The 115,343-nt window shown below is 46.5% G+C and carries 104 protein-coding genes and 2 pseudogenes (2 of these 106 running past the window's edge); 39 read left to right on the top strand and 67 right to left on the bottom strand.

Annotation, left to right across the window (positions count from 1 at the left end; all coding sequences use genetic code 11):
* Positions 1-201 carry the beginning of a DNA binding protein gene (locus tag ACJJJB_RS16540; RefSeq protein WP_020414422.1) on the bottom strand. The gene continues 276 nt to the left of window position 1, outside the view, so only the first 201 of its 477 coding nucleotides appear in the window; its start codon is at positions 199-201; its stop codon lies beyond the left edge, outside the window.
* A gap of 549 nt (positions 202-750) precedes the next feature.
* On the opposite strand from ACJJJB_RS16540, the gene ACJJJB_RS16545 reads away from it, so the two are divergent.
* Positions 751-1,197, top strand: coding sequence for a CBS domain-containing protein (locus tag ACJJJB_RS16545; RefSeq protein WP_245556713.1), 447 nt, complete (start codon positions 751-753; stop codon positions 1,195-1,197).
* 19 nt (positions 1,198-1,216) lie between these two features.
* Here ACJJJB_RS16545 and ACJJJB_RS16550 read toward each other — a convergent pair whose 3' ends face one another.
* The 3 genes from ACJJJB_RS16550 to ACJJJB_RS16560 form a co-directional block, all read right to left on the bottom strand.
* The gene (locus ACJJJB_RS16550) at positions 1,217-3,067 is read right to left on the bottom strand and encodes an SLC13 family permease (protein ID WP_445365177.1); all 1,851 of its coding nucleotides are present in this window, start codon (positions 3,065-3,067) and stop codon (positions 1,217-1,219) included.
* A 219-nt stretch (positions 3,068-3,286) separates the two neighbouring features.
* Positions 3,287-3,886: a hypothetical protein gene (locus ACJJJB_RS16555; protein WP_445365178.1), complete on the bottom strand. Its 600-nt coding sequence runs from the start codon at positions 3,884-3,886 to the stop codon at positions 3,287-3,289.
* Positions 3,887-4,738: 852 nt separating this feature from the next.
* The gene (locus ACJJJB_RS16560) at positions 4,739-5,326 is read right to left on the bottom strand and encodes a TetR/AcrR family transcriptional regulator (RefSeq protein WP_445365179.1); all 588 of its coding nucleotides are present in this window, start codon (positions 5,324-5,326) and stop codon (positions 4,739-4,741) included.
* A gap of 72 nt (positions 5,327-5,398) precedes the next feature.
* On the opposite strand from ACJJJB_RS16560, the gene ACJJJB_RS16565 reads away from it, so the two are divergent.
* From ACJJJB_RS16565 to mnmH, 4 genes are all read left to right on the top strand, one after another.
* Entirely contained in the window at positions 5,399-6,529 is a 1,131-nt protein-coding gene (locus ACJJJB_RS16565; RefSeq protein WP_445365180.1) for an aromatic ring-hydroxylating oxygenase subunit alpha, read from the top strand.
* A gap of 44 nt (positions 6,530-6,573) precedes the next feature.
* A complete protein-coding gene (locus ACJJJB_RS16570; protein ID WP_353375600.1) occupies positions 6,574-7,110 on the top strand; it encodes a hypothetical protein in 537 nt (178 codons plus the stop codon).
* Position 7,111: 1 nt separating this feature from the next.
* Complete coding sequence (locus ACJJJB_RS16575) at positions 7,112-8,017, top strand: sterol desaturase family protein (RefSeq protein WP_020414415.1); 906 nt, start codon at positions 7,112-7,114, stop codon at positions 8,015-8,017.
* A 483-nt stretch (positions 8,018-8,500) separates the two neighbouring features.
* Positions 8,501-9,595 (top strand): tRNA 2-selenouridine(34) synthase MnmH, encoded by a 1,095-nt coding sequence (gene mnmH / locus ACJJJB_RS16580; RefSeq protein ID WP_020414413.1) that lies wholly within the window; start codon positions 8,501-8,503, stop codon positions 9,593-9,595.
* Positions 9,596-9,637: 42 nt separating this feature from the next.
* Here mnmH and ACJJJB_RS16585 read toward each other — a convergent pair whose 3' ends face one another.
* The 9 genes from ACJJJB_RS16585 to ACJJJB_RS16625 form a co-directional block, all read right to left on the bottom strand.
* Positions 9,638-10,567 (bottom strand): SDR family oxidoreductase, encoded by a 930-nt coding sequence (locus ACJJJB_RS16585; protein WP_020414412.1) that lies wholly within the window; start codon positions 10,565-10,567, stop codon positions 9,638-9,640.
* 5 nt (positions 10,568-10,572) lie between these two features.
* Positions 10,573-10,965, bottom strand: coding sequence for a VOC family protein (locus ACJJJB_RS16590; protein ID WP_020414411.1), 393 nt, complete (start codon positions 10,963-10,965; stop codon positions 10,573-10,575).
* 54 nt (positions 10,966-11,019) lie between these two features.
* Positions 11,020-11,388, bottom strand: coding sequence for a DUF2750 domain-containing protein (locus ACJJJB_RS16595; RefSeq protein ID WP_020414410.1), 369 nt, complete (start codon positions 11,386-11,388; stop codon positions 11,020-11,022).
* 183 nt (positions 11,389-11,571) lie between these two features.
* On the bottom strand, positions 11,572-12,936 hold the full coding sequence (rlmD, locus tag ACJJJB_RS16600) for a 23S rRNA (uracil(1939)-C(5))-methyltransferase RlmD (protein ID WP_445365181.1): 1,365 nt from the start codon (positions 12,934-12,936) through the stop codon (positions 11,572-11,574).
* 47 nt (positions 12,937-12,983) lie between these two features.
* Positions 12,984-13,691: a M48 family metallopeptidase gene (locus ACJJJB_RS16605; protein ID WP_445365182.1), complete on the bottom strand. Its 708-nt coding sequence runs from the start codon at positions 13,689-13,691 to the stop codon at positions 12,984-12,986.
* Between the two features lie 29 nt (positions 13,692-13,720).
* The gene (locus tag ACJJJB_RS16610) at positions 13,721-14,149 is read right to left on the bottom strand and encodes a hotdog fold thioesterase (protein ID WP_020414407.1); all 429 of its coding nucleotides are present in this window, start codon (positions 14,147-14,149) and stop codon (positions 13,721-13,723) included.
* Positions 14,150-14,224: 75 nt separating this feature from the next.
* The gene (locus ACJJJB_RS16615; protein WP_445365183.1) at positions 14,225-14,836 is read right to left on the bottom strand and encodes a DUF2799 domain-containing protein; all 612 of its coding nucleotides are present in this window, start codon (positions 14,834-14,836) and stop codon (positions 14,225-14,227) included.
* Between the two features lie 45 nt (positions 14,837-14,881).
* On the bottom strand, positions 14,882-15,532 hold the full coding sequence (locus ACJJJB_RS16620) for an MBL fold metallo-hydrolase (RefSeq protein WP_020414405.1): 651 nt from the start codon (positions 15,530-15,532) through the stop codon (positions 14,882-14,884).
* A gap of 37 nt (positions 15,533-15,569) precedes the next feature.
* Positions 15,570-16,463 carry a hypothetical protein gene (locus tag ACJJJB_RS16625; RefSeq protein ID WP_445365184.1) on the bottom strand — a complete coding sequence of 298 codons (894 nt, stop codon included), beginning with the start codon at positions 16,461-16,463 and terminating at the stop codon, positions 15,570-15,572.
* A 435-nt stretch (positions 16,464-16,898) separates the two neighbouring features.
* Between ACJJJB_RS16625 and malT the strand changes: the two genes are divergently transcribed.
* The 4 genes from malT to ACJJJB_RS16645 all read left to right on the top strand — a co-directional run bounded on the left by malT (position 16,899) and on the right by ACJJJB_RS16645 (position 25,276).
* Complete coding sequence (malT, locus tag ACJJJB_RS16630) at positions 16,899-19,613, top strand: HTH-type transcriptional regulator MalT (RefSeq protein WP_020414403.1); 2,715 nt, start codon at positions 16,899-16,901, stop codon at positions 19,611-19,613.
* A 245-nt stretch (positions 19,614-19,858) separates the two neighbouring features.
* Positions 19,859-21,508: an alpha-amylase family glycosyl hydrolase gene (locus tag ACJJJB_RS16635; RefSeq protein WP_353375597.1), complete on the top strand. Its 1,650-nt coding sequence runs from the start codon at positions 19,859-19,861 to the stop codon at positions 21,506-21,508.
* A 312-nt stretch (positions 21,509-21,820) separates the two neighbouring features.
* Positions 21,821-24,358 (top strand): plasma-membrane proton-efflux P-type ATPase, encoded by a 2,538-nt coding sequence (locus ACJJJB_RS16640; protein ID WP_445365185.1) that lies wholly within the window; start codon positions 21,821-21,823, stop codon positions 24,356-24,358.
* A 42-nt stretch (positions 24,359-24,400) separates the two neighbouring features.
* On the top strand, positions 24,401-25,276 hold the full coding sequence (locus tag ACJJJB_RS16645; protein ID WP_353375595.1) for a polyphosphate kinase 2 family protein: 876 nt from the start codon (positions 24,401-24,403) through the stop codon (positions 25,274-25,276).
* 16 nt (positions 25,277-25,292) lie between these two features.
* On the opposite strand, the pseudogene ACJJJB_RS16650 reads toward ACJJJB_RS16645, so the two are convergent.
* Together ACJJJB_RS16650 and ACJJJB_RS16655 are read right to left on the bottom strand one after the other, a co-directional pair.
* A pseudogene (locus ACJJJB_RS16650) lies at positions 25,293-26,038 on the bottom strand (alpha/beta hydrolase).
* Between the two features lie 532 nt (positions 26,039-26,570).
* Positions 26,571-27,014, bottom strand: coding sequence for a GFA family protein (locus ACJJJB_RS16655; RefSeq protein WP_445365186.1), 444 nt, complete (start codon positions 27,012-27,014; stop codon positions 26,571-26,573).
* A gap of 112 nt (positions 27,015-27,126) precedes the next feature.
* Between ACJJJB_RS16655 and ACJJJB_RS16660 the strand changes: the two genes are divergently transcribed.
* Positions 27,127-27,492, top strand: a complete 366-nt coding sequence (locus ACJJJB_RS16660; protein ID WP_444902582.1) for a winged helix-turn-helix transcriptional regulator — start codon at positions 27,127-27,129, stop codon at positions 27,490-27,492.
* A gap of 94 nt (positions 27,493-27,586) precedes the next feature.
* Here ACJJJB_RS16660 and ACJJJB_RS16665 read toward each other — a convergent pair.
* The 3 genes and pseudogenes from ACJJJB_RS16665 to ACJJJB_RS16675 all read right to left on the bottom strand — a co-directional run.
* A pseudogene (locus ACJJJB_RS16665) lies at positions 27,587-27,837 on the bottom strand (DUF1203 domain-containing protein); the annotation flags it as partial.
* Between the two features lie 370 nt (positions 27,838-28,207).
* A complete protein-coding gene (locus ACJJJB_RS16670) occupies positions 28,208-28,522 on the bottom strand; it encodes a cupin domain-containing protein (protein WP_026305209.1) in 315 nt (104 codons plus the stop codon).
* A 57-nt stretch (positions 28,523-28,579) separates the two neighbouring features.
* Positions 28,580-29,461, bottom strand: coding sequence for a LysR family transcriptional regulator (locus ACJJJB_RS16675; protein ID WP_020414395.1), 882 nt, complete (start codon positions 29,459-29,461; stop codon positions 28,580-28,582).
* A 121-nt stretch (positions 29,462-29,582) separates the two neighbouring features.
* Here ACJJJB_RS16675 and ACJJJB_RS16680 point away from each other — a divergent pair, with 121 nt between their 5' ends.
* Genes ACJJJB_RS16680 through ACJJJB_RS16690 form a run of 3 tightly spaced genes read left to right on the top strand, consistent with a single transcriptional unit; the run spans position 29,583 to position 31,094 of the window.
* Positions 29,583-30,257 carry a type 1 glutamine amidotransferase domain-containing protein gene (locus tag ACJJJB_RS16680; RefSeq protein ID WP_020414394.1) on the top strand — a complete coding sequence of 225 codons (675 nt, stop codon included), beginning with the start codon at positions 29,583-29,585 and terminating at the stop codon, positions 30,255-30,257.
* A gap of 56 nt (positions 30,258-30,313) precedes the next feature.
* Positions 30,314-30,766, top strand: coding sequence for a DMT family transporter (locus tag ACJJJB_RS16685; protein WP_445365187.1), 453 nt, complete (start codon positions 30,314-30,316; stop codon positions 30,764-30,766).
* 37 nt (positions 30,767-30,803) lie between these two features.
* On the top strand, positions 30,804-31,094 hold the full coding sequence (locus ACJJJB_RS16690) for a putative quinol monooxygenase (RefSeq protein WP_445365188.1): 291 nt from the start codon (positions 30,804-30,806) through the stop codon (positions 31,092-31,094).
* Positions 31,095-31,239: 145 nt separating this feature from the next.
* On the opposite strand, the gene ACJJJB_RS16695 is transcribed toward ACJJJB_RS16690, so the two are convergent.
* The 4 genes from ACJJJB_RS16695 to ACJJJB_RS16710 all read right to left on the bottom strand — a co-directional run bounded on the left by ACJJJB_RS16695 (position 31,240) and on the right by ACJJJB_RS16710 (position 34,357).
* Positions 31,240-32,694, bottom strand: a complete 1,455-nt coding sequence (locus ACJJJB_RS16695; RefSeq protein WP_445365189.1) for an aryl-sulfate sulfotransferase — start codon at positions 32,692-32,694, stop codon at positions 31,240-31,242.
* Positions 32,695-32,981: 287 nt separating this feature from the next.
* Positions 32,982-33,362, bottom strand: coding sequence for a DUF1269 domain-containing protein (locus ACJJJB_RS16700; protein ID WP_445365190.1), 381 nt, complete (start codon positions 33,360-33,362; stop codon positions 32,982-32,984).
* An 8-nt stretch (positions 33,363-33,370) separates the two neighbouring features.
* On the bottom strand, positions 33,371-33,688 hold the full coding sequence (locus ACJJJB_RS16705; RefSeq protein WP_445365191.1) for a hypothetical protein: 318 nt from the start codon (positions 33,686-33,688) through the stop codon (positions 33,371-33,373).
* Between the two features lie 456 nt (positions 33,689-34,144).
* Entirely contained in the window at positions 34,145-34,357 is a 213-nt protein-coding gene (locus ACJJJB_RS16710; protein ID WP_445365192.1) for a hypothetical protein, read from the bottom strand.
* A 96-nt stretch (positions 34,358-34,453) separates the two neighbouring features.
* Here ACJJJB_RS16710 and ACJJJB_RS16715 point away from each other — a divergent pair, with 96 nt between their 5' ends.
* Both ACJJJB_RS16715 and ACJJJB_RS16720 read left to right on the top strand, forming a co-directional pair.
* Entirely contained in the window at positions 34,454-34,693 is a 240-nt protein-coding gene (locus ACJJJB_RS16715) for a hypothetical protein (RefSeq protein ID WP_353375589.1), read from the top strand.
* On the top strand, positions 34,651-35,097 hold the full coding sequence (locus ACJJJB_RS16720) for a L,D-transpeptidase family protein (RefSeq protein WP_169337133.1): 447 nt from the start codon (positions 34,651-34,653) through the stop codon (positions 35,095-35,097). Before ACJJJB_RS16715 ends, ACJJJB_RS16720 begins: the two co-directional genes overlap by 43 nt.
* 51 nt (positions 35,098-35,148) lie before the next feature.
* Here ACJJJB_RS16720 and ACJJJB_RS16725 read toward each other — a convergent pair whose 3' ends face one another.
* Both ACJJJB_RS16725 and ACJJJB_RS16730 read right to left on the bottom strand, forming a co-directional pair.
* Positions 35,149-36,555, bottom strand: coding sequence for an alanine/glycine:cation symporter family protein (locus tag ACJJJB_RS16725; RefSeq protein ID WP_445365193.1), 1,407 nt, complete (start codon positions 36,553-36,555; stop codon positions 35,149-35,151).
* 166 nt (positions 36,556-36,721) lie between these two features.
* Positions 36,722-38,239 (bottom strand): MFS transporter, encoded by a 1,518-nt coding sequence (locus ACJJJB_RS16730; protein WP_445365194.1) that lies wholly within the window; start codon positions 38,237-38,239, stop codon positions 36,722-36,724.
* Between the two features lie 184 nt (positions 38,240-38,423).
* On the opposite strand from ACJJJB_RS16730, the gene ACJJJB_RS16735 reads away from it, so the two are divergent.
* The 3 genes from ACJJJB_RS16735 to ACJJJB_RS16745 all read left to right on the top strand — a co-directional run bounded on the left by ACJJJB_RS16735 (position 38,424) and on the right by ACJJJB_RS16745 (position 46,268).
* The gene (locus ACJJJB_RS16735) at positions 38,424-40,865 is read left to right on the top strand and encodes a glycoside hydrolase family 31 protein (RefSeq protein ID WP_445365195.1); all 2,442 of its coding nucleotides are present in this window, start codon (positions 38,424-38,426) and stop codon (positions 40,863-40,865) included.
* Between the two features lie 52 nt (positions 40,866-40,917).
* Entirely contained in the window at positions 40,918-42,849 is a 1,932-nt protein-coding gene (locus tag ACJJJB_RS16740; protein ID WP_445365196.1) for an alpha-amylase family protein, read from the top strand.
* Positions 42,850-43,151: 302 nt separating this feature from the next.
* A complete protein-coding gene (locus ACJJJB_RS16745) occupies positions 43,152-46,268 on the top strand; it encodes an FG-GAP repeat domain-containing protein (RefSeq protein ID WP_445365197.1) in 3,117 nt (1,038 codons plus the stop codon).
* An 88-nt stretch (positions 46,269-46,356) separates the two neighbouring features.
* On the opposite strand, the gene ACJJJB_RS16750 is transcribed toward ACJJJB_RS16745, so the two are convergent.
* Positions 46,357-48,903, bottom strand: coding sequence for an alpha amylase C-terminal domain-containing protein (locus tag ACJJJB_RS16750; RefSeq protein WP_445365198.1), 2,547 nt, complete (start codon positions 48,901-48,903; stop codon positions 46,357-46,359).
* A 2,028-nt stretch (positions 48,904-50,931) separates the two neighbouring features.
* Between ACJJJB_RS16750 and ACJJJB_RS16755 the strand changes: the two genes are divergently transcribed.
* On the top strand, positions 50,932-51,783 hold the full coding sequence (locus ACJJJB_RS16755) for a universal stress protein (protein WP_445365199.1): 852 nt from the start codon (positions 50,932-50,934) through the stop codon (positions 51,781-51,783).
* Between the two features lie 60 nt (positions 51,784-51,843).
* On the opposite strand, the gene ACJJJB_RS16760 is transcribed toward ACJJJB_RS16755, so the two are convergent.
* Positions 51,844-53,496: an alpha-amylase family glycosyl hydrolase gene (locus ACJJJB_RS16760; protein ID WP_282952320.1), complete on the bottom strand. Its 1,653-nt coding sequence runs from the start codon at positions 53,494-53,496 to the stop codon at positions 51,844-51,846.
* 276 nt (positions 53,497-53,772) lie between these two features.
* On the opposite strand from ACJJJB_RS16760, the gene ACJJJB_RS16765 reads away from it, so the two are divergent.
* From ACJJJB_RS16765 to ACJJJB_RS16785, 5 genes are all read left to right on the top strand, one after another.
* Positions 53,773-54,633, top strand: coding sequence for a DUF3014 domain-containing protein (locus tag ACJJJB_RS16765; RefSeq protein WP_353375583.1), 861 nt, complete (start codon positions 53,773-53,775; stop codon positions 54,631-54,633).
* A gap of 127 nt (positions 54,634-54,760) precedes the next feature.
* A complete protein-coding gene (locus ACJJJB_RS16770; protein ID WP_020414375.1) occupies positions 54,761-55,009 on the top strand; it encodes a hypothetical protein in 249 nt (82 codons plus the stop codon).
* Between the two features lie 10 nt (positions 55,010-55,019).
* Positions 55,020-55,208, top strand: coding sequence for a hypothetical protein (locus ACJJJB_RS16775; RefSeq protein WP_282952316.1), 189 nt, complete (start codon positions 55,020-55,022; stop codon positions 55,206-55,208).
* Positions 55,209-56,284: 1,076 nt separating this feature from the next.
* Positions 56,285-58,195 (top strand): VCBS domain-containing protein, encoded by a 1,911-nt coding sequence (locus ACJJJB_RS16780; protein ID WP_282952315.1) that lies wholly within the window; start codon positions 56,285-56,287, stop codon positions 58,193-58,195.
* A gap of 43 nt (positions 58,196-58,238) precedes the next feature.
* A complete protein-coding gene (locus ACJJJB_RS16785) occupies positions 58,239-58,538 on the top strand; it encodes a hypothetical protein (RefSeq protein WP_020414371.1) in 300 nt (99 codons plus the stop codon).
* Between the two features lie 151 nt (positions 58,539-58,689).
* On the opposite strand, the gene ACJJJB_RS16790 is transcribed toward ACJJJB_RS16785, so the two are convergent.
* From ACJJJB_RS16790 to ACJJJB_RS16810, 5 genes are all read right to left on the bottom strand, one after another.
* On the bottom strand, positions 58,690-60,198 hold the full coding sequence (locus ACJJJB_RS16790; RefSeq protein WP_445365200.1) for a tryptophan halogenase family protein: 1,509 nt from the start codon (positions 60,196-60,198) through the stop codon (positions 58,690-58,692).
* A gap of 135 nt (positions 60,199-60,333) precedes the next feature.
* Positions 60,334-63,201: a TonB-dependent receptor gene (locus tag ACJJJB_RS16795; RefSeq protein WP_444946076.1), complete on the bottom strand. Its 2,868-nt coding sequence runs from the start codon at positions 63,199-63,201 to the stop codon at positions 60,334-60,336.
* A gap of 167 nt (positions 63,202-63,368) precedes the next feature.
* Positions 63,369-64,331, bottom strand: coding sequence for a glucokinase (gene glk, locus ACJJJB_RS16800; protein ID WP_020414368.1), 963 nt, complete (start codon positions 64,329-64,331; stop codon positions 63,369-63,371).
* A gap of 228 nt (positions 64,332-64,559) precedes the next feature.
* Entirely contained in the window at positions 64,560-64,877 is a 318-nt protein-coding gene (locus ACJJJB_RS16805; protein WP_445365201.1) for a DUF1272 domain-containing protein, read from the bottom strand.
* Positions 64,878-65,432: 555 nt separating this feature from the next.
* On the bottom strand, positions 65,433-65,732 hold the full coding sequence (locus ACJJJB_RS16810; protein WP_444946075.1) for a hypothetical protein: 300 nt from the start codon (positions 65,730-65,732) through the stop codon (positions 65,433-65,435).
* Between the two features lie 453 nt (positions 65,733-66,185).
* Here ACJJJB_RS16810 and ACJJJB_RS16815 point away from each other — a divergent pair, with 453 nt between their 5' ends.
* Complete coding sequence (locus tag ACJJJB_RS16815) at positions 66,186-66,779, top strand: TetR/AcrR family transcriptional regulator (protein WP_020414365.1); 594 nt, start codon at positions 66,186-66,188, stop codon at positions 66,777-66,779.
* Between the two features lie 62 nt (positions 66,780-66,841).
* Here ACJJJB_RS16815 and ACJJJB_RS16820 read toward each other — a convergent pair whose 3' ends face one another.
* The 4 genes from ACJJJB_RS16820 to ACJJJB_RS16835 all read right to left on the bottom strand — a co-directional run bounded on the left by ACJJJB_RS16820 (position 66,842) and on the right by ACJJJB_RS16835 (position 72,426).
* Positions 66,842-67,975, bottom strand: a complete 1,134-nt coding sequence (locus ACJJJB_RS16820; protein WP_444946074.1) for a hypothetical protein — start codon at positions 67,973-67,975, stop codon at positions 66,842-66,844.
* Positions 67,976-68,070: 95 nt separating this feature from the next.
* The gene (locus tag ACJJJB_RS16825) at positions 68,071-69,255 is read right to left on the bottom strand and encodes a hypothetical protein (RefSeq protein ID WP_444946073.1); all 1,185 of its coding nucleotides are present in this window, start codon (positions 69,253-69,255) and stop codon (positions 68,071-68,073) included.
* A gap of 11 nt (positions 69,256-69,266) precedes the next feature.
* Positions 69,267-70,088, bottom strand: a complete 822-nt coding sequence (locus ACJJJB_RS16830) for an outer membrane lipoprotein-sorting protein (RefSeq protein WP_444946072.1) — start codon at positions 70,086-70,088, stop codon at positions 69,267-69,269.
* On the bottom strand, positions 70,069-72,426 hold the full coding sequence (locus ACJJJB_RS16835) for an efflux RND transporter permease subunit (protein ID WP_445365202.1): 2,358 nt from the start codon (positions 72,424-72,426) through the stop codon (positions 70,069-70,071). Before ACJJJB_RS16835 ends, ACJJJB_RS16830 begins: the two co-directional genes overlap by 20 nt.
* Before the next feature lie 816 nt (positions 72,427-73,242).
* Here ACJJJB_RS16835 and ACJJJB_RS16840 point away from each other — a divergent pair.
* Positions 73,243-74,544, top strand: coding sequence for an amidohydrolase (locus ACJJJB_RS16840; protein WP_282952306.1), 1,302 nt, complete (start codon positions 73,243-73,245; stop codon positions 74,542-74,544).
* 44 nt (positions 74,545-74,588) lie between these two features.
* Here ACJJJB_RS16840 and ACJJJB_RS16845 read toward each other — a convergent pair whose 3' ends face one another.
* Positions 74,589-76,064 (bottom strand): DEAD/DEAH box helicase, encoded by a 1,476-nt coding sequence (locus tag ACJJJB_RS16845; RefSeq protein ID WP_445365203.1) that lies wholly within the window; start codon positions 76,062-76,064, stop codon positions 74,589-74,591.
* Positions 76,065-76,511: 447 nt separating this feature from the next.
* Between ACJJJB_RS16845 and ACJJJB_RS16850 the strand changes: the two genes are divergently transcribed.
* Both ACJJJB_RS16850 and ACJJJB_RS16855 read left to right on the top strand, forming a co-directional pair.
* Positions 76,512-77,114 carry a GNAT family N-acetyltransferase gene (locus ACJJJB_RS16850; RefSeq protein ID WP_445365204.1) on the top strand — a complete coding sequence of 201 codons (603 nt, stop codon included), beginning with the start codon at positions 76,512-76,514 and terminating at the stop codon, positions 77,112-77,114.
* A gap of 502 nt (positions 77,115-77,616) precedes the next feature.
* Positions 77,617-78,276, top strand: coding sequence for an alpha/beta hydrolase (locus tag ACJJJB_RS16855; protein WP_445365205.1), 660 nt, complete (start codon positions 77,617-77,619; stop codon positions 78,274-78,276).
* A 125-nt stretch (positions 78,277-78,401) separates the two neighbouring features.
* Here ACJJJB_RS16855 and ACJJJB_RS16860 read toward each other — a convergent pair whose 3' ends face one another.
* On the bottom strand, positions 78,402-79,460 hold the full coding sequence (locus ACJJJB_RS16860) for a hypothetical protein (RefSeq protein ID WP_020414354.1): 1,059 nt from the start codon (positions 79,458-79,460) through the stop codon (positions 78,402-78,404).
* Positions 79,461-79,885: 425 nt separating this feature from the next.
* Here ACJJJB_RS16860 and ACJJJB_RS16865 point away from each other — a divergent pair, with 425 nt between their 5' ends.
* Complete coding sequence (locus ACJJJB_RS16865) at positions 79,886-81,397, top strand: CoA-acylating methylmalonate-semialdehyde dehydrogenase (protein ID WP_445365206.1); 1,512 nt, start codon at positions 79,886-79,888, stop codon at positions 81,395-81,397.
* Between the two features lie 42 nt (positions 81,398-81,439).
* Positions 81,440-82,330: a 3-hydroxyisobutyrate dehydrogenase gene (gene mmsB / locus ACJJJB_RS16870; protein WP_445365207.1), complete on the top strand. Its 891-nt coding sequence runs from the start codon at positions 81,440-81,442 to the stop codon at positions 82,328-82,330.
* Between the two features lie 132 nt (positions 82,331-82,462).
* Here the strand turns inward: mmsB and ACJJJB_RS16875 are convergent, their stop codons facing one another.
* Positions 82,463-83,185, bottom strand: a complete 723-nt coding sequence (locus ACJJJB_RS16875; protein ID WP_445365208.1) for an SDR family oxidoreductase — start codon at positions 83,183-83,185, stop codon at positions 82,463-82,465.
* Between the two features lie 121 nt (positions 83,186-83,306).
* Here ACJJJB_RS16875 and ACJJJB_RS16880 point away from each other — a divergent pair, with 121 nt between their 5' ends.
* Positions 83,307-84,221 carry a LysR family transcriptional regulator gene (locus ACJJJB_RS16880; protein ID WP_020414350.1) on the top strand — a complete coding sequence of 305 codons (915 nt, stop codon included), beginning with the start codon at positions 83,307-83,309 and terminating at the stop codon, positions 84,219-84,221.
* Between the two features lie 69 nt (positions 84,222-84,290).
* Here the strand turns inward: ACJJJB_RS16880 and ACJJJB_RS16885 are convergent, their stop codons facing one another.
* Positions 84,291-84,563, bottom strand: coding sequence for a hypothetical protein (locus tag ACJJJB_RS16885; RefSeq protein ID WP_282952299.1), 273 nt, complete (start codon positions 84,561-84,563; stop codon positions 84,291-84,293).
* A gap of 1,017 nt (positions 84,564-85,580) precedes the next feature.
* On the opposite strand from ACJJJB_RS16885, the gene ACJJJB_RS16890 reads away from it, so the two are divergent.
* A complete protein-coding gene (locus tag ACJJJB_RS16890) occupies positions 85,581-85,853 on the top strand; it encodes a histidine kinase (protein WP_445365209.1) in 273 nt (90 codons plus the stop codon).
* Between the two features lie 95 nt (positions 85,854-85,948).
* Positions 85,949-86,380, top strand: a complete 432-nt coding sequence (locus ACJJJB_RS16895) for a LytR/AlgR family response regulator transcription factor (RefSeq protein WP_445365210.1) — start codon at positions 85,949-85,951, stop codon at positions 86,378-86,380.
* 791 nt (positions 86,381-87,171) lie between these two features.
* Here ACJJJB_RS16895 and ACJJJB_RS16900 read toward each other — a convergent pair.
* Positions 87,172-87,492 carry a hypothetical protein gene (locus ACJJJB_RS16900; protein WP_445365211.1) on the bottom strand — a complete coding sequence of 107 codons (321 nt, stop codon included), beginning with the start codon at positions 87,490-87,492 and terminating at the stop codon, positions 87,172-87,174.
* 325 nt (positions 87,493-87,817) lie between these two features.
* Entirely contained in the window at positions 87,818-88,300 is a 483-nt protein-coding gene (locus tag ACJJJB_RS16905) for a hypothetical protein (RefSeq protein ID WP_282952297.1), read from the bottom strand.
* 659 nt (positions 88,301-88,959) lie between these two features.
* On the opposite strand from ACJJJB_RS16905, the gene ACJJJB_RS16910 reads away from it, so the two are divergent.
* The gene (locus ACJJJB_RS16910) at positions 88,960-89,427 is read left to right on the top strand and encodes a hypothetical protein (protein WP_445365212.1); all 468 of its coding nucleotides are present in this window, start codon (positions 88,960-88,962) and stop codon (positions 89,425-89,427) included.
* A 190-nt stretch (positions 89,428-89,617) separates the two neighbouring features.
* Here ACJJJB_RS16910 and ACJJJB_RS16915 read toward each other — a convergent pair whose 3' ends face one another.
* The 23 genes from ACJJJB_RS16915 to ACJJJB_RS17025 all read right to left on the bottom strand — a co-directional run bounded on the left by ACJJJB_RS16915 (position 89,618) and on the right by ACJJJB_RS17025 (position 108,294).
* Positions 89,618-90,586 carry a contractile injection system protein, VgrG/Pvc8 family gene (locus tag ACJJJB_RS16915; protein WP_444946061.1) on the bottom strand — a complete coding sequence of 323 codons (969 nt, stop codon included), beginning with the start codon at positions 90,584-90,586 and terminating at the stop codon, positions 89,618-89,620.
* Between the two features lie 10 nt (positions 90,587-90,596).
* On the bottom strand, positions 90,597-90,806 hold the full coding sequence (locus tag ACJJJB_RS16920) for a tail protein X (RefSeq protein ID WP_445365213.1): 210 nt from the start codon (positions 90,804-90,806) through the stop codon (positions 90,597-90,599).
* Positions 90,796-91,200 carry a phage tail protein gene (locus ACJJJB_RS16925; protein WP_444946059.1) on the bottom strand — a complete coding sequence of 135 codons (405 nt, stop codon included), beginning with the start codon at positions 91,198-91,200 and terminating at the stop codon, positions 90,796-90,798. Before ACJJJB_RS16925 ends, ACJJJB_RS16920 begins: the two co-directional genes overlap by 11 nt.
* Entirely contained in the window at positions 91,200-92,834 is a 1,635-nt protein-coding gene (locus ACJJJB_RS16930; RefSeq protein WP_445365214.1) for a phage tail tape measure protein, read from the bottom strand. Before ACJJJB_RS16930 ends, ACJJJB_RS16925 begins: the two co-directional genes overlap by 1 nt.
* Before the next feature lie 254 nt (positions 92,835-93,088).
* A complete protein-coding gene (locus ACJJJB_RS16935) occupies positions 93,089-93,361 on the bottom strand; it encodes a phage tail assembly protein (protein ID WP_020414340.1) in 273 nt (90 codons plus the stop codon).
* A 100-nt stretch (positions 93,362-93,461) separates the two neighbouring features.
* Positions 93,462-93,971: a phage major tail tube protein gene (locus ACJJJB_RS16940; RefSeq protein ID WP_444946057.1), complete on the bottom strand. Its 510-nt coding sequence runs from the start codon at positions 93,969-93,971 to the stop codon at positions 93,462-93,464.
* A gap of 33 nt (positions 93,972-94,004) precedes the next feature.
* On the bottom strand, positions 94,005-95,513 hold the full coding sequence (locus ACJJJB_RS16945) for a phage tail sheath subtilisin-like domain-containing protein (RefSeq protein ID WP_445365215.1): 1,509 nt from the start codon (positions 95,511-95,513) through the stop codon (positions 94,005-94,007).
* Between the two features lie 39 nt (positions 95,514-95,552).
* Positions 95,553-96,179: a hypothetical protein gene (locus tag ACJJJB_RS16950; RefSeq protein WP_020414337.1), complete on the bottom strand. Its 627-nt coding sequence runs from the start codon at positions 96,177-96,179 to the stop codon at positions 95,553-95,555.
* Between the two features lie 17 nt (positions 96,180-96,196).
* Positions 96,197-97,504 (bottom strand): phage tail-collar fiber domain-containing protein, encoded by a 1,308-nt coding sequence (locus ACJJJB_RS16955; RefSeq protein ID WP_020414336.1) that lies wholly within the window; start codon positions 97,502-97,504, stop codon positions 96,197-96,199.
* Between the two features lie 78 nt (positions 97,505-97,582).
* Positions 97,583-98,131, bottom strand: coding sequence for a phage tail protein I (locus ACJJJB_RS16960; protein WP_020414335.1), 549 nt, complete (start codon positions 98,129-98,131; stop codon positions 97,583-97,585).
* 13 nt (positions 98,132-98,144) lie between these two features.
* Positions 98,145-98,744, bottom strand: a complete 600-nt coding sequence (locus tag ACJJJB_RS16965; protein ID WP_020414334.1) for a prolyl hydroxylase family protein — start codon at positions 98,742-98,744, stop codon at positions 98,145-98,147.
* Positions 98,731-99,375, bottom strand: a complete 645-nt coding sequence (locus ACJJJB_RS16970; protein WP_020414333.1) for a 2OG-Fe(II) oxygenase family protein — start codon at positions 99,373-99,375, stop codon at positions 98,731-98,733. The genes ACJJJB_RS16965 and ACJJJB_RS16970 overlap by 14 nt, the downstream gene beginning before the upstream one ends.
* 9 nt (positions 99,376-99,384) lie before the next feature.
* Positions 99,385-100,320: an immunoglobulin domain-containing protein gene (locus ACJJJB_RS16975; protein ID WP_282952288.1), complete on the bottom strand. Its 936-nt coding sequence runs from the start codon at positions 100,318-100,320 to the stop codon at positions 99,385-99,387.
* An 11-nt stretch (positions 100,321-100,331) separates the two neighbouring features.
* Positions 100,332-102,155 carry a collagen-like domain-containing protein gene (locus ACJJJB_RS16980; protein WP_445365216.1) on the bottom strand — a complete coding sequence of 608 codons (1,824 nt, stop codon included), beginning with the start codon at positions 102,153-102,155 and terminating at the stop codon, positions 100,332-100,334.
* Between the two features lie 258 nt (positions 102,156-102,413).
* Positions 102,414-104,252, bottom strand: a complete 1,839-nt coding sequence (locus ACJJJB_RS16985) for a hypothetical protein (protein WP_445365217.1) — start codon at positions 104,250-104,252, stop codon at positions 102,414-102,416.
* Between the two features lie 13 nt (positions 104,253-104,265).
* Positions 104,266-104,628, bottom strand: coding sequence for a hypothetical protein (locus tag ACJJJB_RS16990; RefSeq protein WP_020414329.1), 363 nt, complete (start codon positions 104,626-104,628; stop codon positions 104,266-104,268).
* A 2-nt stretch (positions 104,629-104,630) separates the two neighbouring features.
* Positions 104,631-105,581 carry a baseplate assembly protein gene (locus tag ACJJJB_RS16995; RefSeq protein ID WP_020414328.1) on the bottom strand — a complete coding sequence of 317 codons (951 nt, stop codon included), beginning with the start codon at positions 105,579-105,581 and terminating at the stop codon, positions 104,631-104,633.
* Positions 105,578-105,919, bottom strand: a complete 342-nt coding sequence (locus ACJJJB_RS17000; protein ID WP_282952285.1) for a GPW/gp25 family protein — start codon at positions 105,917-105,919, stop codon at positions 105,578-105,580. Before ACJJJB_RS17000 ends, ACJJJB_RS16995 begins: the two co-directional genes overlap by 4 nt.
* An 8-nt stretch (positions 105,920-105,927) precedes the next feature.
* Positions 105,928-106,524 (bottom strand): phage baseplate assembly protein V, encoded by a 597-nt coding sequence (locus tag ACJJJB_RS17005; RefSeq protein WP_020414326.1) that lies wholly within the window; start codon positions 106,522-106,524, stop codon positions 105,928-105,930.
* Complete coding sequence (locus ACJJJB_RS17010) at positions 106,521-107,093, bottom strand: hypothetical protein (protein ID WP_020414325.1); 573 nt, start codon at positions 107,091-107,093, stop codon at positions 106,521-106,523. The genes ACJJJB_RS17005 and ACJJJB_RS17010 overlap by 4 nt, the downstream gene beginning before the upstream one ends.
* A gap of 181 nt (positions 107,094-107,274) precedes the next feature.
* The gene (locus ACJJJB_RS17015; protein ID WP_020414324.1) at positions 107,275-107,712 is read right to left on the bottom strand and encodes a hypothetical protein; all 438 of its coding nucleotides are present in this window, start codon (positions 107,710-107,712) and stop codon (positions 107,275-107,277) included.
* Positions 107,709-108,011 (bottom strand): hypothetical protein, encoded by a 303-nt coding sequence (locus ACJJJB_RS17020; protein WP_020414323.1) that lies wholly within the window; start codon positions 108,009-108,011, stop codon positions 107,709-107,711. Before ACJJJB_RS17020 ends, ACJJJB_RS17015 begins: the two co-directional genes overlap by 4 nt.
* A complete protein-coding gene (locus tag ACJJJB_RS17025) occupies positions 107,998-108,294 on the bottom strand; it encodes a hypothetical protein (RefSeq protein WP_020414322.1) in 297 nt (98 codons plus the stop codon). Before ACJJJB_RS17025 ends, ACJJJB_RS17020 begins: the two co-directional genes overlap by 14 nt.
* 1,914 nt (positions 108,295-110,208) lie before the next feature.
* Between ACJJJB_RS17025 and ACJJJB_RS17030 the strand changes: the two genes are divergently transcribed.
* Positions 110,209-110,568: a helix-turn-helix domain-containing protein gene (locus tag ACJJJB_RS17030; RefSeq protein ID WP_353375559.1), complete on the top strand. Its 360-nt coding sequence runs from the start codon at positions 110,209-110,211 to the stop codon at positions 110,566-110,568.
* Positions 110,555-111,010 (top strand): helix-turn-helix domain-containing protein, encoded by a 456-nt coding sequence (locus ACJJJB_RS17035; protein ID WP_020414318.1) that lies wholly within the window; start codon positions 110,555-110,557, stop codon positions 111,008-111,010. The genes ACJJJB_RS17030 and ACJJJB_RS17035 overlap by 14 nt, the downstream gene beginning before the upstream one ends.
* A gap of 10 nt (positions 111,011-111,020) precedes the next feature.
* Here ACJJJB_RS17035 and ACJJJB_RS17040 read toward each other — a convergent pair whose 3' ends face one another.
* Both ACJJJB_RS17040 and ACJJJB_RS17045 read right to left on the bottom strand, forming a co-directional pair.
* Complete coding sequence (locus ACJJJB_RS17040) at positions 111,021-111,551, bottom strand: hypothetical protein (RefSeq protein WP_353375558.1); 531 nt, start codon at positions 111,549-111,551, stop codon at positions 111,021-111,023.
* Between the two features lie 54 nt (positions 111,552-111,605).
* The gene (locus ACJJJB_RS17045; protein ID WP_444946051.1) at positions 111,606-112,100 is read right to left on the bottom strand and encodes a hypothetical protein; all 495 of its coding nucleotides are present in this window, start codon (positions 112,098-112,100) and stop codon (positions 111,606-111,608) included.
* A 320-nt stretch (positions 112,101-112,420) separates the two neighbouring features.
* Between ACJJJB_RS17045 and ACJJJB_RS17050 the strand changes: the two genes are divergently transcribed.
* The 3 genes from ACJJJB_RS17050 to ACJJJB_RS17060 all read left to right on the top strand — a co-directional run bounded on the left by ACJJJB_RS17050 (position 112,421) and on the right by ACJJJB_RS17060 (position 114,158).
* On the top strand, positions 112,421-113,221 hold the full coding sequence (locus tag ACJJJB_RS17050) for a helix-turn-helix domain-containing protein (RefSeq protein WP_444946050.1): 801 nt from the start codon (positions 112,421-112,423) through the stop codon (positions 113,219-113,221).
* Between the two features lie 51 nt (positions 113,222-113,272).
* Positions 113,273-113,779, top strand: a complete 507-nt coding sequence (locus tag ACJJJB_RS17055; RefSeq protein ID WP_020414314.1) for a hypothetical protein — start codon at positions 113,273-113,275, stop codon at positions 113,777-113,779.
* Positions 113,780-113,912: 133 nt separating this feature from the next.
* Positions 113,913-114,158 (top strand): hypothetical protein, encoded by a 246-nt coding sequence (locus ACJJJB_RS17060; RefSeq protein WP_444902558.1) that lies wholly within the window; start codon positions 113,913-113,915, stop codon positions 114,156-114,158.
* A 370-nt stretch (positions 114,159-114,528) separates the two neighbouring features.
* Here ACJJJB_RS17060 and parE read toward each other — a convergent pair whose 3' ends face one another.
* Positions 114,529-115,343, bottom strand: partial view of a DNA topoisomerase IV subunit B gene (gene parE, locus ACJJJB_RS17065; protein WP_445365218.1) — the 3' portion only. The gene runs 1,072 nt beyond the window's last position; 815 of the gene's 1,887 nt are visible here — the last part of the coding sequence; its start codon lies beyond the right edge, outside the window; its stop codon occupies positions 114,529-114,531.

The raw sequence follows: 115,343 nt of genomic DNA on the forward strand, positions 1-115,343 counted from the left end.
TTCAACAATTTGCTGACCGCGGGCGACGAAGAACTCTTCCTCTTCCATCTGGTATTCCGCAGCCAAATTAACCAGCGCCTTATCGAAAGCGATTACGCCATCTTTTTTACGTTCTGCCTGGGCCATTTGCTCCTGCAGCTCTTCGATTCTCGCCTGGTGTTCGGCGATTTGTTGTTCAAGTTGTTCGTATTCCTGAAACATTCAATAAACCTCAACGACGGTTATTAAAAAATACAGAGGAAACCCTGTGACGGCAATCGACACAGAGTCGAGTCCCGGGTATTCGAAATATAAAAATTTGTAAACAACAGCGTTAACCGATTGAGTGCGGTTAAGAACTGTAATATTCGACACATTACGAACGGGCCGAAACAAAAAAGTAGATACCGCTGCGCAGGTGGACTCCAACGCTAGATATAATCGGCAAATACATTATTTAAAACTAACCGAGTTCAGCCAAAAGTGGTGATATGCCCGAATGGCTGGTTATATTTCTCGGCTGAGGTCGCGAATAATAAGCTTTCGCCAATAAATATCAACTGTTTACACACTGTCATTTGAATATAATATGGATCTTCGCCCGTATCGCTACTAAAAAGTAACAAAGGCGGGGATATCTCCCTCAATGAAGGGATATTCAACTGTTCCTGTATTGGCTATATTGTACCTGCAGTCGCCAATTGCAAATTACTATGCTGGTCATTGCAATAGAGTTCATTGCCAAAAACTATTGGATACTTATTGTCAGCTATGTCCAATCCCCACAATATCCATCATATGCCCACACTTGCGGCATTAATGACGCCCTTTCCCTACCACATTGATATCGATGCCACTGTCGAGGACGCTTTGGCTGTGATGGAGGAGCACAAGGTACGCCATTTACCAGTTACTCGAGCGGGTGAACTGGAAACTGTTATCTCCAGGGGAGATATAGAACGCGCTAATGCACCCGGCCATCGCCTGGAAGAGCAGCAGCTATACGTGCATGACCTCTGTGCACGGCGCCCCTTTATCGCCGATATCCACGACCCTCTCGATAAAATCCTGTTGGCCATGGCCGATACCGGGATCGGCTCGGTATTGGTAATGCGCGAGGGAGAACTGGTGGGTATTGTGACAGTGACCGATATATTGCGTTTTTGCAGTAACTACATGGCGGAGTTAGCCCAGCCGGTAGACGATTCCATCGCCTGATTTCGGTAAAAAAGCAATTTCACAAGGGCCAGACCCACAACAGCATGGGGATACTGACTAATACGACCAGTATCTCCAGAGGCAGCCCCATGCGCCAGTAGTCACCGAAATCAAATCCTCCCGGTCCAAGGATTAATGTATTGTTCTGGTGTCCGACCGGAGTCAGAAAAGCACAGGATGCGCCGATGGCCACTGCCATCAGGAAACTGTCCGGGTTTACTGCCAGCTGCTCCGCAGTGCTGAAGGCGATGGAGCACATCACCGCCGCAGTCGCGACATTGTTCATAAAATCCGACAGGGTCATGGTGACAATCAAGATCAGCGCTAATGCCACTACCGCACTGCCCTGGGCCAGATTATCCAGCAATACCTGCGCTAACAGGTCTGCGGCACCAGTGGTTTCTATCACGTCCGCTACTGCAATCAGGGTACCCAGCAATACGATTACCGAGCCATCCAGGGACTCATAAATATTTCGTAACGGTACAACCTTCAATGCCATAAACGCCAATACGCAGGCAGCAAATGAGATCGCAGCGGGAATTAAACCAAAAGCAGCTCCCCCAACCGCCAGTGCCATAGCAATTAGTGCTATGGCTGACTTTTCCTTATTCGGCATACTGATATCCCGCTGTGCCAGGGGGACGCAGCCCTGCTCGCGGGCGAAATGATTCAAGTTGTCATCTGCCCCCATCATTAACAGGGCATCTCCGGCCAGTATCGGGGTAGAGCGCAACCTACGCACTGAGCGACGTCCCCGCCGGGAGAGAGCTAACAGGTGAATCTGGTAGCGCGCAGACAGATGTAAGAATTGGATAGAGCGCCCAACCAAAAGGGAGTTGGGCATCACCACGAGCTCACGCAGCTGCATTTCCTCACGGTGATTAGAGTTTTTTTCCTTCTCTGCCGATTTCTCTTTACGCCCAGCTGTGGCTTGACTCATTTTATCTTTCAATTCTTCTTTATCTTTCTGCACACTCTCCGATTCCCCCACCATCTTGAGACCGAGGCTCGACAAGCTGGCCGTAAGGGATTCGGGTTCAGCCTCAATAACCAGAATGTCTCCGCTGTGCGCTCGGTGCCAAGGAGTAGCTGGCGAAACTCGGGCATCGTTATGAACAATCCCTACAACCTGAGCATCTTCAGCACCAAGCAGTTTTCCAATCTCGCGAAGGCTCTTACCTGCAGCGGCACTCTTTTCGCCTACAACCGCCTCGGTAAGGTAGGTACCTGTGTCAAAACTGGAGGCTCCAGCCTGACTGCGCCCCGGTACTAAGCGCCAACCAATCAGACCGATGAACAGCAGTCCAACGACCGTCACTAGTAGGCCCACCGGAGTAAAATCAAACATACCGTAACTGCCAGCACCTGCACTGGCACGAAAGCCCGATACCACCAGGTTCGGTGGGGTGCCAATCAGGGTAGTCATACCGCCGAGAATAGTGGCGAAGGAGAGCGGCATCAGAATTTTGCCGGGAGCTATATTCTGTTTCTCAGCCATATCGGCAGCCACTGGCATCAGCAACGCCAAGGCACCAATGTTATTCATAAAACTCGACAGAAATGCGCCGAGACCGGTAAGCAATAAAATACCCAAGGTGATATTGCCGCTACGCGGTACCACTCGCTGCGCCAGAGCATCCATTGCCCCGGTGTTTTGCAGGCCTCGGCTGATGATTAACACGCAGGCCACAGTCACCACCGCAGGATGTCCAAATCCGTTAAAGGCATTCTCAGCAGGTATTAAGCCGGTAAACACACAGGCAAGCAGGGATGCCAGTGCCACCATATCGTGTCGCCAAGGGCCCCAAATAAACAGCGCAATGGTCACCGCGAGGATGGCTAAAATAAGCAACTGGTCGAGAGTCATAAATTAGGTATGTCCTGAACACAGCATTCGCGAGAATTTCGTCGCGATGACTTATTCAGGGTATACAAGGAACAGTATCGAGCGAGCAATTGAGTGTCAGAACACTGATAGAATCAGTGCCGCTATTTCCAAAGGCAACTCTGTCAGCTTCACCCTTAAATAGAAGTGATAAGTAATCACACATCCCTATGCGATATTAATTATTGATTCATCGATGCGTTAATTCGCCAGGGAAAAAGTGACCGCGCGCTCCTCCAGCGGGTAAAAGATTGTACCCACTTTGATACAGACCCGGCTGGTACTGCAGGAAAACCAACCCGTATACCCTGTTACCTGAAGACTCCTATGACTGCTCACCATCTGCTGGAGCAGGCGTTGGGCCCAGGGCCTCAGCTCCTTACCATCATAACCAGAGCCACAAGCACAGACATGCAGGTTAACGAAGTTAGCCGGTAAGCCTTCCTTGACCAAAGTGCTCGCCAATTGGGTTGGCGTATAGGTTTTCCACTCACCACCCTGCCATTGCGCCATACCATTTACGTATACTTTCTTTTGTTTGTTATTACCACTATTGCGTTGGGCCCCAATCATCTTTCCATCGGGTGCACCTGTGCCATGGGTAACTATGTAAAGAGTGTCAGCTGAGGTGAGTTTACTGAGACACTTATCCACCCATCGGTACATAGCCTTGCCAACTCCGGAAGTCACCTTATTGGCGAGGATCTGGTTTGCAGGAATATTCCAGGCACCGGCCAGATCTTTTGCAAATTCCTGCATTTCATCGCTGTTAACTGGAATGTAGATATATTTTTTTGCCATTTCTTACATTTTCCCTGGAGTTGCGCATATTTTTCCAAATTACACACTGAATTTCTACTCAGGCTGAGTGAAAATGCCACTGGCAATCAGGAGAAACATTCATCCCCGGTAATATTCAACGCTGACTCTGAACAGGAGCCAGGAAAATCAATAATAATTTTCCCTCCTGAAATTCATGCACATTAATGAACCACAAAAAAATCAGATAATCAATCCTAAATTCAGGTTAGAGGTTGTACCTACCCCGTAATTGTTTTTCATCCTTTAACTTAGCAGCAATCCAAAAACAATCAGTTGCAATCCCTATTTGAAGATAGGGGAAATTCACTCGCTATATTAGTTTTACACAGCACCAGCTAACGCTTTTATAATTATTTTTTACCATATTTTTTGGACCTCCTTATTTTGTGCACAACTTACCACCAAATTCACCTTTGACGACATATCTTGCTCCACACTTTCACGAGCTGCCAATTCTCCAATATGATGCTTTTTACTGATGACTGCCTGGGCAGGAAAACCTCAAAAGATAAGAATCAAAAATAAAATTAGGGGAACATAAAAAATATGACAAAAATAGAAGAGGCGGACGCTCAGATTAACTTTTGCACATGGTGTAAATATCAGGTTACTTCCAACTAACGGCCTACTACATAAGTTACATTTTCAGACAGATAAATATTATTACAGTTTATTGAAAATTTTTTCTAAATTACACTTCACGAATAAAAATTCACACAATCAATTTTCCAGTAAAGAGTTTTTCTCTCGGCAGAAATAGATTGATTGACAATAAGGCTTACCTCTCCATATTAGGGAAAAGTACAGCCTCTAATAAGTTGGTTAAAACTACTAAGCATTTATACCCTCAAATAAGCTGGTAACAGCAAAACCTGCTGCCTGTTCCACACTGGCCTGCCCCTGACCGATCAACCACCAAGCTGAGTAAACCTGGGCATCAATCATTGAACTTATCCACTCGATGGACAAATCCTTGCGAATGTCGCCATCTTTTTGCGCCTGTTCTATCAGACTCGTTAAATCATCCAACTGCTGACCATAATACGCCAGCACTTCTAAATCACCCTCTGCGATATTCCACAGAGATAGCAGGAAATGATAACTATCTGCCAGGGGCATCAGAGCCTCGAGCCCCCTGCGCACCTTTTCCCGAGCCGAGAGCTTGCAATCTGTATAGATGGGCCGCAGAACCTGGCTGGTTAACTTAAAACACTCTCTGGCTATCTCCAGGATCAACTCCTCACGGGTTTCAAAGTGCCGGTAGAGGGTTGCCCTTCCCACCCCGGCAACCTCGGCTACTTCTTTCAGGCTGGCTTTTGGGTTCTTCATCAGTAGCTCCTTGCCGGCTTCAATAAGGCGGGCTCGGGAGCAACTGACTCTGGAATCATTGGTATTCATAGCAACTCTTTTTTGAGACACAGTTGTCTCATTAATGTCTGACGGTTATGATACATAAATGTCTCATAAAAATTTTACACTGTGAGTGGCTCCATGAGTATTGATGATGAAGACTTGTTATCCGAATATCGACGCACGGCCAATTCCCAGCTTCCTAACGCCCACTGTTTGCCCTTCGGGGCATATACGTGCGAGACCATATTTCACAGGGAAATGGAGAGCATCTTTGAAGGGGGTTGGGCGTTTGCCGCTGCCGAAGCAAGCCTCTCTAAACAGGGAGATTACTGTGCCATTAATATTGGACGTATACCTGTAGCTGTGATTCGTGGGGCAGATGGACAGCTGCGGGCTCTGTCCAATACCTGCCGGCACAGAGGCACACCATTGCTGGATACCGGCTTGGGCAATGTTAATAAGCGCATAGTCTGCCCATATCATGCTTGGAGCTACAGCCTGGAAGGTTCTTTACTCGGAGTACCCTTCACTGGAAAACAGGAGGTGAACAAAGCCAGGCACTGTCTACCTATCTACCCGGTAGAAACCTGGAATGGCCTGGTATTTGTAGATGTCAGTGGTCAGGCACCCCCCCTCTCAAAACAGCTTTCCAGCTTATCGAATTACCTGCCAATCCAACAGCTTGACGTTTTTGATGCATTCGAGCCTGGCAAAACCGAGTATTGGTCTGCCAACTGGAAAGTGGTGATGGAAAATGCCATGGAGAGTTACCACCTGTTCAAAGTACATCGGAAAACCTTAGAAACAGTCACACCAACCCAAGATGCCTACTACACCGCGGGCTGCAGCAGATGGGCCCTGACTGGAGGCACAATCAAGTCCTTTCTTGGCTTTGGCAAGCCAGAACATTACCAACTACTGATGCTGCCTCCTAACTTTGTTGCCATTATCGATCCTGTCTCTTTTAGCTGGATGTCCGTTATTCCACGCCATGCGGGTGAAACAGAGGTCCAATCCGGTTCACTGATTTACAACGGCCATGGCAGCAATCGCTCTACCCGTAAATTTACGGACAGATTCTTTGCCGAAGACCAATGGATTTGTGAACGAGTTCAACGAGGTATGAACTCATGCTCTGGAAAAGGCGGCACTCTAGTTGAGGCAGAGCGCATTGTTGTGGATTTTCACCACTTTCTTGCTTCGCGCCTATTTGGCTGTCCCAGTATCCCTATTTATCGAACATCTACGAGCCGGGAGAGTAGAAATTGAAACTTTGTCATGCCTTACTTTTAACAGGTGTTATTGCCGGCTCAGTGACTTTTCTTGCCTGGGCCCAGCCTTTAGCTCCTGAAACAAGAGCACATATAACCAATGCAGCGAGTGAACCAGGAATTGCCACAAAATCTGATGCTAAATCCTTAACGCAATCAGGTTCAGAGATTCTTCCAAAAAGAATCTATGGCATGACCCGCTTCATTGCTTTGGAAAACGCTGGTAACCTGGTTGAATTACTATTGCAGCGCGAGGATGTATACACTCGGCTTAAACCGGGCCCTCATAAGATATTTATTATCTACCAGAAATTTTCGAAGAACTACCATGAAGCCCGGGTAACGGTAGGGTTACCGAAGGAAAGCTTCTTATTTCTGAGCAACGTCAGTGAGCCCATACCGGATGGTGATGTCACCCACATTGGAGGAAGCACGGATACTTCCCCAGATGGACTTGAAGGGCACTGGCAACTGGTTCACTTTGGCCCAACACTGCAAGCAGTCATTGAGAAATATACTCTGTCAGAAGACGGGATTGTTCGCTCTGTTGATATATATCAGGTTAATGAGAAACAGTGACATGAACTTTTTAACTGCAATGTTTACCCAGGAACAGATTGAACACTTAGAGGTGTGGGTGAATGATGGCTTCTTTTTACTGGCTATGGTGGTATTTGTATTCGAACTGCTACGTTATGCTCTCAAGCGCAAACTGACCCTAAACATGCTAGGCGATTCGGCTAGCAACTTCATTACCCTGGCTGCTTTTATTGCAATTACCTCATTAATTGCTGCGCTTTTTTATGTGGCCGCATTTTTCTTTGTTTTTGAAAATTTCAGCATCGTCCAACTACCCATTACCGGCTGGACCATCATGGCCTGCCTGATCCTTGCTGATCTGGCTTACTACTGGGAGCACCGCTTTGCCCACAGAGTCAATTTGGCCTGGGCTTCCCATACAGTGCACCACAGCTCACCCTATTTTAATATTTCTGTAGCCTACCGATTTGGACCACTGGATGGCTTGTTGCCTTTTTTCTTTTACCTGCCATTAGCCATGCTCGGGTTTAATCCACTTCTCATTTTCTTTAGCGAAATGATTGTGCAGGTTTACCAAACATTACTGCATACTGAGGCAGTTAAAAAACTACCTAGACCGATCGAATGGATTTTAAATACCCCATCCCATCACCGGGTGCATCATGCTGCTAACCGTGAGTATCTGGATAAAAATTATGCCGGTATTCTAATTATTTGGGACCGGATTTTTGGAACCTTTGCTGAGGAAAAATCAACTGTGCGGTACGGGGTTTTTCCCAGAATTAACAGCATCAACCCGTTTACCATCTTTTGCCACGGCTACGCCAAGCTATTCCGGCAGCTTTGGCAGGCTAATAGCTGGAAAGCACGCTGGCATCTATTGATAAAATCCCCTGAGTGGATATGGAAACATCACCAGAATCGCAATAGTTTTCAACAAAATTAAATACTGTGCACCAATAAAGGCAGATTTTTCTATCTGTTAACTATAAATTAAATGGTTCTATCTCATAAGCTATTTTGACCATTTTTTGATAAGTGATACTCACGAACAAGCCTGAACTAGTTAACAAAGACAAAGCGATAATTGCACCCTATTTATTCTCATAATTTAATCTGGCATCAATGTGGCAGAGTATTTCTCCTAAAATCCCAATAGAGAAACAGAAGTAAAAGAGATCCATTTTATTACGCTCAACAATTTCTCAGGAACAGCCCTGCCACTCGCTATATTTGTTGGATATTCCATATTACATACGGACTATTAGTGCTTTTTTACCATCGACAACATATCTTATCTTCCATATCTCAGTTTTCCTCACTCCGGCGAATGACTTTCAAAGCCAGGATATTCTCTTCAGGCATCTGGTTCACAGAAGCGGCATCAAGTATCTTATCGATATTCCCCATATTAATAGAGAGGCTTCCATTGCGGCAGGGTACATCCAATTACCGAGAAATTTTCCTCCGTGATACTCCACTACTGGATGTGCGCGCACCGGTAGAGTATCAGCGTGGGGCCTTCCCCTCTGCAGAAAACCGTCCATTACTGGATGATCACCAACGCGAACTCATCGGCACCGAATACAAACGGCGAGGACAGCAGGCCGCCATAACCCTTGGATGGAAACTCGCCACTCAAGAGGTGGTACAGGCACGTCTCACCGCCTGGGAGGCTTTTCTCGATGAGCACCCACAAGGCTATCTCTACTGTTTTCGTGGTGGCCTACGCTCACATACTACTCAGAAACTGCTTCGCGACGCAGGTTTTGATTACCCTCTGGTAGAGGGTGGTTACAAAGCTATGCGCAACTACCTTCTTGGTGAACTGGAAATCCAAAGCCGGCAGTTATCATTTGCTGTTATTGCTGGCCATACCGGCAGTGGAAAAACGGAACTGATCCAGTCGGCCAGTCGAGCTCTGGACCTGGAGGGCATAGCCAAGCATCGTGGTTCCAGCTTTGGTCGCACCGGATACAAGCAACCAACGCAGATCAATTTCGAAAACCAAATCAGTATCGACTTACTCAAGCTGGCACAAACCTCTGAAAGGGTTTTTATCGAGGATGAAAGTCACCTCATCGGACGCTGTGCCCTCCCCCCCGCCCTGCAAAGCGCAATGAAAGCAGCACCACGTATTCTGGTTGAGGAACCCGTAGAGAATCGTGCCCGCCGTATTGTGCGCGATTATATCAGTGAGGCCTTACCACGTTTTGGCGACACTGAATCCCCTGCTGCGGCACTTGGAGCGGATCTGCATAAAAGCTTGGGGAAAATACGCAAACGCCTAGGCGGGCTGCGCTATCAGCAATTAGACACACAACTGGCCGAAGCCAATGGGGAGCTACAGCGCAGTGGCAACAGCGACGCCTATATTCCATTGGTGATGGCACTGCTGAAGGAGTATTACGATGGGAGTTATAGCTATCTGATGAAGAAGCGTGATAGTGAAGTCCTATTTCGCGGTACCTACGCTGAAGTGAAAGCCTGGTTGGCAGATTCGGAAACTCTTAGCCCCAATTAACTTTCACCCAGCACGATTACCGCAATAATCAGAAGCTACATATCAAGCCTTATGTGCCAACCGATTCAATTTAAAGCGACGCAGCATTATCCAGTCCCGAAGTCCGCGGGGCAGCCAGCGTGCCAACCAGGGCAATAAGCTACTGCGGTTTCCAATGCGTACCAGAGTTCGTGGTCGCTTTCGAAGTAACTCACGCACCAACTTACGTGCAAGCGTGCTGGCCAGAGTGGCATTTTGCTGCGACTCCTGTGCGCGAGAGCGCACGGCCTCCTCCTGGCGCTTATATAAAGAGTCCGGCGGCAGTAACCCGCGCAGTGATACCTCTGCATGACGGCCAAATTCCGAGGCGATAGCCCCCGGCTGCACCGTCATCACGCGAATGCCAAAAGGCTTTAACTCGAGACGCAGTACTTCGGAAAGTGAGTGAAGGGCAGCCTTGGAGGCACAATAAGCACCAGAGAAAGGTGTCGCCAGTACGCCGGATACCGAACCAATATTACAAACAACACCACCCTTGCCGGCACGCATTAACGGCACACAGGCGCGGATCAGTGCAAGCGGTGCGAATACATTAGTGCGAAACTGATTTTCCAGGGCCCGAGTATCCAACTCCAGCAACGGCCCCATCTGGCCATAGCCGGCATTGTTGATCAGAATATCGAGGCGACCATAGGCGGCTTTAAGAGCGTGAACAACGCGGTTTATATCCGCCTGGCTGTTTACATCCATGGCTTCAGTGGCAATGCCCAAATCAGCAAGCTCCTGCAAGCTCTCCGGACGCCGCGCCGTGGCAATAACAATTGTACCGCGACGATGCAACGCCAGGGCCAGCTCACGCCCGATACCGCTGGAACATCCGGTAATCAGTGCGACTCGGTCTGGCGCCACATAGCCCCGTCCGATCTGGGCCAGGCTCTCAGCTGCAAAGCCCTGACTTGAAGTGCGAAAGCTGGATACTGGCGGTCTGTTCACGGGGACTACTCCGTTAACTGTTCCAAAACCTCCGGCTGAACTTGTGGGTGCTCAATCAACCCAAAAATATTGCCGTAGGGATCGAGAAAACTTGACATCAGCACGCCCTCGCCAACATCCACCACATCGCTATGTTGTCGCGCACCCATGGTTCCGAGACGTTCGACCTGTGTGGCCATATTCGCAACCGCCCAATAAGCGACCACGCCATCCGCACGGCTGATCGCACTGCGCGCGTCTGGATTCAAGCCCAGTTCACATTGGCCAATTCGAAACCCCACATAACACTCACTATCAAAATAGGGTTTCTGCTGCAGTAATTGTGTGTACCAGTCTTTGGCTTCAGCAATATCTGTTACACCGTAAATAACCGTGTGCAAGCCGAGAATCTGCCCCATTTGAGACACCCTATTGTGTGATTTTTATCCACTGATGGGGCACTATGGCGCAGCTTACTGCAGTTCCTGCTCCAGCTGCTCCAACAGGTCGAGTGGTTCCAGCTCCACTCCCTCCAGTTCAACATTCCAATTTAACCCTACCAGCAGCACGTCTTCATGCATACCGGTAAGCCAATCGTCCATAAACTCTTCCAGATCGATAGCTACAGCTTCATACTCGGCCCAATCACCTTCACAGTGCATCTCAGCAAATTCACGCTGCGACCAAAACGGCATTACTTCAGTCTGTGCACGTTTTTCTGATTCACACAGCGCAAAACCCTCTTCCCCCTGTAGTGCCCAAACACAGCCCTGCTCAGCAGCCTCAGGCAAAAAGCGCGCACAGTTCTCTTCAAAATCATTCGTTAGGGGTGCACTTTGCATAACATCTTCGCTTAATGGATTTGCCAGCAGTGTACGTTAGTTTTCTCTTCGCACCAATGCAGTAACCTGGCGTAATTTTCCCGGCCTGGCCTTAGCGAGGCTCACCAGCCATTTTTAACTTATGCATAAAACCCAGCTAATTTTTTCTTTATCTCGAATATTTTTGCTTAGACAATTATCGGCTTAGGCATCCCTTTCAAATACCGCCATAGATTCAACGTGATCGGTATGGGGAAACATATCCATGACACACGCCTTTGTCAGGTGGTAACCGAGCTGTGTCAAGGCCTCCGCATCCCGCGCAAGGGTTGCAGGATTACAGGACACATAGACAATTTTCTTTGCATTAAAACTCGCAATACTCCGCACAGCCTGCAAAGCACCACTTCGCGGCGGGTCCAGCAGAATCTTATTAAAGCCGCCCTGGGCCCAAGGCTGATTTATTATTTCCTCATTCAAGTCTGCTGCGTAAAATTGCACATTATCCAAAGTATTCAGCTCGGCATTCTCTACACCGCGACGGGTGAGTGCCCCCACGCCCTCAATGCCAACCACCTCGCCGGCACATCGCGCCAAAGGCAGGGTAAAGTTCCCCAGGCCACAGAAAAGGTCCAATACCCGCTCATCGGGTTGGGGATCCAGCCATTGCAGGGCTCTACTTACCATTTGGCGATTAATTTCGAAATTGACCTGGATAAAGTCCAATGGCTGGAAACGCATGGTGAGATCAAACTCTGGCAGCGCGTAACTGAGGAAGGCCTCCCCCTGCTCCGGCCATAAACGTCGAACTGATGTCGAATCACCAGGTTGTATATACATGTGTATACCAGATGCTTTTGCGAAGCTTATCCAGCGCTCTCGGTCACCTTCCGATAACGGCTTTAGGTGGCGCAGTACCAGAGCCGCAACATCATCACCCACAGCCACATCCAACTGAGAAAAATAGGCTTTGCCATCGCAGTCAGCCACAAGCTGTTTTAACGTCGGTATTTGTCTGGCAATTGCCGGGTGCAGTACATGGCATTCATCGATATCCGTCAGATCATTACTGCGTTTTTCACGGAAGCCAAAAATTAACTCTTTCCCCCTACGGGATTTTAACTGGCGAATGCCGATACGTGCCTTGCGCCGATAGCCGTAGGATGCAGCAACCAAGGGCGGTAATATCTCTTTGGGCTCAATACCAGCAAAACGAATAAGTTGGTCCAGCAGGATTTTTTGCTTCTCAATAATCTGCGCACCAATTTCCAGGTGCTGCAGAGAACAACCTCCGCAGAAGTTGATATGAGGACAGCAAGGCGTGCTACGCTGAGGTGATGCCTGCAAGATTTCCACCGCTGAGCCCTCATCGAACCGGGCCCGACGAGCGCTATAACGAAAAAGTACTTTTTCACCAGGCAAAGCGTTATCGATAAATACAGTTTTCCCCGCAACGCGGGCAATGCCACGCATATCATGGCTGAACTTCTCTACGCAGGCTTCGGCCTGCGCCGGCAAATTTTTTGTCACCGGCTTGCGCGAGGTAATAAAACGCGGTTTCTTGCTCATGTTAATTAATTGAAGAATTCGAAAGATCTGATTTGTACTGATATTTTTTACACAGTGAGGCGGTGGCCATTATCACGGAGCCAACGGCGCAATTCTTTGAAACGGGGACAAACACTTTGCACCAACACCCAAAAGTCACGGCTGTGATTGTGATGTTGCAGATGGCAGACCTCATGGGCAATGAGGTAATCCACTACAGGTTCCGGAGCCAGACAAACCAACCAGTTGTACTGTAGCTCTCCACGGATACTGCAATGCCCCCACTTGCTTTTAGTACGCCGTACCCGCACTGAAGAAAATGTCAGCCCCAGTCGATCCGCCACCAACTGGGACTTTTCCGTTAACAGGACCAGTGCTTCGCGCTGATACAAGCGCTTCAAAGCTCCTTGAAGTTGCTCCTGTTCAGGAAATTGGGTGCGGGTATAAAGAAGGATTGCCGCTTCACCAATTCCTGCTGCTTTAGTACTAGAGGCACGCGCAAGTGGCAATGACCTGCCGAGCCATGGAAATCGCTCACCAAAAGCATATCGGTAACGCGGCACCTGGGATGCCCGCTGACTGGCGGCCAGTAATTGGGCTCGCACCCACTGAATATTGTCCTGCAGAAACTGATGGCCATGGCGAGCTGCACAGCGCTGAGGGATACGTACCTCTACCCCTGACTGCGCCAATATCAATCCCAATCGCTTGCGTCGGGGTGAACGCACCAAGCGATAGGGAATATCCTCAAAAATAAATTCATCCGCCTCACTCATTGGAGGCACCCCAAAAAATTTGGCATCTGCTAGCCACCGTGAGCCACCACCGCCATGGTGATTCGGGAAATACAGCTTAACTTGCCATTGGGTGCATAAATCAATATTTCCCAAACCTGGCTGCTTCGTCCAATATGCACAGGCTTAGCCCGGCCAGTAACTTCACCCTCCGGCACCGGTCGCAAGTGGTTGGCATTAATCTCCTGCCCAACACAGTAGTATTTATTGGGATCCACCAACAGGTTGGCACCAATAGATCCCAGAGTCTCTGCCAGCACCACATTAGCACCACCGTGTAAAATCCCAAAAGGCTGGCGTGTACGGTGGTCCACCGGTAGTTTACCCTCTAAGTAATCTTCACCAATTGCCGTAATTTCCAAACCGAGATAGCCGGGCATGCAGTTAGCACTGCCCTGATTAATCTCTTCCAAGGTCGGAGTACTGTGCCAAATTGCCATGAAAAACTCTCTAGAAATGAAATCGTAAAGGTGATCATCTGAGTTTAACCACTCGGTAGCACACCACCGTTAAACTCACCAATAAAAAAAGGCGGAGGAGAAAAAACCACGGGGATAAAGACCGGGGATAAAATAACGAGGACCGAAAAGCCCATAGCGATGCAGCTCCAAATCCAACATGCGTATCTCCCACTCGAGCCGACTGTGCTGGAAATACAGGGCGCGGCGCTGGCTGTCACTGTCAGTGTGCCGGAGGGCATAATGCAGAGAGTAAAGCTCCCGCTCTAAGTTGTCGCGACGCCACAATAAGTTTTGATACTGTTGTTCGATACGGTATTCAACGAGTCCACGCTGGTAATTTTCGACGAAGAGATCAGCAGTAGGGCCTGTACATACCCCTTCATACTTGTACCCCCGACGCCCTTGCCGATAACCATTATCCGGGGTGCAGAACTGCTCTATACCTTCCTCATGACCGCGCAACCAAGCCTCATTATCCACATAGATTTCGTAACTCAGGCATTCCTGAGCCAACTCCTGCACCAGCAGCGGGGAGCGTCCGCGGGCACCGTCCTGAACGCCACGCTCATACCAGAGCCCAGCGCGGCACTCATCTTCGGAAATTACTGCACAACCACTTAACACAGCAGCAAAAATAAGTAGGTATAAACTCACTTTCGTAGGCATAGGGTCGGCCTCCCGTATTAGTTACTGTTCTCCCACAATAAAAACTCAGCCGAAACGTTTATCAGCTACGAAGGGGTTGGTTTTACGCTCCTGGCCAAAAGTCGACATAGGGCCGTGCCCAGGTACAAAGCGTACCTCGTCACCGAGCGGCCACAAGCGCTCCTTGATCGAGCGTATCAGAGTATCGTGATCTCCCTGGGGAAAGTCTGTGCGTCCGATAGAGCCAGAAAACAGCACATCCCCCACCAGGGCAAGGTTACTGGGACGGTGAAAAAACACCACATGGCCCGGCGTGTGGCCGGGACAGTGATAAACTTCCAGCTCTTCCTCACCCACAGTAACGGTATCACCCTGCTCCAACCAACGATCCGGAGTAAAAACTTCCACCGCGGGAAAGCCAAACATCTGGGCCTGCATGGGCAGCTGTTCTATCCAAAAATTATCATCTTGATGAGGGCCCTCAATGGGTAATTGCAGCTGCCCGGCTAGCGCAGCTGTCCCCCCCACATGGTCCAAGTGGCCGTGAGTAAGGAGTATCTTCTCCAACTTGAGGCCGCGCTCCTCTACAGCGGCAAGGATCTTGTCAATATCACCGCCAGGGTCCACTACCGCAGCGCGCTTGCTGTCCTCGCACCAAAGCAATGTGCAGTTCTGCTGAAAGGGAGTAACCGGGACCGAATGAAATTGCAGCGACATAGGTATCCTTAATGGGATCAGTTACAGGGAACAGAGATTATACCGTGAGTACCCGTTGAGATCGCTGAGCAGGTGCCGAACCTCCACGCTGTCCGTTTTGCAGCAGCGCGCGCAAGTCCCCAAGCAGCTGTTGCAGCACCAGGTCACTGGACCAGTAATCTTCCAGAGGCAACACCTGTGGACCTTGGCTACCCATATGGGAATCACTTAGTGGACGCGTCTCATAATCTTTAAACACGGCCTGGTTATAAGTAGGGCTCAGTGGCTTTAGGGGCCAACCAAATAAATCATCGGGGTGATAGAAGTTCTTCCAACGAAATCGATAGCCGCGGGAGTCCGCGGTGACCGCCTGGATCTGCTCACGCCCCCTGCCAGCACACCAGAGCGGATTACTGGCTCCGAGGGTGTACCAGTAGCTCAGGGTCTTCAGTCGCAGGAAGCGTTCTCGCGCAGAACCCTTACGCACACCTCCGGGACCACCATCACGCCAAATCCCATGGCCAACACTCGAACGCTGGGCATCCCAGAGGTAATTGGAAAAACTGACGCAACCGAAAGAATGACTTAATAGCACCACCGGTGTTCGCTCACCGGCCGCTGCTGCAGCCTTTTGCAACATGCGATAAATCGCCCCTTGGGTTTTCTCATAGGCTCCATCACGCTGCTGGATATCTCCCAATTGGGCTGCGCTCTGGGCCATAGTACAAAGCAAGAATTTGCGCGCGCGCAGATAGTCCATCTCGCTCTTGCACATCCCCTGGAACACCCGATCTGTATTGCCCTGAAGGGATTCCACTGCCGTCAGGGTATCGCAATACAAGCGCGACCAGTCACCGCCGAGAGCATCTTTTAACGCCGAGAATAATGGGCTCGCAAAATCCCTGGGGGCCACCCCGGCTCCCGCAACGGCCAGGACTACAATATCTGCCATATTTGCCTCTTCTTATTATTTTTGTTGAATTGGCATCAGACCCTCTGCACACCCGACAGTGATCCAAATTGAACTCACTGCGTAAAAATATGTTGCGTATTTTGGCAAAAATAATCCGGTCAGGAGGACCGGAAATTGCCGCTATAACAATGCGCTAGAAGGTGATTAATCTGGTCGGTAAGACCAGTTTGCACGCCAGCTTTCGGGGGCAAAGGGACGTGCCCCTGCCGGCGGCTAATCTTAAGGGATCAGTGTGACTAATTTGATCCGCCCAGTAATATACTGCCCAAAGTCAAGTCCGCGCCAGTCTTAATCGAAACAAATCTACCAATTCTACCCCTGCCCCCTGTCGCAGCGCTGTAACATTAGCGCTTTCCTGGTGCATAATAACCTTTGTACAAAAATCAGACGTTTAAAACGATCCCGCCCGCAGCGATGCTATTAACCTCCAAATACAGCCTGCCGGATTGCCCCGAGCACACACTGGCGCGCCCCCGCCTGCTTTCGTTACTTAACGACGGTCACAGCGACCAGTTGCTGTTGGTAACTGCACCGGCGGGCTACGGTAAAACCACACTTGTCACCTCCTGGGCCTCAGGCCAGGATAACCCGGTGGCCTGGTATACCCTGGATGCCAGCGACAACGAACCGAATCAATTCTGCCGCTACCTTGTGGAGAGTGTGCACCGCGCAACCGGCAACGGCGTACCCCAGACCTACCAGTTGCTAACAGCACCCCAGTGTCCGGACCCAACCTCTGTCGTCAGCCATTTGCTGGCTGAATTGCGCGGACTGCCTTGCGAGCTGCGCATAGTGCTGGACGATTATCACCAGATCGATAATCAGGTAGTACACGACACAACCCGTTTTCTTCTGCGCCACGCCCCCGCCGGTGTGGGCGTCGTCCTCACCAGCCGCAGCCAGCCGCCCCTGGGGCTCGCTACCCTGCGTGTACAGGGACGCCTACTCGAGCTGGGCAGCGATGCCCTGGCACTCACTACCGAGGAAATCGCCCAGCTGCTGAAGCAGCGCCTGCCATTTAACCTGGACGCTGATCGCGCCGCCCAACTACAGCATTTAAGTGAGGGCTGGCCCCCGGCTGTGCAACTATTCACGCTCTCTGTACGCGACCGCGAAGAGGTCGACCGTTACCTGGCAGAACTGGAGCAGGGCCATAGCCATATTCTCGACTACCTCGCCGAAGAAGTACTGGAACGGCTTGAACCCCAGCTACGTGAGATGCTCGCATGTACCTCAATCCTCACCCGCGTCAATGCCCAGCTGGCAGAGCGCCTGAGTGATCGCAGCGATGGCCAGCAAATGCTGGAAAGTGCGGCCAGGCGTGGGCTCTTCCTACAGGCACAGGATTCCAGTCGACGGTGGTTCCGTTTTCACCCAGTGTTTGCGCGTTTCCTGCAGCGTCAACTGAGCGACCGAGATCAGTTGCAGCATTTACACACCATTGCCTGCGACACCTGGCAAGAGCTGGGCCAGCCGGTTGAAGCCCTGCGTCACGCCCTCGCCGGTGGTGACCGCGAACGCCTGCGCCAGCTGCTGAACGAGCAGGGAGAGCGGTTACTGCGCGGGGGCCAGTCCCGCCTGTTGCGCGATTGCCTTGAATGGCTGGGCGCTGAAGAGCTACAACTCAATGCGCGATTTACCCTGCTTTCAGCCAAGATGGCGCGGGAAAACTTTGAGTACGACCAGTGTGAGAAGAACCTCGCCGCCACTGAGAGCTGGCTGCAACGCCAGGATCCGCAGCAATGGCACCAGTATGAGGGTGCCTTTGCCACTATGCGCGCCCAGGTCGCTATCGCCCGCGGCCAAACCCTACAAGCCAAGGAATACGCTGAGGAAGCCCTGGGGCTGTTGCACCGTGAACAGCTGGGGGAGCGAATTTCCGCATTACTGGTGACCGGCGAAACCAGCTTCTGCCTTGGCGCATTGGAACAAGCCCTTGCACATATGCAGGAAGTGGAAGCCCTGGCTATTGCCGAGAAAGATATTCCCAGTGCCGCGTGGGCCATCTGCCAGCAGACCGAGATCGCTTTCGCCCAGGGTCTTTTGAAAAAATCCGCCACCCTGCAGGAAAAGGTGTACAACCTGGTGCAGAAACACCACCTTTCCACCCTACCAATTTCCGAGTTTGTCTGTCGCCTGCGCGGCCAATTGCAGTGGGAGTGTGGAGACCTGGAAGGCGCCGAGCGCTCCGCCCGCCGCGGAATGCAAATCAACCGCAAAGTGGGAGAGCACTGGCTTTTGCCTGAATACACCCTATTGCTGAAAATTGCTCAGGCGCGCGGCGAGAAAGAGGAGTCCCAGGAATGGCTCGACCGTATTGAGCGCCTGCTCTCAGACGAACGCTATCATCGCGACTGGGTTGCCAATGCCGACGCCACCCGTATCCGCACCTGGCGCGCCCTGGGCAATCAACAGGCTATTACCACCTGGCTGGAACAGGCCGAACCGGTAGCCGACAGGCCCAGCAATCACTTTGAGCAATGTCACGGACGCAACCATGTACGCGCATTGATTGAGCTACATCGCTGGTCTGACGCCAATCGCTTGCTGAGCCGCTTGCAGCAGGTCGCCAAGGAGTGCGGCCTGGTGACGGACCGTCTACGCAATCGGGTATTGGAGTCCCACCTGCTTTGGCTGCGCGAGCGGCACAGCGAAGCAGTGGAAGCCATTTCCGTGGCGCTGCAGTTGGCCGCCGGGCGAGACTTCCGCGCCAGCTTCCTGCAGATCGGTAAACCACTGATCGTCATTCTGAAGGCCGCCCTGGAGCAGGGTCTGGAGGAGGCAGAAGCCACCAAGGCGCAGGAATTGATTCGCGTGACCCAGCAACAGCCTGAACTGGATGGTGGCATTCGAATTGAGCTGGATGACACCATCATCCGGGAGATTCTCGCCAGCGATGCGGTACCCGATTTTCTGCGCCATTCGCCACTGACTCCCAGGGAGTGGCAGGTACTCAATGCCATTCACTCGGGGCTATCGAACGAGCGCATTGCGCGTCACTTCAAGGTGGCACCCAGTACTATCAAGACCCATATCCGCAGCCTCTATCAGAAACTGGATGTCAAAGACCGCCAAGAGGCCATCGCCCTGGCCGAGCAAATGCTGCGTTCAGTGCAGGATCGCCCCTGAGACCACTCACAGCACAAGGATGTACTGACGCATTCCCACCGCAGCTCACTATAATTTGACGACACACCCAGGGTGAGTCAGATATTAGTGTGTCCTCCAACTACTCTCCCCCAGCGCGCCACAACTCTCAGCCTCTCCCCCCTGGGTGGGGAGGAGGTAGACCACTGCACGCTACCCCATACTCGGCGCATCCTTCCAGAGTGGGCCTGTCCCACCCTTCAAATAATGAAACAAGGCAGTAATCCATGAGCGGCAACAGCACAGAATGGTGGCGCAATAGTGTTATCTACCAGATTTACCCCCGCAGCTTCTGCGATGCCAATGGCGATGGTATCGGCGATCTTCCCGGTATTACGCAAAAACTGGATTATGTGAAATCTCTAGGCGTAGATGCCATCTGGATCTCCCCCTTCTTTAAATCCCCGATGGTGGATTTTGGTTATGACGTGGCGGATTATCGCGATGTAGACCCGATTTTTGGCAAACTCGAGGACTTCGACCAACTGATCGAAGCAGCCCATGAGCGCGGCCTGAAAATTATTATCGACCAGATCCTCAGCCATACCTCAGACCAGCACCCCTGGTTCAAAGAGAGTCGCTCCAGCCATGATAACCCCAAGTCAGACTGGTATGTATGGCAAGATCCCAGGGACGACGGCACCCCGCCAAATAACTGGGTATCCGTATTTGGTGGTGGCTCATGGCGCTGGTGTACCCGCCGCCGCCAATTTTATCTGGCTAACTTTCTCAGGGAACAGCCGGACCTCAATGTGCACAACCCAGAAGTGCAGGAGCAGCTGCTAGCCGACATGAAGTTCTGGCTGGACCGAGGAGTGGATGGTTTCCGCCTGGATGCAGTGAACTTCATTTTCCACCAGCAGGCCCTGGCTGATAATCCAGCGCGCCCACTCAGGATTGACGAAAAAGGGTTGCCGCCGGTGAATCACTACGATTATCAATGGCATCAACACGATAAGTCCCAACCTGAAAACCTCGTCTTTTTACAACGCGTGCGCAAGCTGATGGATCAGTATCCGGGCACGGTTACCGTGGGCGAGGTGGGCGATGACAACACCCACAAGATCATGGCCGAATACACCACAGAAAACCGACTGAACATGGCCTACTCCTTCGATCTGTTGACCGAGGATTGCAGCGCTGAATTCCTGCGGGAAACACTGGAGAAAAACCGCGAGGTAATTGAGAGGGGTTGGCCCTGTTGGTCCATCAGTAACCACGATGTACCCCGCTCGATTAGCCGCTGGAACAAAGGCTTCAGCGATGAATTAACCCATGCGCGCGCCCCGCTATTCCTGCTTATGCAGCTGACCCTGCGCGGCAGTGTTTGTATATACCAGGGGGAAGAACTGGGCCTGCCGGAAGCGGATATCGCTTTTGAGGATTTGGTCGACCCTTATGGCATTAACCTATGGCCCGAATTTAAAGGTCGCGACGGTTGCCGTACGCCTATGCCCTGGTTGCAGGGGGGCGGCGAAAGCGCCGGCTTTTCCGCCAGTAAACCCTGGCTACCTGTTTCAGAAGATCACCAGCGACGCGCCGTCAGCATCCAGGAAGATAGCCAGCACTCCATGCTGAACCAGTTTCGCGCCCTGATTGAATGGCACCACACATTGCCGCCAAGCTTAGCGACAGCACAACAGGCAGTGATCAACACTGATAACGAATTATTGGTATTTATTCGCCGTGCCGCAGGAGAGGAACTCCTTGTTGCCCTGAATCTAGGTAAACACAGCGAGCAATATACCCTGCCTGAAGAGTTTACTGGTGCCCAAGACATTACCCCAAGCCTGTTTAAAAACCAGTTTAACAACAGCACCTTAACCCTGGATCCTGCTGGAGCCTGTGTACTGCACCGGAAAAAACCCAATTCGTAACCCGCTAACCCAGGTTTTTTTTTGACCGGCAGTTACTGCTGCTGATCGCTATTTTCAGGAAAATAACAGCACCTCTCCCAGGTATTTTGTGTTGCTTTTCTGTGTCTCTGCAACGTCAGCTTATCCTTTCGACGTCTGCTTCCTCGCCGGCCCCGTGCCGGCCTTTTTATTCCCCATTGAAAATCCTCGCAGGCAGCTCTTACAACATTTGGCTTCGACCCTGCTGCTAAATTAGATATTTGCAAAAGTACAAATTAACTGCCCTGTAAAATTACCCGGAATTTATGCTCAACGCCTGCGACCAAATGGAATATGCCCGTGCCTGAATCTGGGCCAGGAATTCAAACTGCGAATACCTCGTCGGTAGTGGCCAGCCAGGTAGATCTGCAAAAGGCAGAGCTTGGCGACGTCTATTCTGCACTCAAAACTACACCTAAGGGCCTAACCCGGAGTGAAGCTACAGCTCGGCTTAAGCAGTACGGCCCCAATACGATTCAAGAGAAAGAACAGAGCGCACTCGCCAGGTTCTTCCGTTTTTTTTGGGGCCCCATTCCCTGGATGATCGAAGCCGCCGCTTTACTTTCCGCACTTATTGGGCACTGGCCGGACTTCGCTATCATCATGGCACTGCTTCTCTACAATGCCATTGCCGGATTCTGGCAAGAGCATAAAGCCTCCAATGCCCTCGCCGCCTTGAAAGCCAGTATGGCTCCACAGGCCGAAGTACTACGGGACGGCAAATTCCAGACTATTGCAGCGGCCAACGTGGTGCCAGGTGATATTTTGCGTATAAAGCTTGGTCAAGTGGTACCAGCTGATGTGCGCTTTATCGACGGCAAATCTATTAGCATTGATCAAGCCGCTCTCACCGGCGAGTCCCTGCCGGTCAGCAAAAAAGTGGGAGATATTGGCTACTCAAGCAGTATTGCAAAACGTGGAGAAATGAGCGCTGTTGCTATTGGCACCGGCCGCAATACTTTCTTTGGACGCACCGCAAAATTGGTCGCAGGTGCAGGCCAGGAGGCCTCGCACTCACAAAAAGCCGTCACTCATATTGGCGACTTCCTGATTGTGCTCTGCCTGATATTGGCGATGTTACTGGTTGGAACCCAGCTGTATCGGGATATAGTAATAGCGCCCAACTGGCACTGGTCCGACATTATCAACATTTTGCGCACAGTATTGGTGCTGCTAATCGCCTCCATTCCGGTAGCTATGCCCTCAGTGATTACTGTTACCAATGCCCTGGGTGCGTTGGCCCTATCGCGCAAAAAAGCTATTGTTTCCAAACTCGAATCTATTGAAGAACTCGCCGGTGTAGATATCCTTTGCTCCGATAAAACCGGCACTCTAACGAAAAACCAGTTGAGCTTACATGATCCAAAATTATTTGATGCTCAAAGCAGCGATGAACTTATTCTCGCCGCAGCTCTAGCTTCAGAATCCGCTTCCAGTGACCCCATCGATCAGGCAATTTTTGCCGGCCTTAAAAATAAAAATCAATTAAATAACTTTCGACTAAAAGAATTCACTCCTTTCGACCCCGTTACTAAGCGTGCTCAGGCGCAGGTCACAGACGATAAAGGACACTTACTTTCTTTTTGCAAGGGTGCCCCCCAGGCGGTGATGGCACTGTGCAATCTCAACGGTGATAAAGCAGAGAAAGCAAAATCCTGTGTAGAGGAATTAGCTTCTCACGGCCTTCGTTCACTGGGAGTGGCACGCTGTAATAATGGAAGTAACTGGTCTTTTCTCGGAATTCTTTCCCTCGAAGATCCACCTCGGGATGACTCTAAACAAACTATCAGCAGGGCGCGGGAACATGGGCTACAGGTAAAAATGATTACTGGAGACGATGTCGCGATCGGTAAGGAAATCGCCTCCCAGGTAGGTATCGGCCAGAATATATTTGCAGCAGGGGATGTATTTGATCAATCGGAAAATATGGACCACCTGCCAAAGAAAGTGGTTGACTGTGTAGAGCGAGCTGACGGATTTGGCAGGGTATTTCCAGAACATAAGTATGCCATTGTAAAAGCATTGCAAGGGCGCGGGCATCAGGTAGCTATGACTGGTGACGGTGTAAACGACGCTCCTGCCCTTAAACAGGCCGACTGTGGTATTGCCGTCAGCGGCGCCACCGATGCCGCTCGCGCTGCGGCTGCTATTATTCTTACCGCCCCAGGATTATCGACCGTTGTCGATGCTATCGACGAAGCACGAAAAATATTCGAACGTATTATTAATTATGTGCTTTTTCGGGTTTCCATGACATTGGACATCATGGTTGTTGTGGTATTCGCCACCATTCTTTTTGGATTCTCTCCCCTTACCCCCGTAATGATTGTACTTGTCGCATTACTGGATGATATTCCCATAATGACCATCGCCTACGACAATACCTTACTGCCCAAAGAGCCGGTACACTGGGAAATGCGTGATCTGCTGCTTGGGTCAACGATTATTGGAATTTTTTCTATTGCACAAACAATGGGCCTCCTTTTAATTGGCATGGAATGGCTACAGAATAGCCAGTGGCAATCCTGGATATCACTTAGTAAGGAACAAATCCAGACAATTATTTTCTTGCAAATTGTCGCTGGTGGTCATCTGCTGCTGTTTGTAGTGCGCTCACGTAAAGCTTTCTTTAGTAAACCATTCCCAGCAATGAAACTGTTTTGTGCGATTGTCGGCACTCAAATCCTGACGGTGCTAATGTGCGGATTCGGCTGGCTGGTTCCCGTCATCCCTTGGAGCATTATTGGCTTGGTATGGCTATATATGATCATCTGGATGTTCGCCCTGGACTTGGTCAAAAAATTACTCTACCGCCGCCTGCAGGACATTTGAAAAGAGTTTAACTTTTTCTCAATTCACTAAATGGGAATAGCCATGGATTGTTTTAAAACCTTTCAGGTTAAACCTGGCAGTAAAGTCAAACTGGATAAAATAGATCCAGGATTCAAAGACTGTTACAACAGTCGCGAAGAAGCCAATCCAATAATAGAAAAGCTCGATAGGAGAATTCGAGCCCAGCAGTACCTGATGTACGCAGAACATAAGCACTCATTATTGATCTGCTTGCAGGGCCGGGATGCTGCGGGCAAGGATGGCACTATCAATCATGTATTGGGTGCTATGAATCCCCAGGGTTGTAACGTAACCAGTTTCAAACAACCATCTAAAGAAGAAGCTGCTCATGATTTCCTCTGGCGATGCCATAAGGTAACACCGGCTCAGGGCCATGTGGCTATTTTTAACCGTTCACACTATGAAGATGTCCTGATTCAACGGGTTCACAATATGGTACCCAAATCGATATGGTCTAAGCGCTATGAGCATATCAATAATTTTGAAAAACTACTGGCCGACCATGGCACCCTGGTCCTGAAGTTCTTCTTGCATATTGATGCAGATGAACAGTTAAAGCGTTTCAAGCAACGTATTGATGATCCCACAAGGCATTGGAAAATCAGTGAAAATGACTACACAGAGGCAAGCTACTGGGATGCCTATACCAATGCCTTTGAGGATGCATTAAGTAAATGCAGTACGGCTTATGCTCCGTGGTTTATCATCCCAGCAAATCACAAATGGTTTCGTAACCTAGCAGTAGCTTCTATCGTTGCAGATGCTATGGATGCTCTGAAGATGAAATTCCCTGCCCCCACTGTCGACATAGACAAAATCAAGAAAAAATATCACAGCCTGGATAAGATAGATATAGAGGAGGGGCTGGTAAATGCCCCTAAAAATAAAAAGCAGTGAATCTCAGCCACACAGGCTAATTACCTTGCACGTTCTTTATGGAAAAGAATTTCTCAAAAGCATCATAGACAGCCAGATGTAAAGCATCACCGTGATCCAGCTGCCCAAAATAACCAAAGTGCACCCTGGCTTTATTTTTCTCACTATCTAACTTAGTGAATAGCGACCTTGTCAATCTCTCCATAACCTCACCCTCTTTCCCTACGCCGACATAAACTAATTCATCAGCACAGCAATCTTTTGGAAGATCAGCCAATAATGATCCTCCACTCCACCAAAGACTTGGACTGATGATAATATAATTGTCGAAGTGTTCTGCACGCCTAAATAGAATTTCGGTAGCTAGAAGCCCTCCTAATGACTGGCCTATCAAGGTAGAATCCCCTCTCACCCGATAGTGACTTTCAACCAGTGGCCGCACTTCCTTATCAAAAACTCTATAAATTGATCTGCCCCCCCTGAAGATGGGAATTCCTTACGATCCCGGGATTCCGTAGAGGGGAAGGTAAAATCCCACTTTCTGCCTACATTCACAACTCCAACAAGAATCGACTCAGGAACCATATCAATCCAGAAAAAGGAACCAAACTGTAACAAGGCTGTAATATGAATAAAATCTTCATTTGTAGATCCATCCAAAAGATATATTACTGGATAGTCCCTTTTTGGTTCTCTTTGATCACTCTTCGGCAGGTAAACATTCAGGCTACGCTTTTCATCCGATATCTTGGATGGAAAACTTATAGAATCTCCAATAACCAAAGGTGGTTTTTTAAAATCCTAAGGTCCCAACAACAGCTGACACCAGTGAAGTACAAAAGAGGATAAGCTATTTAGCTATTATTTTCATAATGGTAAAAATAAATTTTATTATTGAGTAAGGCGACATTAATCACTAGATTTCCACCCAAAATCATACAGCAATCAGTATAAAATTAACTATCGAAAAAACTATTAGATAGTACTACTACCCAAACAGTTTTTCTGCAACCGGACTGATATATCCAGTCCGATTGTATGTCACAGACTGCTGCGTGGTTAACTACCTCAGCATTCCTGCTGAGCATTAAATTCCCTTTTCTTGGCCTCATACCACTCCTGCATCACTTCAGGACTTTCCATCAGATTCTGCTTTTTTGCATGGCTTGTAAGTGAAGGGGATCCTGTTTTTGATACATCTCGACACCATGCCTTTTACTCATTTCCGCCATCTCTTCAAAGGTGCTGGCGCGAAACTCAAGGTCACAAGCATCTCCTAATTGTGTACACGTCATTATTCTCATTGGGATATCCCTCATTCAGTGATGGCCTTTTCAGCTCCAATCAACTTAGAGTCAGGCATCTTTTCAAATTTAGAGAGGTCTGGGTCCATATAATCCCAGGAAGCACCACTGCCCGAGTACACGACCATGGATGGTCTGAACTTTTCCAAGTCGTGCAAAGTTCCTGCCCGCAAAAATTCAAACTGGGGCATTCCACTATTTTCCGCAGATATATGGGAGCCGCAATGAGGACAGAACCCTCTTGTTATCAGGTTGCCACTTTCCGCATACTTTTCATGGTATGTGAGCTTGCCAGAAATATTAAGACTATCTTTTGGAACTGCAATATTCGATATGTGTCCTGCACCACTAATTTTCTGGCAGTCCGTACACTGGCAATGCCCCGCCATTACAGCATCACTATCACACGTATAACTTACAGCACCACATAGGCACTCCCCTGATAAATTTGACATTTTTTCCTCCATAGTAACTTACGATTTTGAAGTTATTAAATCCTATAAGCATAACTTCAATTTTGCAAGTTACTGTATTACTATTTATCGCATTGAATCGAATGGAACAACCGTGACCCCTGATAAGAACTTTTTGCGCTCCGGATGTCCGATAGTGAGCGGACTGGATGTATTTGGTGACAAATGGACCTTGGTAATACTCAGGGACTTGATTTGTGGAAAAGAGACTTATACCGAACTCGCTAATTCACCAGAGAAGATTCCAACAAACCGGCTGGCCGAAAGGCTTAGAATGCTGGAGTCGGAAAAAATTATTGAAAAATCCTTGTACCAGGAAAAACCCAAGCGTTACAAATATCTGCTAACAGAGAAAGGCCGAGATATTTTGCCGATCCTCCAGGAAATTGCCCGATGGGGCAATAAATATATTGAAGATACCTGGGTTCCACCTAAATGGTTTATGCAAGAAGAAAGGTAATTTAAAGCAAAGTAGAAGTTGTTCAGCTGTTAGACTGATTATCAGTCATCCAGAGCAAGAATTAGCTTTGTCACAAAAGGTAAATACCACAAGATCATATACGGTATACAGCGCAAATAAAGCAACCAGGAGCCGCATTGTGAATATGAACATAATCAACCTTTGCACTACTGAACATTTTTTTAGCCCAGCTTCCAAATCAACTCCCTGGCATACCTCTGCCGCCACCATTAAATCATTACAACAGTATGCCCTTAAAGAGAGTAGTCGGTGCTTCAACATTTCTGGAATTTCATTAACATTCAATTTTATCGATTTTGCACCCTCCCTAATAAAAACCGGACCTGAGGTACAGTAAAAGGTTCGTTAATTGAAGTGTACGAATGGTATACAAAGTATTTGTTCACCAACCTCAGCATCTAGCAGTGAGATCCTCAGGGATAACCAGGGCTGGCATCTGCGAATTTCCAATCCATATTTTTAAATTTTAGATGAGGTTCTGAGCAGTTATATAAGTGATGTAAATTCGCTGGATCAAGACCTTTAATTTGAAAATTCACGCTAATTTTTCCCTAACTAATAATTAGGCCAATAAGCATAGTTTCCAAACAAGCCTTCGGCAGGCCAATTTCGGAAGTGCAATAGGTACCAATATGATTTGCAGGTAACCCTAAAATAGGATTATTCTTAAATGCTTCATTAGAAATGGCGACATCTATGTATAAAAAACAGCAAGCCAAACTGTAGCTTCTTCTGAAGAGGTCTCCAGTACCCGATGCTTTCTCCCCGCTGTAATCTCGACAAAATCACCAGCCTCCAAGCGCACCTTCTCTCCGCAATTAAATTCAATCAATCCATACCCTGATAAAACGATTACCCACTCGTTCTGTTCCTGATTATACCAACCCTGTTCAGGGGAGGATTGCCCATAAGATACGATTCTCTCAATACGCATATCCCCTGATTTAACAATGTCTGTAAAGTGCTCCACAGATGTATCTGCAGGTAAGTGAGCGAATATATTTTTCATCCAGGCCAACTCATTATTGATTAGTCGAGGATACATAAGGTAGCTACTTGTTCAAAATTATTCTTTCCAACCAGAGAAATACTCCACCAAGTAGTCAATCGCCATTCTTGCGCGTAGTGGCAAGAAGCGACGATTCTGGTAGACAATCCAGCTACTGGCTCCCCTGCTCCAGAAAGGTTTAAGAATTGGCTTTAACAAACCTTCCTCAACAACTTCACTAAAACTGCCCTTAGGCATATAGGCAATACCTAACCCCTGTTTACAGGCTTCTACAACGGTATGGGCATTATTACTTCTCCAGCGCCCCTTAACCTTCACAACCTCTTGTCCTCCATTTACTTCAAACATCCATTGATCATTATTTGTCACAATACAGCTATGTACTTTCAGTTGACCAGGGCGCTCGGGAATGCCGTTTCGTCTTAAATATTCTTTGCTGGCAACTGCCATCATCTGCCGGTCTGCAAGCTTTCGAGCTACCAAACCGGAATCTTCCAGGCGACCATAGCGAATGGCAAAGTCGATACCATCTTCAACAAAATTAACCATCCGACTATTGAAATCCATATCAATATTTAATTCTGGATGCTCTACACCAAATTCCATCAGGGCCGGGGCGACATATTGCTCGGCAAAGAGGCCAGCACAGCTCACCCTGAGGGTTCCACTGAGCTGGAACTGCTGCTGGCTTACCTGTTCATTCGCCTGTTGCAATCCAGTCACCAGTTCCTTACAGCGCTGGTAATAGACTGCTCCAGCCTGGGTAAGGCTGACCAGGCGTGTGGTGCGGGCCAGAAGAGCGCAGCCCAGACGTTCTTCCAAGCGTGAGACCTGCCGACTGACATGGCTGGTGCTACACCCCAACTGCTTCGCTGCCGCAGAGAAACCCTGGCTTTCCGCCACAGCTACAAACTCGACCAGGCCGTCAAAATTTTCCATATTTCAAACTTCTATTGTTGCTATACAGCAAAGGTATTTAACCGAATAGATATATTATCAGCAGATTAAGGACAATCTACAATCCCTCCCCACTGAATGCTTACCGATTGAGGAAACAGACATGAAGAAAGTACTTATCCCGGTTACCAATCACGCCACCCTGGGTGAAACCGATCAAGCCAACGGCACCTACTCACCCGAACTGACCCATGCCGTTCATGTATTTAAGGAGAATGGCATCGACTACGATATTGCCTCAATCAAAGGCGGCAAGGCTCCTATTTACGGTACGGATATTGAGGGCGATGAGGTGAACCAGAAGATGCTGGACGATGAGGATTTCCAGAACCGTATCAACAATACCATCCCCGTAGATCAGCTGAATATTGACGACTACGATGCAGTATTTTATCCAGGAGGATTCGGCTTGCTCTCCGATCTGGCAACTAATGAAGAATTCGCCAAACTGAGTGCTGAGCACTATGAAAAAGGCGGCATCCTGGCGGCAGTCTGCCATGGTCCAGCTGGCTTCCTGCCCATCACCCTAAGCAACGGGGAAAAGCTTTTGGCCAGCAAATCGGTAACGGCTTTTACCCGCGAAGAAGAGATTGACTTCGGTACTATTAACGATATTCCCTTCCTGCTAGAAGAGTCTCTCGTTAGAACTTCGGCCCGGTTTAACAAAGTCCAGCCCTGGCAGGAGTTTGTTATTGAGGACGGACGTGTAATCAGCGGCCAAAACCCAGCTAGCGCACACGGCGTAGGCTTGGCCATTGCCAAGCAACTTGCCAGCTAATAGGGCTGCGGGCCGGTCCAAGTACCGGCCCACAACCTTGAGTAGAGGTTCCAAAAGTGCAAAATGCAATTTTTTATCCGTCCTTAATGCTCCTGGCAGGTGTCGGTATACCGGTAATGGCAACACTGAACAGTGGTCTCGGTGTTAAGCTCGGTAGCTCAGCCCTGGCAACGACATTACTGTTTTTTATTGGATTGGTAATCTCCTCAGTTTACCTCTTTAAAACGGAAGGAATCCCAGGCGAAATTTTTCACAAAGGCATTTCCTGGTATTTCTACCTCGGCGGGATTTTAGTCGCATTTTATATATTGAGTGTCACTTGGGTGTCCCCAAGATATGGAGTGGGCAATGCAGTATCTTTCGTTCTTCTTGGACAGCTGCTCGCTATTAGTGTTATCGATCACTTCGGATTACTTGGGGCGCAGCAATCCAGCCTGGACACAAAGCGCCTAATTGGACTGGCCATGATGGTTATTGGTGTTTTGCTAGTAGTTAAACGCACTTCGTGACCTTTTAAGCACAATTTAAACCTTTGGAGTAGAAGCAATGGCTAATTTATACGTTATGGCGCGAGTCACAGCCCAGCCGGATAAGGCATCCCCGGTATTAAAACTGCTAACAGAACTGGCAAAGGAATCTGAAAATGAATCCGGCTGCCTATATTATAAAATACTGCCCGCCACGTATCAGAGTAATATATTTACGACTCTTGAACTGTGGGAGTCTGCGGAAGCTGAGCAGCAGCATTGGAACACAGACCATTTGAAAAATATACTATCCCAGCTAGCCCCACTTTTAGCAGAAGAAGCAAGAATTGAAAAATACACTGAATTATAAAATATAAATTAAGTTAACTGATTATGGAGTTTTCACTCAATAGGTAAAAGCAAGTCCACAGCATCTGATTAACTGTGGACTTGCTGGGCTTTTAAAGGTAGGCCTTTATGAATTGGAAAAGGGTAATAATGAAGCGGCTATCAAACTAGTTGTTTCCAGAACTTCTTCCTAAAAGTTCAGCCCAACTAACACGCTCTGCTCGGTAAATTGTGGTATCAACAACCTCCACCTCCCAAGCAGTCTCAGGTATATCTCCTGATGTCACTTCTATCAAGTGCGCATTGCGATCACCACCTGTACTTGCACTTCCTGGGCCCCCAGCACATATTAAGATATTTCCACCTATAAGCTCATCGACATCTCCAAGAGATGCAGTATATTTAGGCGCAACAAATTCCCAGGTTTGCTCCGCAGACATAGTTTCCGTATCTAATCGAAATTTAACTGCGCGGCTGTTGTAAATATCTCCACTTAATTCAGACTCATTTCTATTGTCATAGACTAATATTTCTCCATCGCCTGTCTTCATTGCAGCATGCTGGGAAGCCATCCAGCTTCCATTATCAAGGGCGAACAACTTCTCTGATAGCTCTTTAGAAACTACTGAGTCCCTCCCCATAATCCAGTTAATTTCACCACTCTTATGGTCGATACTGACCACCCAACTTTGGGAACGGCTGGAGAGAAGAATAGAATCATCTTCAGCGATATAATGCAGTGCATTAGAGTGAGTCCAATCCAGAGCCCCATTGGGTAACACTCTTGCGGCCAGATCGCCTGGGAAACGGCCTGTATCCAGGTGATCAAAAGCAGACCACTCCCATACAATGTTACCCTGGGTATCGAGCTCTATAATTGCGTCTCCCTGTAATAAAGTCCCATTGATTGTTTCGGTTTCATTGCTCAATAGCAGTATGTGACCATTTTCTAGTAATAGAGCATCATGATGGTAAGGGGGCAGCTCAATAGAGGATAGGGTTTCCCCTGTAAATGAAATAGTGCGCGCCTCACCACTCAATAACAACAGTAGGCGTCCATCATGCAGATTTCTCGCTATCTTGGTACCTGTTGCAGGCAAATCACCATGTAAGTACCAGACAAGCTCGCCCTCTTCATCAAATCCCCAGAAAGTACTACCAGTATTGCCTGATGGCGCGAAAACGGTAAGCCCCCCTTCACCCTGCTCATTTTTTGCAAGAAGATTTACCTCAGGTACTCCAGTGGGTTGAGGGCCCGTCTTAAACTCCACAGCCTCACTCAATATTTTTTCACCAGACTCAAATACAGCTACTGCTGTGAATTGATAAGTCGTATCAGATCGCAAACCGAGCACTACTCGGTTATGATCAGTCCCGAAATCAGTATAAGCCGTACGCCTTCTTTCTGTATCAGCAGAGTTGAATCTGATGGCCACTCTCGCATTAGACGCTGTGACCACACTGGCATTAACCATCAGACTATTATCAGGATGAGGGCTCAGTATTAACTCCACTGCCCCCAGAGTTGTTTCATCCGCCTGACTCACCTCTGCCCTGGAAAACCCGCTAAGGAATATATAAAATAATAAAAAAAATTTCAGTAACACATTCTTCTTATACATGCTCTACTCCGTTTATTTATGGAAACCCAACTATTCAACGGAACTCAAGGGATTTGGTTTACATAAAATTAATTTTTTACTCTTCCATAAGCAAATACCACATTCATAACAATATCTATTCGAACATTTTCATAAAAACAGGAAAAAGTTTAATACCATCCCCAAAAAACAAATAACATACGTAAATCAGTTTTTAATATCGGCAAACAAAACTTTAAGCCAGCATAAATCTTCTGGGCCCAGGTGTGCTTTTTACGCCAGCTTTTATTAGAATAAATATCTTTATATTAATGAAAAATTGCTTTCTCAGTTAATCCTCTCCAGTGCTTGCCATCCAATTTTTGAATTGATCCACTAGCCAGATTAGGGTCATTCAACGGATCATGTTGTTCTTGCGTAATTCTTAAAGCCAATTCCAATTCCTGTAAAATTGGATTGACAACCTTGAGAGTACTAGCCTCAGAAAACTTTAGGGCAACGTCTTTCTCTGCTTTTGCTATGGCTCTCTTAGATTGAGCTTCATCAATTTTCTCACCGACTGGACGCAATCCAAATTTGTTGACTATCCCACCTACACCGGGAACCAGTACTTTCGCTGCCAATCCAGCACCAACAATAGGATTGAAAACCGCCGCCACACCACCAATGAGCAACATTCCCACAGTCATTTTTCTATCTAAAGCGTCAATATCATCGGCAAGCTTGGCTTAAGGATTTCTGTGCTTTTCTTTATGCTCAAGTGAAAATTCCACGGCAGACTCCACCATGAATTTACGCAGGCTGCCTTCATAATATTCATTGGAGAAGTGAAAATACGCCGCTTAGGCAGGTCATTAACCTCTGGGGTTTCTTTGGGCAGACACCGCATAGTATGCAAGGTAAAACCTACCTCTGAAAGTTCAAAAGGAATTACAAAGTAGTGTTTTTCATCAAAGATCTGAGCAGTTTTATTATTCCTCTCGGAAGAGGCAAAAACAGGCAGCTCTTCAATCAAACCCTGAACAACCTTAACACCGGAAGTAAAGCCCTCAGGAATTCACGAAGATAAATCATCCAGTATATTCTTGCTCTTATTTAGATACTTTTTCATAATTATTTTACTCCCCCCTTTTTACTACATCACGTCTCCATCTCTACCAGTTATCCGGAGAATATTTTTCTATTCCATGAACTTAAGTTTTCATAAAACCCCTTTCGCTCAATCTTTTCTGTCAAAGGATAATCGGTAGACAAAATAGGGGCACCGAGTAGTCCGAAATGGTATCAGCTTTATTAGTTCAAACGCTGACCAACAAGCTTGGCACTAACAAAGAAGTCCCTTATTCCATTTTGGTGTGATTGGCCCAAGATGGCGACCTTAACATCCTCTTGACCTGTAGTGGCAAATACCACTGCTAACCCATCCCGCAGTAAATGCCGAATATAACGGCAATCTGCACTGGGGAATCACTCACTGTTGTCTTATCCCGCTTAACTGGGAGCCTGTCTCTCGCCCTGGGATTAGTAACAGTAGTTCGCAACTGCGGTTGTTTGCACAGCCCACGGGCAATTGAGAGGTGTGTAATGCATAACCGACCTTCGCTGCAAAATCATCGAAATATACATACACAACGGAAAACACCCCTACAAAAAGTGCAGGGATCTCTACGTAAAAACTCTTCATTCGCCGCCGCACTGGTGGTTGTAGGATCGGCAATATTAGCTCCCCTGGCCTATGCCGTAGATTACTCCAATCCCCACGCCCGCCAAGGCTCGAGATATGTCTCTCACCAGGGACATGGAGGGCACTATGGCGGGCATTCCAGGTACAGCAGGGATTACAGATACAGAAGGGATTACAGGGGACACTCGAGATACAGCAGGAATCAAAGGGGATATTCAAGATACGGCCGATACCAAAGGGCACAACCACGATATGGCCGATACCAAAGGGCACAACCACGATATGGCCAGCATATGTGGTTCAAAGCCCATGTGCAGGGTACGCCACGCATTGTGATCGACCTTAGTGACCAGATAGCCTACTTCTATAAAGGTGGGCGCCTTGCCGGTATGTCTCCTGTCTCTACCGGCAAACCCGGCCATCGCACTCCCACAGGCAACTTCCGTATTTCTGAGAAGAAATATAGTCATCGCTCAAACTTATACGGTCACTATATCAGTGCCCGCGGCCAAGTACTGCGCAGCAATGTGGATGTACGCCGCCATCGCAAACCCGCCGGGTCTCGCTTCCGCGGCGCATCAATGGATTACATGATGCGGATTAACGGCCCGGTCACCATGCACGCCGGTTATGTACCCGGTTACCCGGCCTCCCATGGATGCATCCGTATCCCCTGGCATATGGCGAAGATTTTCTATCGCCACGCTAGAGTTGGAACAAAGGTATCCGTCGTACCTTAGGCAAAATTGGAGCGCTATAAAAAGGCGGACTTAACAGTTCGCCTTTTTCTTTTATTGGGAAACTTTTGCCCCCTTCCGCCTTGAAACTTCCATGCGGGTGAAATAATCATGAGCAGCTCGATTAACATGTCGCGCCAGCAACAGTGTAGATACCATGGTAGGTACGGCCATCACAGCGTACATGCCAATAATAATACTGTTAACTGCACTCAAGGACGCCACCGCCCCCAACACAATCAGCACCATATAGAGCCCGGTATAAAGCCCCTGCCAGCGACTGCCAAAAAGAAACACATAGCACTTCATACCGTAGTACCAGCAGGTAACGATTGTACTAAAGGCCAAGGGAAACACCATAAACAGCAACAGAATGGGCCCCAACTGGCCAAACACCTGAGAAAATGCCTGTGCGGTCAGAGTCACACCAGCCACACCCTCACCTTGCTTCCAAGCCCCGGTAAGTAATATTACCAGGGCGGTACAGGTGCAGATCAGCAGGGTATCCACAATAGGCCCCAACATAGCAACCACGCCTTCGCGCACCGGCTCGCAGGTTTTTGCCGCACCGTGCGCCAATGATTCGGTACCGATACCCGCCTCATTAGAGAAAGCCCCTCGGCTTACGCCGATCGTGATCACTGTACCAAGAGCACCACCGGCAATCGCTTGGCCACTAAACGCATCACTAAAAATAAGGGCAAATGCCGCTGGAACCTGCTCCCAAAAATTTCCGATCACAATCAGGGTCAAGGTGAAATAAAACAGCACCATCCCTGGCACAATTCTCTCGGAAAATTTGCCAATACGCTGGATTCGCCCGGCAATCACGTACGCTGAGGCAATAGCGATTAATAAGCCAATAATAAAATCAAACAACAGAGAACCACCCGGTGCTACCCAGCCCAGCGGTTCGGCGAAAGACTCTCGCAATAATTGAGTAGTCTGGTTGGACTGAAATACCGGCAACATGCCGCACAATCCGGCCACAGCAAATAAAACAGCCAGTGGCATCCAGCGTTTACCAAGACCTTCACGGATGACATACATGGGACCACCCTGCAGCTCCCCATTCGTATCACTGCCACGAAACATCACGGCGAGGGTCGCGGTATAAAATTTTGTAGCCACCCCCACCAAAGCGGTAACCCACATCCAAAAAATGGCCCCCGGCCCACCGGCGGTAATGGCAATGGCCACACCGGCAATATTGCCCAGCCCCAGAGTACCAGAAAGTGCTGTAGATAGTGCCTGGCTATGATTTACCTGGCCTGGATCATTTGGGTCATCATAGCGACCACTTAACAGCCCGATACTGTGCCCCAAATGACGATAGGGTCGGCCGCGAGAATAAAGCAGTAATGCCAATCCGCCACCAACTAGCAAGACAAGCAGCGGTGGCCCCCAGACAAAATCGGCAAAGATCTTTAGCGCTTGTTCGATTACATTAAAAAAGGACATAGGAGATTATAATTTTCTGTGAGACAGGGCCAGTCTAGGTAGACAGGCACCAAACTGTCAAAATCCAGGGGCTCCCCCAGAGTTTCTGGCCAATCCATTCAGATAGACTAACACCAATAAAAAAGCCCCTGAATAAGGGGCTTATTAGCGGAAAAAGGGATTTAATTTAAGCTGTAGTACCAGCCCGTAATTCAGTTTCCGATTCTACAGTTTCCCGCACAAAAAATACTGATACCGCACCGAGCAGCATACTCACCCCGGCCAAAACAATAATGTAAATCGCCTGGTTGTCGAACACCGACTTCAAGATCAGCCCCGCCACCAAAGCAGAAATTATCTGGGGTGCAGCAATTGTGAAATTAAAGATTCCCATATACACACCGGTTTTATCTGCCGGCAGGGTGTCGGATAAGATCGCGTAGGGCATTGCCAAAATTGCCGCCCAGGCAATACCGACACCAATCATTGGCAGTAACAAACCCAGTGCACCGTTGGGCACAGAGACCTGGGTGATCAGCAGATTCACCTCGGTCGGCTCGCCACCCTGAAACAGCAAGAACCCAATATAACCCAACCCTCCCAGCGCTAAAGATAGTGAGTAAGTCAGTCTGCGCCCCAGCAGTTGAGCCACCCTCGCCAACACAATCGAAAACAACGCAGCAAACAGCGAATAGGCAGCGAAGATAATGCCCACCCAGTCACCCGCCGCACCCTTAGCTGCGGCGATATACGTGGGAATTTCACTTACAGTTTCAAGGTAAGCGGGATCAAACCACTTGGCTTCCACTCCCCAAACATGCTGGGTAATCGCTGGGGTTGTGTATACCCACATAATAAACAGGGCGAACCATGAGAAGAATTGCACCAGGGCCAACTGGCGCATAGTGCGGGGCATACTCAGCATCAAACGGAAAAAGCCACCCAAACGTTGTAAAAGTGTCCCTTTCTGTTCCCGCTCTTTTTGCAACTGCTCCGCATCAAGGCCTTTATAAGCATTGTACTGCTCCGGTGGGTATTCCTTGGTACGCACAACTGTCCAAAGCACACTACCCAATAATACTGTTGCACCTATATAAAAAGCCCAGATCACCGAAGGGGCCACTTCGCCGGCACGGGCAGTATTTTCCAGGCCGATAACATTGGTGAGGATAAATGGAAGCATAGAGCCAAAAATGGCACCGATATTAATCAGTAGGGATTGGATGGAATATCCCAAGGTGCGCTGCTCTGAGGGCACCATATCTGCCACCAGTGCGCGGAAAGGCTGCATGGTGACATTGAAGGCGGCATCCATCAGTGCCAGCATTACACCGCCGAACAAAATTGGCGCCACCAGAGCTACGACAATTCCAGCATTGGGCATAAACGCCATACCCAGAGCTGCGGCAATAGCACCAAACAGGATATACGGATTGCGGCGCCCAAAACGGCTCCAGGTACGGTCCGAAGCAGAGCCCACGATAGGCTGCACAATAAGCCCCATCAGCGGAGCCACTATCCAGAAAAGTGACAGCGAGTGTAAATCCGCTCCCAAATCAGACAAGATCCGGCTGGCATTCGCATTTTGCAGGGAGAAGCCAAACTGCACTCCCAGGAATCCGAGGCTGACATTCCATACCTGCCAGAAGGGCAGGCTCGGCTGTTGGGCCCGGGGCGCGGCGGCGCCGTTTACTGATTGGGTCATTGGGATCACCGCATCTCTATTTATGCTTATTTTGCCATTCTGTCACGCCAACCTCAGGTCTCCATCCTCCCCACAGGGGGAGGATGCAAGCACTAAATAGTGCCTTAGCATAGGCTTGGGTCCCCTGTGCCCGCACAGGTCCTGCAGCCACAAATAGTCAAATAATCAACTGAAGTTCCGCGCGATGATCCCAAATCTGCCCCTTCTGCGTCTAATTGCCCTTGCCAGCACCCTCTGCTTGAGCGTACTCGCTGTAGCCGGTGAATCAAGAAGTTACCTGGCACATCAGCAAAGCAAAGACTCACTTACCATACAATTAAATGATGGCGAGGTCTCCCTTACACCGGTCGGCCCTTCGGCACTCTCCCTGCACTACCACAGCGAAGGTATCAAACAGCTGCCTTCTTTTGCTATTGACGACAAGCCGGAAAGTTCGTTCAAGGCCCAGTTGCGGGACGGAGAGGACAAGCTCATCTACCAAACTGGCTCCCTTACAGCAATTATCCACAAGTCTCCCTTCCGAATTGAGTACTTTCGCGGTAAAGAGCCAATCCTAAGTGAAGAAAGCGGCTTCTTTGCCACCGAGACAATGCGCGGATTCCGCTTTGCACTGTCGCCAGAGGAAAAACTACTGGGCGGTGGAGAGCGGGTTATGGGGATGGACCGTCGCGGTCAACGCCTGCCCCTGTATAACCGTGCCCATTACGGGTACACCACCGAATCCAACCAGATGTATTTTTCCCTGCCTGCAGTACTGTCCAGCAACAAATACATTCTGCTGTTCGACAACTCTGCCACCGGCACCCTGGATCTGGGCGCAAACGAAGAAGATATCCTGCAATTTGAAGCCGTAGCCGGGCGCACCGCTTACATCGTGGTAGCCGGTGAGACTTATCCACAGTTGCTGGAAAATTATGTATCCACCACCGGCAAACAGCCCCTGCCACCCCGTTGGGCCCTGGGTAACTTCGCCTCCCGCTTTGGCTATCACAGCGAAGCCGAAGTCCGCGCAACCGTGGATAAGTTTGCCGAAGAAGATTTCCCCCTGGACGCCCTGGTGTTGGATCTCTACTGGTTTGGCCCGGATATCAAAGGCCATATGGGCAACCTGGCCTGGGACAAGGAAGCCTTTCCCGAACCAGAAAAGATGATGGCCGACCTTAAAAAACGCGGTATCAATACCATCCTGGTGACCGAGCCTTTTGTCCTCTCCACCTCCGAGCGCTGGCAGGAAGCCGTGGCGAATAATGCCCTGGCCAAAAACCTGGCCGGAGAGCCCAAGCGTTTTGATTTCTACTTCGGCAATACCGGCTTGATTGATGTCTTCTCCGAAGATGGCCGCGACTGGTTCTGGAATATTTACGACGGGTTATTGGAACAGGGCGTAGCTGGCTGGTGGGGCGACCTGGGTGAACCGGAAGTTCACCCCTCCGATACCGTTCACGCAATCGGTATGGCCGATGAAATCCACAACGCCTTCGGCCACGCCTGGGCACAATTACTACACGAACGCCAAACGGCAAAACACCCTGAACGCCGCCCCTTTATTATGATGCGCGCCGGTTTTGCCGGCTCCCAGCGCTACGGCATGATCCCCTGGACCGGCGACGTTGCTCGGGAATGGGGTGGCTTACAGCCCCAGGCGGAATTGGCTCTGAGTATGGGCTTGCTGGGCTTTGGCTACACCCATTCAGACCTGGGTGGCTTTGCCGGTGGTGAGAAATTTGACCGTGAACTCTACATCCGCTGGTTACAGTACGGCGTATTCCAACCGGTTTACCGCCCGCACGCCCAGGAGCATATTGCTTCCGAGCCAGTTTTCCACGACCGCCGCACCCGCGACATCCTGCGCGAATATGTAAAACTGCGCTATCGCCTGCTGCCCTACAACTACACCCTCGCCTTCGAAAACAGCCAGACCGGCATACCGTTGATGCGCCCGCTGTTTTTCGAAAACGAAAGTGATCTGTCCCTACTGGACTACAAGGATGCTTACTTGTGGGGTCAGGATTTCCTCGTTGCCCCAGTCGTGGAAGAAGATGTGGATGAGGTCGCGGTAAAACTGCCCGGCGGCACCTGGTTCAATTACTGGACTGATGAACAATATTCTGGCGATCAGGCCCTGGTAGAAGTGAACCTGAAAACTATTCCTGTACTGGTGCGGGCCGGCGCCATTATTCCCACCATTGACGGTATTCACAGCAGTCGTGATTACTCCAGTAAAAACCTGACCTTGGATTACTACGCGCACCCATCAGCAGCAAAATCTGAGCGCTATGTTTATGAGGATGATGGTGCTACCGCGCAAGCTTTTGAAAAAGGCAAATACGAGAAGCTGCATTTCTCAGCAGAAAACAAACAGCAGGGTTTATCCTTTTCCTTTAGGCGTGAAGGCGAGGGCTATACCGGTATGCCGGAGTCCCGCAAGGTCACTTTAAAGATTCACAACTGGCAACAAGTGCCCGTGCAGCTCAATATTACCGGCAAATCCCTGCCTATTTTCGACAGTGAAAAAGACCTTGCTCAGACACCCCGTGGGGCCTGGTACAACAAGCGCAAGCAGCAACTGCTGGTTAAATTTGTCTGGCATAAAGAACCGCTGGATTTAACGCTCAAAAATCAATAATTCAGCAAACCGCTGTTCACTGACTAAAAACTTTTAAAGTCATCAGGAAACAATGAAGAAGTTACATTCCCTGTTTATTGCCAAACTCATTTCGGCTTCATTACTAGGTGCTGCTCTATTCGGCGCTGCCAGCTGCAGCCAGGAGAGCGGCCCGGAAGAAATACAGCCCGCTGAAAAAGTTGCAGAGAAAAAAGCGGTTATCTACCAAGTGCTGCCGCGCTTATTTGGCAACACTAACAGCACCAACAAACCCTGGGGCACACTCGAAGAGAATGGTGTGGGTAAGTTCTCCGACTTTACCCCAAAAGCACTGAATGAAATCCACGCGCTGGGCGCCACCCATATCTGGTACACCGGTGCCCTGCACCACGCGCTCGTTGGCGACTATACGGAATACGGTATCAGTAACGATGATCCAGACGTGGTTAAAGGCCGCGCCGGCTCTCCCTATGCCATCAAGGATTACTACAGCGTAAACCCGGACCTGGCCAATAACCCAGCAGAGCGATTACAGGAATTCCGCGCACTGGTGGAACGCAGCCACGCGGCCGGTCTGAAAGTGATTATCGATATAGTGCCCAACCATGTAGCCCGCGCCTATCATTCTCTCGATAAACCCCAAGGCGTACAGGATTTTGGAGCTGGCGACAACACCCAGGTCACCTACGCCCGCAACAACAATTTCTACTATGTGGTGGGCGAAGACTTCCGCGTGCCCGTTGCAGAAGACAGTTATCAGCCACTCAATGGCGAAGTCAATGATCTTGTCGATGGGCAGTTTATAGAGAGTCCAGCGAAATGGACCGGTAATGGCGCGCGCAGTGCACAACCTGCCATGCACGACTGGTATGAAACGGTCAAAATTAATTTTGGCGTTCGCCCCGATGACAACAAGAATTTTTCTGAGCTACCCCAGGAATATGCCGAGCGCGACTACCGGGCCCACGCCCAGTTTTGGGCAGACAAGAAAGTCCCGGACACCTGGGAAAAATTCCGCGATATCGCCCACTACTGGCTGGACTTTGGCGTGGATGGATTCCGCTATGACATGGCCGGTATGGTACCGGTAGAATTCTGGAGCTACCTGAATTCCTCCATCAAAATGCGCAACTCCAACACACTGTTACTTGCCGAAATCTATACTCCGGAGCGCTACCGGGACTATCTGCATCTGGGCAAAATGGATTACCTCTACGATAAAGTCGGCACCTACGACGCTATTCGCGCGGTCATGGAAAACAAGGGCAGTACAGATAAAATCGCAGAGGTGCAGGCAGGCCTGGTAGATATTTCCTCTCATATGTTGCGCTTTATGGAGAACCACGACGAGCAGCGTATTGCCAGCCCACAATTTTCTGGCAACCCAGAGGCAGGCAAACCTGCAATGCTGGTATCCGCCGCACTCTCTCCAGCCCCTACCCTGGTTTACTTTGGCCAGGAGTTAGGAGAACCCGCCAACAAAGATGCCGGCTTTGGTAAAGCCAGCCGCACCACCATTTTCGACTACTGGTCAATACCCAGTGTGCGCCGCTGGAATAATGAGGGCGCTTTTGACACTGCTCTGCTGACAAAAGAAGAAAAAGAATTGCGCAGCTTCTACCAGCGCCTGCTCAACTTCTCCAAGCAAAGCTCTGCCTTACGTGGTAACTATTTAGATTTGCATAACTACAATCGCAAGCAAAGTACTGGCTATGGGGAAAAGCAATTTTCCTTTGCCCGCTGGGACAAATGTGAAAAACTATTGGTAATAGCCAACTTCAGCAGCCGACATTCTGAATTTGATTTTGTTTTACCAGAAGGGTTACTTCGTAAATGGAATTTGAAAGATGGAGTGTATCAGGTTAAGGGCCAGATTTCTGATAGGACGATAAATCTCCTAATAAATAACAGGCTAGGGAAGATTCACTTTAAACTAAAACCCTTCGAAAGTAACATATTCCACATTTCAAGTGCATCACCTCAAAATTCACCAACAAATATTTAGTGAAATTATATCGGGGAGTGGACACTCCCCACAAATTCAGAATCGATAAAAATCATATTTCTGGCTATTTCTTTTCTGGAAATCATTCACATCCCCCATTTAAAACCAGATATACGCATCGAAAAACTGTGAAGCAGTCAACAATTACTTAAAGAAATAAAAAATTATTTATTTTGCCTCCCATTACAAATAACATGCATCGATTCCAATAATATTAGCTAATAGAATACTAATAACTGAGACACTCGAACCAGTTACAGGGAAATCATGTTGATTATTGCTGCAGATACATGGAGGACAATGTGAGTATATATATTAATAAACCCTGGATTAAACTCATTAATCTGGCAACTATGTCTATAATATTGACCGCTTGTGGAGGAGGGTCATCCAACAGTAGCTCTAATAGTGAGCCCTCCTCAGGTCAAGGGGATGGAGCAAACAATACTCCTCCTGTAATCAATAGTTTATTACTATTACCTGAACAGGCATATAACGATACACCCCTCTCTATTCAGCTAGATGCAACCGACGAAGACGGTGACCAACTGGAAGTCAGTTATATATGGAAAAATAACGAAGAAGTTATTGGTGAAGCAACCAATAGCAACCTTGAACCTGCCTACTTTAACCGCGGCGACAATATTCTTGTAGAAGCTTCTGTCACCGATGGCAAAGATACGGTAACGCAAACCGCATCTATTACTATTCAAAATAGAACACCGGTTATCGAGAGCCTAAGTTTTATTAACTTGCCTGTTTTTACCCAGCCGGATCTAAAAGTTACTTCAACAGTCTCTGATGAGGATGGTGATCAGATAACCTCCACGTATCGGTGGTCAGTTAACCAAAAAGAAGTTATCGGTGTAACAACAGATACATTACCTTCGGACTACTTTTCAAAAGATGACCAAATAACAGTAACATTAATCGCCTCAGATGGCGATCTAGCTACCGAGCTATCTGCCAGCACTAAGGTACAAGATTCCCTGCCTGTACTGACTATTGTCAATATGCCGGAAACCGCGCAATATGGTGCTGAAGCCACTTTTCAAATAGTAGCTGAAGATTTTGATAACGATCCATTCACGCTTGAATTTCAAGCACGCCCCAATGGTATGGAAATGGATGAAAGTGGTATGGTCAGTTGGACGCCAACTGGGCCTATGTTCGATACGGAGATGGATGTCACTTGGGAAATCCTACTGACCCAATCAGAATATTCACTTAGTGAAAGCAGAACAATTAAAGTACTCGACCAGAATCGGCAATTTCCACTTGCAAGAGGCCATTCAAACATATTTTCTAAGATTCAATTATCAACTGTTGGAGATTTTGATGGAGATGGAGCACAAGAAGTATTGTCCACCAGTCAGAACAGCAGGCGACTTTCTATCTGGGGATATGACGGTTCTGATTTCGCAATCAACTGGGAATACCCTTTCTCGATAAGCAACTATAATGATGGTCTTTCACCCGCATCAACTATTTCATCTGTTGCCTCTGCCGACTTCGATGGCAATGGCCTAGATGAAATATTGGTAGGGTTAAAATATTATAACTCCTTGGTAGGAGATCCGCCCCAATTAGGCCTGTATAAATTCAATGAAAATTTTAAGCCTGCGAAAATTTCAAGTGTTGATGGTTACGATATTCATGAAATCAAGGTTTACAATCTGGACAATGACCCAAATTTAGAGATCATTCTATTAGTCCAAACCACAACCTCCCCCTTTCCAGTACCTGACGGTTATCAGCGCAAAGAAAAACTAGTCATTCTGGACAGCACAGATTTTTCAATTAAATGGCAGTCAGAATCACTAGCCCTAGGAACTAATTTTACCATCGGTAATTTAGACCTTGATGATGAAATGGAAATCGTAACCGGTAATGGCTTTCTATTGGACCGTGATGGAAATAGTTATAAAACAGCTTGGCACCATAAGAATGGTTTTACTAGAGAATGGCGTAGTATAGAAACAGCAGATATAAATATGGATGGGGTAGAGGAAATTATTGGAATTCACCCGGACACCGGATATCTTACTGCGTACGACACTACAACGAAAAGCATAATCGCTGAGAATCCGGGTTCCATAGATTATTTTCGCATCATCCAACCTCCAGAGGAAACGTCTGCAAGGTTTGTGACGACATCAGGTTCGTTCCCAGTAGTATATTCCTTTAGCCCAGATACTCTCCAATTTACCAGCTTATTAACAGGAGAAAGAACAATACCTAATCAATTCTCCTCAAATGTGATGATTTTCAATATGGATGGAGATCCAGAACTGGAGTATCTTTATTACGATGGAAAGAATTTGGCAATTTTCTCAGAAAATCCAGGAGACTCTAAGCTCCAGTTAGAATGGAATTCAGATGAAAGAGCACCCAACTTCCGCAGCTACATGCTTCCTATAGAACAACATGAGTCTAATACTTCTGAGATCCACGCTTTAGTTCTTTCGAATTCCCTAGATGAACCCACATATGTATTTTCTTTAGACTCAAGCAACGGAAAAACCTCTTTGAGCCCAGAAATCTACCTTCCAAAAGGCGATGATTATGACACTCAATTAACACTTTTAGACTTACAGGATAACGGCATAAAAGAGCTAATTTTCGTAAATAATGAAAGGCCTGGAATTTATGATTTCTTTTCAGAGTCAATAATCTGGTCTGGAGAAGCCACAGGGTCAGATCCAAGGCACATGGTAGTAGGTAAACTTGGCAATAATACGGAAAGCAGCATCGTAGTCACGAATGAGGACTCATCTCTACAAGCCTATAATGCAAACACTTATGAATTAATTTGGAGTAATACATCTGATGGTGGCAACCATCTAGAATTATTCAATATCAACAACAGTGGGAAGATGGGTATTGCTGTCTCAAACTACGACAAAATAAGTATTTTAACTGAAGAAAATAGCTACCAATCCCCAGTATTTCAATTCCAAATTAACGATACTCCAGATGGGTTTAGAGACCCAATATTTTCAGAAAATATTGAAGACATATGGTTCAATCCTATAGAAACGGGGGATATAGATGGAGATTCAATTGATGAAATTATTGTCACGATGGGTTTAAGACCCGAATACAACCACCATTGGGTGATGATATTAAATCAAGATTTAAGTGTGAGGAGTGTTGCTTACCTTCCAGATGTCGATCGGGTTAATGCAATACAGATACAGAACTACGGCTTATCACACAGAAACATTTTATTAGCTATAGCTAAATTTAATACAGTTTACATTGCGGAAATGGACCCCAAAACTGGGAAAACCATTAGCATATCACCCGAATTGGCATCCTCTCCGTGGAGGCACATGAATTTTACAGACACCAATAAAGATGGAATTTATGAATTAACATGGTTGTCGGGGGAGCTCACTATTAATGTAACTCGATAACCTAAACTATTCTTTTCTGTATATATTGACAATTTAAAGCAAGAAAAAATAAAGCAGGCCTAATGCAAGGCCTGCTTTATTTGTTCATCTATAGACCATCCACATTGTAAGTCATCGTTTGATCATTAATCCGCACCGTATAAATTCCTGTAACAGAGATGTAAATATCAGAACCATCCCGCTCAAGAATTTTGTCGGTATTGTTATCGCCGTAGTTTTCACTCCAGTCACCATTGACATCAAATTTAAAACGCTGCTGGGATTGACCATCGAAGTTAACCGAAATTTCCCAAAGGTTATCCGCCACTAACTGCATTGCCTCAGCTCCCCAATTATTTGGCGTTCCACGGAAATATAGGGAGGAAAAATTAGAGGCGTGGCCGCCACAATCCACACAGGTTAGGGAGTAACTGAGTGTTTTATCATTCACTTCAACAAGATAAGTACCAGCCACATTGGTATAAATATCATTGCTGCCCTGCTCCAGAAACCCATCGGCATTGTTATCCCCGTAATTTTCATCCCAGTTAGTACTTACATCAAACTTGAAACGCTGATTACTACTGCCATCAAAAACGACTGTTGTACGCCAGGTATTATCCGCTACCAAACTCATGGCCTGAGTGCCCCAGCCATTGGGCGTTCCCCGAAAATGCAGTGCAGTGAAGTTTTGTGCATAGCCTCCATTGGGATCAATCACTGTAATAGTCGCAGTGGCACTATCCGTCAGGTCATCGTTATCCGTTACCGTCACTGTTTCTGTATAGGTACCAGCACTGTCGAAACTCAGGGAAGTACTGACGTTGCTGCCACCACTACTCCAGCTATAGGACACCACACTGCCATCAGTATCGCTAGAAGCGCTGGCATCCAGAGTGATACTTTGATTGATCGCAACGGTAACTGCTGAGGGAGAGACAACCGCTACCGGTGCCTGCTGGGAGGAAACTTCAGTAAGGGTATAGCTCAGGCTCTGATCATTGACTTCGATTCGATAATTACCACTTACAGAAGTATAAATATCTGCACCGGTCTTATCCAAAGTACCATCGGCACCATCATCGCCGTAATTTTCGGCCCAATCACCATAAATATCCAGTTTAAAGCGCTGGTCCGCCTGACCGTCAAAGTTCACTACCAACTGCCAGATATTATCGCCCACCTGTTCAAATGCTGTACTGCCCCAGTTATTGGCAGTACCGCGGAAGTACAGGCTAGGGAAGCCAGGTTCAGCGCAATCGTCACAAGGTGTTACTAACTGGCCACCATGAATTGCCGCAGCAGAGTTGGCAGCCACATTAAAGGTAGCATAGCCATTGCCATCCACAGTAATCACATCACCACTGCATTCATTATCGTCCGCCAACACATTGCAGTAATCCCCCGCGGGCATGCCGGTGTAGAGACTTTGGCTCAGGGAGCCCCCCTCATTATTGATCACCACAAAACCCTTGTTGCCGCGGCCAAAAGCAATCTGGTTATTGCCATTGTCCCACCAATTGTTCATGGCAGTACCGTTGGTATAGTTACGGAAACCTACCATATTGGCGATATTGCCCCAGCGGTGTTGACAGACCCAAGCACCATTTTGACAATTATTCGGGCCATTGCTGGGAGGACCAATATCAGTATCGGTAAAGTCATACCCCGACATTACCTTGGGATAACCGTAGGGATGAGCCAACATAAAGACATTGGCCAGGTTGTATTTGGCCCCATCGTGATAAGTCAGATTACCACCACCACCATGACCTCGCTCGCGGTCGTGGTTATCGATAAAATGTACCGCATCGCCAGAAGGGAGCAGCCCCCAGCTTTCACCAATAGTGGCAAGATTTTTAATCTGACCATTGAAGTTACTGGCCACATCAGTGCCATATTTGAATTCGGTGACACTGCCTAAAAAAGTGTAATTGTAAGGCTGAATTTCCGAAGCTTCGCCGGCAGCGCCAATAACCTCAGAGAAGACCCAGGGGTTGCCCGCTTGATTCACAATGGCGTGTAAATCGCTTGGGGACATATGCTTGACCGCATCTATACGAAAACCATCAATTCCCATGCCTTTTAATTTACTCAAGTAACCAGCTAGTTTTCCCTGTACATAGCTGGAACCGGTATCCAAATCCGGCAAGCCACTCAACCTACAGCTCCATACGTGATTGGCATCATTGTAGTTATTGATGGTGCAATCGGAGTGATAGTCGTTATAAGAAAACTCCGGATGGTCCAGCAAGGTCCACTGAGTGCCCCCCCAACCGGTACCACCGCCATTCCAGGCCGCCGTATGGTTAATTACCGCATCGGCGTAGACTTTCACACCTGCTGCATGGCAACGGTTGATCATGCTTTGCAGTTCCTGCTCAGTACCGCTGCGACTGGTTAAGTTGGTATAAGTCACGGGCTGATAGCGCGCCCACCAGGTGGATAGGCTGATATGCTCATTGGGCGGAGATATTTGCACCGCATCAAAACCCTTAGGCCCGAGAAAGTTCTCACACTCACTGGCGATATCATTCCAGCTCCACTCGAATAAATGTACAAAAGCGGTACCGGCATTAACATGGGCACTAGATAGTGTACCAAGCACAAGGCCCGTACTGGCCAGTAGCCTTTTTAGGGGAAATGGATTGTTCATTATTGCTTTCTCTTAGTCATCTTTTCGCTGTTATTTTTTTAATCCAGGTATCTGAGCCCTCAATCACACAAACGGCAGGTCAAGGGAGCAAGATTTCCTGAATTTAAATACCAAAGTCACCAATTTAGAAACAGCAAGCCTTAAAGCTCAGGAGAGCTTCCCAACAGAGATAAAAGAAGCTAATGCATAACAATCAATATGAGGTTCAATTTACTAAGTACTCACAGCAAATGCTCACCAGTTGAATCCAACCAAGCGAATGACTTGCATCAGTGAGTGCAAATGATTGCCGGGAAATGACAACCTGAGAGATAACTAAACCTAGTTATCGTTGTTATATTTAACCCTAATAAGTGCTTCTAACCCAGTGACTCCAGTACAATGGGCCACCCTCCATGAAGAATGACCTATAGCAGAGTAAAGAAGTGGTACTAATGCATACATCCCCCTTCAGGGGGGCGTAGTAGCTTTATCTGCAGAGGTTTGAAATTAGCGACAAGTGAAGCTCTGCACTGTTCAAAAAACAAACTTAGCTTGTCGACCAGCTTTCCGCTAAGCGCCAAGCCAGGCCCAACTACGGACGTTAATGATCACAAAACATGTGAGAGTCATACTCCTCTTTTTTAGCAGCCTGCTTGGCACGTATGCATTTGCATACTCAGGCAGTGAAACTTCAAAAATTTCAGAACAATATAGTTCTTCTGATGCTGTCGTTCTGGCAAGGCTTAGAACTACAAGTTCTTCCTAGTTTAAGTGGGAGATAAGTGAGGTAATAAAAAGCTCCAAGCCGCAATTATCAAAAACTATTGAGCAAAGTATAATTTCTTGTGACCCACGGCTTAAGGAGGAACAAGAATGACTTTATCCACCAAAGGAAACGAACCCCTATACTGAGCAGGTGCAGCTTTAACATTCAAACTGAATGTCTCAATAGGGACTGGCGTAATAAGCTATCGAACAACCATTAACATATCTAAACAAACAAGCATACTAACGCGTGTATTTGTTCAAAGCGTTAAAACATGATAAATACGGTGAGCTTAAAGAAATCCTCTCTGATAGTTTTTGTCTCTTGTATTCTTTCAGCATCCTCTTTTTATGGTTACCTACTAATGCATGATCAGATAAGTAGCTACATCAGGTTCGAAGATAGAGCAGGGAGCAATCAATTTATTGAGTACAAGCCAAATAGCTTCCACCTTAGGGCACAATTAGAAGAATCTAAAGGCAACATAGAACAAGCATTGCTAAATCAGCTTCATCAAGATTTTGAGGAATACCAGGGATCACTATCATTATGTAAAGTTAGGCAAATTTATGGTGACCCTAACTACTCTGTTTTGGAAGAAATAGACTGCGAATACTCCCAGTGAGTTTTAAAAACGGCTTTTCTTGCCCCTTCGGGAGTTGCCCCGCTACATTACGCTTAATTACCGCAAATTCAGGGTGTTAAGAAATTTTTCACTGGAAGAGAAGGTGTCAATAAATCAATGTAAAATGCCTAACCAAATTGATTGCCACTCCCTGCTGAACTAACATATACGGCACCATGCACCCTAGTATAAAAACAACGGCACTAAAATAGGTAATCACTTCTAGATATGTTGGACTTGCTTCTTAACCGTCTAAAGCAAAGCAACTGCCCAGTTATAGAAGCCTTCTCCCGCAGGGAAGCTATTCCCCAAAAAATCTGCACAAGTCGCGAGCCTGTCCAAATCAGTAATTGCAACTATTGCCAATACCTAACAAATACTGCCATCACTAATAGCTGAGTAATGTATTTCAGCCAGATAGTGATTATTGTATCGATAGCCCCAGAGGATAGCCCTGCTGGCAACTCAACTTGATCTAACTCAATACGTGCTTCCCCCATTGCTTCATTATGCGCCGATAACAGGGCCAAATGGCGCATATTTCTACGTATTTCAATAACAAAATCTCCGCGCCACTATCGCCCCGTGATAGATTAGACCCAAGAGTCAACTGCATAAGGCAGGGACCAGAAATACCCTTTGATCTGGAGGAAAGATGGAGCAGCAAAGCACCGTATTCGTGGTAGTGGACCCCAACGATGAAAAGCATGTAGCTCTGGAGCGAGCTCTGACCACTTCCCGCGGGCGCAATCCACAACCGCGCCTTGCAGTGTTTGTAGCCGTTGATGGTGAGGCTGTAGATACGCGCGCAGTAAACGACCACCTCTTTCGTGATGAATCCTGGTTTCGCGAGCAAATCCGCGAGCCTATTTCCGAAGCAGGGCTATCCTGTGAAATTACTGTATGCTGGTCCAGCGACTGGCAAGCAGCCATTGTGCAGGAATCCAAGCGCTACAATGCGGAAATGATCTATTTGCCGGTACACGCAAAATCCAGCCGCCGCTTTACTTTTGCCGAGTCCAAGTGGCAGGTATTAAAAACTGCACGCTGCCCAGTGGTTCTAATCCGTCCTGGCGCCAAGGAAGAGCGAAAAGTGGTATTGGCCACCGTGAACTACCAGGCTAAAACCCTGGAACAGCGCCAGCTAAATCGCCAGATCAGCGAGCGGGCTACTTATATTGCCGGTCACTATGGTGCCGAACTGCACTTGGTAAACGCCTACCTGGATTCCATGCTTTACCCGGATCGAGGTGCGCTGGCCAAACTCGCAGACAAAACCGGAGTACCAACACACCGCATTCACGTGAAGCAGGGATATACCAGTGATGTGGTGGAAACTATTGCCCGCGAGATTGATGCGGACCTGGTGGTAATGGGAACCCTGAACCAGTACGGTGAAACCGGCTCCTTCCTGCGCGGTAACACCGCCGAACGAGTGATCGGCCAGCTAGACGTGGACGTGATGGTGTGCAACCAGTTCACTACCACTAAAATGAAACACGATTGAACGGCTTTAATAAAGCCCTTTAAGGCCTGGCAATCGAAAAATTGCCGGGCCTTATGCTTGCTATGATTTCTTCGGCTTGGCCGAGAGCAGCAGTAACTCAGCCTGAGTATCAAACATTACCCTACCGCTTTTAACCCTGGCACGTTTGCCGGAGTAGTAGTCCGTCAGCTCAGTGCCATCAGCAAAAACCCCCACTACAGAGACAGTCTTTTCTCCACGAGGCAGATCCATAGCAACTACGACCGATTGCTCGCCGGATAAGGTACGAGCGAAGGTGTAAGGTATATCAGCGATTTTCTTGTGCACACCAGCACCCAGCGCTGGGTGGGCTTGGCGGAACTGGCCGAGCTTTTGCCAGTGAGCCAATAATTTACGGGTCTCAGGCTTTTTTAGGTCATCCCAGTTCATCCTGGTACGCATGGAGGCATCTCCATAGGCACGATCATCGATCATGGGGCGAGCCAGTTCATCGCCGTAATAAATCTGTACCGCACCGGGAGCCAACATCAACTTGGTAGCAGCACTCACAGTTTGCTCGCGCTCACGATCAAATGAATGGTGATCATCGTGTGAACCCAAGTAGTTGAGTACCCCTAAACCTTTCAAGTCTCCGTTATTTAGTGCTGCTGAATAGCTGGAGAAGATCTCCTCAGCAGATTGGCCGGCAACTTGGGCGAAGTCAAAATTGATCAAACTGTCGAAGCCATGCCGGTAGAAATCCACTTTCTTATCATTGTAATTGTAGGCACGCCCAACTGTGGGACCGAAGTTATTAACCCCAAAGTGATAGACCTCCCCCACCATAAAGAAGTCACGGTCATCAAGTTTCTTATGCGGGTTTCTGGCTTTCCATTCCGCCAGTGCCAGATCTGCTTCTTTTCTCAATACTGCCCAGGCTTCTGCCTCTACATGTTTTACTGTATCCACACGAAAACCATCCACCCCATACTCACGCACCCAGTCTGTCAGCCATTTGATCAGATAGTACTTGGGCGCACGGGGATAACCTGTACGCTCGAAGAATGCATCCAGTTCACTCTGCTCCTGCTCCAAGCGTCCCTCATCCTTCCACTTTTCAAGCAACTGCGGCGGTAACGCCACAGCATCTTCACTTTCCGTAAGAATATCTGTGAGGTTCTCGTGTATCGCACATTCAACATTCCCGGCGTAATCAGACCAGTCACACTGCTGACCATTTCTCAACCAGGAAGCCGGCCATTTCGCGTCTTGTTCCGTAACAGGCCCGGTATGATTAATGATCACATCCATTAGTATGCGAATACCGCGGTTATGGGCGACTTCAATCAGCTCCGCTAACTCGGCCTCAGTACCGAAGTTTGCATCCACAGCGGTCCAATCCTTGGGCCAGTATCCATGGAAAGCATAAGTGCGCTTATCGGACTCGTTATAGCCGTGGATATTCTCAATCACCGGAGCCATCCAGATAGCATCCACCCCGAGATCATTAAAATATCCCTCCTCAATTTTCTCTATCACCCCACGCAGGTCACCGCCCTCAAAGCCGCGCAAATAAGCTGCGTCAGCTTTCCGTTCGTAGGGGAAATCATTTTTGGTGTCGCCATTCAAAAAGCGATCCGGCAACATAAAGTAGACAGTAGCATTACGCCAGAAAGGATCTACCGGCTCGACAGCTACAGCAGCTTGCGCGGCTCCCAATAGCAAGGCCATCAAAAAGCTGGTCAATTTATACATTATTTCCTCTTGTCTCACCGCTCACTATTTGCCCATTGCACTCTAATATGCACAGTAAAACACACATCCTCCTGCTAGGGGGCGTAGATTCGGGCTATTGCGACCGCAGCGTCCGGTTAATATCCCTTTTTCACCATAAGCCTCATGAAAGCACAATTCCCCTTTGCGACTGGCTGCAACGGAGAGTAATGTAAAACTCATACACCACGGAGAAACCGCAGGGCTTTATCGTGGTCCAACCGTTACATTCTGATAGCAGCAAAAAGGAGGCAGGGAATGTCGGAACACCAGTCTAGGCAAGGGTGGATCATCGGAATTATTGTGGTGATTGTCGTCGCCGCGGCAGCCTATTGGTTGTGGACCGGCGAGGAAAAGAAGAATGAAGTTCCCATCACCAAAGTAATCGAAGAGCCCCAAACCACCCCCGAACCGGAAACAATGGCGCAGCCAGAAGTGGCCGCACCCATTCCAGAACCCCAAGAACCCGCACCGGCAGAAGAACCCGGTAGAGAACCCCCTCCTCCACTCAACGAGAGTGACAAAGCCGCTTATGATGACCTGATGACCCTGGCACCAGATAACGCACTATCCCGCTGGCTGGTGTCCGAGGAGGTAATCCGCAAATGGGTAGCCGCTGCCAATGCAGGCTCACGCGGCCAATTGATCCACAAGCATCGCCCACTCAAAACAATTCGCGGCCCGATTATTGTCGATGGCTCATCTATGGAAGGCTACCAGTTATCTCCGGATAACTATCGCCGCTACGATCAACCCGTGCGAATTTTCGCCCTGATGAACACCGATATGGCGGTAGGTCTCTATCAATACTGGTATCCGCGCTTGTCCCAAGCCTGGGGTGAACTGGGTATCCGCGATAAAAGCTTCCACCAAGTAGTACTTGAAGCCATTGACCAAGTGCTGGCAGCACCGGAAGTAGAGGGCCCTATCCAGCTGGTACGTCCGTCGGTTTACTATAAATTTGCCGACCCTTCACTGGAAAAACTGCCCGGTGTGCAGAAATTGATGATCCGTATGGGTCCAGATAACGCCACACGAGTTAAAGAAAAACTCAAAGAGCTAAAGGAAAAGCTACAGGCCATACCAGTACAACAGCCCCAACAGGAACAAAACCAGTAATTCCCATAACCAGCCTGTGCCAACCTACTGGCACAGGCTAATAAAAGCCCTCTCTCAATATCTTATTCGCCCCCTGATCTCCTTCTTACCGATAAAGCCCCTGCTAACAAGCCTATAGAGGCCCACTTTGAAATATCTTGCCCCCGGCAGGCCGCTGGCTGTCGCACTTATCCTCATTGATTCGGTCGCGCACGCAACCCTGGAAATACATTTTGCACCGGCTCCAGAATGGGTAGTAGAGCTGGCACCAGTAAAATCCGGGCGGCCACCAGAAGACAATGTGCGTGTGCATTTATCCAAGTCCCAGATACTGCACCAGGGACAAGAACAGAAGTATTATTTCCAAGCCACTATGCAGCCACTGTACCAGCTTTAGGTCAGTGAAATTGTGGAGCACAACTGGCCAATGGGAAAATATTGAAGGGTTATTTAAGCAAGCTATTGAAGCAGATTTTCCCGCTGCTTATTTTCATTATGGCAGTTATCTGCTTGAAATAAGCGATAAAGATCATAACAGCAAGGGGATTGAATATCTGAATAAATCCGCCAATTCAGGATTTCCTCTCGCTCTCTAACTGAGTGCATATATCGCCAAAAACAAATTGTATAACCAGCAAAAAATGGACAGCTAGCCCCGAAAAACTAAGAAGCTACCGCCAAATGTCGATGCATCAAAGATCAGTTTTACATGGGCGCTCTGAATGCCAATGGAAATCTAGTACAGACCAACCACGAAAACGCCTACGACCGGTAGGCTCTCTGTGTCAAGACAAATAATCTGGAATGCCTTACCAGCACTGCCTTAGGGCTGGTGTAAAACAGAACTATCAGCATGCAGCGGAAAAGAATCAGTATGCTGTAATACAGGGTTCTGTCAGGGCCAGTTATAATCTAGGTTCACTCTATCAGGGTAGTCAGGAGGTGGAGCAGGACCTCGGGCTGGTAATCGAGCTCCTCACTCAGGCAGCAGAGGGCGGCTCGGCAGTGGCAATGCAAAACTTGGGCTTGATCTACTCAAATCCCAAATATAGGCTAAAGGGTTACCTCAACGCTCTCCAATCGTTTGAGCGAGCAACGGAAAATTAATTTTCATGAGGTTATTTTAATCAAACTCGCATGCTTGAAGAATGTCTAGAGGTAGACAGAAATCAGGATCGCGCAATAGAACTCTATAAGAAGTCTTCCAGACTTGGGCATGCTACTTCATCTCTTAAACTAGCAAAGGTATACAGTAAAAAGTATTCCAATGGCAGAGACCAAGCAAAAGCATTGCATTATTTAAAAATAGCCATAGAACAAAGCGAGAATAAAACCATAAGACATACTTTAGAGAATGTGTCAGAAATCACAAAGTTGTGATTTTATAGATTTAGAAACAATAATCAGTTATTTATCTACCGAAGATCATTAAAAAATTACTTATAGTTCCAGCACCTTAATAAGATGAGCATCCTGCTTGTGATACTCCCCTCACACTAGCACCTACCCCCCGTTGGCTCATATGGACGGAAATCAACTGCTTCAAACTCTAAGGTTGTTCATAATTTGTAATGAAACCTTAAATTCATACCCGACGTCACAGAATAACAATTTACCCTCCCTATAATTCGATTCAATTTTCATCAACTACATTCGAATTAATTAAGAAATTATGAGAGAGCCATTAAAACTACTAACAGTCTTCAGTTTATCCGTTTTCTTGACAGCCTGCGGTGGCGGCAGCGGTGACAGTGGCCAGAGTCCGGACGATGACAATGCCAATAACCCCGTAAGTGATGGCAGTGGCGATAACGGTGATTCCAATAATGGCAATGACGGTTCAGACAATAGCACTGGCGGCAATACAGATACTGATACCGGCAATGACACAGATAGTAACGGAGTAATCAGTGGAGGTGAGGGTAGCGTCACAGAAAATGTTGAAATAACTACTTCAGGTCAATTGATAGATAGCGGCAACACAGATCAAACCTTTGAGGAAACTGGCCTTCAAGGAAAATATGGCAACCTGAAAGTCTCTTCAGATGGCAATTGGAGCTATACCCTAGAAAGTAATCTGGCTGATCCACTAAATGCAAACGAACTGGTTACAGATGAATTTTCTGTTGGCATTGGAAGCACAGAAAAAACAACAACTATTACCATATCAGTCACAGGTACTGATGACGCTTACACTTTTGATCCCGGCTCTCCCTTAGCTACTATGATCGTAAATAGCAGAGAGCATGCTAACGGAACTATGATGATAGAGGATGTCGATGGTAATACTCCAGAATTTCCTGAGGAGACTATTTCAGGTAGCTATGGTGAGTTCAAACTTCTAAAGAATGGAGATTGGGAGTTTACGCTAAACAACAATGCAGATAGCCTGAAAGAGGGTGAAACAGCTGAAGATACCATTGCATTTCAATTAACAGACGGGACAGAGCAATCTGTTACTTTTACCATAGCCACTATTGACCCATCAGAGAGTAGTATAGTATTTATTTTAATGAACTTCTCTGATGGCCTGGCAACAGACCAGGGGGATCTTACTCACATAGCGAATACTGTCTTCAATGATAAAGATTCACTGGATAATGCCTATAGAGAAAACTCTTTTGGGCAGTTAAAGTTCCTACGCCATAGAATCAACGATAAGTCTCTACAGCACTACTGTTACGGCGAACCAGGCAATGAGGATACCTCTGTTGACTGTGTGGTCTTCAATATTCCAGATAGCGAGAACGGCGGTACATTAAGCATTGCAGATGCAGTTGCCCGTGCCGAGGCCGGCCAGGAAGGGGAATATACAGATGACGGCTTCACATGGCGTGACAAAGCCTACCAGTGGGCTAGTGATAATCTCGTTGACGAAAATAACCAGCCACTAAACTTACGCAACTGGCGTCATCAGGTCTTCATTTATCCAAACGCGTCTTACAAAGCTGGTCTTGTAGGAGCTGGTGTTGCCAGCGTTGGAGGGGGTATGAGCCTTGTTGCCTCTTTCTCCGATCAAAATGTTATGGGACATGAACTAGGTCATAATATCGGCCTAAGCCATGCAGGCCTGGATAGCAATAATGATGGTGATACTAACGATAGCGGAGATAGTGAATATGGCACTGATGGCTCATTAATGGGCAATCGTTCTCGATCAAGATTATTTGGCAGTGCGCATCGAGAATATATGAAGTGGTATAACCTCTTCCCTGAGTACACAACAACAGTTGAACAAGTTTCCAGCTCATCCCAAGATGTGGAAATCGAAGCCATTGAATTAACTGCTGGAGAGCTTTCTGGCTCTCTTCCCCAGCAATTAAAAATAGAGAGTAATGGTAGCAGCAATGGACAAAACCACTATTATGTTAACTACCATGTAGCTCACGATATACTGAATCCTAGGCCTCACTTTGAAGATTCAGTAACCGTTCACTATCTCAATGGTAGAACGTCCAACCATGTAGCAGTTTTAGAGCAGGTTGGTGATAGCTTCACTGACTCAAAAATCGGACTCACAATTACGTACAAATCATCCGACTCAATCAAGAAATCTGCTGTAATCACAGTGAGTTACAACTAATTACCTTAGAGAAAGTTAACAAAGTATTGGAAGGATAAATAATATGCTTAGAGTTTTGACACTGATCACAGGTATAACACTCGCCGTTTTTGCTCAAGCAGAGGAGGTCGTAACCGGCACTTTGGAAGAAATTATTTCGGAAGACTTTGAAACGGGAAAGGTAGAAAGACGCTTTTCCCTCAAAGATGAGCAAAGTGGTCATTATTACTTTATTGAAGCTGAAGAATTAAAGCGCAAGGGTATGAAAACTGGGGATCGAGTAAAAATTCGCGGTGAACGCGGAAAAAAACGGATGCTACATATCAAGGAGACCCAAAAACTTGAGACTGAGGGAGAGGAATAAGTTAGCCTGTCGATTTACTATAGTAAACACTGACTATTTAAATTTTTCTCTCTGGACGCCTACATATAGTGCGCCCAAGAAGTTACAGCTTTATACTGACCTCCAGCCCCGCTTTACGCGGGGCTCTTAACATCCCTGGATTGCAATGCATCTACGAAACAAGTAACTTCAACTGTTGAATATGTGAGGTAAAATTTAGGGCACAGCGACGATTAAAATCCATAATTTCTTCAATTTTATACTTGTTCGCCAACTCATTACCTGGACGTAACTGCTCCTGTCCCGGGTAAATTCCCTTGCCAGTCAATAGGCAATTCCAGGATACATTCGGGAAATAGACATCCAGTTTTTGATCCAGTAGTTCATCAGTAATATTCTTGCCTGCCATCCAGGACATCAAGATTGAGCGCAGGGAGGGAGATATCTTTTCATTAGTGCCATTGGCAATCCAATAATCCGTATCTGTTCTCGAACTAATACGGTAGTGACAGACAATATAGTCCCGTACCGCATCAAAACGAGCGCTGATACGATCATTAAAGTCAGCCCTATACTTATCTGTATGATCACCATTGTTATAGGCCTCTATAAAGCGCACAACGGTTTCCTGAACCATATCCAACGCCGTTGCCTCCAAAGGCTCAATAAACCCTTGGGAGAGCCCCACTGCCAGGCAGTTCTTGGCCCAGTGTTCGGCAACCCGACCCACCTTGAACTTTAATCTACGCGCCTCGACATCACTGTCCAACAGTCCCAAGTGAGCGCGAAATTCCGTTTCCGCCTTGTCATCATCGACAAAGCGGGAACTGTAAACATAGCCGTTGCCATTGCGATTAGTCAGTGGGATTTTCCAGGCCCAGCCATATTTCATCGCAGTAGAAATAGTGTGCGGTGCATACTCCCTTTTTTGGTCTGTAGCAAATACAACCGCAGAGTCGTTAAACAGACTCTCAGCGCTACTAATAAAAGGAATTTTCAGGGATTGTTGTATGAGACTTCCACGAAAGCCGGAACTATCCACATACAGATCCGCTTTGAGTACCTCACCATCAGAAGTTTTCAGGTGATCAATATTCCCCTGTGCATCGAGCATGGCGCCAGCCACTGTCGCCACCTTATAGCGAACCCCTTTCTTTTCTGCAACACGCCGCAGGAACTGGCCCAATAAACCAGAATCAAAATGGTAGCCATAGGCAATTTCAAAGGGGAAGTTTTCCGATGCGACTGGAGCTAATTTTTGCCGGATCAACTCAGTTGCCAGAAAGAAGTGGTCCGGGTGCCCCTCCAGGTCAACGCCTTTCCTTCGCAGATAACTATTATGAAAAAATGCCGGGATAGTAAATTGGTCCGGCTGGCCGACAAAGGGATGAACATACTCGGTATAGCCCGGTTTGACCGACCAATCCCTAAAGGTAATACCGACCTTGTAAGTAGCGTTACAAGCAGGCATCCACTCCGATTCGCTAACCCCTATAGTCTCCATAAAACCCTTAAGTGGCGGAGTTGATCCCTCCCCCACACCGATAATCCCAATATCCGGTGATTCCACCAGGGTGATTTCAAACCCTTTATCCTGCCAATGGGTCGCCATCAGATTGGCGGTTATCCAGCCAGCGGTACCCCCGCCAAGAATAATTATTTTTTTACATTGATTGCTCATGGCGACTCTCAAAAATTCGGCACCGCACTTGTTTTCGGGCCATTTGATATTCCAAAAAAAACCGCCCGGCAAGCGTAGCTCAGCGGGCGGTCTCTTATCACATCTCCGGTTTTACACCGAAAGAATCAGCGATACTTAGTAGCTATAGTTCAAGCCGAGGTAGAACTGACGCCCAAACTCAGTGTATTCACCGAGAACGCCATCTACTCCGTAGGATTTCACATCAGCCTCATCCGTAAGATTGTTCGCTGAGAAAATCACATCGATACCATTATCAAATGCGTAGGATATCTGTGCATCGACAGTGGTATAGGCTTGTGCTTCCACAGGTGTGGAGCTACCTGGTACCGGCATATTCAGGATAAATTCATCCCGATAGCGAACATTGACGTGGGAGCTGAAATTACCGATGTCCCAGAATACTGTAGTGCTCCAGACATTTTCAGAGAGGCCCGGCAACGGCAGGTTTTCACCATAGAGGTTACCGCCACTCACTTCGGTTTCACTCTCAGTATATGAATAGCTGGCGGTCATACCCAAGCCAGCCCAAATACCAGGCAGCTGATCAAAGGTTTTGGTACCCGCAAGCTCGATGCCTCGAATATAACCACCCTTGTCGTTGTTCACGTAAGTCTCGAAAGCGCCGGCTTCCAGACCCACGGGAATTTCAATGCCCAGGGAATCAAACAGCGCCGTTCGATCTGCCTGGCTGTCCAGGTAGATATACTGCTTTTCTACGAGGCTTTCGATATCTTTCCAGAAAATGGCTGCAGTTACCGCGCCGCCATCTTCGAAATAGTGCTCATAAGCCAAGTCAAACTGGTTTGCACGGAAAGGATCGAGGTAGGGAGACCCCTTGGTCCAAACGTTGTACTCCGTAGCGCCATCGTTGTTAACACTGTTCCAGGAGCCAGCGCCGCCCTTCAGCTGCCCAACCGGCGGACGGCCCATCACTTTAGCTGCAGCAAAGCGAATGTAGTCCTGCTCGGTCAGCTCAAAGTTCAAGTTAAGGGAAGGCAGGGTGTCTGTGTATTCGGGGCCGTACTCAACATAGTCGTAGCTATCTGAAGTTACATCCACGTCATCAGTAATTTCGATACCATTGCCAGCACCCACATTTTGGATACCGCTGGACTTCACATCGGTTTCAACAACCCGTACACCGAAATTACCAGTTACTGGAATACTACCCAGCTGGGTTTCAATATTGGCCATCAGGTAGTAGGCAAAAACTTCCTCTTTCACAGCACCGGACTCAACGAAAGTCCAGTCCTGGCTAAATACCTTTTTACCTTCGTAATTACCGGCACCAAAAATGCTGGAAGCCAGGGCATCCATATCGTTGACTACGAATTGTGGTATCCCATTGGTGGATTCAACGCTGACATAGCCGTCCAGTAGTTGCGGCTCACAATCGATGTCGGACAGGTTATCCGCACAGTAGTCATTGAATTGACCATCGCGGCTACCGTACAGGAAAGCACCACGCTCAGAATCGAAAGTACGCTCAGAGACACGGAATCCAGTCTCAATAGAGGTAATCGCTCGCCACTCCAAATCAAACTTGTAATCGAACTTGAAGGCTTCAACTTTATCGGTGTACTCGTGGGGGTACTCTTCGTAGCGCGACAAACGCATGGTATCCAGATCGGTGAAATCTACACCGGAGAAAACGCCTGAGGGAATACCGTCACCATTAAGGGAATAGGCAAAGCTCTGCCCAGCAGCTTCTTCCCAGGTCTCTAAGTTCCCATTGTCATCGTAGGTCAGGTCGTAAGCGTGCATGGATACAATCTGATCCTTGCGCGTCTTGGTGCCCTTACTATAGGAGTAGTCAACGGCCAGAGTGTGGCGGTCACCAAAATTCCACTCCAGGTTCAGGCCAATACTATCGCTATCCGCCTGAGTGGATTGATCCTCAGAGCGGGATTCAAACCAGGGGCTGGAATCGTAAACAGTTTTTGGATCGGTAATAATTACCGTTCCATCGGTAACCACTCCGCCGTTTACTTCCGTATCGGAAAGGGTATACATGTCTGTATTGGCCAGCCCACCAACCGTAATACCGTGGCGGGTATCCACACGCTCAAAGTCAGATTTGAAGTAATCCAACTGGGCCTTGAAACCATCGGTAGGCTCAAAAACGACGCTGGCCAGGTAACCATTACGGGTATCGGTACCATCACCTGACTGCCATTGGAATGCGCGCGGCAAGGCATCTGCGCTGCCGTCACCATCGTAATCGCTTGCCGGCGGTTCATAACCGATCTGGGCGTCTGCACCCGTGCGGGACTTTACAAAGCTGTTCGGCTGCTCAAGGTGGGAATAACCCAGGGCGACGCCCACCTTATCATCCATAAATTTACCCATGTACGACAGCGTGACACGCTCACCGAATTCGTCGGCACCGACGTCGTCGGCTGCGTCGTTAAACGACATACGCACATTGGCATTAAAGTTGTGTTCTTTCTCGGCGTCGAGAGGATTGGCTGTTTTCAGCTCTACAGAGCCCGCTACACCACCTTCAATATGAGAGGCTTTCGGAGTCTTGTAGACCGCTGCCTGATTAATCAGCTCAGCTGGATACTGGTCAAAAGAGATCCAGCGAGTACTTTCGGTATAACCACTGGTAGAGGCCTGCTCACGACCATTCAGGGTGGTCTGCAGGAAGTCGCCATTCATACCGCGGATATTTAGCTGTGAGGACTGACCGTTGGATCGCACGGTGGTTACGCCGGGCAAGCGGCCCAGGGCATCAGCGATTGATTGATCGGGAAGAGATGACAGAGCGCCCGCATCTACCACATCGGCCACAACATCGGCGGCGCGCTTGGCTTCAACTGAGTCCAAAACGCTGGTGCGAATACCGGTAACTGTTACCTCTTCCAGTGTTTCCTGCTCTTGCGCATAGGCCCCAACCGAGGTGGACACGGAGGCCGCGATGGCAGCAGATAGCAAAGTGGGTCTGAGCGCCCCTTTACCTTTATTGGATAGACTCATCATCTTCTCCCTGGACTTATCGTTATGTTGAGACCCTGCATCCTAGGGCGGCCCCTAATCCATAACATCCTCCCCCGAGGGGGGAGGAGGTGGGAGAAACTGTGATTTTGTTCACAGGGGCGCATCTCTACACCCCACACTTTAGTATGTTGGCTATTTATACAGGAAAATCACCCCTCAAGCTGTACCGCAGCGCCAATCAAGGCTTGGTAACCGGCTTTAAGAGCATAAACAGGCACAGCCTCCATCCACTGGGCTACCCGGCCCTTATTCAGAAAACGTTGCTCGAATTCACTCTCCGGCAGCAGTTCCGCAATACGTGGCAGTATCCCACCACCTAAGAAGACACCCCCTCGGGCCCCGATATACAACGCCGCATCCCCAGCCGCACTTCCAAGGAAATTCAGGAAATCCAGTAAAGTTTCACGGCATACGGGATCTGTTCCGCCCAATCCGCGCGCGCTAATGTCGGGAGGGCTCAAGTCTTCCGGTTCCTGTCCATTCAATTCGCAGACCGCACGATAGAGGTTCACCAAGCCATTGCCCGACAGCACCCATTCATTAAAAATAGGTGCGCGGCTCTTCATCATGATTTGCAGAAGCTGTAATTCTCGCTCAGTGGATACTGTCAGATTGGCGTGGCCGCCCTCTCCAGCAAGGACATGATAGCGGCCATCTGCCTCAGCCAAACCTGCTACACCAAGACCGGTTCCCGGCCCAAGTACAGCCATTGGCGCACCCCGCAGCCGGGGAACATCTCGCAATACTTCATAATCGTCTTTTCCCAGACGAGGCAGGGATTGCGCCAATGCGGCGAAGTCATTGATCAGTTCGAGGTGCGGAAAGGAAAACTCCCTGGCCAACTCTCCTGCATCAATACTCCAGCCAAGGTTGGTCATATAGACGCGGCCACCGGAGGCGGTCTTTTCTAGAGGGCCCGCGGCCGCAATACACGCCTTCTCAGGCCGGGGGCCTTCCAGTTCATCAAGCCAGTGTTGCAGGGCGGCATCAAAGCCCTGAAACCGCTTACAGTCCACTACTTTCAGATCTTCAAGCTGGTAACCAGCCGCCACCGGTTTGGCAATGGCAAAGCGGGCATTAGTGCCGCCGATATCCGCTACGATACTTGTCATATTTATCCCTATGAGATCCCCCCAAAAAAGGCGATATAAGTTACGGTGTCAGAGAAAATATTGCCAGCCCCAAAAGTTTGCCAAAGGGGCTATCTCAGCCCGGAGAGGAACCGGATAGTCGATAGACTGGCCATATTTGCGATTAGGCACTTAATAACAGCAAAATCTAGACTGCAGGGCTAGATTTGGTCAAACAACCAAACTAGCTTTATACCTCTTTAAGGGCTTTCAGCGCTCTTGAGGGGCTACTCCCTTCACGGACACAGCAAAGTCCTGCATCTCCTTTTTACTGTAGCGACTCAAAACTCGCTTTTGCGATGCAGGTTGAAACCGGATCCCCACTCCTTCACGTCTTGCCAACCGCGGCCGTACAGGGCGAGGGCAAAATCCACCACCGCAATTGGGGCAGACATTACTCAAAACCTCTTCAACACAGGATTTGCAGAAGGTGCACTCATAAGTACAGATCATTGCCTCAACAGAATTTGGCGGTAGATTTTTATCACAACATTCACAATTCGGCCTCAGCTCCAGCACTGGAAACACTCCTCTATTATTTTGCCAACTCCACTAATTGATCATCTATCGAAAAGAAAAACCAACCCATAATCAGATAGACATGTCTGTTTTTATACTGAAAATTTTTCTCATAAAAAATAACAATAAATTTCTCTTCTACTTAAACTCGTTTTACAAAAAGTCCTCACTTTTAAAATAAGCGAAAAGCAGTTAAATACCTCTCTCATGCTCTATGACCAGAACCCTTGCCACCCCTAAAGGATGTACGAGATGTTCTGTACCTTCCGACGTATAAAATATACCCCTTGCATTTAGCACTCCGGAGCATACCTTACCTTCACGCTTGTAAAATATTTCCACGCTTCCATCCATAACCGCAAAACCTCCTGTCCGTCATTTACATGCCCAACATAAGATTTGTCCATCCAGTGCAATTTGGTAGTAATTCCCTTCATATTGACAATCAACTTTGATTGCCAGGCCTTCTCTCCAACAAATTGACAACGCTTTACAATTTCCATCAGATATAAAGTTCCAAACTCAACAGAGAGACAAAGATTAAATAGCCGCTGAAATTTATTACTAGAAAGGGGTGCCCCCAATCTCCTGTGCCTGTTTAGGACGCTCAGTCTCATCATTATAGTTCTCAGCAGCATCGTCTATTCTGCGCACGCCAAAAGTTACAGTAGGAGGAATGCCCATGCTCAAATCAATATCAGCAACACGATAATTACATCCCTTGGCCCTCAGAATGGCCTTCACTTTCTCCTGTTTTTCTACCGCTTTAATAACCGTATTGGCAATCACTTCATCACTACTAAATGCGGTCACAGATTCATTGACCTTGTCGCCAAGTTCCCTGGCTTTATCAAAAATACCCACATCTGTTCCCCTTATCATCTTTACCTATAAAATGAATAAGATCATAGGGAATAACTCAACCCTTAGGAACTGTCTCCAGGCATTCAGCTGGGATGGGTTGCACTACCCAAAGTATTACTTTTACCCAATATCCCTTTACTTATAACCTGATAAAAGTGTACAAAATTGTTTGAATAGTAAACGGTAATCTGACGAATCAGTCATTAACCTTATTATCACAAAGGTAAAATTTATACTGAATATTAGTGGGGGTTGTGAAACTGAGAAGTAAAGATTGACTAACCAGCCACCTCCAGAACTATCCTCTACAAACAAAGCAGGACGAACCTTACCCTGCAGTATCAACGGCTATAGACATCCTGAAACTCTATATTTTACTCTGTGCCGCTCCATGTCTTGCCCCCCCCCTGGTCGTTATGTCAATATGATTTTTTTGATGTTTGGTAACAACGCATGAGTGGACGCAAACAGTTCAATGAGTCAGAAGTCCTCGATAAAGCCATGCGCGTCTTTTGGGAGAAGGGCTACAAAGGCACCTCCCTGTCCGACCTTGAATCAGCTATGGGTCTGAATAAATCAAGCATCTACAACTCATTTCACAGTAAAGAAGAGTTGTACGGTCGCTGCTTGGAACATTTCCACTCCCAGTACGCCTGCGACGCAATGAACACCCTGGACCACCCGGATTTTAACAGTGCCATGGGCAGCTTTTTGGAGATGCTACAGGCGGGTATGGAAAGCTCAGAAAATCCAGAAGGGTGTATTGCCACCATGGCAGCTATGGAAGTTGGCGCTAGCGAGGGATTTCTCGCCGACCTGGTGGCCAAAGGTACAAATGAAATGCTGGAGCGTATTGAGTCCAGAATGCAAAAAGCGGTAGAAGATGGCCAGCTGAAGGTTGATACCGACTGTGGTGCTCTTGCAGCACTTGTGATGGCTGTAAGCCGTGGCGTTGTAGCCTTGAATAAAGGTACTGGTAACAATATAGCGGGCAAACGCAGTTACCAGCAGCTCACTGCAATACTGGGCCAATACACCAAGCCCTAATCATCTTGCTGGCTGGAGCTATTTTACGCTGTAATTACATTGCCCTGAGTAACATAAGTAATTTACTTCGGCAGCATACCTTGTAGTGGTGCAAATTCGTTTAGCTCTTTAAATCTGCGCTCGGCCAATGGCCCGGGATGCAGACGTGGTATCCTCGTCCGATCTGTTGCCTCGTTTGCCCGCTCAAAGGCTTGCAGAAATTCCTGGTCGCTATTCAAATGCCCCTGTTGCCTTAGAATTACAGACATTCTGGCGATCTTATTAAGGCCTACCGTGCGACTAAAACGGCGAAACCCTGCATAACTAAAAATTTGATCGACATGGTCATTACTCATGGCTAAGAGCTGATCCATCAACGCAAATAACAGTGTGTTGGCATCCAGCTGGGTTAACAAAAGGGTAATCTCTCCTGTTTCTAACTCCGGTAAATCGCATCCATTTGGCAATTTCATAAAAATATCTACAAGCCACTGCCCTTTGTAGCGCATTTCCATATTCCACAGTTGAAAATTCGCTCCAGCATATTCAACCTGCTGTAAACAATTTCGTAACACATTGGTAATTTCACCTTCATCAATAGGTGAATCACCCAAAATAAAGTACTCAGAGTTGCGCGCTATTTGCGAAAAATTATGATGGTTATTAAATGGCGTGCTGGTATGACAGCCTACTTTCAGGCGAAAGCGCTCACGTATTTCATGCTCTCGCGCTTTTTTGATCGCCAGAAAAACAGTTTGAATAATTTCTAAAGTTGGCAACTCCGGCTCTACCCGCCACTTACGCCCATATGCAATTTTGTTTCCCCAACCCTTACTCCGGTAGTTATCAGGACCAATAACACCAACTTGAATAAAAATTCCCCCGGCATCCTGGTCTACGAATATCGGATAATTCTCCGAGCACTCAACTTCGGGTATTAACTGTTCCACAGTTTCCCCTGGTTTGTTTGTAGACCAGATAATACTGTGGAATGCAGTGATTCCCATTTTCCATGGCGAACACTGGGGGCATATTCGATGGGGGACTCCCCCAAGCCGGGAAGAAAAGAAAATTCCTTTAGGTTTATCTTTAGGTTTATATTGTTCAAGGTTCCAACATTTCGATGATTGATGCCGATCACAGGTTGATATTCTAAAGCCGCACTCTATACTGGGAAGCGCAAAAAAAACCGACAGTATGTGGCGAAAATTCACCACTAGACAGCCCCCTACAACTTCTGCTTATCGTAAAAAACACCCTTTCAAAACTGATTTTGGAAAGGGCGCAGAGGGGTTCCTGTGAAAACTATTTTTTAGAAATAGCGACGCAGCTCCAGTTGTAAATAGTCGTCGTTGCGTAGGCTGTAAGTTGGATCCCCCTCATCGGCATTACCGAAGAAACGGGCCTCGGCCTCCAAAAGCCAGCGATCGTCTAATCGATGAGTAACTTCCAGGTTGGTAAAGCGGCTGCCATTATCCAGATCGGTACTTACTGCCAGCAGGAACTCAGTATCCTGTGTATTATTAAGAGCGTAACGAACCCCTACCGCTATATCATTTTGGTTTGCAGTAGACCAAGGCCCACGGCGATCATCAAATTGATATTCCATCAACAAGCCAAGATCGGCCACAGTTTCACGAATACCATATAAACTATATTCGAAACCGCCGACAGCAGCTGTCTGACGATCTTCACCGCGCGGCTTAAAAGAAATGGCTTCAAACTTCCACAACCAATCACCTCGAGTAGTCTGGATATCCACTCCTGTTTGGTCTACCTGAGCATAGTAAGGTGTTAGCAAGCCATCATTGCTCGACAACAGCAGAGGATCCCGATTTGTACCAGAAAAATGACTTAACCCCAGATCCCAATCTCCAAGCACATGACTGTAGCGTAAGGCCCAATCTATGTGTTTTTCTTCCCGGTCAGACTGGTAGATTGCCCCACCCTCATCAACAGGTAGGGAAGCACGCAGCCGTCCCTCACGACCAGCAAATTGCCGCTCGCGAAAACCCAATAAGCCATAAACCTCTAAAGTGCCCCAATCACGTTCCATCAGAAGGTTCACCATGGGCTGGCCTAACTTGTCTTCACCATCGATATTTTCCAGAGCATCGTCCTGATTAATCACATCCACTAAATGCAGGGTTTCAGTAACCCCCCAAAAAACCTTACGCACACCAGCATAGAGTTCAAAACTATCATAGGCCTTCCACCAGTACAGCTCACCGAGATCACCATGGCTGCGCTCGCCATCCTCGCTATCCCAACGACCAAAGGCACTGGCTACAAAGCGCTGATTACCATCGTCAAGGTCCCGATAATACTCAAGACTTAAAGATGCGGAAATCCCTGCATCACTCTGGATAGAATCTGCTGGGTCCGCAGTAAAAGCGCGAGCCTCCAGGCCCGCGTAACCGGTTAACTCATTTGCCACTGGCGCCTGACTCAATGCAGCCATCAACGGAAAAAAGGCGAGTATTTTTCGGTTTGCCATGGGCACGCTTCCTACTTCGCCCTTGACAGACTGTTTTTGGTAAAGTCACGATCGGTAAAGCCGTTGCCAAAAACCCAGTCGCTATACTGCAACACAGTAGATTTACCGGTTTGGTGATTTACCATCTCCATTTTATTTGCGCGCCAGTATTTATCGTCATACTGGTTGTAATCGGAAACCGTAAGAGTCTTCATCAGGTCTCCTTTACGATCATAAAAATCTGTCCTCCACGCCCGATATTCTTCCATATCAATCCAGATATGCTGGATGGAGTAACCGGATTTAGGGTCTACCGGGTCCAATTCCAAAACAAAGTGATCTCGCCCATCAAAAGTCTCATTGCGCAGATACTTGTAGGTATATTTCTCCACTTCTTGAGAGGCAATATCCTCATAGGCAAATTCACTACCCATAAACGGGCCGGATTTATTGCTGGAAGAAATACGCTTAACGCGTTTTAGTGCAGGTAAGTAGAGCCACTGATCATCGGAACCCACTTTATGGGTAAAGGACAAAAATGCAGTGCCCTTCACATCTCGCGGGTTGTCAAAAATTACCAGGGATTTATCTCCATCATCTTCCTGCTCAAGTGTCTTGGTACGCATAGAGCGCATGCTCGCCTCACCATATTTATTTCGTAAAGTCATTGTGAGGTTGTTACTGATATCACCGAATCCTAAGTCGCGGCGATCGGCCTCTTTCGCAATTTCCAGGCCTTTCTCTGCGGCCAGGTCCAGTTCATTAGCAGCGACTGAAAAAGTAGCCAGTGCCAGTGCCAGTGTGCCGGCAAGCACTCGAGTCAGAAATTGTTTTTTAGAGCGGTTGGGTTGCATAGTCTTGCTCCTTACTTTCAATAGAGGGGATAGCTGGGTCATATGCCTTGGCATCAAGTTTCATCAGAAGAATCGGTAATAGTAGGAAGTCCGCCAGTAAGGCCATCAGAATACAAATTGCAGTTAATATGGCCATGGAGGAATTCATACCGAATGAAGACTGAGCCAGTACCATAAATCCGGCAATCAGAATCAAAGAGGTCACTACAATTGCCACACCCACAGAAGAGAAGGCGTAGCGCAGCCCATCTTCCACGTTGTAGCCGGCACGGCGGCGACGAAGATATTTACTGAGAAAGTGCACGGTATCATCCACCACAATACCCAGTGCCATACCAGTAACCATGGTTACCGCAACATTGACCTCCGCTACCAGGGCACCCCAGAGGCCAAAAGCCAAGCCAGCGGGTAACAGGTTGGGTATCAGGCTCAAGGTGCCGAGTTTTACACTGCGCAGGGCAATACCAATAAGAGCGGAGATCAGCACCAGTGCCACCAGAGTACCCACCAACATGCCCTCCATATTACGCTCAGCAATATTCGCAAACATGATGGCCGGACCTACTCCGTAAGCAGTGAGGCCAACATTTTTTTCCAGCCAATTACTGCCGGCGTCAGCCACTGCTTTGAGCTCTTTCGACTTTAGATTGTCGAGGGTTACGACTACCTGCGTGGAGGACTTGGCCACATTAAGCTGGTTATTCAAGTCCAGACCATAAGGCAAGGATAATTCATACAACAGTAGATACTGAGCTGCCAGCTCCTGATCGTCAGGCAGCTTGTAATACGCCGGATCATCACCATGCAGGTTTTTGTTCAAACGTTTGAAAGTATCGCCAATCGTATTGACATGACGCACGCCTGGTTGGGTTTCCATCCACCCGGTAAAACGATCCAGCTTAGCGAGGAACTCAGGGTTACTTACACCATTGCTATCGCCAGATTCCAGGGAATAGATCAATTGGTAAATACCAGACAGGTTTTCACTGATGTAATCGGAGTCAGCCCGGAACTCTACAGATTCATCAAAGTAACCAACGAAGTCATCATTGATTTCGTTACGCGGCACCATAACCAGTAAAGCCAGGGAGATGATGACACCAACCAGAAGTATCGGGCGTTGGCGACTTATAACAAAATCTCCAAGGGCATCCATAGAGCGGCCAATCTTGGATTCGCTGACACGGCTCTTGACCGGCAGAATCGCCATCAGTGCGGGCAGCAAAGTGATTGACAGGAAGAAGGCCACCATCACACCCATAGCAGTGATATTACCCAGATCATGAAAAGGGGGCGCATCGGAAAAGTTCATTGACAGAAAGCCGATCGCTGTAGTGATCGACGTAAGAAACACTGGACCCATGTTGAGCTGCAGGCTCTCTTTAATAGCCGCATGCTTACTGAGGCCACGGCGCATAGCAGCAAACAAGCTGACCAGGATATGTATCGAATCTGCCACCGCGAGGGTCATAATAATGGTTGGAGCGGATACAGAGGGAGGAGTCAGTTTAACGCCGATAAAACCAGCCAGTCCCATACCTGCGGCCATGGAGAAGATAATTACTAATAACGCGGCAAATGTGGCACTGACACTGCGCACCAGCAAGAAAACTACAGCAATGATGACAAGATACATGAGTGGAACCAGAGTACTCATGTCTGACTGAGAAGCTTCAAAGAAGGCATTACTTAGCAAAATGATACCAGTCGCATAGACTTCAACATCATACTTAGCTTCAATCTCTTCCATCAGCGCTTGAGCCGCGGCAGCTGCCTCAGGTGTTTCATTCATGGATTTCTGCGGTAGCTGGAAGGTAATATTAATTCCAGTCACAGAGCCATCACTATTTACCAGACGCTCTTTCAAGGTAGGATCCGCAAGAGCTGTGGATTTAATGGAAGCTAATGTTTCGGTATTGAGCCCACTGGCATTTTCCACCAAATCCTGAACTAAAAGATCATCTTCCTCAGCAATGGTATGCTGGAAATTAGTAATAGAATCCACCCGCAGTGCATAAGGCAACAACCAGGATTTTTCGGTCATTTCTTCCACCGCCGCCAGGGCACTCGTGGAGAAGGCTTCGCTACCTTTAGGCACTATGGCAAAAAGAATGTTGTCATTCTTGGTATAAGTACGCTGAATCTGTTCATAGGCCTGTAACTGAGGATTAGCATCACTAAAGAATGCTCGGTAATCGTTGTTAAAACCGAGGAACCTAGCACCACTTACCGCGAGAAAGGTTAACAACAGGGCACCAATAGCGACCAGCCAGCGATATCGAATGAGCCAGTCCGCATAGCGGCCAACCCAATTCGACTGTAATTGGGGGGAAGACATAAAAGCAGCTCCTTCAAACTACCTGATAGAGAAGAAAAAATAGTCTTTAACCAGTATTAATAGATTTCATTTCCCCATGCGGATTGAGGAAATTAAAAAGTGGGCAGCAAATTCATTAAATAATTCAGTGTAATTTTATTAGCATCAAAATAAATGCGGACCTATATATATTAACTTTTAATTGAATTAACCAGCCAAGTTTTTATTGGCACACACCCACCCCTCCCAGTTAAAGGATGACTATAAAACCTTAAAATTAATTTAATAAGAATCTAAGAAAAAATCTAATGTTGTAAATAACAAAGCTATTCCTAGTTAAGCCAAAATTTTTAAGTCCTTTCAACCCCCATTATTAAGAAGAAGAAAAAAATCCGGGACAGAGGGTGCGCCTTTATATTGGTTGGGCAATCTCCATCTCTCAATACATGCCTTCAAGTCATAATGAAATTAGTAAACGGGCACACAATGCACTCTGTGAAATAAGCACTTTTCCCTTCCGATCCATTAGAGTTCGGATTTACTAGTCATTACATAGCAAACACACTTAAAAGACCGGCCTCTAGTATCCATTCGAGCATCGCATGCCCTCTTATTATTTCTGTGGTTGTATTGATTCCCACAAGCTCTGCCAGCAATCTTGAACCGTTCGGTTCATCTTGTCAACAAATTATGATTGCCTGGTAGCACGAGAGGATTGCCTAAAAATACGACCACCTAAGCCTCATCAGTCGGACACTGATTGAATTAGTCATCGGAGCTTCAAAGCCTATGAGGTTAGAATCCCAATAACCATAACGATAACCAAGGAAATATGCTGTGAAGAGATTACTCCTGCCCTTGGCCATCGGCGCCTCGCTGCTGGTCACTCAGATATCTGCTGCCGACACAAAACCCCAGCAGTTGCTGGAAAATACCGAATCCAAGGTTATTGAGTGGCGTCGCCACCTGCACCAGAATCCAGAGTTGGGTAACCGCGAGTTTGAAACAGCTAAATATATAGAAAAACATCTCCGTTCATTAGGACTGGAGGTAGAAACTGGCATTGCCCATACCGGGCTTGTTGGGTTTCTGAAAGGTGCCAAACCAGGGCCGACAGTAGCGCTACGCGCCGATATGGACGCTCTACCGGTAACTGAAAGGACCGATGTTCCTTTTGCATCCAAGGTGAGAACCACTTACCAGGGCAAAGATGTAGGCGTAATGCACGCCTGCGGCCACGATACCCATGTCGCCATGTTGATGGGCGCCGCTGAAGTACTTGCCGGCTTACGTGAAGAACTCGCCGGCAATGTACTCTTTATTTTCCAGCCTGCCGAAGAGGGGGCGCCAGATGGTGAAGAAGGCGGAGCCGAGCTGATGCTCAAAGAGGGAATTTTCAAGAAATACAAGCCAGATGTTGCTTTTGGCCAGCACGTTACCTCCTCACTTCCTGCTGGCGTAGTCGGTTACCGCTCAGGCCCCTTGATGGCCGCCGCTGATGAATTCCGCATCACTATTAATGGCCACCAGACTCATGGCTCCCGCCCCTGGGGCGGAGTGGACCCTATTGTTGCAGCCGCGCAGGTAGTTATGGGTACCCAGGCAATTGTCAGCCGTCAGATAGATATCACTAAGGAACCAGCAGTTATCTCTTACGGACGCATTGATGGCGGTGTGCGCAATAATATTATTCCGGATAGTGTTTATCTAAATGGCACCATCCGAAATTTTGATATGGATAATCGTGCGGAAATTTTCAAGCGCTTGAAAACAACAGCTGAATTAATTGCTGAGAGTTCTGGCGCTAGCGCGGATGTAGAAATTTTGGAAGGATACCCTGTAACTATCAACAATGCGGAATTAACTGAAATGGCTCTCCCCATTTTGAGATCCGTAGCGGGTGACAAGCGGGTGATAGAGATACCTAAAGTTACTGGTGCGGAAGACTTTTCCTACTTCGCCAATGAAGTGCCCGGTTTTTACTATTTCTTAGGAGTAACCCCACAAGGGCAAGATCCCAGCAAAGCCCCCAGTAACCACTCACCTTTATTCTATGTGGATGAAAGCGCTATGCGTAAAGGGACTGAAGCTCTAACCTTACTAACCTTGGACTACATGGCCAATTATAAACGACGGTAATGGAAAGCGAGCCTCCATTGAGGCTCGCTTACACTATTTTTATTTTACGCGCTTTCCGAGCGCCCCCTTGCTGGACGGCGGCGTGGTGCACGTTGGAGCCCTTGTGAATCGGAGCGGTCTGTTCCTTCAACTCTATCTCGCCCCTTGCCATTATTTCTTGAGCGAGTCCCAGCATTCCCACCATTATCGTTATTACTGCGAGAACGGCTTTTCCCACGCCCCTCATTATTACCGCGGCTGTTTGCGCGATTACCTGAACGACTGTCCTTGCTGCTTCGGCTACCACGGCTGTCGTTATTGCCGCGAGCGCTCTCTCTGCGTTTTTCCCCACCAGAACGGGAGGGCTGAACTCCTCTGCGCTTAGGGGTGCCTGAGGCCGGCAGCTGATGATCTGGCTCAAAATCCTCAATTTCCTCACGGGGGATCGGTTTACCAATCAAGCGCTCGATATCGCGTAATTGCTTGATTTCATCGGCGCTCACAAGAGACAAAGCTTGCCCCTGAGCCCCCGCACGCCCTGTGCGACCAATACGGTGGACATAATCCTCGGGGACACTCGGCAGATCAAAATTCACTACCTGAGGTAATTGATCGATATCAATTCCGCGGGCCGCGATATCCGTTGCAACTAGGATCTGCACCTTGCCAGCTTTAAAGTCCGCCAGGGCCCGGGTTCTGGCATTTTGGCTCTTATTGCCGTGAATAGCAGCTGCCAGAATGCCATCTCCTTCCAGCTGCTTCACAAGTCTATTGGCACCGTGCTTGGTACGACTAAATACCAGTGCCTGATGCCAGCTATTCTCCCGAATCAGATGACTAAGCAGTTTTGTTTTTCTAGCTTTATCCACAGGGTGCAGCTTTTGGCGTACCGTTTTTGTGGTGGAGTTACGAGGGCTGACATCAATCTCCAGCGGGTCCTCCACCAATCCTTTGGCAAGCTGGCGAATTTCTGGGGAGAAGGTTGCAGAGAACAGCAGATTCTGGCGTTTGGTCGGCAGAATTTTCAACACTCGCTTAATATCATGGATAAAGCCCATATCCAGCATACGGTCTGCTTCATCCAATACCAGAGCCTCTAGCCGATCGAAACGGATTGCCCCCTGGTTGTGCAGATCCAACAGGCGCCCGGGAGTCGCCACCAGAATGTCGGCACCGCCGCGCAAGCGGGATATCTGGGGATTTATCTTAACACCACCAAATACTACCGCATGACGCATTGGCAGGTACTGGCTATAGCTCTGCACATTATCGAACACCTGAGCGGCCAGCTCGCGGGTTGGGGTAAGTACCAGCGCACGCACATGCCCCTTACGGGCACGTTCACCGGCACTGAGCCGGTGCAATAGTGGCAAAGTAAAACCGGCTGTTTTACCTGTACCCGTCTGGGCCGCCGCCATAATATCACTGCCCCTCATTACCGCAGGGATAGCCTGCGCCTGAATGGGCGTAGGCGTACTGTATCCCTGCTCTGCAACTGCACGGGCAATATCCTGGGCAAGCCCCAGATCTTGAAACAACATAAAAACCTCAAACTGCGCTCCAGGCGCAAGCAAACACATTCGCACCACAAGGGTGCAAATTTAAAAATCGGAGTGGGCATACAGAGCTTGTTGGTGCTCAATGCATACAGCCGTCTATTCACCGGTCGTCCGGCGCGCGGCATTCAGTAGAAAGTTCCGGGAAGAATTTAAGAAATGTTCCTGGGAGGGCACCGGTGAAATACCGGCCTACAAATGACGCAGCTGAGAAATCACAGCGCGGGCACTATAACATAAATGTACTGACTGTATAGTTCTATCTGTTAACACCCAGGCTTCATAGCCTTATACATAGGGGTTGTTAGGGAAACGCCCAGCGCGACCGTAATATAGTTTTGCGTTCGCAACGCGAGCGTCTATCTTTTTGATATCCACCCCCGTTGCGAACTAGAAACAAAGCTGCCAAGCGCAGTTGGGATTTTTATTGATATGTCATTTAACAACAGAGTTACCCCGGAACGAAAAATAGAATTAATCACTCTCGGCAACGGGCGCAGGGTATCAATCCGCCCCATTTGCCGCAGTGACGGGCAGCTGGAGAAAGAGCTCATTGAGGACCTCTCCCCCCAAACCCGACGCGATCGCTTTATTGGGGGCAGCTGTAAAGCGAGCCAGCAACTGATTGAACTGCTCACCGACAACGACCATCAGGTTCATGAAGCTTTTATTGCCCTTTGCAGTAGCGACCACGCCCAGAGAGCGGTTGCCACCGCACACTATGCAGTAGATCCAGACGGACGAGCCTGTGAGTGTGCCGTAGTGGTTAGTGATGATTGGCAGGGCCTTGGCCTTGGTAGACTGATGTTAAAACGCCTAATTCACTGCGCCCAAGAACAAGGCTTAGAGCGTATCTACTCTATTGAATCTGCCGAAAACAAACGCGTTCATTCTTTCGCAAGGTCAATGGGCTTTGTTTGCCAGGCCGACGCTCGAGATTACACCTTACTGACTTATACTCTAAATCTACAGCCGGCAGCGCAAACCCTCGAATTTGAGCAGAAGTCAGAAGATAACCGAATTAATCTAAACTGAAATACCATCGATTAGGGGCTGCCTGGTATGGCTTGGCAGTCCTTCATCGACCTATTACCTTGGCCGAATCTCCAAAAACATAACGCACTGACTAGCCGGTCAGCACTATATTCTTTCCAATACTCAAAATCCAAGCATTAACAGCTACACATTAAACAGTCAGCCTTTAAGCCGATAAAAAATCAAACAACGATTAAAAAAAGTAAATGAAGCTGAAAAAACTATTTCTAGTTTCGTACTATGTTTCTGCATATCATCCTGCTCTTCAAGTATCTCCTGGTATATTAATAACTCAAAAAGCTTCCCACACAATCGCTTAGTTACTCAAGAACAGATTCAGCTATGGGGATTCAATAAGAGGAAATATTGCCAGAGAAAAAACAATCTTTGTGTTAACTATTTTCATGCAACTGCTTAAACCAATAAGAAAATTAATTATTCTATTGAAGTTGAATCCTACAAGTCTGAAAGTACAGTTAATCTCGAACTTAACCGAAATGCTTTGGAAAGTTCTTTTTCAGGTACTGTAATGCTTCTACATGGATTTCGCGCTTCAAAGGAGTTCATGCTTAGCTCAGCGCTCTATTTTCACTTTCTTGGGTTTGATGTAGTAATCCCAGACCTTCTGAGTCATGGAGAATCAGGTGGCAAAAAAGTCTTTGGAGTGGGCGATAGTGAGATCTTCAACGCTTTGGTCGATAACCTTATTCAAAAAAGCATTATTAAGAAAGATAATCTCTATTTGCTAGGCCATTCAATGGGAGCTCTAACCGCTGCACGAATCTCTGCTTCTCGTCAAGATATCCGTGGCCTAATTCTTCAGGATCCCATGGTGAAATTTGATCAAGCAGTAGTAAACTATGCTCGAGCCGCTCACCCTTTGATTAGCGGCCTTATTCCAGAAAATAACTTCCGCGAAGGAGCTACTCGCGCACTGGAAAAAGCCAATATCTATCTCTACGACACAAGAATAAAACCACTCCTAATTTCCTCCAATACTCCAACGCTTCTATTCCTCTCACCATCAGACCCTTTTGCCCCCTATAGCGAATTCAAGGACTTAACAGATAGTAATATAAATTTGGTCTTACTTAGGGAGAGAAATCACCCCAGTATGGGAGTGATCGGAAAAATGAGCATGAGGCACTTATTAATTGGCTAAAATGGTATGCTTAGGACTGCATGCTAAATATATTTTTATTTCATCATAATTTCAGCATTCAGTGATACTTTTTGTATCACTGAATGTCAAATAAAAACTAAAAGTAGGTAAAATCAATTCAACAGCTATTCAAAAAAATCATCACACGCTAGTGGACCACTGAACTCCAGCAAGGCTTGCGGCATTGTGACTGTCTCAACAAGATCTCCTTTTTTATAAAGCGAGAAATTTACGTTAGCCTGCATAGATTTCATATATCTCTGCTCCCCACCAAAAATAATTACAGAAGGAAATTCAAGAGGATAGAAACTATTGATATCAGCCTTAGCTTCCACAACAAGCTTATATCTTATCTTATTGAGTTCAATTCTCATAAATCCAGAACATGAGTCTATCACCCTTTTAACAGATAAATTATTAAACGCAGGATAGAATATCAAATCGTGCTCATCAGAAATATACCGACCGGCCCACATTTCAAAGTCAGAATTACCAAGCTTGGCTCCAGTAAACATATAGTAAAGTTTATCAGATAGCCCCATACTGTATGCCATCCCCGCACTGGACTCTTTGTCATACCAACCTTTGTCCAGCTGGGCATACCCTACTCCCATCAGTGATTGTGTACCATCGTGAAAGCTATACTGTATAGGAGTCCCTACCGTGTATAGAAACCATCGCCCCCCTACTCCTGGAATCTCAGGAATAATACCAAATGGTGTTTGCCCCGGATTCAAACCATGCCAATAATGATGGTGTTCACCATTCCATCGCATACTGAAATTAAAATTTTCATGGTTCACCCAAATAGCTTCATCATCAGCCACAAGGACTCCGGGCACTTCATAATAAAACTTACCGGGATCATCCGGGTGAGTTAAAATCACCTCATCCAAAAACAAATCATATTTTACAGATTCTCCATTTATCGGCGTAAAAGCCAGATGAATATAGGCTTTTGGAATGGGGTCAGAAAAATTTGGAGCAATATATGTCTGAAAGCTGACCTTGAAGTAGCCTACATCAGGAACCGCAATATTGTAGAACCACTGTTCGGCCCAGGTTTTATCTGAGGTTGGGTTATGAGCCTTTACGTCATCTAGAGTTGTTGCGTACCCTTTTATATGTGAAAAAATCAATACTGAAGCAAATAGAAAATATCTTAATTTAATAAAGCAGCGCATAGTATCCTTCCCATGAGAAATACTGTAGACCAGCAATATAACTGACTATCCTTTACAAAAAATGTAAATAGTAATAAATGTCAGATTGAAAAGCCCACCGAGCTAAAAACAGCTAAGCCGGTTTTTTGGCGAACAGGAGCATAACAGTCTTTATCAACCAGATAGGATACCCACCAACATTAGACTGCATAAAATGAGAGAGAGCCCACAATTAAAATCAAAATATCTTTTATATTGAATGCCATTACATAATTTTAACAATAATTAGTGAAATCAAGGGATATCGGCCTGACCAAAAAACCTTGAATCATTAAAACTGGTTAATTTTAGGTTCTATTTAAATAATATGTGGCGGATAATTTCTCTTTTATTTTTGAATCACATCTAAAATAAGAAAATCCAATTCCCAGCCTGACTCTCTTAAAATGGATAGATCTATTCCTCCCAAACTCCCAATCTACATAAATGGTACATGGGTAAACTCTAACAGCAAAAAATGGCTAGATGTCACCAACCCCGCCTCTGGGGATACACTCTGCCATGCACCATATACAACTTCAAAAGAGCTACAAAATGCAGTAATTTCTGCCACCGAGGCATTTAACGACTGGAAAGATACACCAGTTTCCATAAGAGCTCGGATAATGTTGAAATATCAAGCTTTATTGAAGGAAAACCAGGAATCACTAGCTGAAATACTGAGTGAGGAGACTGGTAAAACCTTTGAAGATGCCAAGGGCGATGTTTGGCGTGGTATTGAAGTGGTCGAACACGCAGCGAATATTGCCAGCCTGATGATGGGCGAGACCGTTGAAAATGTCGCCAATGGTATAGATTGCTATTCCTACCTCCAGCCAATAGGTGTTTGTGCCGGAATAACTCCGTTCAACTTTCCTGCAATGATTCCCCTCTGGATGTTTCCCATGGCGATAGCTTGCGGCAATACTTTTATCCTCAAACCTTCAGAGCAAGACCCGATTACTCCCTGTAAGCTCGCAGAACTCTTTGAGGAGGCCGGTGCGCCGAAAGGAGTTTTACAGGTAGTACATGGAGGCAGTGAGCAGGTAGATTTCCTACTGAAAGATCCAGGCATCAAGGCAATATCCTTTGTTGGATCAGTACCCGTAGGTCGTCATATTTATCAGACAGGGACTCAACACTTAAAGAGAGTCCAGGCATTTGCAGGAGCTAAAAACCATATGGTTGTTATGCCTGATGCTAACAAGAGGGCTGCGATCAATAATATCATCGGCTCCTCTGTTGGTGCGGCAGGTCAGCGATGCATGGCAATTTCAGTCGTGGTGCTAGTAGGTGAAGCACAGCAATGGATACCTGAAATCCGTGAAGCCATGGCAAAAGTTAAACCGGGCCATTGGACAAATCCAGACTCTGACTTTGGCCCACTGATTTCTCCAACAGCCAAGAAACGGGTATTGGGGTATATTGCGAGAGGAAAGGCAGAAGGCGCAGACTGCCTGCTGGATGGTTCCAATATATCAGTCGAAGGTTACCCCAATGGGAATTGGGTAGGGCCAACCCTGTTTGCTAATGTCTCTCCAGAGATGTCCATTTACACTGACGAAATATTTGGGCCGGTCTTATGTCTCGTCAATGCGGATTCACTGGAAGATGCTATCCATCTGGTCAATTCTTGCCCCTATGGTAACGGTACTTCAATTTTTACTTCCAGTGGTGCCGCCGCTCGCAAATATCAGCATGAAATTTTAGTGGGGCAGGTAGGAATAAACGTTCCCATTCCTGTCCCCCTACCTTTCTTTAGCTTCACTGGCTGGCGAGCCTCATTTTACGGGGATCAACATGCCTATGGAAAGCAGGCCGTGCGCTTCTATACGGAAACGAAGACGGTAACTGCGCGGTGGTTCGACTCCGATATCGAACATGCGGAGCATACCAATATGACTATACAGCTCAAATAAATTTAAAAGTGCATTAAACTACGTTCAGTTAAGGAGATCATCTTGGCCACATCAGTCGCCTTTTTTGGATTGGGGCATATGGGAGCTCCAATGGCATCTAACCTGGTAAAAGCTGGATTTCAGGTCAAAGGGTATGATCCCGTTACAGAGCTCCTCAATAACGCAGAAAAGCAAGGTATAGAAAAGTGTGTATCTCCACATCAAGCAGTTGTGGGTGTAGATTTTATTGTGAGTATGCTACCTAATGATAGTGCCGTCGAATCACTCTATCTTGATGAAGAGAAATTACTGGAGCAAATTACCGAAAATACATTGGTAATCGATTGCTCAACTATTTCGACAAAGAGCTCCAAGAGACTTCTTGCTTCTGCTCAAGATAAAAAGTTACATGCTATTGAAGCTCCTGTATCTGGTGGTGTCGCCGGTGCAGCAGCAGGTACGCTTAGTTTTATGTGCGGTGGAAACCATAGCGATGTCGAGCGAGCAAGGGAAATTCTTCAGCATATGGGGGCCAATATCTTCCATGCTGGTCCCGCAGGCGCAGGACAAACCGCAAAAATCTGCAATAACATGCTACTGGCCATTCATATGATTGGTACAGCCGAGGCCTTGCAACTCGGGGTAGATAATGGCCTCGACCCCATTGTACTCAGCGAGATAATGTCGAATAGCTCTGGGGCCAACTGGTCACTGCAAAAATATAACCCCTATCCCGGTGTAATGTCTGATACCCCCGCAAGTAAGGATTACACCGGTGGATTTATGGTGAAGCTGATGTGTAAAGATTTGGGACTTGCGCAGCAGGCTGCAAATAACAGCCAAAGTTATACTCCACTTGGTTCCCTGGCCCGTAATCTTTACGGGCTACATGATCTTGCAGGCAATCATGAGCTGGATTTTTCCAGTATACAGCGAATGTTCCAGAAGACTTGATAACTACCTGAAATCTGCTGGAATTAAGTACGAATGCGTTTCCTCAGGAAAAAATAATCTATTTAGAAAACTAGACCTAACTGTTGTAGGCCCCTATAAAAGAGAGGCCTAAATTATACTTGGGATTAACTATTAGCGCTCTTGTCCTGTAGGTGCTATCTGGATTTCTCTGATAGTTACTTGTTGAGGCTGTGAATACATAAATAGTGCTGCGCGTGCTATATCATCTGCATTTATTGCGCCACCAATAGAATCCTTCCACTTTAGATAGTCGTCAATAATTGCCTGTGAAGTGGTATGGCTTACAAGATCAGTTTCCACTGCACCTGGACTTATTGTCATCACACGTACGCCACTGGATGCGACCTCTTCTCGTACCGTCTCACCAATGGCCGTAACCGCATATTTGGTCCCACAATAAGCAGCGTGGTTAATAAAGGTTTTCACTCCTGCCAGTGAACTGATATTGATAATACTGCCACGCTTTCTGTTTTTCATGCCACCAAGTACTGCCTGCATACCATTTAGAGTTCCAAGCACATTCACATCAAACATCTGCCTCCATTCAGCAGGGTTTTGGGTTTCCACATTACCTAAAAGCATCATACCGGCATTGTTAATCAAACAATCAACAGGACCAAATTGATGTTCAGCTTCTCTAATTGCTGCTTCGAGGTCCTCTCGATCGGTGATATCTACCTTCTTACACAAGGTATTAGGTAGATTAAGGGATTCCATCTTCTCCAAACGGCGCGCCAACAGTAGAAGGGGATATCCAGCATCTGACATATGCCGAGCGATGGTGGCGCCGATGCCTGAGCTGGCTCCAGTAATCACAATAAGTGGTTTGGTCATAACAATCTCTCTTTTCTTTTCCATAGCCGGTCTATCTTTCGGCACTCATTTGATGGACCAAGTATAGGATTTACGACTATGATGATTATCCTCACCAATCTGAAAACATTGTTTGGTTTTAATGAACAAACTATCCTGGCGAGCCATCAGGGCCTTTTTATCTGTAGCAGAATATGGGAGCTTTACTGCCGCCGCCGAGCACCGTGGGTTTTCCAAGGCCAATCTGAGCCAGCAAGTATCTGAGTTGGAAGCTGCTCTCGGGGTCCAACTCCTTTACCGCACCACCCGCAAGTTGCGGCTGACGGAAATCGGTGAGGGCTATTACCAGCGTTGTAAACTGGCAATGCAGCAGCTGGATACTGCCGCGGAGTGGGCATCTCAGAGCAAAGCAGGGATTAAAGGCAGTATTCGGATAAATGCTGTTGGCGGGGTGATTGGTGAAGAGCTTATTGCGCCACTCGTGATAGATTTCCAGCGTAAATATCCCGAAGTGCGGGTTCACTTAGACTTTTCCAGCGTACGTGTAGACCTGGTTGAAGAGCAATACGACCTGGTCATCCGTATGGGTACGCTGCCGGACTCATCGCTGATAGTGCGCAAGCTGCATAATATTAAAACCCGGTATGTCGCGAGCCCCGACTTTTTAAGTACCCACGGGCCTATAACCAAACCTTCTGACCTTTCCCTGGTGCCTCTGGTTTATGGCAGTGTTGACCAATGGGTCATGACACGAGGTAAAGCCCAACAGGTTGTTCAAGCTAATCAAGGAATTAAACTCGTCAGCGGCCGGGCTATGCATCTCGCATCATTGGCTGGCCTGGGAGTGACTCGCTTGGCAGATGTTTATGTGCAAGCAGATATTGCCGGGAACAGGCTTGTAGAAATCTTACCTGGCTGGTCAGAGTCCACGATATTGTCTATGGTGTGCCCACCCCTGAAGCACCAGCTAATAAGAGTTCGCAGTCTTATGGAATGGCTAAAAGAGCGCTTCCCTAACGCATATCAACTCTTACTGGAAAATGGTCCGGCTGGTTAACTCCGCACCTGCTTATTTTTCTTCTTGTTTTCAAAAAAAATTCTATTAACAATTTGTCTCGGAAAATATTTATTCCTCTGATTTATCAGCTCGCTTAATCGCCTCTAACTCTTCCAAAGTTAACGACTTATAACCACGTAAATAAGGCCATCCAAACCCCCACCGAAAAGGTGTAGGCAAAAAGGGTGTCCCACCGATACGGACTCCCACCAACATTAGTAGCGCAACTTCGTCCTCACCAGTACCAACAACACAAGCTTTTAATTTTTCATCCGCCAGCTTGCGCTCTTCATAGGTACCGCCTTTCCAGTAAGCGTAGTCATGAGCCAGGCAACAGCTCATCCATAGTTCTCCATGCTCAACAGTCCCATCAGGAAAAACACTACAACCATCTGTTTGAAAAGGTTCTATTTCCAAAGCCCATAATGTAGATGAATAAAACAATACGATTATTAATAGGTATTTCATAATACTTTAATTTGATCAGCAGCAGACACAACCTACCCAACTAACTCCAGAATAGGATGAACTATATTTTATAACATCCTCCTCCAGTTAGGGGGTTTACCATAGAAATAAATGGGAGCTTCTAAGATTTTCCTGCGATCAATTCTTCCAACCAGTTGGCTACAGGTACCGGTTAGATAAATAAAGTTTCAATCAATTCTCATTGGGCTCGAGCCTTGCCCACAAGAGTTTCAAAAAAAATCCAAAGAGCTTGCTGGTGGAGCTGGATAACTATGCTGTTCACCTAAGGCAGCAAGAATAAGTGTGTCACCAATGACCTGGCGCACTCGAGCAAAAATCAAAGTAGCACGAGAATACCTGCCATGTGAGGACTCAGCGCTGACCAGGCTAAGATTTGGCTTATGACTATGGACTTCGGCGCTCTGATATCGCTATCGCTCATAGGAGATCAGCCCTTCCATAGCAACTCTTCCCTGATAACGTTCCAGCATCAACAGCTCTATATACTTAGCTATGGATTCCACCAAGAAGGCTCTATCTCATTTAATCCCATTTCAAACCAATGGCCAAATCATTAGCCAAACCGTTAGCCAAACCGTTAGCCAAACCATTGGTATGCAGTTTTATGAACTGCACGGCGATAGGCCTGACTGCTATCTTACCCTTTATTTGGCACCCTTATCTTACAACTACCCCTGAATATTCCTACATTAAGTTTATTACCATCAGAAAATCATAAACCTTTCGACACACTAAATTTGCTTGTGGTCTTGATTTTCTGGTTAGTCACCACTCCTTTAATTTTGGCCTTCGAGCGAGAACACAATACTCGGAAGCTCGCTGAACTGACAAATGAACAGACCCAGACTGAGCTAAGAATGTTACAACAACATGTTAATCCCTACTTTTTTTAATACACTAAACAGTCTATATGCATTACGCTTAATGCAGTCGAATCAAGCGGCACCGATGCTGCGGATATTATCTGACCTTCTACGCCATTTGGTGTATCAGGGTCAAACAGCTGAAGTAGTACTAAAAGATAAACCTGCCTATTTACAAAATTATTTTGAACTGAAAAAAATAGGAGTAGAATTTCTCTGCAGGATTGGAATAGATATAAATTACCAGAGGAATCAAAAAAAATTCCGCCTCTACTACTGATTATACTAGTAAAAAATACCTTTAAACATAGTGCTGAAATCAGCCACGATAAATGCTTTGATCACATCCTTTTATATGTGCAAAGTAACAAATTAATGTTTGAATCTATTAATCGCGCACCTGATCAATCTATCAATAAGAGCACCGTGGGTATTGGTCTGGAAAATATTAAACATCGTTTACAATTAAGACAACCAAAACGTTTTACCCTACAAAGGGTAGTTGCAGGAACAGCATTGGCATGCTCGACTAACAATACAATTATGAAAACCTTAATTATAAATGATGAACCATTAGCTCATGATATCCATATACACCAAAGCCATATACATGTTGATCTTGAAATAGCAGAGCAGTGTTATAGGGCTGCTGAAGGACTTTCTTTTCTAGCTGACCAGGAATTTGATCTGATACCATTGGATATTCACATGCCTGTTTTATCCGGCCTGAAAATGATTAACATACTGGCTAACCGCCCTCAGGTTGCTCTTTGCACTGCCTATCAGGAATACGCACTTAAAGGTTAAGAATCAGATGTAACCGACTATCCGTTGAAATCAATCCGTAATGAACATTTTCCCCAAGCCATGGATAAAGTCAGACGTCATTTTGGAGAGTCAACACCGCCAGTAAACCTAGAAAATATAAATTGTATCGTAGAAAGAGTAGAACAAAAAATCCTAAATATTAAATTATAAAAATACTTTATTTTGAAGCTTACAAAAACCATGTAAAAATCTGGCTTGGGGATAATATTTGCTTACCGCATCTACCAAAAAAATTTAATCAGAACTCTACCTTATGGGCACTTTGTTTAAATACATAAATTAATTTTACCTATTAATAAAAATTTTTTAGCCTAAACAGAAAAATGTCATATCGGCCAAAAAAAGCAGTAAAATTTGGTAAAAAACTTCAGCAAAATACTATAGATTAATGGTCATGCTAAGTTCATTCATGACTGCTCCACAATAAGAAAATTAATATAGACAAACCTCAATATGCCATCCGGCCTATTAGAACAATAGTATAATTATAAAAATTATTACAATATATTCATAAACCATCATTTTTTCTAAAAAATGAAAATTTGAATTTCACATAAAGCTCTTTTAATTACAATTAAAAATTTGTCCGATAATCTTAAGTCATCTTTCTTTTCAAGTTGCCTCTATCATTACACTCAAATAACTTTCTGCAGATATCTTATTCCGAGCAGCCTTAGCAAATCTATAAACTTCTTCACTTATAACTAGCATCTCAGCAAGAGACTTCACATCTACTTATCTTCATACTATAAGTAAATACATATAAATATTTAATCTTCCTTGGGAAGCGGTACTGCGGTATCTAATATCGTTACCCCATTCAAGCTATAGCCATTTATATCTGGGTAATCTACTTGCATTCTTTTAACGAATTCACTAACCAAGAAGTCTAGCCCAACGTCTGAGATAGGTCCACGAACACGACCAAAATTACTGCAATGTAGAGTCCAAGCTTTGTCTGCCTCTCCCCCACTAACAGTATAATTAATTAAAAGTAGCTTTGGACCAAAACGATTCCACAACATACCACCTAAATTAACAATCTGTAATAAGACAATAATTATCATTATGCCTAATACTGTAGCATCCATTTAAAACTCCTACATATAACTTTTCAGTAGATTAGATTTACTCTTCGGTTGAAGGCCTTTTCCAATGAATAAATTTACTTTTAGCCTCTGTAATTATGGCCACTCGTTTTCGTTTCTGACGCGCATCTTTACGTCGTAGGCTGTCACACGATTTGCATCGACTATCGCGACCACTACTATTTTTGGAGTTTAAATAGTAGTTCTCTGGAGTTTGCCAGTAACGACATATGCAACACTGTAGACGGCCTTGACTATCTGTCTTCCGGCGAGGGCGTCCTACTGTAGGGTGTTTAATCATATTAGGAGACTACCTATGAATTTATACTTATTCTGCATGCCAGGTTTTAATCCGTGGGGTGCGAGGTTGGCGCTGCTCAAACGCTGTCTTTTTAAAGTTTGCTGCGTTAGCCTTTCCGAACAACATGCCAACTAACATCCAGCGTCCAGTATTGAGATACTCCACATATTGACGACGACTCATTTGAATAGACTTGGCTCTTGCAACTTGAGTTTCAAGGCCCGGCTTGCCAGCATGTAACTCTAACTCTACGACTTGACGAGCTTCAGATAGAAGCTGCCCTAACGTCATTAGACAGCGATCTACTTCTTCTGCTCGAGGGCATTGATAGCCATTATGCGGAGAAGTTGATCGTATTATTTCACCACCACTAGACATAAGTGCAGCAATTATATTTCCGCCTCCTGATAACCCTTGGGGAAGGCCGTCATACCCTGCGGAGCTCCATTGCAACCACTCCTCTAAGCGTTGCTCTAAAGCTTTTTTTAGTTTGTTATCTAATTGCGCCATAAATCTATAGTCCCAATCCTGTGAACAAAGGCGATCTATAATTTTTAGAATGTCACTCTGATGTAAGTAACTCTTAATAAATTATTTCAAGTTTCAGTGATATCATTTTTTCATTGTCAGCGTGGTTAGTTTTTTTATTTAGCCGGTATGACCTTTTTTCCTTTATTTAATGATCGAGAATTTTCTTAATACGTCAGTTGCGCTTTAGTTCTTTGTATTTGTTGTTATTTCAACTATAAATATCTCCCTGCTAACAATTAAGCCAGGAGGAGTTTTGTCAAAGTACAGAGGCCAACAGCTGACTACCTCAAATATTCACTTAAAGTGAACATGCAGAACAATGTACATTTGAAGCGTACTTTTATCAACATTTATTTCTAGATTTTTTGTGTAACGTTCATCTCGAATGGGCTTACCCCTCACAAAAAGGGTAATTTTTTGCTAGATGGAGCTGTAGATTGAGTTATCAACTTCTCGTACAAAAGTACATGCTCTATAGTTGCGTAGTGAGTTCTACCGATTAGAATGTGCCTGCGCCTTAAAGGAAACGACGTTCGTTCCCCGCTGAAAGGTTCATTTATAATGGACTTATGATAGTGGTTCACCAACAGACAAAATGAAGCATGAAAACAGTGAAAACTGGTAAGAAGAGTGAAACTTTGAAAGATCCCAATAGCCGGGGAGCTAGTGAACGTTTACATAAGCTCCTCACCCAAAAAGGTTACCCCGTAGGGCGTGGTCGATTGTCTAGCTTCTGCAAGGAGTTCGGTATTGGCAAGACTACAGCAGCAGCTTGGCTTAACAATGATGTATTGCCTAGAGACCGAATTGAGCAGCAACGCATCGCCAATGCACTGGGAAGTAGTGTTGGCTATTGGGCGACGGGTGAGGGCGAAACAGAATTACGACAAATTGACTTTCTGCTAGTTGGTAAGTGCGTCAATGCTATCGTGATCTATTTACGCGATGAGTGTGAACTGGATCCGGATACTTTACCAGACGTGGTACTGGCTGATGCATACGGTAGCTTGTATCGTTACGCCCAGGAGAACAATGGCGAAATTTCCTCAGAGTTAGTCGCCAAGGTTTCTGTTCAGGTACTTGCGAAGCTGGCTCAAAAAAGTTAAACATCAACCTCAGAAAACTACTATTACACATACTTAACTAATAAGTAATCACCTATTATCGAGAGAGGTGTATTAGCTGATTTTGAAGTTATCCTACTTATAAAGCAGAGAATACTTACCGTGAATGAAAACTATTTCTCTGACCATAAAGCTAATAATATAACTCTGATACTTACGAATTTTCAGCAAGCTATGGCTGTAGCGCCGCTTGAACTTGCGTTGTGTAACGCTGGTTTTTCCCAATACTGTGGGTAGCCTGATCCACAGTCCATACACCATCAATTTGCTGGTGGAAGTTACTTAAGCGCAGAGGGGTTTTGGCTCTAAGATTGGGATTTCCATCCAGGGTAAATGACAGCTTTCCGCTCTGGCGGTTTAGATTACGTAGACGAGCAGCAGCTGCAGTTTCCGCATCTGTTGGTCCAGATCTCAGTTGTGGTAACCGATCTACCGCCCCACTGCGATCGCCGATTAAAACCAATTGTTCTGTAGCCGTAAGCGGGTCATGCCAGCGAGCTTCAACACCACTATAGAGATTACGATCGGGTAGGGTAAATCGCCAGTTCTCGCATGTATCTGAGTTAATTTGCATCTCAAGTAACTTCTTACCACTGGCACTTTTGGCTTCATCTACTGGAACAAAAATCAGACGATCCTCTACCAGCTTGGCTATAGCCTGCATTTCCAGTGCAAGACGAGTAAGTAAGTTCATATCACTTTCGTTGGTTTGATCTAGATGCTGGAACTTGTGATTTGCTAGGGATTCAGCCACAACTGGAGTTAAACGGTTATCTTTACAGATTTCTGTGATTAGCTCCTTTAAAGTAAGATTATCCCAACTACGTGATTTATGCGTCTTTAATTTATCACGAAAGTTGCTACCACGGGCAGTTATAGTCATCTGACGCAGCGGCCCACTTAATTCAATCTCATCTACAACAAACCTTGGTAACATTTGTAAGTCATTGCCATAACCTAGCTGAGCGGAAATTAAAACACCCTTTCGCGGTATAGCTAGGCGACCTTCCGTATCATCCAAAATGACACTAAACGTATCAGAAGTTTGGCCTGCCTTATCCACCCATGTGAACCCTAGAGCTCTTTGGTTGAGTTCACTTCCTTCAATACCATCCACTTCTATTACAAAACGCGGCTGCATAGAAGAACCTCTAATCCCATAAGTTAATCATTGGACTTTTTACCTTCGCCTCGCTCAATTCTGGCAGAATTATACGCACGCCCTCTGGCAACACTGAAGGCAAAAGGGCTAACTTAGGATTTGCTTCTAGCACTTCGGGTACGGCGGACTCTCGGCCATAGTAACTTTTGCAAACTTGGTCCAGGACATCCCCAGCTCTTGTACGGTAATCAGTGATCATACTTTGCTCCGTAATACGTCAAAGAAATAGAAAACTCCACACAGCGAGCCACTCCATCTGCCAATGGATCTTTGTCGGTGCGCTCTATACTGGTAATTGCCCAAAACCCCATAACTTCACCCACTCCGGATACAAGCTGTAAAGGCTCTCCTTGAGCAGCAGTATCTGCCATTTCTTGAAGTTGATTAGGCTTACCAAACTCTAAAGGATAGATTGTCCCACTCAGAGTAATGTCACGTGTTCCCTGCCCAGTAAATTGAGGCTGTGGATACCCCCGAGGACGGTTACTATTCTGCCAGTTGAATTTCCATGCCTGGCGCAACTGATCGTAACCAGCGGTCTGTAGAGCAAATGGAAAGTCTCCTAATTTCAGCATAGTTTCAGATACGTTCATCACGTCGCCGCTCCATTCAGTATACCCAGGTCAAACAATACACTGCGTTGCTGCGCTTCTTGATTTCGTTGGCGTTTATCCAGTTCTTCCCCTACTTTTCGTCCTATCGACTCTTCATCCACTCCTGCTGAGGGGTAAATATTGATTGGGGAATTCATACTATTTTGTACCATGATATTACTGCCACCTCGAGGCCGCACGTCTGTTTGCGTGTCTATTGTCGTTGGCTGATTTTCAGGATTCTCTTCTTTACCGAATAGCTTTCCACTCAACCAGGAGGCTCCACGAAATAGCAAACCTAAAGGACTTTTACCCAATATTTTGAAGGCAAAGTCTTTGATCTTGGTTAGGGATTTACGTGCACCTTCAGGTAGCTTATCCCATAAACTACCCAAAGTTTTATCGCGAATCTCTTTAAGCCAATCTCCAAACTTACCAACCGCTGCAACAACTTTGTCCCAGTGCACCCAGAGTAAGGCTACGGCAGCAACGATACCTGCAATAATAATCCCAGGGAGTGATAACAAGCTAATAAAAGGCAATATCGCAACAGTCATTATTCCAGTTAGCACAGCACCAATAGACTTAGCTATTCCGCCAAATTCACTAAATTTACTGACTAAAGAGCCAACGCCTTTAACCACTTCGATTAAACCTAGAGCAAAATCACGGATAAACTCTTTAGCTTCTGGTTTTTGTAGCCACTGCGTAAAATCCTTGAACATACTCATAAGTGTTGGCATCAGCTCAGTAGCAAGGAGATTTTTAAAGCCAGTAAGCGTAGTGGTCAATTTTAGCCAGCTAGTGTTAAAATCCGCAGCCAGCTGAAGTTGTTTACGGTCTAAAACATTACCTGTCGCGTTAGCTTCTTGGTGCATCTGCTCAAGCCCACTACTCCCACCACCCAACATGTTGACCATGTCGATGCCTTGAGAACCAAAAAGTTTATCCGCTATAGATATACGCTTACTTTGACTTCCAATAGTCACCATAGCGTCCGCTATAACTTTCAATTGTTCTTCAGGTTTCATCTGGGCCAGGTTCTGTGCATCCAAACCCAGATCCTTAAGCGCAGACGATGCCTTCACATCACCCTTCGCAGCCGCAGTAATACCTTTGATCATATTCTGAGCGCTCATATCAAAGGTTTTGGCGGTTATGCCTGAGCGCTCTGCGGCAAAACGATACTGCTGCAATCCCTCTACAGTGAACCCAAGCTTGTTAGCGGTATCAATCGCTTGATTACCTGAGTCAGCCGTACTTTTTACAAAATTGAAAAGCCCTAAAGCTGCGGTGGTTGCACCTGCTCCTATGCCTTTTAAGTGAGAGATGGATTTTTTAGCTATGCCAGGTAGACGCCCTAGGGATTTAAGGCCTGCCGAGCGTCTTTCTAAGCGCTCTAATTTTCGATCCACATTAGCAACACTGATACCATATTTTTGAGCTGCTGTGGCTGCTCTCCAAAGCTCCTTACGTTTACGCTCAACAACCTGACGAGCTCTCTCCCCTTTAATACTACTGGCCTCGTAACGCCTTTCCAGTTTGGAAAGACCATCTCGTTGCTTTTTTAAGCCCTCGGCCGCAGCCATTGCTTCATCGGTCTCGTTAATAGACTTACTAAAGCGCTGCAACATTGTCTGGCCTTGTGTAACAGCACTTTTAAATCCAGACGTTAAGGTGCCATCTAGGCTCACTAATAGGGAAAACTTGCTCATGGATACGGATCCAAAGGGGATAAATTAGATAGATTGCCTCGGTACAGCTTCATCTTTAGGCAGATGATCAACCCAACTACTCAGTTCCTCACAACTCATATTTGAGAGTTCTGCGAGACTCCAGCCAGTCCAGCTAGCCAAAGTTATTAATAGTCTTCGGATAGCAGAGGCGCTTAGGATAAAAAACCTTCATAGGTCTCATCTAGTTTTTTGAAGTCTGCAGCATCCATATCTTCAATGACTGCAGGGGAGACTTCACAGAGATTGGCATAGGTTTCAGTTGCCAGCTCACCATCTCCCACTGGCTGGCGTTTGCGTTCTGATTCTTTTTGTTTACGTTCAATAGCTAGCAAGTCACGCACCTTGGGACGCCGCATTTGCAATTCGGAATAGATAATACCTTGATATTCAACTGGAAAATCCAGCTTAATTACGTTCTCGGACATATTTTCCTCAAAAAAAGCCCACAAGCATTAAGAGCCTGTGGGCAAGTCAATTTAGAGAGTGATAAAAAAAGAGGGAATTGAAAACTCTTAAGAGCCTGGGTTATCGGCCAATAGCAGCGCGAAGCTCTGCCGTCTGGTCAACACCATCAACAACACGCTTACCATTTAACACGTCAATCTCAACGACTTGACGACCATCAATGCTCACAGAGTAATAACGCAGTTCCGCGCTGTATTTCTGTTTGTTCATCTCACCGGGCTTATGAGAACCAGCTTCATAAGTACGTACCAGCCCTCGCATCTTAATAACCACCGGTACCACCGAGCCATCGGCTTCACTTTGAGCTGCCGCGCGTAGGGTCAGGGGTGTACCGGCTTGCCCTGCTTGACCCCACTGGGCCAATGTTTCGGCATGGTAGCCTGCCAGGGTCCAACTAGCTTCCAGTTTTTCAACCCTGCCCATATCTACACCAATAGCGGCTCCTAATCCGCCACCGTTATAGTCTTCAGTAACGACTTTGAGGCTAGGTGCTTCAAACTCTTCCACCAAACCGGCATACCCCTTACCATCGGCAAAGAGCTCCATATCTTTAAAAATAAAACCTTGCATTTGTTTCCCCGCGCAGTCGAAAATATTATTAAATTAAGCTACCAGATCGGTTAGGTAGCGATTAGTGCTAGCAACTTGGAAGCGGATACTCTCTGCGATACCAACAGGGGTATATTCTACGTTGAAGTACACTCGTCCAGCAGCCAATTCACTTGTACTATTAAGCTCTGGATCTGGGGTACAAGTGCCTCCATGAATTGCTCCAAGCAGAGTCAAGCGACGTAAGAAGTTATTAACACTTTCTGCGACATCTTCAAAAAAGGTTCGATTTAAATTACGATCTACTGCCCAAGCAACACCTTCTTGAATGCTGTCATCAATTGCATCAGCGATACGTACATGCGTTTCAAATGCCCACTTGGGATCTGCAGAACAAGTACGGTTTCCCCACAGACGAAAACCACCTTGGCGAATCACTGTTGTAATCTCATGTTGATTCAGCAGGTTAGCGCGGCTATTAGGGTCACCTTGAATGAAATCTACAGGGCGACTGCTACCAACAATTCCTGAAATTTCCTGATTGGAGATGGATGCCCAAAAACCTTCTTCGCTGTCTCGCTTAGCACGGATACCTGCGGCAATCGCCGACAGAGGGACTCGTTTATTATCTCCACTGTTCTTATCAAATTTGAGCACGAACGGATCAAAAATCTGTAGACGCTTACTGCCGAAGTTAGTTCGAAATGCTTTTGCAGCAGCATCATCGGTGTCAGGGGCATCAATATATGCAACGCCTTTAACTCGATCAGCGACGACGTTCATTTCACTCGCGACTGCCGGATCAGATGAAAAGCCTGGGGCAATCACAATACGGGGGCGCTCTCCCACAGCACTTTCCGCACCACGTAATGAATGTAAACCAGTATATTGGCCAGCGCTTTCGCCCCCAATAACGTTTGCACGAGTGGAGGAGTCATCAGGGCCTTCTGCTACCCTTACTACTACAATTAAAGCACCGGCCTGATCTAAAATGGCATCAAGAGCATCAGGTAAACTGCCTTTAGCAGTACCCAATGTATCCAATGCTGATGCCTGCAGTTCAGAACCCGCAATCAATACGGGTTTGTTGAGAGGGAAAGGTTCATCGGTACCGCCAGACATCCGGAGTGCTGGCTGCGGCGAAAGAACACCACTACCATCACTATCACCGTTTGCCACAGAAAATAGTGCTGAAGCCTCCGCATTTGCTGCTAATGCCGTGCGAACATTATCAGCTGTGCTAATAAGCTTGCTACTTGAATCTGTGGCGAGTGATACCGTTACTGATTTACCATTAATGTTAATGGAGAGAACGGCATCTGCGGTATTTGGATTGACAAACTCAATACTGATGGCATTGCCCGCATTGCCAGGGCTTGCTGCCGAAAAAACAAGCTCTGTATTTGCTTCAGTAGTGCCAATAGCCAAAGAGGCATTGGTTGCTGCCGCAGCATTTGGGGCCGTCCCCACAATACCAATACAACCCAGTTTGACTAGGTTGATATCGCGTGCGCCGGCGTCACTATGGGTTACCCCTACGCCGTGTAAAATGTTGGTGCTCATAGAATAGCTCCTGCTTTTAGTGATCAGTTAGTAGAGACATCAGCTGATAGCCAGTGCCGCCAGTTCATCAATAGTTTGTTGCGCTTGGGCCCCATAGTCTGAGCCCTCCGCAAGCTCCAAAATCTGAGCCTTACCACGTAGGCGGAGATCGCGGATTTGGTCGAGTGCCTCGAGCCAGACACTATGTTGAAATTTAATTTCTGCCACTGCTTCTACAGCAGTTTGTCCAGAAGTATCCATTTGTACTTGTACAGCTAGAGGGGTGGGGCCAGGAAATCCATCAACCTCATAAGCTATTGCTACTTCATAAGCTCGGCGACGTTCTTCATGCATAAATTCACCGGGCCCTAAGAGTTGAGCACGTACTTGGCCGGCAAAGTGATCAATGCTGATTAAAGCATCAGCACGTCTCTGTTCCTCGCTACGGGTATCAACCTGCAGCTCTGCCCACAGAGTGGCATGGTCAGCAATTACCTGCTGAAAATCATCGAGAGTTAAAATTACATCATTAGGGCGAATGGGGTCTTGCCATTCAATCTCTCCCTCTACGCCATCGAACTGTACTGCGTGCACTGCATCGAGAATATCGTAGTCAGCCAAGTCCATTTCCACAGTGTTACCATCCACTGTAACTAAGCTCTCGGTAGCCATAATCGTCAGTTGCATTATCTTTGCCTCTAGATTTATGGTGCTATACGCTGTACATAGGCCAGCGCATAATAAGGAGGTAAAATCGCCACAGTGTGCTCATGGCCATCATGAGTAGAGGCGCTTGCCGTGTGGTTATGTGCACCACCACCACCACTGTAGCGGGTATAAGTATTGAGCCCGTTATCCCAAGTACCTCCATCCCACTTAAGTATCCATCTTTGCTGGTATGTTCCGGTACTTCCGTTCGTGTAGGCACCTAGATCATGATGGTGCCGGTGGCTAGGAATTTGTGATAAGGTCAATGTGTGGTTATTAACTGTTATCGCGTGGGAGTGGGCACCATTCTTACTTGTCCTTGCTGATGTGGCACCACCAGTCGCCCCAACTGAATAATTGTCTCCAGCGCCAAGTACAAATCGGTTACGCAAATCACGTGTACCGTTACTGCCATTACATAGCTTGTATCCAGCTGGCAAATCTTGGATCTCCCCACCCCAGATATAAATTAACTGACCAGGAAATTGCTTATTGATATATCCCTTTAATGTTTCTGGAGTGACGGCCTTTTTCTTTTCATTGCCAATGTCAACTTCACTCTGACTGGCCAGCGCTACGATTCCGCTCTGGCTAGTACCAGCTGCTACTGGTTTATTATCATTGAGTTTATTCTGCAGTGTCTTTGGAGTAACTACGAGTGTTGAGCTATTTCCATCATCCACAGCCTCCTGGGTAGCCAAACGGGTAAAACCATCTCGATTCGTAGTTGCATAAACATGACTGTGGCTGGAAAGAGCCAATACCGACAAGCGCTGATGGAGCGTTTTTGGCGTTACCACTTTATCATCAACGCTCCCTATATTAACTTCGGCTTGAGTCGCAATAGGAATAACGCCCGCACGTTCTGTGGTAGCTGTTGGGTTGCTAAAGCCTGTATCTCCAACGGAAATATTATCCGCGTTACTACCAGATAGTTTGATATCTAGGGATAACAAGTAAGTTGAATTGGCTCCTTTATTCCCTACCGGGTCGGCTCCAGGGCCTACCGAATATACGGCATAAAGTATTCCCGTATCGGTATACAAGCCAAACTCATTAACATCATAGATATCACTGCTCTCATCTTTTAAGGTGATATGCAGCATATCATTGGCAACTTCTACGTTACCGGATATGGTAGGCAGTCTTTTAAATTCTTGTTGCAACCCTGTAGCACTGGCATCCGGGTTCCAGCGCCCTGTACCCAGGGCAATCTTTGACAGTTTTACCGGTAAAGTACCGGCGTTATTCTCATCCACAATGGCCTTCTGGCCTGCAGTGGTAAGTACTAGCGCGAGTGTCACGGGTTTACTCCATGCACGGGCGAGCCACTCAGCCAAAAAATACCGAGTGACTCGCGGGCAGATTTATGGGAAAAGTGTTTAGGTCGCGGTAAACCGCAATCGGTCAAATACAGCAGCTCGCGCTAAACCTACAGATAAAGTCGTAGCACTTGCCTGTGTCCCCAGTCGCATAGTGAAATGGGAACGAAGCGGTTTAACATATGTTACCGCTTTCACAATATCTTTCTGAAATTCAGCACTCACTGGCTTACCAAATGCATCCACAGCATTTAGTACCAGATCAAAAGTATGAGGCTTACCTGGAGGATCAGTTTGAAACCACTCAACAATTGCTACATCTCCACCAAAAGCTGCAGCTGCAGTTTCTACTGCAGATCGAGTACCTTTTGTTGTATGTGTAGTAAACGCTGAGCGAATTACGGCACGTTTGGTAGCGGTAGGCCAACTATCATTCCATGTATCCACACTATGTTGCCAGGCTAAAAAAGGTAGGAACGTTGGTGGACATTTATCTGGGTCATAGAGTTCTGTAATGTTTACCGGTATTGCATTGAGTCTGGTAGCAATAACAGACTCTACAGCTAGCTCCAACTGGCTCGCATTGGGTGGCAATAAAGTGTTATTCAAGATTTACCCTCCATTAGTCAGCATAAAAAAGCGCGTTGGTCACAATATATTTTGTACCCTCTAACACTGGTAAAGATTCATGTAGCTCCGAGGGTGGAAACAGCAACAAATCTCCAGTAGTCGGAGCGATATTCTGACCACTTTGCAAAAATTTTAGCTGTCCACCTGAATAGTTGTCGTTCAAATAAAAGACCAGGGTGAATACTTTGCGCCACCCAAGGTAATAGTGCCCCGCACGAGCCCCATGATCAGGATTTTCATGAAAACTCAGCGGACGAGGATTATCCTCGTGAGCCCGTAGGTATTCACCCATTTGGTAACGAATTACACGAGACTCATAGAAGTAACGCTGAGGTCCTCCACTTCCTAAGTATTTATCTAAAGTACGTGTAGCAGCCGCTATCAATTGATCCCTTACCCAAAGCAGTGGCTCATAGCGCTCAACCCAAGTTTCTGAACTGGTTCGTGAATCACCGACAAAATTATCTGATGTATAACCAACTTGACCCGATCGTAGCCACCGACCATGTTTCTCAGCAGCCTCAATAATTTCTGCACATATTGCTGGAGGTAGAGCTCCCTGGTTAAAGCAGGCTAACTCATGCGGCAGCATGGGATTCTCCCTTTTTTATGCCTATTAGTTCAGCCTTATCCGCAAGAATATCCTCACAAGCAGAGAGCCAATTTAACAAAATATACTTATTATCATTTTCCGGCGGGAATGCCTCATGGAGGTAATTATCAGATACTGGAAATACTACCGCGCTCCCGGGATTTGTATTACAGCAGACATTCTGCTGAGGGAAAAACAGCTGCCCACCATAAGTGTGATTTAGATTAATGACCATAGTTAATTGACGCCATTCACCTGGTCGGCAATGGCGTAAGTCAGAATGCAACCGAAAAAATCCGGTTGGCCTATAGCGTACTATACGCGCAGGCTCGGCCACTAAGTAAGCCTCTACATTCGCTACATTTTTTCGATATAATTCGGCAATATCTTGGTAGAGAACTTCCAGTTTTTTTTCCAAATCGGTCAGCTCAGAATGCTGACTAAGCCAGATCTCATGACAGCGGCGACTACTGGGGACCACTACATTTCCCACGCCGTTCCCCATTACTACCCGGCCGGGCGTGTTAAATTTTACTGATTCAGCTAGCTGGATAATTTGCTCACATTCAGTTTTTTTAAACACATCGTGGACGTAAATAATTCGGGGATCCGTAGTACGTTCTATTTCCATCGAGTTCTCCTACGGAATATGTATTCCCATACCTACGCCTATACCCATACCAACTGTAGAATATTTTGTAGCTTTCAGGCCAATAACGTCATCAAAAAGGTAACTACCACCGATTAATTTTATACGTACCCGCACTCCGCATGTGTAGGATCCATTACTGGTTCGATTGCGGTATGCATAGCGAGTACCATTAATAGTCCCCACAGAACCTACTGATGGCGAAGCACCAGAAATATCGGAATTGTCGCCGGATACACTGGCATTATCGAAGCGCATCTGGAATTTATCACCTACAGTGCTACTAGCAGGCTTAATCCAGGCTCCCTGACTAACGGGAGAACTAGACTGACTTTCCAAATATATGTATCCGTTGCGGGCAATTTCTAAACGTGCTACCGCGTTAGTCGGTGAGCCCGCTGACGCTGAAAAACTACTTGGTAGATTACCTGGGAGAAACTGGTAATGGTGAAAGGTTATCGTAACCGTATTACTGTAGACAGTACCTACACCATCGGTCACCTTGCAACGGTATTGGCTGGTTGTTATTTCTCCTGTGTCGGAGCGGCTAAGAGTCACGCTCCTTCCATTAGCGGAAACTGACAAAGTGGTACCACTGACCTTTTGCCAAGTGTAAATAAAATTCCCAGTGCCATTGCTCGGTTGGCTACATGTCAATGTAGTACTACAACTTACTGAACCCGTACCGGCATTTTGCTTGACTGTGGTACCAGATAAAGATGGTGTACCCATAGCTACATAATCGGTAGCGCTATAGAAATCTGCACTATCAGCAGCACCTGAAGTCGGAATATTATTATTTTGTGAAATGTTCGGTACAAAACTGCCGCCTCGATAAAATTGTGAAGTATTACCGGCACCACTCTGTCCAAATACACTTTGTAGATTGGCACTACTAGCCTGGCCGCTACTGGGCATAGTTGCCATAATTATCCCCGCTATTTAGTTTGATCTCGCTGATTTTTCCGCAGCTCTTTTATCGTTTTACTACATTCTTTGATGATATCAGCCTGCTGTTCAAGTCGTGCTTCCTGGTCTTTACATACTTCAACGAGTAATCCCGTCACAACATTATAATCGGCCTGATCATACCGCTTACCATTCCTCCTGAACTTTGATTTGTAAACAGTACCTGGTAGTGCTTTACGAATATCGGGGCTCATCAAACCGCCAGAACCACGACCACTGTCTTTCCAATCGAAAAGAACGCCATTAAGTTTTTTCAATCTGGAAATTGGCTTGTCAATCGTGCGTACATTGGTTTTAAGAATTGGGTCTGATCCAACCGAACTAGACTGCCAATACACATGGCCATCAGCATGGAAATTACCATTGGAAACATCGAACAAATATTTCGTTGTGGTGCCCGAGCGAATATATAAGTCACCAGTATGTAGACTCAAATAACCGTGGCTTCCGCTATGCATCATACGCATATCCGCACTGTTGCCCCAACGAACCTCCTTGAGGTCCTGCCATTCAGTATGTCCTGTTACATTATCATCAGTATCAGAACGGATAAGTTGTGAACCGTGTAAATTATCTACGGTATCCGCATTCCCCGCACTAGTAGCACTGGTAGCACTATTAGCACTAGTGGCATAGTTAACGTTCAAATTCAATGAGAGATCGCCATTTGCATCAAAACTTGCTGAGCCATTGGCATTACCGCTGACTGAAACAGTACCACCGGTTTTTATCGCACCGATTTCTGCTGGGGTAGGCTTTTGCCCTTCATGATAGATTTTTTTATTATCGCCATAAGTCAATCCGCCAGATTGTTTTATATAAGCTGCGCTAGGTTCCGCAGCCTGCCAAACGGCCTCATCATTGTAGGTAGTAGATACGCCATTAGATTTCGTCGCGCCAATTTCGAATACACTTACTCCGAAGTGATCAACAGCCTTCTGTACCCACAGCTCAACCGGCTGACCATACCCCGCACTAATCAGCCGAAAAGCGTCATCTTTAAAAGCTCCACTATGGTTAAATGCATAGGAGATACCGCTATCGGACACTAGGGTATTTGGTGCGGTCTGCTGAACGACATGGACACTCACCATTGCATGACCACGAATAGATGAACCATTAGTTGTCAATAATAAAATCGATGTGGCATTGGCATAATCAGAATTGGGCATATTGAATGTAGCAATTTTCGCCCAATAATTTGCACTGCTCATTCCCGCATTCTTTAAATTGCAAACCCGCCTCCCCAAGCCCTCTACTGGAAAGGGGCCGGTGTTTTCTTTTACTCCATCGGTATAGGTAATTCGCAAGGTGCCATCAACTAAAACTTCCATGCTGGAAATACCGCGCCCGGAGTCGCCCTTGGGACCGGCCAAGTTACCAATTATGGACCAACTACCAACACTCTTTTGATAAAGAATTTTATTTGGGCTATCCAGCTCCACATAATGCTCGCCATTTCGGCCCAGGCTGTCTGCAGGTATACCATTACCAGCGAAAATACCCAGGCCCTGTTCGCCCTGAATTCCTTGTATACCCTGGTTACCCTTATCGCCCTTATCTCCTTTTGGGCCTTGGGGGCCCCGTAGATTACGCAACTTCGCCCAACTGTTATCACTTTTTCCATACAGGTCGGCACTATCATAGTCCAAGTATTGGTCGCCATTGTTACCGAGGCCCGCAGCAGGTATACCACTACCCCAATGAATTGTTGCGCCTTGAGGGCCAGTTGGGCCGGATGGGCCCGCTACACCGCTCTGCGCCAGAGTTAATGTCTGGGTGATTTCGCTCATAATTTTCTAATGGTTAAACAGTGACGTGCGGCGTCACAGTGACGCAGCCATATATCAGGCATTTGCACTATCAGTTTTGGATTTTAAAGAGAAGCTGTAGAGGGCAGCAGGCCAAGCAATTATCAGCCTCGCAAGGGCTAAGTGTGCATAGCAAGGAGCAATACCCTCACGACTAAAGTCTTGAGATTTTTATTTTTGTCTAGCTAAAAATAAGCACTGCTTACTTAACTTTCGCTAGGTATAACGGCATAGTTAATACTAGTTTTCAATCCGGCTTTGAAGACTTTTCATCATATGCTGGAGTTTATTAACAGTTTTACCTTGGTCCTTGATAGCTTTAAAGTCATCACTCTGCCGCTGCAATCTATTCTCCAAGTCTTTACACACCTCAACCAACAAACCAATGACCGCATTATAATCGGCCTGATCATATCGCTTACCATTCTTCTTAAATTTGGATTTGTAAACGGTACGTGGTAGTGCCCTACGAATATCCGGGCTCATCAAACCGCCAGAACCACGACCACTATCTTTCCAATCGAAAAGAACACCATTAAGTTTTTTCAATCTGGAAATTGGCTTGTCAATCGTGCGTACATTGGTTTTAAGGATTGGGTCCGATCCAACCGAACTAGACTGCCAATACACATGGCCATCAGCATGGAAGTTACCACTGGAAACATCGAACAAATATTTCGTTGTGGTGCCTGAGCGAATATATAAGTCACCAGTATGTAGACTCAAATAACCGTGGCTTCCGCTATGCATCATGCGCATATCCGCACTGTTGCCCCAACGAACCTCTTTGAGGTCCTGCCATTCGGTATGTCCTGTTACATTATCATCAGTATCAGAACGAATAAGCTGTGAACCGTGTAAATTATCTACGGTGTCCGCATTCCCGGCACTAGTAGCGCTAGTAGCGCTATTTGCGCTGGTAGAATAACTAACATTCAGATTCAGTGAGAGATCGCCATTTGCATCAAAACTTGCTGAGCCACTGGCATTACCGCTGACTGAAACCATGCCACCGGTTTTTATCGCACCGATTTCTGCTGGAGTAGGCTTGTGCTCCTCATGATAAATCTTCCTATTTTTTCCATAAACTAGCCCGATAGATTGTTTGACATAAGCTGCACTAGGCTCCTCTGCCTGCCAGCTAAAATCGTTATGATAAGTAACCGTCACTTCATTAAGTGCGGCAGCCACTTCGTGAACACTCAAAGATACAAAAGAATGCTTCTTTCTCACCCAGAGTTCTACAGGCTGACCATATCCATTAGATATCAATTTAAACGAATCATCTGCAAAAATTTCACCATGATTTGCAGCAATATATACCCCAGACTCTGCAGCCAAAGTATCGGGGCTGGCTCCCTCACGAAACTTTACAGTGATCACGGCCGCGCCATGTACTGCTTGATCCCCACAAACTAGAGCTAAAACCAGACCAGCATCAGCTGTACCTGTCGTAGTTCTTAACGTTGCGACTTTGGCCCAGTAATTTGAATTATCAGCTCCTGGATTTTGTGATAGTGCTACACGCCGTCCCAAACCCTCTATCGGAAAAGGGCCAGTATCTTGATTCGTACCATCAGTGTATGAAACTCGCAAGGTGCCATCTGTTAATACTTCCATATCGGAAATACCTCGGCCAGTATCACCCTTTGGACCAGCTAAGTTACCGATTACAGACCAATTACCAGCACTCTTTTGGTAAAGGGTTTTACTTGGGCTATCCAGCTCCACATAATGCTCTCCATTTCGGCCCAGATTATCTGTAGGTACACCATTACTAGCAAAAATACCTAGGCCCTGTTCACCCTGAACTCCCTGGATGCCTTGATTGCCCTTATCCCCCTTATCTCCCTTTGGCCCTTGAGGACCACGGAGGTTGCGCAGCTTTGCCCAGCTATTATCACTTTTTCCATATAAGTCGGCACTATCATAGTCGAGATATTGGTCGCCGTTGTTACCGAGGCCCGTGGCAGGTATACCACTGCCCCAATGTATTGTTGCACCTTGAGGGCCTGTTGGGCCGGATGGGCCCGCTACACCACTCTGTGCCAGAGTTAATGTCTGGGTAATTTCGCTCATAGTTTTCTCATAGCTAGACAGTAACGCGCGGCGCCACAGAGACACTGCCATATATCAACCGCTCAGCACTATCACTACTGGGATTTAGAAACAGATCGTAGATAGCATCGCGCCAGGTAAAACCAGCGGTTACGAGACCCGGAATTTCAATTTTTAGCTGGCCATTATTTGGGTCACCGCTGTCGCCTCCCACCTTCAGCCCATCTAAATTGTCTAAAGATAGCAGTAGTGTTTTATCATCATGGTTATCACGTATTTGTAGACGTGCCGTGTAGCCAGTCAAGTTACGAGGTGTGCCTGGTGGAGCTTCAATAGTCATTAGCAAGCCATAGCCAGCCCCTTGCTCCAGTTCAATATTGTAATTAGAGCCGTACATATTTACCCCCGTATAATTTCAATACCTGCACACCACGCGGTCTGATGTGGTTCATTGAGGATATCGAATTCTGGTTCGTGCAATTGCACTCTTTCTATACCCTCTTGATGCAATACTTTGGATAACCCCGATCTGGCTACAGTAAGGCCCAAACCATGGCGTTTCTTTGCATAAGCAATTGCGGCCTCTTCAGCACGTTGATATAACGCTTCATCCACAGGTCCTGGCATTGGAGTCAGAGTTGCACTAATAGAGTACTGTTTAATTTCAGGCTCTATTATCTCTACCTTATCAGTTAGAGGACGTATGGACTTTTCTGATAAGGCATTATTCACAGCTTCAAGTAAATCCGGTGAAGCCGAGCCATTACCCTCAGTGCTGAGGATAACCACATGTACCACTCCATCACTAGGACTGCTTGCCAATGCATCTTTTACGCGGGGGTCAGCTGCAAGCGCATGGCTCTTATAGGAGCCTTTAGGACCAGCAGTGGTGAGGCCCTCGAAGGCAAGAGGAATTCGCCCGCGGTAGCGGGTGTCATCCTCACCTTCTAGCCGGCGAGTCTTGTTGTTCTCTCCCAGCCGATCCAAATCTCCATCAACCGCAAAAGCAACCATGACGCCCCGAGCCGCATCATTGACTCGCTGACGAGTGAGCATCTCTCGGTAGGCAGCTACTTGTAATAAGCGAGCTAAAGGCTCGCTTTCCATTTGTACATAACTAAGATTCATCAGAGAATCCGCTGGGATTTTGAAGTAAGGTGCTCCATCATCAGTAACTAGGTCTGCCCTCACTGTTTGTGGCTTAATCACCTGCCCCATTTCATCTAGTAATAGAGGGGAGGCACCATCAAGCAGAGCTACCATTTCGCCATAGATACTTTCAAAATCTAGAGTTTCCACTATATTTGGTGCTGGTAAGCGACTGATGTCCACTGCACTTTCTGTTGTCATATTTTTATATTCTCCAGAGTTATAAACTCGCCGCTGTCCACCATATAGCCGGACAGTTTCATAGTTATACCGCTGCTCTCCATACGTACTACCTGCATTTCTGTACTCTGAAAGCGAGGTTCCCAAAGGCTTAAAGCCTCTGCTGCATTGGAGTAGATATCCACTATGGTGGAGCGAGTTAATGGTGCATCCAAGGAATGGAAAATTTTTGCACCATAGTTCCGACGCATTAATCTAGACCCTACTGGAGTAGTGAGAATGTCGGTGATTGACTGACGCAAGTGCTCCAGCTCTGTGATAGCCACACCACTACTACTATCCATACCGTATCGCTGCACGCTTCCCCCTATTGTGGTTTCTCAGTGGGGCTACCCACCGATTTCACTATATGTGTATGCTTGGGTAGGCTGATGCCATTACTGCTAAGGTCATCACCGGTATGCTCAACCTTTCCTTTCATTTGAATTTCAGTCCCTTCTAGCCTGAGACTTTCGCTCTCTAAGTTAATATTTTTCGCTTTTAAACTTATATTCTCAGCTTCAGCAACAATCGAGCCCGCCACTTTCAACTGGGTATTACCATTTTGATACTCAATCATGTCACCATTGGCGAATGTGCGGCGAAAAAGGTCGGCAGTATCGCCATTAGCTGGTGCTTTATCGCTATAGATCGCTGGTAAAATCACACCTGCACGTAGCTCTCCACTAGGGCTTAATACTGCAACCTGTTCACCAATACTCGGTGGACGCCACTCGGTATCATTAGTCCCAGCCGCTGGGGCAAACCAACGTAACCAGGTTGTTAGGTTTTCTCCTAAGCGCACGCGAGCGCAGGCTGTGTCATAGTCCACCTCCTCCACAGTACCGAGACGTACTATATTGTCGACCCGACGCTGTAACTCACCAAGCTGCTGTAGAAGTGCAGTTACTACTTCTGAGTTCATGCCTCGCCCACCTCACCAATTTTGGTATAGTCATCGCGATGCTTTAAGCCAACTTTTGGTTCATAACCCACATGAACTTCTACCGGCTTAGGTATTGGCGTAAGATCATGTCGCCGGTCTTCTCCGACCCATATTTTCTGAGTAAACCTTAAGGTGTAAGCAGCAAGAACACCGTCACCAGTTTCATTAAGCTGCAAAGGCTGAAGCCCTTGGAAATTCAAACGTCCAGACTTTTCAATTAACTTGGCTTGTGAATCGGTCAAGTGCTGCTCAAATACTAGGACTGTTGAAACCGCAAGATCTCGAGCTGCTCGGTTATTAGCCACCAAAGTAGTCAGATTGCCTACAATGACTATAATTTCCCATTCTACTGAAAGCGGCTGCACGCCATTATTAAAAGCAGCTATTGGTTCACTAGAAACGAGTCTTAACAGTAAGGCTGGAGTGCTATCAGGAATCTCACTACTACCTACCTGAAGTTCCTTTATTATTTCTTCACATTTAATTATGCCGGGAATACTTTGTAATTTAAGTAAAATATTGTCAGATATAGTGTTAATACTGGTCATAAATGTGCATCTCTTATCCGACCTCAAGGAGCAAATAAAAATTAGATCCAATGTGAAATTCAAAAACTAAATCTGAACCACTGAAATTTTAAAAACCCAAAAAAAATAAATAAATTTGAGCAACACAACCCAAAGGAATTTAAAACTTTTGAATCTAAAATTTTTCGGCCACTAAATAAATTTAGCTATCTTTAGATAAACCCGAAGGAGAACGGGCCATATGATAGCGAGCTATCGCTTCGCTGATTTTATTCGGAGCAAAATAAAAAGTAAGAATTACTCCTACCGGTAATCCCATTTTCGAGGCTGCTGAAAAAGTAATTTCAGCAGCATTAGCGAAACTTTGACTATAAGGCTCAAATGCTGACCACACACACAATATCAAAGCTACGAGACTTTCTAGCAGCCAAATAAACGTAATTGATAACGCTAATAAACGCCGGGTAAGGTTCTGGCCAGCAGTTACCTGCTGCCACTTCAGCATCCAATCTAATACTCTTGCTTTGAAATCAGCTTTTTCCTCTTCAGTATAAACTAAAGCATCACCGGTTCTAATTACGGCATCGACACTCTGTTCGATAACATCGCTAGTATCCCATAATCTCTTCCATAAACTCATGATTTAAGCCCCAATTTAATTCCCCACAAGCATGGCTCTCGAGATAAATATTGATAAGCTGCTTCCGCCGCTTTATCATAAACTTCGTTTAGAGTTAAGAATCCGGCATTAGTTGTCTCTATATATGGATATTCCTTTAGTGGCTTAAATAGCCCTCCGCCATTACATTGCCAGACTGTCATAGTTTCGCTATTAGTAGATACTGCTATCATAAATTCTTTTGTTGGCACCACTAATACAAGTACTTCTGATGAACCTATAGACTCTAAGGTAAGGGGGCTCTTTTCAGTTTTGTTCATATTTGTGTACAGGATTTCGCATTAAGAAATTCTTAACTTGGTTCACATCAGCTCCCACTTGATCAATACTATTCTGTAAATTCTCAAATTTACGGTCAGTTTTCTCTTCCAGGCGACGATTAGCCTCATCCAGGCGTGCAATATCATTCTTGTGGTTGTGCTCTAATGCTTGCCATTTGCTCCAAAACATTCCAAAAGAAAAAACTGCCCCACATAGCATAATTACCAAACCAATAGCCACCGGTGTATCACGGTCGATCGCTTGAGGTTGATCACAACTCATAAATTCCCCAGGATACAAAAAAGCCCCAGAATTTCTGGAGCTTTCTCAATATTCAGATTAAACGACTTCGAAAAATATTAATCGAAATTAAATTTACTGTCTTAGCTTCTGCTGGTCTTACCTTACCCACACTACAGAAACCTTATCGAAAAAATCTGTAATCACCAAATATATGACCCTTTTAAATCGGGCCTGTAATTTGACTATGGACTAATAAACAATTTAGGCACGCAATAACGACCACAAAAGCATACTTCAATACCTGTCATTCTCCTCAGAGCATATAGACAGAAAATTCAAACTATCAAGCCAACTGCCACCAAAGCAGCACTGGTGGCAGCTATCAATCAAGCATAATTAATTAACATTTTTGGAAAACCAAAAAAATCTGAGAATTTGTGACGCAATCGATTAACAGCCGCAGCAGCTATCGTCACATCTCATTTTCCTACCCTCACCTTTATGGGCTTACTTCGCCCACAATGCAGAAACTTTAGCAAACAAATCCGTAACTGCAAAATACATGACCCTTTTAATAAACCTCAAAGATTATATCTATATTGCAGTGTATAACTCTACCTAAGAATGCAATACGACTCTTATGAATACCCCTCAATAACTTCCATTTTCTTCAGAGGATATAGATGAAAAAATTGCACCATATAGATATCAAGCCAATAGCCGCAAAATTAAATTTTACAGCTCTGGCCTGTTATTCACGAGCTTACCTTGCCCACGATACGGATACTTTAGCGAAAAAATCCGTAATCACCAAACACATGACCCTTTTAATTCAGACCTCACTTATAGAATATGGAAGGAACAATAGATTAACAGCCAATAAATTCTTCACACTAATCAATATGTAAGCAGGCATTGCAGTAAGAAGAGTTCAAAAACTGAAGCTAGCTTGATAGCTTAAGCCTAACTTACGAAAAACTAATAAGTGCTAGAATGAGTCCTCACCACTAAATTCCTCCATAGCTCGCTAGGCTAGAAACTTCTTGTGCCCAGAAATTTAGACCTCAAAAAAGTGCGTCACGGCTTCGCTCTATACCTGCCAAACACTTTAGGTCGTTTAGTGCTCGCACCGGTTAAGTTTCCGATAGCTGTGCGCCATTGTTTATTCCTCCTCAATCCCTCATTGCTTATAAATTTCCGAAGGAGTCTTGAATATCTGGATATCCCACCATAACTATTACCTCGAATTTGACAATTCTCTTGCACAAGTCACAAAGCGACGACAAATAATTATTTCAGTAATATTTGCACTAAATTGCTCAGAAATTTTTTACAAGATATTTCGCCATAATACGAGATAAAATAGGACCTAATAGGTTGAAGCGTTTTATTTAGATTAATTAAGGCTAAATATATCGCAACAACCTGAAGTCGAGAAAAGGTAATGCTTTAAGGTAATTTGATTTGTTTTACTCTATCTAACTTTGTCATCGGGTACAGTTAAGCTTTAATGTACATGCCTCGCATTTTCTACAAAGATCTGCACGTACGGATGCAATACAATGTAAGGTGCCCTTTGTTTTAACCTCAGCTTTGTAGGTATCCTCAGACAGTGCTTCGAATAGCTGCCGTTGAATAGAAAGGGCTTGTATCATAGTGGCGCCCTTAGCTAGAGCAATTTTTGCTGTTACTCTGGCAGCTACTCGCGCAGCTCGATTTTTAGTGTTTATACCCCCATTTTTTTCCTGAAATTGGGTTATTTTTCTAGCTTCCATGACAATCCTCTCACTTTATTGTCGTAATACAACAAACAAGAGAACAATATACCTATTGAGGTCTATCGTAAAAATCCCTGATGGGTCAGACTTGAACCGGTTTATTAAAATAGATTCGACATAGATACGATTTCATGAAAGTTGCACTATCGTATAAATGCTTTTAAGGAGAATGGTGGTGAATCGCTTACCCACTAACTGGCTTGAGTTGAGCCCAGGGTTGCGCTTGGCTCAACAGCGTCGAGCGCTGGGTTTGAGTCTAGTAAAAATGGCTGCGATCTCGGGTATCAGCGCAGAGCGCTTGCAGCGTATAGAGAGAGGCAATGGCAGGTTGGCTCCTGGAGAACTATTGCCTTTACTGGGCGGCTACAATTTGAGCCCCAATAGCTGGCTGGTCGGTATGGAGAAAGTGCCATTATTAGGCATCGAAGCCAGCCCGCAATTCCAACAACACCTAAGCCTGCTAGACCTGGATGAAATGGAGGCTGTAGAAAAATTTGTGTTCAACATCACCGCGGGACGTAATGCCCAGCCGTGAACCCACCAGGGAAGAGCGGGACTATATGGAAATGTTGGCAGCGATAGCGAAATCTCTGCGCTTGGATGCCGGGCAGGGAATCACCGCTACGGCACGGGCTTTGGGGATGAGTCTATCGAGTTACAAACGTTTAGAGCGCAGTGAATACCTAGCCAATGGAGCGGATTTACAGCAGCTCGGGCGCTTATATGGGCTTGATGCCAACCTCTTAGTTTATGGGGTAACCTTAGTCGGGCAACCGCTTTCTGGTGAGGCGAAGTTAGCGCGCACCTGGCAGCGTCTACTATATCGTCTACGCGCACTGGACATTCAGACTCAGGGAGCAGTAGGGGAATTAGTGGCAGATCTATATCAGTTGCACCTAAAGCGTGGTGGAGCTCCAGCCGAGATAGCTATAGCAAGAGATCAGCGACGCTTACAAGCATTATTAAAATCAGAGTAAGGGCTACTAGCTACAGTATATTCATCTTGTCTTGTCGCTCCCTGCGATGCATCTCAACCAGTACCCTTACGGCTGCGCGTGCTACTAGGTCCTTGCTAATTTTGCCTTTGTTCTTCTTGGCATCGGCATAAAGTTCGCTGTAGGAACGTGTAAGGATTTCATCATCTACAGCGATATCTACATCCCCCCCCAAGGCCTCATCCAAATAACACACTACTTCGTTAACACATTGGCCAGCGAGTACAAAGTCTTTGACAGTTTTTGGGGGGGGGAGATCGGAGCATAGAGAATTACGATCGGCAGCATAGGCCCACCAAATAGCATCTGAACCCAAAGCTTCGGCGATATCATCCATTTCCTTGAGGTCGCGGGGGAGAATATCCTGACTGAGCCAGCGGGTGGTATTTGCCTTACTTACTCCAAATCTGCGTGAAAATTCCGCGCTACGTCCCGATCCTTCAGGAGGAAAGCCAGCTTTATCTAGTAAGAGATTCAAACGCTCACTACATCCCTCTGTAGCCACTAAGTATTTATCAACCATTTTCCCCTCTACCTATTGTTGAGTTGGGTAAAAACCTTATGGCTATCTACCCTGTCATTGCGCACTCAATTGTTTTCTATGTACTGCTAATACGTTGACAGCTGTAAGTGATACATGGTCCGGATCAATGTTTCCGCTATTACTACATGCATACTCGTAAAGCTCGATATAACCGCAGTTCAAAGCCTCTCCTTCAAGATCCAGCGGTCTATCCATCAGGTCTGCCAATCGTTTTAGAAGTGCATTTGCACACCGGCCAAAAAGTGAAATATCGAATACCTCTTGCACAGAGGACTCCTCTTCTCCTTTACCTATTGCCCACCAAAATGGATCTGTACCCAGAGCATCAGAGATTCGTTTCAATTCTGTCATATCACGAGGTACTTTATCGTCATTAAGCCATCTGGTCGCGTTAGCCGTATTTACCCGAAACTCCCTCGAAAAGGCGGCTACACGCCCCTTACCGTCTGGTGCGAAGCCTTTTGCATCCAACAGTCGATGCAGGCGCGCGCTACTCCCGGCAGTACCTAATGACTTCTTTTTGCTCAAGTGTATTTCCTTAGTACTGCAAGTATCACTTGCGAAGTAATCTTTGACCCGTCTTCTGTAGCGTGACTTTTCTTTTCCAAACCGCCCAAAGTCGATTGATAGTGGGCCTTTTGTACTGAGAAATGATCATACCATAAGTGTCACTATAAATTGTCAGAATAAAAATCAGGCAATTAAGCCTAAAATTACACAATGAAAGAAATAAATTTATCAAATTTTGGTGAAATAATATCCATATAGCAGGTTAGACAGGTTGCAACAAGCACCACATGTGGAGTATTGTTTTTTAATCCACAAGCGATACCTAAGGGAAAGGGACTGTGAGTTTAGAACTAATGACGCGAGTCTGGAAGCTCGAAAATCTAAATAGTACCGAAAAATTTGTTCTTCTAGCTTATGGTAGCTACGCCAATGAAAAGGGTTGCTCCTGGCCGAGTAAAGAAACTGTTGCCCGTCGAACTTCATTATCCAAAGCCACTATAAAGCGCACAGTAGCTCGGTTATGTGCCACGGGTCGCCTAGTAGAAATGCCCTTACACGTGGGGTATGGCGCAGATAATAAAAGACGCAAAGTACGGGCGTATTTGGTTCAACCCGAAGGACTATGCAACGACGAGAGCGAGGAGAAACTAGGTGCATTAACTGGGGTTCCAAAGCACTGGGTGCAGAGTGAGCCAGGTTCATTGAGTTCCCAAACTAGGAGCACCGAGTACCAGGAACACCGGAAAAACGCGTCAAGTGGGGTTACTGTTAGCCCCAATAATGTAAAAAATAATAAATCTATAAAGTATATAAATCGACACAGAGGAATTATCCTTGATAACTTGCCTGATTCTATTGATCCAGAAATTGCTCGGGAAGTTATAGATCACCGAGAGAAACAGAAAAAACCACTAACCCAAGGCGCATTTAATCGACTGATAAAAACTGCTCTGCAAGCACCCCAGATCGCAGGTATAACAGCCAATGAAGCCCTACAAAAGATTCCCGATCGTGGCTGGTACGGACTGGAATTGGAGTGGCTCGTACCTATGCAGTCAAAGATGTCCCCTCGTACATCAAGCAGCAACCGCCGCTCTCGTGATATCCCCATCGCCGACATGCTCAATGACCAATGGTAGGTATGAAAATTATTTATTCAACCACCATTACTAAGCTTTTGAGCCTCCACAATGCTTGATTTTTTAACTCCAGCCAATAGAAATTATTTTTCTTATAAAGAACTGCAATGTCGCTGTAACAACTGCATAACAGAGCGCCACCAGGGCGATACTTGTGTGGGCAATGCACAGAACATGAATCATGAATTTATGCAGCATCTAAATCGGGTACGTGAGAAAGTGTACTGTCGCTCAATGCCAATTTCCAGCGGCTACCGTTGCAGTCGCCACCCTGTAGAGTTGCGCAAGCGTGAGCAAGCCAAGCGAGATGGAAAACCATATATTCACGGCGATCATCCCAGTGGCGTGGGTGTAGATGTAAGAATATATGGTGCTAATGCCCATGATTTGATTGAGGCACTGCACATTTACAATTGGTGGCATAGCCAAAGAGGCATGCCGCGCCCTTTTACTGCTATTTGTCCCAATCAGCGCGGACCATACACAGGGCGCTTTATTCATATTGGAGGGAACACTGATTTCCCTGGGCGCCCGCGCCCCTGGCTATGGACCTATTGAGGGGACCGAGATATGGAAACAATATTTGTCATAAATTCCCATCTATATTGAATTTCCCTTATTTACGATGAAAACCAATATGGATTTAACCAATTTTTAAAAAAAAATAAACTTGTTAGGAGACAAAAGAATAATGGACAGATTTGCAATTTTTTACGGCAGCTATAATCTGCAGATGGGTGGAGCAAAAGATTTTAAAGAGTCTCACCCAAATAAAGAAGAGGCACGGAAAAGAGCAGAGGAAATTGCCAAGGAAAATTTCTTTGCTAGCTGGGTTCAAATCTTTGACAAAGTAACCGATGAGCTCACCATCTACAGTGTGGTTGATGGTGAACTCAAGGAAAGGGACTGCGATCAATATTTGGCTACCCCCAAGTAAAAATAAAAAAAGGCCAGGAAGCACTTATCAAGTACATAACTTAGATGGATCAAATTAAGCAAAAGCTGGAAATTTGTCTCTTGAAAATAAGCGTTTTACTCAGCTGATCAAGGCAACTAAATTTAAAAGTAAAAATGGAGGCGATCGCATGAATGAAGAACTAACGTAAAGATAGATATCCTACTATTCATCGTATTTAAATGAAATGGTACTATTAATGACAGATCCTTTTAATTTACGAGCAGGGATATTCCCTTCATGAGATATTTAGAGCTTCCTTGCTCAGACAATATACGTTAGTTTAATGCTTTCCCCCCAAATTTATAAGATGTTCCTGCACTCCAATAAATTATTGCTACAACCTAAAAAATTAACCGACCTCGGCAAGGTTCCCTTTACTCTCCAGCCACTGCTTACGATCACCCGCACGCTTTTTGGCAAGTAACATATCCAACAACTGATTGCTGTCATCACCGGCATCTATATAAAGCTGTACCAGGCGACGGGTATTGGGATCCATTGTGGTTTCACGCAGCTGCATAGGATTCATTTCACCTAGGCCTTTAAAGCGAGTAACCTGGATCTTGCCCTTTTTCTTCTCTGCACTGATTCGATCGAGAATGCCCTGTTTTTCTGATTCATCCAGCGCGTAATAGACATCTTTGCCAATATCGATACGAAATAATGGCGGCATTGCTACATACACATGGCCATTGGTCACAAGCGGGCGGAAGTGTCTCAGGAATAGGGCACAAAGCAGAGTAGCAATATGTAATCCATCTGAATCGGCATCTGCAAGAATACAAATTTTGTTATAGCGCAAACCTTCAAGGTTATCGCTACCGGGATCTACTCCCAAGGCTACAGCAATATCATGCACTTCTTGGCTGCCCAGGATTTCTGCTGAATCAACCTCCCAAGTATTCAGAATTTTTCCGCGCAAGGGCATGATAGCCTGAAACTCACGGTCACGAGCCTGCTTGGCGGAGCCACCCGCAGAGTCCCCCTCGACCAGGAAGAGTTCACTGCGGGAGGTATCGGCACTGGAGCAGTCTGCTAATTTGCCGGGCAGTGCAGGTCCCTGGGTTACTTTTTTACGTGCAACTTTTTTGGCGGAGCGCATACGTTTTTGCGCATTGCTGATGCATACTTCAGCGAGTTTATCGCCCTCTTCCGTGTGCTGGT

This window comes from Microbulbifer variabilis (assembly GCF_052468405.1).

Excerpts from the sequence above, each read along its gene's own strand:
- ACJJJB_RS16545 (WP_245556713.1), top strand. The coding sequence starts at position 751 with ATGTCCAATCCCCACAATATCCATCATATGCCCACACTTGCGGCATTA.
- ACJJJB_RS16550 (WP_445365177.1), bottom strand. The coding sequence starts at position 3,067 with ATGACTCTCGACCAGTTGCTTATTTTAGCCATCCTCGCGGTGACCATT.
- ACJJJB_RS16555 (WP_445365178.1), bottom strand. The coding sequence starts at position 3,886 with ATGGCAAAAAAATATATCTACATTCCAGTTAACAGCGATGAAATGCAG.
- ACJJJB_RS16565 (WP_445365180.1), top strand. The coding sequence starts at position 5,399 with ATGAGTATTGATGATGAAGACTTGTTATCCGAATATCGACGCACGGCC.
- ACJJJB_RS16575 (WP_020414415.1), top strand. The coding sequence starts at position 7,112 with ATGAACTTTTTAACTGCAATGTTTACCCAGGAACAGATTGAACACTTA.
- ACJJJB_RS16590 (WP_020414411.1), bottom strand. The coding sequence starts at position 10,965 with ATGGGGCAGATTCTCGGCTTGCACACGGTTATTTACGGTGTAACAGAT.
- ACJJJB_RS16595 (WP_020414410.1), bottom strand. The coding sequence starts at position 11,388 with ATGCAAAGTGCACCCCTAACGAATGATTTTGAAGAGAACTGTGCGCGC.
- rlmD (WP_445365181.1), bottom strand. The coding sequence starts at position 12,936 with ATGAGCAAGAAACCGCGTTTTATTACCTCGCGCAAGCCGGTGACAAAA.
- ACJJJB_RS16605 (WP_445365182.1), bottom strand. The coding sequence starts at position 13,691 with ATGAGTGAGGCGGATGAATTTATTTTTGAGGATATTCCCTATCGCTTG.
- ACJJJB_RS16610 (WP_020414407.1), bottom strand. The coding sequence starts at position 14,149 with ATGGCAATTTGGCACAGTACTCCGACCTTGGAAGAGATTAATCAGGGC.
- ACJJJB_RS16615 (WP_445365183.1), bottom strand. The coding sequence starts at position 14,836 with ATGCCTACGAAAGTGAGTTTATACCTACTTATTTTTGCTGCTGTGTTA.
- ACJJJB_RS16620 (WP_020414405.1), bottom strand. The coding sequence starts at position 15,532 with ATGTCGCTGCAATTTCATTCGGTCCCGGTTACTCCCTTTCAGCAGAAC.
- ACJJJB_RS16625 (WP_445365184.1), bottom strand. The coding sequence starts at position 16,463 with ATGGCAGATATTGTAGTCCTGGCCGTTGCGGGAGCCGGGGTGGCCCCC.
- malT (WP_020414403.1), top strand. The coding sequence starts at position 16,899 with ATGCTATTAACCTCCAAATACAGCCTGCCGGATTGCCCCGAGCACACA.
- ACJJJB_RS16635 (WP_353375597.1), top strand. The coding sequence starts at position 19,859 with ATGAGCGGCAACAGCACAGAATGGTGGCGCAATAGTGTTATCTACCAG.
- ACJJJB_RS16640 (WP_445365185.1), top strand. The coding sequence starts at position 21,821 with ATGCCCGTGCCTGAATCTGGGCCAGGAATTCAAACTGCGAATACCTCG.
- ACJJJB_RS16645 (WP_353375595.1), top strand. The coding sequence starts at position 24,401 with ATGGATTGTTTTAAAACCTTTCAGGTTAAACCTGGCAGTAAAGTCAAA.
- ACJJJB_RS16655 (WP_445365186.1), bottom strand. The coding sequence starts at position 27,014 with ATGTCAAATTTATCAGGGGAGTGCCTATGTGGTGCTGTAAGTTATACG.
- ACJJJB_RS16670 (WP_026305209.1), bottom strand. The coding sequence starts at position 28,522 with ATGAAAAATATATTCGCTCACTTACCTGCAGATACATCTGTGGAGCAC.
- ACJJJB_RS16675 (WP_020414395.1), bottom strand. The coding sequence starts at position 29,461 with ATGGAAAATTTTGACGGCCTGGTCGAGTTTGTAGCTGTGGCGGAAAGC.
- ACJJJB_RS16680 (WP_020414394.1), top strand. The coding sequence starts at position 29,583 with ATGAAGAAAGTACTTATCCCGGTTACCAATCACGCCACCCTGGGTGAA.
- ACJJJB_RS16690 (WP_445365188.1), top strand. The coding sequence starts at position 30,804 with ATGGCTAATTTATACGTTATGGCGCGAGTCACAGCCCAGCCGGATAAG.
- ACJJJB_RS16695 (WP_445365189.1), bottom strand. The coding sequence starts at position 32,694 with ATGTATAAGAAGAATGTGTTACTGAAATTTTTTTTATTATTTTATATA.
- ACJJJB_RS16700 (WP_445365190.1), bottom strand. The coding sequence starts at position 33,362 with ATGACTGTGGGAATGTTGCTCATTGGTGGTGTGGCGGCGGTTTTCAAT.
- ACJJJB_RS16710 (WP_445365192.1), bottom strand. The coding sequence starts at position 34,357 with ATGAAGAGTTTTTACGTAGAGATCCCTGCACTTTTTGTAGGGGTGTTT.
- ACJJJB_RS16715 (WP_353375589.1), top strand. The coding sequence starts at position 34,454 with ATGTCTCTCACCAGGGACATGGAGGGCACTATGGCGGGCATTCCAGGT.
- ACJJJB_RS16720 (WP_169337133.1), top strand. The coding sequence starts at position 34,651 with ATGTGGTTCAAAGCCCATGTGCAGGGTACGCCACGCATTGTGATCGAC.
- ACJJJB_RS16725 (WP_445365193.1), bottom strand. The coding sequence starts at position 36,555 with ATGTCCTTTTTTAATGTAATCGAACAAGCGCTAAAGATCTTTGCCGAT.
- ACJJJB_RS16730 (WP_445365194.1), bottom strand. The coding sequence starts at position 38,239 with ATGACCCAATCAGTAAACGGCGCCGCCGCGCCCCGGGCCCAACAGCCG.
- ACJJJB_RS16735 (WP_445365195.1), top strand. The coding sequence starts at position 38,424 with ATGATCCCAAATCTGCCCCTTCTGCGTCTAATTGCCCTTGCCAGCACC.
- ACJJJB_RS16740 (WP_445365196.1), top strand. The coding sequence starts at position 40,918 with ATGAAGAAGTTACATTCCCTGTTTATTGCCAAACTCATTTCGGCTTCA.
- ACJJJB_RS16750 (WP_445365198.1), bottom strand. The coding sequence starts at position 48,903 with ATGAACAATCCATTTCCCCTAAAAAGGCTACTGGCCAGTACGGGCCTT.
- ACJJJB_RS16755 (WP_445365199.1), top strand. The coding sequence starts at position 50,932 with ATGGAGCAGCAAAGCACCGTATTCGTGGTAGTGGACCCCAACGATGAA.
- ACJJJB_RS16760 (WP_282952320.1), bottom strand. The coding sequence starts at position 53,496 with ATGTATAAATTGACCAGCTTTTTGATGGCCTTGCTATTGGGAGCCGCG.
- ACJJJB_RS16765 (WP_353375583.1), top strand. The coding sequence starts at position 53,773 with ATGTCGGAACACCAGTCTAGGCAAGGGTGGATCATCGGAATTATTGTG.
- ACJJJB_RS16780 (WP_282952315.1), top strand. The coding sequence starts at position 56,285 with ATGAGAGAGCCATTAAAACTACTAACAGTCTTCAGTTTATCCGTTTTC.
- ACJJJB_RS16785 (WP_020414371.1), top strand. The coding sequence starts at position 58,239 with ATGCTTAGAGTTTTGACACTGATCACAGGTATAACACTCGCCGTTTTT.
- ACJJJB_RS16790 (WP_445365200.1), bottom strand. The coding sequence starts at position 60,198 with ATGAGCAATCAATGTAAAAAAATAATTATTCTTGGCGGGGGTACCGCT.
- ACJJJB_RS16795 (WP_444946076.1), bottom strand. The coding sequence starts at position 63,201 with ATGATGAGTCTATCCAATAAAGGTAAAGGGGCGCTCAGACCCACTTTG.
- glk (WP_020414368.1), bottom strand. The coding sequence starts at position 64,331 with ATGACAAGTATCGTAGCGGATATCGGCGGCACTAATGCCCGCTTTGCC.
- ACJJJB_RS16815 (WP_020414365.1), top strand. The coding sequence starts at position 66,186 with ATGAGTGGACGCAAACAGTTCAATGAGTCAGAAGTCCTCGATAAAGCC.
- ACJJJB_RS16825 (WP_444946073.1), bottom strand. The coding sequence starts at position 69,255 with ATGGCAAACCGAAAAATACTCGCCTTTTTTCCGTTGATGGCTGCATTG.
- ACJJJB_RS16830 (WP_444946072.1), bottom strand. The coding sequence starts at position 70,088 with ATGCAACCCAACCGCTCTAAAAAACAATTTCTGACTCGAGTGCTTGCC.
- ACJJJB_RS16835 (WP_445365202.1), bottom strand. The coding sequence starts at position 72,426 with ATGTCTTCCCCCCAATTACAGTCGAATTGGGTTGGCCGCTATGCGGAC.
- ACJJJB_RS16845 (WP_445365203.1), bottom strand. The coding sequence starts at position 76,064 with ATGTTGTTTCAAGATCTGGGGCTTGCCCAGGATATTGCCCGTGCAGTT.
- ACJJJB_RS16850 (WP_445365204.1), top strand. The coding sequence starts at position 76,512 with ATGTCATTTAACAACAGAGTTACCCCGGAACGAAAAATAGAATTAATC.
- ACJJJB_RS16860 (WP_020414354.1), bottom strand. The coding sequence starts at position 79,460 with ATGCGCTGCTTTATTAAATTAAGATATTTTCTATTTGCTTCAGTATTG.
- ACJJJB_RS16865 (WP_445365206.1), top strand. The coding sequence starts at position 79,886 with ATGGATAGATCTATTCCTCCCAAACTCCCAATCTACATAAATGGTACA.
- ACJJJB_RS16875 (WP_445365208.1), bottom strand. The coding sequence starts at position 83,185 with ATGACCAAACCACTTATTGTGATTACTGGAGCCAGCTCAGGCATCGGC.
- ACJJJB_RS16880 (WP_020414350.1), top strand. The coding sequence starts at position 83,307 with ATGAACAAACTATCCTGGCGAGCCATCAGGGCCTTTTTATCTGTAGCA.
- ACJJJB_RS16885 (WP_282952299.1), bottom strand. The coding sequence starts at position 84,563 with ATGAGCTGTTGCCTGGCTCATGACTACGCTTACTGGAAAGGCGGTACC.
- ACJJJB_RS16890 (WP_445365209.1), top strand. The coding sequence starts at position 85,581 with ATGTTAATCCCTACTTTTTTTAATACACTAAACAGTCTATATGCATTA.
- ACJJJB_RS16895 (WP_445365210.1), top strand. The coding sequence starts at position 85,949 with ATGTTTGAATCTATTAATCGCGCACCTGATCAATCTATCAATAAGAGC.
- ACJJJB_RS16900 (WP_445365211.1), bottom strand. The coding sequence starts at position 87,492 with ATGGATGCTACAGTATTAGGCATAATGATAATTATTGTCTTATTACAG.
- ACJJJB_RS16905 (WP_282952297.1), bottom strand. The coding sequence starts at position 88,300 with ATGGCGCAATTAGATAACAAACTAAAAAAAGCTTTAGAGCAACGCTTA.
- ACJJJB_RS16915 (WP_444946061.1), bottom strand. The coding sequence starts at position 90,586 with ATGCAGCCGCGTTTTGTAATAGAAGTGGATGGTATTGAAGGAAGTGAA.
- ACJJJB_RS16920 (WP_445365213.1), bottom strand. The coding sequence starts at position 90,806 with ATGATCACTGATTACCGTACAAGAGCTGGGGATGTCCTGGACCAAGTT.
- ACJJJB_RS16925 (WP_444946059.1), bottom strand. The coding sequence starts at position 91,200 with ATGAACGTATCTGAAACTATGCTGAAATTAGGAGACTTTCCATTTGCT.
- ACJJJB_RS16930 (WP_445365214.1), bottom strand. The coding sequence starts at position 92,834 with ATGTTGCAGCGCTTTAGTAAGTCTATTAACGAGACCGATGAAGCAATG.
- ACJJJB_RS16935 (WP_020414340.1), bottom strand. The coding sequence starts at position 93,361 with ATGTCCGAGAACGTAATTAAGCTGGATTTTCCAGTTGAATATCAAGGT.
- ACJJJB_RS16940 (WP_444946057.1), bottom strand. The coding sequence starts at position 93,971 with ATGCAAGGTTTTATTTTTAAAGATATGGAGCTCTTTGCCGATGGTAAG.
- ACJJJB_RS16945 (WP_445365215.1), bottom strand. The coding sequence starts at position 95,513 with ATGAGCACCAACATTTTACACGGCGTAGGGGTAACCCATAGTGACGCC.
- ACJJJB_RS16950 (WP_020414337.1), bottom strand. The coding sequence starts at position 96,179 with ATGCAACTGACGATTATGGCTACCGAGAGCTTAGTTACAGTGGATGGT.
- ACJJJB_RS16965 (WP_020414334.1), bottom strand. The coding sequence starts at position 98,744 with ATGCTGCCGCATGAGTTAGCCTGCTTTAACCAGGGAGCTCTACCTCCA.
- ACJJJB_RS16970 (WP_020414333.1), bottom strand. The coding sequence starts at position 99,375 with ATGGAAATAGAACGTACTACGGATCCCCGAATTATTTACGTCCACGAT.
- ACJJJB_RS16975 (WP_282952288.1), bottom strand. The coding sequence starts at position 100,320 with ATGGCAACTATGCCCAGTAGCGGCCAGGCTAGTAGTGCCAATCTACAA.
- ACJJJB_RS16980 (WP_445365216.1), bottom strand. The coding sequence starts at position 102,155 with ATGAGCGAAATCACCCAGACATTAACTCTGGCGCAGAGCGGTGTAGCG.
- ACJJJB_RS16985 (WP_445365217.1), bottom strand. The coding sequence starts at position 104,252 with ATGAGCGAAATTACCCAGACATTAACTCTGGCACAGAGTGGTGTAGCG.
- ACJJJB_RS16990 (WP_020414329.1), bottom strand. The coding sequence starts at position 104,628 with ATGTACGGCTCTAATTACAATATTGAACTGGAGCAAGGGGCTGGCTAT.
- ACJJJB_RS16995 (WP_020414328.1), bottom strand. The coding sequence starts at position 105,581 with ATGACAACAGAAAGTGCAGTGGACATCAGTCGCTTACCAGCACCAAAT.
- ACJJJB_RS17005 (WP_020414326.1), bottom strand. The coding sequence starts at position 106,524 with ATGAACTCAGAAGTAGTAACTGCACTTCTACAGCAGCTTGGTGAGTTA.
- ACJJJB_RS17010 (WP_020414325.1), bottom strand. The coding sequence starts at position 107,093 with ATGACCAGTATTAACACTATATCTGACAATATTTTACTTAAATTACAA.
- ACJJJB_RS17015 (WP_020414324.1), bottom strand. The coding sequence starts at position 107,712 with ATGAGTTTATGGAAGAGATTATGGGATACTAGCGATGTTATCGAACAG.
- ACJJJB_RS17020 (WP_020414323.1), bottom strand. The coding sequence starts at position 108,011 with ATGAACAAAACTGAAAAGAGCCCCCTTACCTTAGAGTCTATAGGTTCA.
- ACJJJB_RS17025 (WP_020414322.1), bottom strand. The coding sequence starts at position 108,294 with ATGAGTTGTGATCAACCTCAAGCGATCGACCGTGATACACCGGTGGCT.
- ACJJJB_RS17035 (WP_020414318.1), top strand. The coding sequence starts at position 110,555 with ATGCCCAGCCGTGAACCCACCAGGGAAGAGCGGGACTATATGGAAATG.
- ACJJJB_RS17040 (WP_353375558.1), bottom strand. The coding sequence starts at position 111,551 with ATGGTTGATAAATACTTAGTGGCTACAGAGGGATGTAGTGAGCGTTTG.
- ACJJJB_RS17055 (WP_020414314.1), top strand. The coding sequence starts at position 113,273 with ATGCTTGATTTTTTAACTCCAGCCAATAGAAATTATTTTTCTTATAAA.
- ACJJJB_RS17060 (WP_444902558.1), top strand. The coding sequence starts at position 113,913 with ATGGACAGATTTGCAATTTTTTACGGCAGCTATAATCTGCAGATGGGT.